Annotated in this window: 95 protein-coding genes, 1 other RNA gene and 1 pseudogene (1 of these 97 cut by a window edge); 42 read left to right on the forward strand and 55 right to left on the reverse strand. The window is 61.3% G+C overall.

Going from position 1 to position 102,368, the window contains the following annotated elements; translation table 11 throughout:
• From AC1RBR_RS25820 to AC1RBR_RS25835, 4 genes are all read right to left on the reverse strand, one after another.
• On the reverse strand, positions 1-472 hold the 5' portion of the coding sequence (locus AC1RBR_RS25820) for a sulfonate ABC transporter substrate-binding protein (RefSeq protein ID WP_115985894.1). 509 nt of this gene lie to the left of the window's left edge; only the first 472 of its 981 coding nucleotides appear in the window; its start codon is at positions 470-472; its stop codon lies off the left edge, out of view.
• An 89-nt stretch (positions 473-561) separates the two neighbouring features.
• A complete protein-coding gene (ssuE, locus tag AC1RBR_RS25825; protein WP_456018180.1) occupies positions 562-1,155 on the reverse strand; it encodes an NADPH-dependent FMN reductase in 594 nt (197 codons plus the stop codon).
• 331 nt (positions 1,156-1,486) lie between these two features.
• Positions 1,487-2,125, reverse strand: coding sequence for a peroxiredoxin (locus tag AC1RBR_RS25830; protein WP_166495273.1), 639 nt, complete (start codon positions 2,123-2,125; stop codon positions 1,487-1,489).
• A 296-nt stretch (positions 2,126-2,421) separates the two neighbouring features.
• Positions 2,422-3,777, reverse strand: a complete 1,356-nt coding sequence (locus tag AC1RBR_RS25835; RefSeq protein ID WP_492567143.1) for an OprD family porin — start codon at positions 3,775-3,777, stop codon at positions 2,422-2,424.
• A gap of 364 nt (positions 3,778-4,141) precedes the next feature.
• On the opposite strand from AC1RBR_RS25835, the gene tauA reads away from it, so the two are divergent.
• Complete coding sequence (tauA, locus tag AC1RBR_RS25840) at positions 4,142-5,131, forward strand: taurine ABC transporter substrate-binding protein (protein ID WP_492567144.1); 990 nt, start codon at positions 4,142-4,144, stop codon at positions 5,129-5,131.
• A 134-nt stretch (positions 5,132-5,265) separates the two neighbouring features.
• Here tauA and argA read toward each other — a convergent pair whose 3' ends face one another.
• A complete protein-coding gene (argA, locus tag AC1RBR_RS25845; RefSeq protein ID WP_095137611.1) occupies positions 5,266-6,564 on the reverse strand; it encodes an amino-acid N-acetyltransferase in 1,299 nt (432 codons plus the stop codon).
• Positions 6,565-6,832: 268 nt separating this feature from the next.
• Entirely contained in the window at positions 6,833-7,987 is a 1,155-nt protein-coding gene (gene argE / locus AC1RBR_RS25850) for an acetylornithine deacetylase (protein WP_492567146.1), read from the reverse strand.
• Positions 7,988-8,143: 156 nt separating this feature from the next.
• Between argE and AC1RBR_RS25855 the strand changes: the two genes are divergently transcribed.
• The gene (locus AC1RBR_RS25855) at positions 8,144-9,514 is read left to right on the forward strand and encodes a CYTH domain-containing protein (RefSeq protein WP_492567148.1); all 1,371 of its coding nucleotides are present in this window, start codon (positions 8,144-8,146) and stop codon (positions 9,512-9,514) included.
• Between the two features lie 135 nt (positions 9,515-9,649).
• On the opposite strand, the gene AC1RBR_RS25860 is transcribed toward AC1RBR_RS25855, so the two are convergent.
• Entirely contained in the window at positions 9,650-10,120 is a 471-nt protein-coding gene (locus AC1RBR_RS25860; protein WP_007951785.1) for an Lrp/AsnC family transcriptional regulator, read from the reverse strand.
• Positions 10,121-10,246: 126 nt separating this feature from the next.
• Between AC1RBR_RS25860 and AC1RBR_RS25865 the strand changes: the two genes are divergently transcribed.
• The 3 genes from AC1RBR_RS25865 to AC1RBR_RS25875 all read left to right on the forward strand — a co-directional run bounded on the left by AC1RBR_RS25865 (position 10,247) and on the right by AC1RBR_RS25875 (position 12,846).
• Positions 10,247-10,585 (forward strand): ACT-like domain-containing protein, encoded by a 339-nt coding sequence (locus tag AC1RBR_RS25865; protein WP_456018185.1) that lies wholly within the window; start codon positions 10,247-10,249, stop codon positions 10,583-10,585.
• Between the two features lie 90 nt (positions 10,586-10,675).
• Positions 10,676-12,460, forward strand: a complete 1,785-nt coding sequence (tfpB, locus tag AC1RBR_RS25870) for a type IV pilus assembly ATPase TfpB (RefSeq protein WP_115985887.1) — start codon at positions 10,676-10,678, stop codon at positions 12,458-12,460.
• Between the two features lie 65 nt (positions 12,461-12,525).
• On the forward strand, positions 12,526-12,846 hold the full coding sequence (locus tag AC1RBR_RS25875) for a DUF2388 domain-containing protein (protein ID WP_169843014.1): 321 nt from the start codon (positions 12,526-12,528) through the stop codon (positions 12,844-12,846).
• A gap of 186 nt (positions 12,847-13,032) precedes the next feature.
• Here the strand turns inward: AC1RBR_RS25875 and gcvP are convergent, their stop codons facing one another.
• The 9 genes from gcvP to AC1RBR_RS25920 form a co-directional block, all read right to left on the reverse strand.
• On the reverse strand, positions 13,033-15,906 hold the full coding sequence (gene gcvP, locus AC1RBR_RS25880) for an aminomethyl-transferring glycine dehydrogenase (RefSeq protein ID WP_492567151.1): 2,874 nt from the start codon (positions 15,904-15,906) through the stop codon (positions 13,033-13,035).
• A gap of 202 nt (positions 15,907-16,108) precedes the next feature.
• Positions 16,109-16,492 (reverse strand): glycine cleavage system protein GcvH, encoded by a 384-nt coding sequence (gcvH, locus tag AC1RBR_RS25885; RefSeq protein ID WP_095137617.1) that lies wholly within the window; start codon positions 16,490-16,492, stop codon positions 16,109-16,111.
• Between the two features lie 48 nt (positions 16,493-16,540).
• A complete protein-coding gene (gene gcvT / locus AC1RBR_RS25890; RefSeq protein WP_492567152.1) occupies positions 16,541-17,623 on the reverse strand; it encodes a glycine cleavage system aminomethyltransferase GcvT in 1,083 nt (360 codons plus the stop codon).
• A 156-nt stretch (positions 17,624-17,779) separates the two neighbouring features.
• Positions 17,780-19,396: an ABC transporter permease gene (locus tag AC1RBR_RS25895; RefSeq protein ID WP_492567154.1), complete on the reverse strand. Its 1,617-nt coding sequence runs from the start codon at positions 19,394-19,396 to the stop codon at positions 17,780-17,782.
• 201 nt (positions 19,397-19,597) lie between these two features.
• Positions 19,598-20,602 carry an extracellular solute-binding protein gene (locus tag AC1RBR_RS25900; protein WP_492567155.1) on the reverse strand — a complete coding sequence of 335 codons (1,005 nt, stop codon included), beginning with the start codon at positions 20,600-20,602 and terminating at the stop codon, positions 19,598-19,600.
• Between the two features lie 220 nt (positions 20,603-20,822).
• Positions 20,823-22,040 (reverse strand): 2-octaprenyl-3-methyl-6-methoxy-1,4-benzoquinol hydroxylase, encoded by a 1,218-nt coding sequence (locus tag AC1RBR_RS25905; protein WP_492567274.1) that lies wholly within the window; start codon positions 22,038-22,040, stop codon positions 20,823-20,825.
• 109 nt (positions 22,041-22,149) lie between these two features.
• Positions 22,150-23,337, reverse strand: a complete 1,188-nt coding sequence (gene ubiH / locus AC1RBR_RS25910) for a 2-octaprenyl-6-methoxyphenyl hydroxylase (protein ID WP_492567157.1) — start codon at positions 23,335-23,337, stop codon at positions 22,150-22,152.
• Positions 23,334-24,668: a Xaa-Pro aminopeptidase gene (gene pepP, locus AC1RBR_RS25915; protein ID WP_103368193.1), complete on the reverse strand. Its 1,335-nt coding sequence runs from the start codon at positions 24,666-24,668 to the stop codon at positions 23,334-23,336. The genes ubiH and pepP overlap by 4 nt, the downstream gene beginning before the upstream one ends.
• Positions 24,669-24,695: 27 nt before the next feature.
• Positions 24,696-25,256, reverse strand: a complete 561-nt coding sequence (locus AC1RBR_RS25920; protein WP_115985879.1) for a YecA/YgfB family protein — start codon at positions 25,254-25,256, stop codon at positions 24,696-24,698.
• 130 nt (positions 25,257-25,386) lie between these two features.
• On the opposite strand from AC1RBR_RS25920, the gene AC1RBR_RS25925 reads away from it, so the two are divergent.
• The 4 genes from AC1RBR_RS25925 (at position 25,387) to AC1RBR_RS25940 (ending at position 26,805) form a co-directional block, all read left to right on the forward strand.
• Complete coding sequence (locus AC1RBR_RS25925) at positions 25,387-25,596, forward strand: TIGR02449 family protein (protein ID WP_007940359.1); 210 nt, start codon at positions 25,387-25,389, stop codon at positions 25,594-25,596.
• Complete coding sequence (locus AC1RBR_RS25930) at positions 25,593-25,910, forward strand: cell division protein ZapA (protein WP_008055229.1); 318 nt, start codon at positions 25,593-25,595, stop codon at positions 25,908-25,910. The genes AC1RBR_RS25925 and AC1RBR_RS25930 overlap by 4 nt, the downstream gene beginning before the upstream one ends.
• Positions 25,911-25,940: 30 nt before the next feature.
• Positions 25,941-26,119: non-coding RNA, 6S RNA (gene ssrS, locus AC1RBR_RS25935), on the forward strand.
• 80 nt (positions 26,120-26,199) lie between these two features.
• Entirely contained in the window at positions 26,200-26,805 is a 606-nt protein-coding gene (locus tag AC1RBR_RS25940; protein WP_095137625.1) for a 5-formyltetrahydrofolate cyclo-ligase, read from the forward strand.
• Between the two features lie 35 nt (positions 26,806-26,840).
• Here the strand turns inward: AC1RBR_RS25940 and AC1RBR_RS25945 are convergent, their stop codons facing one another.
• A complete protein-coding gene (locus tag AC1RBR_RS25945) occupies positions 26,841-26,996 on the reverse strand; it encodes a hypothetical protein (RefSeq protein WP_003229308.1) in 156 nt (51 codons plus the stop codon).
• A gap of 197 nt (positions 26,997-27,193) precedes the next feature.
• On the opposite strand from AC1RBR_RS25945, the gene AC1RBR_RS25950 reads away from it, so the two are divergent.
• The 4 genes from AC1RBR_RS25950 (at position 27,194) to AC1RBR_RS25965 (ending at position 32,571) form a co-directional block, all read left to right on the forward strand.
• Complete coding sequence (locus tag AC1RBR_RS25950) at positions 27,194-27,643, forward strand: EVE domain-containing protein (protein WP_135296804.1); 450 nt, start codon at positions 27,194-27,196, stop codon at positions 27,641-27,643.
• 121 nt (positions 27,644-27,764) lie between these two features.
• Positions 27,765-28,730: an HlyD family secretion protein gene (locus AC1RBR_RS25955; protein WP_095137627.1), complete on the forward strand. Its 966-nt coding sequence runs from the start codon at positions 27,765-27,767 to the stop codon at positions 28,728-28,730.
• Positions 28,727-31,453, forward strand: coding sequence for a ribosome-associated ATPase/putative transporter RbbA (gene rbbA, locus AC1RBR_RS25960; protein WP_492567161.1), 2,727 nt, complete (start codon positions 28,727-28,729; stop codon positions 31,451-31,453). The genes AC1RBR_RS25955 and rbbA overlap by 4 nt, the downstream gene beginning before the upstream one ends.
• Entirely contained in the window at positions 31,453-32,571 is a 1,119-nt protein-coding gene (locus AC1RBR_RS25965) for an ABC transporter permease (RefSeq protein WP_253150398.1), read from the forward strand. Before rbbA ends, AC1RBR_RS25965 begins: the two co-directional genes overlap by 1 nt.
• Before the next feature lie 16 nt (positions 32,572-32,587).
• On the opposite strand, the gene AC1RBR_RS25970 is transcribed toward AC1RBR_RS25965, so the two are convergent.
• Positions 32,588-32,995, reverse strand: a complete 408-nt coding sequence (locus AC1RBR_RS25970) for a flagellar basal body-associated protein FliL (RefSeq protein WP_027610485.1) — start codon at positions 32,993-32,995, stop codon at positions 32,588-32,590.
• A 150-nt stretch (positions 32,996-33,145) separates the two neighbouring features.
• Between AC1RBR_RS25970 and AC1RBR_RS25975 the strand changes: the two genes are divergently transcribed.
• On the forward strand, positions 33,146-34,123 hold the full coding sequence (locus tag AC1RBR_RS25975) for an NADPH:quinone oxidoreductase family protein (protein WP_492567163.1): 978 nt from the start codon (positions 33,146-33,148) through the stop codon (positions 34,121-34,123).
• A gap of 13 nt (positions 34,124-34,136) precedes the next feature.
• Here the strand turns inward: AC1RBR_RS25975 and AC1RBR_RS25980 are convergent, their stop codons facing one another.
• The gene (locus tag AC1RBR_RS25980) at positions 34,137-34,766 is read right to left on the reverse strand and encodes a flagellar basal body-associated protein FliL (protein ID WP_492567165.1); all 630 of its coding nucleotides are present in this window, start codon (positions 34,764-34,766) and stop codon (positions 34,137-34,139) included.
• A gap of 226 nt (positions 34,767-34,992) precedes the next feature.
• Here AC1RBR_RS25980 and glpT point away from each other — a divergent pair, with 226 nt between their 5' ends.
• A complete protein-coding gene (gene glpT / locus AC1RBR_RS25985) occupies positions 34,993-36,342 on the forward strand; it encodes a glycerol-3-phosphate transporter (protein WP_007911178.1) in 1,350 nt (449 codons plus the stop codon).
• On the opposite strand, the gene AC1RBR_RS25990 is transcribed toward glpT, so the two are convergent.
• The 7 genes from AC1RBR_RS25990 to AC1RBR_RS26020 form a co-directional block, all read right to left on the reverse strand.
• Complete coding sequence (locus AC1RBR_RS25990; RefSeq protein WP_095137633.1) at positions 36,318-36,986, reverse strand: gamma-glutamylcyclotransferase; 669 nt, start codon at positions 36,984-36,986, stop codon at positions 36,318-36,320. The two genes, glpT and AC1RBR_RS25990, sit on opposite strands and share 25 nt — an antisense overlap.
• Before the next feature lie 196 nt (positions 36,987-37,182).
• Entirely contained in the window at positions 37,183-38,151 is a 969-nt protein-coding gene (locus AC1RBR_RS25995; protein ID WP_492567167.1) for a CDP-6-deoxy-delta-3,4-glucoseen reductase, read from the reverse strand.
• Positions 38,151-39,617, reverse strand: coding sequence for a 4-hydroxy-3-polyprenylbenzoate decarboxylase (ubiD, locus tag AC1RBR_RS26000; protein ID WP_166495257.1), 1,467 nt, complete (start codon positions 39,615-39,617; stop codon positions 38,151-38,153). The genes AC1RBR_RS25995 and ubiD overlap by 1 nt, the downstream gene beginning before the upstream one ends.
• A gap of 79 nt (positions 39,618-39,696) precedes the next feature.
• The gene (locus tag AC1RBR_RS26005) at positions 39,697-41,652 is read right to left on the reverse strand and encodes an acyltransferase family protein (RefSeq protein ID WP_492567169.1); all 1,956 of its coding nucleotides are present in this window, start codon (positions 41,650-41,652) and stop codon (positions 39,697-39,699) included.
• A 140-nt stretch (positions 41,653-41,792) separates the two neighbouring features.
• Positions 41,793-43,052 (reverse strand): transcription termination factor Rho, encoded by a 1,260-nt coding sequence (gene rho / locus AC1RBR_RS26010; protein WP_003229334.1) that lies wholly within the window; start codon positions 43,050-43,052, stop codon positions 41,793-41,795.
• A 247-nt stretch (positions 43,053-43,299) separates the two neighbouring features.
• Positions 43,300-43,629 carry a thioredoxin TrxA gene (trxA, locus tag AC1RBR_RS26015; RefSeq protein WP_003206727.1) on the reverse strand — a complete coding sequence of 110 codons (330 nt, stop codon included), beginning with the start codon at positions 43,627-43,629 and terminating at the stop codon, positions 43,300-43,302.
• A 120-nt stretch (positions 43,630-43,749) separates the two neighbouring features.
• Positions 43,750-44,457, reverse strand: a complete 708-nt coding sequence (locus AC1RBR_RS26020; RefSeq protein ID WP_047596696.1) for a FadR/GntR family transcriptional regulator — start codon at positions 44,455-44,457, stop codon at positions 43,750-43,752.
• 256 nt (positions 44,458-44,713) lie between these two features.
• Here AC1RBR_RS26020 and AC1RBR_RS26025 point away from each other — a divergent pair, with 256 nt between their 5' ends.
• The 5 genes from AC1RBR_RS26025 to ppx all read left to right on the forward strand — a co-directional run bounded on the left by AC1RBR_RS26025 (position 44,714) and on the right by ppx (position 49,298).
• Positions 44,714-45,499, forward strand: a complete 786-nt coding sequence (locus tag AC1RBR_RS26025; protein WP_456018197.1) for a transporter substrate-binding domain-containing protein — start codon at positions 44,714-44,716, stop codon at positions 45,497-45,499.
• A 21-nt stretch (positions 45,500-45,520) separates the two neighbouring features.
• Positions 45,521-46,189 (forward strand): amino acid ABC transporter permease, encoded by a 669-nt coding sequence (locus tag AC1RBR_RS26030; protein ID WP_443542878.1) that lies wholly within the window; start codon positions 45,521-45,523, stop codon positions 46,187-46,189.
• Positions 46,186-46,836 (forward strand): amino acid ABC transporter permease, encoded by a 651-nt coding sequence (locus tag AC1RBR_RS26035; protein WP_095137639.1) that lies wholly within the window; start codon positions 46,186-46,188, stop codon positions 46,834-46,836. The genes AC1RBR_RS26030 and AC1RBR_RS26035 overlap by 4 nt, the downstream gene beginning before the upstream one ends.
• A complete protein-coding gene (locus AC1RBR_RS26040) occupies positions 46,823-47,560 on the forward strand; it encodes an amino acid ABC transporter ATP-binding protein (protein WP_492567171.1) in 738 nt (245 codons plus the stop codon). The genes AC1RBR_RS26035 and AC1RBR_RS26040 overlap by 14 nt, the downstream gene beginning before the upstream one ends.
• 235 nt (positions 47,561-47,795) lie before the next feature.
• Positions 47,796-49,298 carry an exopolyphosphatase gene (ppx, locus tag AC1RBR_RS26045; RefSeq protein WP_027610472.1) on the forward strand — a complete coding sequence of 501 codons (1,503 nt, stop codon included), beginning with the start codon at positions 47,796-47,798 and terminating at the stop codon, positions 49,296-49,298.
• A 171-nt stretch (positions 49,299-49,469) separates the two neighbouring features.
• Here the strand turns inward: ppx and ppk1 are convergent, their stop codons facing one another.
• Both ppk1 and hemB read right to left on the reverse strand, forming a co-directional pair.
• The gene (ppk1, locus tag AC1RBR_RS26050) at positions 49,470-51,695 is read right to left on the reverse strand and encodes a polyphosphate kinase 1 (protein WP_204894057.1); all 2,226 of its coding nucleotides are present in this window, start codon (positions 51,693-51,695) and stop codon (positions 49,470-49,472) included.
• A gap of 18 nt (positions 51,696-51,713) precedes the next feature.
• Positions 51,714-52,727, reverse strand: a complete 1,014-nt coding sequence (gene hemB / locus AC1RBR_RS26055) for a porphobilinogen synthase (RefSeq protein ID WP_204894056.1) — start codon at positions 52,725-52,727, stop codon at positions 51,714-51,716.
• Positions 52,728-52,934: 207 nt separating this feature from the next.
• Between hemB and AC1RBR_RS26060 the strand changes: the two genes are divergently transcribed.
• Entirely contained in the window at positions 52,935-53,585 is a 651-nt protein-coding gene (locus AC1RBR_RS26060) for a DedA family protein (protein WP_027610469.1), read from the forward strand.
• 279 nt (positions 53,586-53,864) lie between these two features.
• On the forward strand, positions 53,865-54,533 hold the full coding sequence (gene elbB / locus AC1RBR_RS26065; RefSeq protein WP_095137642.1) for an isoprenoid biosynthesis glyoxalase ElbB: 669 nt from the start codon (positions 53,865-53,867) through the stop codon (positions 54,531-54,533).
• Between the two features lie 130 nt (positions 54,534-54,663).
• Here the strand turns inward: elbB and AC1RBR_RS26070 are convergent, their stop codons facing one another.
• The 3 genes from AC1RBR_RS26070 to AC1RBR_RS26080 form a co-directional block, all read right to left on the reverse strand.
• Positions 54,664-55,119: a YaiI/YqxD family protein gene (locus AC1RBR_RS26070; RefSeq protein WP_115985863.1), complete on the reverse strand. Its 456-nt coding sequence runs from the start codon at positions 55,117-55,119 to the stop codon at positions 54,664-54,666.
• 108 nt (positions 55,120-55,227) lie between these two features.
• Positions 55,228-57,123 (reverse strand): FTR1 family protein, encoded by a 1,896-nt coding sequence (locus tag AC1RBR_RS26075; protein WP_492567174.1) that lies wholly within the window; start codon positions 57,121-57,123, stop codon positions 55,228-55,230.
• 84 nt (positions 57,124-57,207) lie between these two features.
• Complete coding sequence (locus AC1RBR_RS26080) at positions 57,208-58,107, reverse strand: LysR family transcriptional regulator (protein ID WP_492567176.1); 900 nt, start codon at positions 58,105-58,107, stop codon at positions 57,208-57,210.
• Positions 58,108-58,235: 128 nt separating this feature from the next.
• Between AC1RBR_RS26080 and AC1RBR_RS26085 the strand changes: the two genes are divergently transcribed.
• From AC1RBR_RS26085 to AC1RBR_RS26105, 5 genes are all read left to right on the forward strand, one after another.
• The gene (locus tag AC1RBR_RS26085; RefSeq protein ID WP_492567178.1) at positions 58,236-59,615 is read left to right on the forward strand and encodes a COG3014 family protein; all 1,380 of its coding nucleotides are present in this window, start codon (positions 58,236-58,238) and stop codon (positions 59,613-59,615) included.
• A 239-nt stretch (positions 59,616-59,854) separates the two neighbouring features.
• A complete protein-coding gene (locus AC1RBR_RS26090; RefSeq protein ID WP_492567179.1) occupies positions 59,855-61,249 on the forward strand; it encodes a COG3014 family protein in 1,395 nt (464 codons plus the stop codon).
• A gap of 15 nt (positions 61,250-61,264) precedes the next feature.
• Positions 61,265-61,639 (forward strand): YcfL family putative periplasmic lipoprotein, encoded by a 375-nt coding sequence (locus tag AC1RBR_RS26095; protein WP_492567181.1) that lies wholly within the window; start codon positions 61,265-61,267, stop codon positions 61,637-61,639.
• Positions 61,640-61,675: 36 nt separating this feature from the next.
• A complete protein-coding gene (gene lpoB, locus AC1RBR_RS26100; RefSeq protein WP_003229365.1) occupies positions 61,676-62,263 on the forward strand; it encodes a penicillin-binding protein activator LpoB in 588 nt (195 codons plus the stop codon).
• A 3-nt stretch (positions 62,264-62,266) separates the two neighbouring features.
• Positions 62,267-63,010, forward strand: a complete 744-nt coding sequence (locus AC1RBR_RS26105) for a penicillin-binding protein activator LpoB (protein WP_166495247.1) — start codon at positions 62,267-62,269, stop codon at positions 63,008-63,010.
• A gap of 189 nt (positions 63,011-63,199) precedes the next feature.
• Here the strand turns inward: AC1RBR_RS26105 and AC1RBR_RS26110 are convergent, their stop codons facing one another.
• The 3 genes from AC1RBR_RS26110 to AC1RBR_RS26120 form a co-directional block, all read right to left on the reverse strand.
• Complete coding sequence (locus tag AC1RBR_RS26110) at positions 63,200-63,832, reverse strand: LysE family transporter (RefSeq protein WP_027610461.1); 633 nt, start codon at positions 63,830-63,832, stop codon at positions 63,200-63,202.
• Between the two features lie 203 nt (positions 63,833-64,035).
• Entirely contained in the window at positions 64,036-64,617 is a 582-nt protein-coding gene (locus tag AC1RBR_RS26115) for a mechanosensitive ion channel domain-containing protein (RefSeq protein ID WP_115985857.1), read from the reverse strand.
• The gene (locus AC1RBR_RS26120) at positions 64,617-66,527 is read right to left on the reverse strand and encodes an ATP-binding cassette domain-containing protein (protein ID WP_492567182.1); all 1,911 of its coding nucleotides are present in this window, start codon (positions 66,525-66,527) and stop codon (positions 64,617-64,619) included. Before AC1RBR_RS26120 ends, AC1RBR_RS26115 begins: the two co-directional genes overlap by 1 nt.
• A gap of 50 nt (positions 66,528-66,577) precedes the next feature.
• Here AC1RBR_RS26120 and AC1RBR_RS26125 point away from each other — a divergent pair, with 50 nt between their 5' ends.
• Positions 66,578-67,042, forward strand: a complete 465-nt coding sequence (locus AC1RBR_RS26125; RefSeq protein ID WP_492567184.1) for a TIGR02444 family protein — start codon at positions 66,578-66,580, stop codon at positions 67,040-67,042.
• On the opposite strand, the gene AC1RBR_RS26130 is transcribed toward AC1RBR_RS26125, so the two are convergent.
• The gene (locus AC1RBR_RS26130) at positions 67,039-68,196 is read right to left on the reverse strand and encodes an AlgP family protein (protein ID WP_492567186.1); all 1,158 of its coding nucleotides are present in this window, start codon (positions 68,194-68,196) and stop codon (positions 67,039-67,041) included. The genes AC1RBR_RS26125 and AC1RBR_RS26130 overlap by 4 nt on opposite strands.
• 192 nt (positions 68,197-68,388) lie before the next feature.
• On the opposite strand from AC1RBR_RS26130, the gene AC1RBR_RS26135 reads away from it, so the two are divergent.
• A complete protein-coding gene (locus tag AC1RBR_RS26135) occupies positions 68,389-69,054 on the forward strand; it encodes an FKBP-type peptidyl-prolyl cis-trans isomerase (protein ID WP_481396058.1) in 666 nt (221 codons plus the stop codon).
• A 77-nt stretch (positions 69,055-69,131) separates the two neighbouring features.
• On the opposite strand, the gene rsd is transcribed toward AC1RBR_RS26135, so the two are convergent.
• The 8 genes and pseudogenes from rsd to AC1RBR_RS26175 form a co-directional block, all read right to left on the reverse strand.
• On the reverse strand, positions 69,132-69,590 hold the full coding sequence (gene rsd, locus AC1RBR_RS26140; protein WP_095137654.1) for a sigma D regulator: 459 nt from the start codon (positions 69,588-69,590) through the stop codon (positions 69,132-69,134).
• Positions 69,591-69,776: 186 nt separating this feature from the next.
• Positions 69,777-70,328 (reverse strand): disulfide bond formation protein B, encoded by a 552-nt coding sequence (locus AC1RBR_RS26145; protein WP_492567188.1) that lies wholly within the window; start codon positions 70,326-70,328, stop codon positions 69,777-69,779.
• A gap of 218 nt (positions 70,329-70,546) precedes the next feature.
• On the reverse strand, positions 70,547-71,785 hold the full coding sequence (locus AC1RBR_RS26150; RefSeq protein WP_095137656.1) for a heme biosynthesis protein HemY: 1,239 nt from the start codon (positions 71,783-71,785) through the stop codon (positions 70,547-70,549).
• Positions 71,782-72,924 (reverse strand): uroporphyrinogen-III C-methyltransferase, encoded by a 1,143-nt coding sequence (locus AC1RBR_RS26155; protein WP_492567190.1) that lies wholly within the window; start codon positions 72,922-72,924, stop codon positions 71,782-71,784. The genes AC1RBR_RS26150 and AC1RBR_RS26155 overlap by 4 nt, the downstream gene beginning before the upstream one ends.
• Positions 72,925-72,940: 16 nt before the next feature.
• Positions 72,941-73,708 carry a uroporphyrinogen-III synthase gene (locus AC1RBR_RS26160; protein WP_492567192.1) on the reverse strand — a complete coding sequence of 256 codons (768 nt, stop codon included), beginning with the start codon at positions 73,706-73,708 and terminating at the stop codon, positions 72,941-72,943.
• The gene (hemC, locus tag AC1RBR_RS26165; RefSeq protein ID WP_492567194.1) at positions 73,705-74,646 is read right to left on the reverse strand and encodes a hydroxymethylbilane synthase; all 942 of its coding nucleotides are present in this window, start codon (positions 74,644-74,646) and stop codon (positions 73,705-73,707) included. The genes AC1RBR_RS26160 and hemC overlap by 4 nt, the downstream gene beginning before the upstream one ends.
• 137 nt (positions 74,647-74,783) lie before the next feature.
• Positions 74,784-75,530, reverse strand: coding sequence for a LytR/AlgR family response regulator transcription factor (locus AC1RBR_RS26170; protein ID WP_003229385.1), 747 nt, complete (start codon positions 75,528-75,530; stop codon positions 74,784-74,786).
• Positions 75,527-75,667, reverse strand: a pseudogene (locus AC1RBR_RS26175) (sensor histidine kinase); the annotation flags it as partial. The pseudogene AC1RBR_RS26175 and the gene AC1RBR_RS26170, both read right to left, overlap by 4 nt.
• A gap of 335 nt (positions 75,668-76,002) precedes the next feature.
• Here AC1RBR_RS26175 and argH point away from each other — a divergent pair.
• Positions 76,003-77,397: an argininosuccinate lyase gene (gene argH / locus AC1RBR_RS26180; protein ID WP_027610449.1), complete on the forward strand. Its 1,395-nt coding sequence runs from the start codon at positions 76,003-76,005 to the stop codon at positions 77,395-77,397.
• Positions 77,398-77,528: 131 nt separating this feature from the next.
• Here the strand turns inward: argH and AC1RBR_RS26185 are convergent, their stop codons facing one another.
• Entirely contained in the window at positions 77,529-78,188 is a 660-nt protein-coding gene (locus tag AC1RBR_RS26185) for a glutathione S-transferase family protein (RefSeq protein WP_492567197.1), read from the reverse strand.
• 123 nt (positions 78,189-78,311) lie between these two features.
• On the opposite strand from AC1RBR_RS26185, the gene AC1RBR_RS26190 reads away from it, so the two are divergent.
• The 3 genes from AC1RBR_RS26190 (at position 78,312) to AC1RBR_RS26200 (ending at position 82,129) form a co-directional block, all read left to right on the forward strand.
• Positions 78,312-78,596, forward strand: a complete 285-nt coding sequence (locus AC1RBR_RS26190) for a hypothetical protein (protein WP_492567199.1) — start codon at positions 78,312-78,314, stop codon at positions 78,594-78,596.
• A gap of 259 nt (positions 78,597-78,855) precedes the next feature.
• Entirely contained in the window at positions 78,856-79,101 is a 246-nt protein-coding gene (locus AC1RBR_RS26195) for a TIGR02647 family protein (protein WP_095137662.1), read from the forward strand.
• Positions 79,102-79,285: 184 nt separating this feature from the next.
• Positions 79,286-82,129 (forward strand): class I adenylate cyclase, encoded by a 2,844-nt coding sequence (locus AC1RBR_RS26200; protein WP_492567201.1) that lies wholly within the window; start codon positions 79,286-79,288, stop codon positions 82,127-82,129.
• Between the two features lie 7 nt (positions 82,130-82,136).
• Here AC1RBR_RS26200 and rnk read toward each other — a convergent pair whose 3' ends face one another.
• The 3 genes from rnk to cyaY form a co-directional block, all read right to left on the reverse strand.
• Positions 82,137-82,556: a nucleoside diphosphate kinase regulator gene (gene rnk, locus AC1RBR_RS26205; RefSeq protein ID WP_492567203.1), complete on the reverse strand. Its 420-nt coding sequence runs from the start codon at positions 82,554-82,556 to the stop codon at positions 82,137-82,139.
• Positions 82,557-82,812: 256 nt separating this feature from the next.
• Positions 82,813-83,031, reverse strand: coding sequence for a DUF1289 domain-containing protein (locus tag AC1RBR_RS26210; protein WP_166495235.1), 219 nt, complete (start codon positions 83,029-83,031; stop codon positions 82,813-82,815).
• 4 nt (positions 83,032-83,035) lie between these two features.
• A complete protein-coding gene (gene cyaY, locus AC1RBR_RS26215) occupies positions 83,036-83,368 on the reverse strand; it encodes an iron donor protein CyaY (protein WP_047596732.1) in 333 nt (110 codons plus the stop codon).
• 317 nt (positions 83,369-83,685) lie between these two features.
• Here cyaY and lptM point away from each other — a divergent pair, with 317 nt between their 5' ends.
• The 6 genes from lptM to AC1RBR_RS26245 are packed head-to-tail and all read left to right on the forward strand — an operon-like array spanning position 83,686 to position 88,295.
• On the forward strand, positions 83,686-83,859 hold the full coding sequence (gene lptM, locus AC1RBR_RS26220) for an LPS translocon maturation chaperone LptM (protein WP_007911098.1): 174 nt from the start codon (positions 83,686-83,688) through the stop codon (positions 83,857-83,859).
• A 9-nt stretch (positions 83,860-83,868) separates the two neighbouring features.
• Complete coding sequence (gene lysA, locus AC1RBR_RS26225) at positions 83,869-85,116, forward strand: diaminopimelate decarboxylase (protein WP_492567204.1); 1,248 nt, start codon at positions 83,869-83,871, stop codon at positions 85,114-85,116.
• 3 nt (positions 85,117-85,119) lie between these two features.
• On the forward strand, positions 85,120-85,950 hold the full coding sequence (dapF, locus tag AC1RBR_RS26230; protein WP_027610441.1) for a diaminopimelate epimerase: 831 nt from the start codon (positions 85,120-85,122) through the stop codon (positions 85,948-85,950).
• A gap of 13 nt (positions 85,951-85,963) precedes the next feature.
• Positions 85,964-86,689 (forward strand): DUF484 family protein, encoded by a 726-nt coding sequence (locus tag AC1RBR_RS26235; protein ID WP_097089519.1) that lies wholly within the window; start codon positions 85,964-85,966, stop codon positions 86,687-86,689.
• Between the two features lie 2 nt (positions 86,690-86,691).
• The gene (gene xerC / locus AC1RBR_RS26240; RefSeq protein ID WP_003229409.1) at positions 86,692-87,591 is read left to right on the forward strand and encodes a tyrosine recombinase XerC; all 900 of its coding nucleotides are present in this window, start codon (positions 86,692-86,694) and stop codon (positions 87,589-87,591) included.
• On the forward strand, positions 87,588-88,295 hold the full coding sequence (locus tag AC1RBR_RS26245) for an HAD family hydrolase (RefSeq protein ID WP_492567205.1): 708 nt from the start codon (positions 87,588-87,590) through the stop codon (positions 88,293-88,295). The genes xerC and AC1RBR_RS26245 overlap by 4 nt, the downstream gene beginning before the upstream one ends.
• A 232-nt stretch (positions 88,296-88,527) precedes the next feature.
• Here AC1RBR_RS26245 and sutA read toward each other — a convergent pair whose 3' ends face one another.
• The 4 genes from sutA to glnK form a co-directional block, all read right to left on the reverse strand.
• Positions 88,528-88,854, reverse strand: a complete 327-nt coding sequence (gene sutA / locus AC1RBR_RS26250) for a dormancy-specific transcriptional regulator SutA (RefSeq protein WP_456018213.1) — start codon at positions 88,852-88,854, stop codon at positions 88,528-88,530.
• Positions 88,855-88,956: 102 nt separating this feature from the next.
• Positions 88,957-89,382 carry a secondary thiamine-phosphate synthase enzyme YjbQ gene (locus AC1RBR_RS26255; protein WP_003229414.1) on the reverse strand — a complete coding sequence of 142 codons (426 nt, stop codon included), beginning with the start codon at positions 89,380-89,382 and terminating at the stop codon, positions 88,957-88,959.
• Between the two features lie 214 nt (positions 89,383-89,596).
• Positions 89,597-90,934, reverse strand: coding sequence for an ammonium transporter (locus AC1RBR_RS26260; RefSeq protein WP_027610437.1), 1,338 nt, complete (start codon positions 90,932-90,934; stop codon positions 89,597-89,599).
• 36 nt (positions 90,935-90,970) lie between these two features.
• On the reverse strand, positions 90,971-91,309 hold the full coding sequence (gene glnK, locus AC1RBR_RS26265; RefSeq protein WP_002555808.1) for a P-II family nitrogen regulator: 339 nt from the start codon (positions 91,307-91,309) through the stop codon (positions 90,971-90,973).
• Between the two features lie 413 nt (positions 91,310-91,722).
• Here glnK and AC1RBR_RS26270 point away from each other — a divergent pair, with 413 nt between their 5' ends.
• Positions 91,723-91,983, forward strand: a complete 261-nt coding sequence (locus tag AC1RBR_RS26270) for an accessory factor UbiK family protein (protein WP_011336527.1) — start codon at positions 91,723-91,725, stop codon at positions 91,981-91,983.
• 763 nt (positions 91,984-92,746) lie between these two features.
• Positions 92,747-94,240 (forward strand): YifB family Mg chelatase-like AAA ATPase, encoded by a 1,494-nt coding sequence (locus AC1RBR_RS26275; RefSeq protein WP_492567206.1) that lies wholly within the window; start codon positions 92,747-92,749, stop codon positions 94,238-94,240.
• Here the strand turns inward: AC1RBR_RS26275 and AC1RBR_RS26280 are convergent.
• From AC1RBR_RS26280 to AC1RBR_RS26290, 3 genes are all read right to left on the reverse strand, one after another.
• Positions 94,237-95,451, reverse strand: a complete 1,215-nt coding sequence (locus tag AC1RBR_RS26280) for an aldose 1-epimerase family protein (protein WP_492567207.1) — start codon at positions 95,449-95,451, stop codon at positions 94,237-94,239. The genes AC1RBR_RS26275 and AC1RBR_RS26280 overlap by 4 nt on opposite strands.
• Positions 95,452-95,670: 219 nt before the next feature.
• On the reverse strand, positions 95,671-97,647 hold the full coding sequence (locus tag AC1RBR_RS26285) for a methyl-accepting chemotaxis protein (protein WP_443531857.1): 1,977 nt from the start codon (positions 97,645-97,647) through the stop codon (positions 95,671-95,673).
• A gap of 181 nt (positions 97,648-97,828) precedes the next feature.
• Complete coding sequence (locus AC1RBR_RS26290; RefSeq protein ID WP_166495229.1) at positions 97,829-98,749, reverse strand: LysR substrate-binding domain-containing protein; 921 nt, start codon at positions 98,747-98,749, stop codon at positions 97,829-97,831.
• Between the two features lie 158 nt (positions 98,750-98,907).
• Here AC1RBR_RS26290 and AC1RBR_RS26295 point away from each other — a divergent pair, with 158 nt between their 5' ends.
• Positions 98,908-100,305 (forward strand): NorM family multidrug efflux MATE transporter, encoded by a 1,398-nt coding sequence (locus tag AC1RBR_RS26295; protein ID WP_027610432.1) that lies wholly within the window; start codon positions 98,908-98,910, stop codon positions 100,303-100,305.
• Between the two features lie 127 nt (positions 100,306-100,432).
• Here the strand turns inward: AC1RBR_RS26295 and AC1RBR_RS26300 are convergent, their stop codons facing one another.
• The gene (locus AC1RBR_RS26300) at positions 100,433-102,106 is read right to left on the reverse strand and encodes a putative bifunctional diguanylate cyclase/phosphodiesterase (RefSeq protein ID WP_492567208.1); all 1,674 of its coding nucleotides are present in this window, start codon (positions 102,104-102,106) and stop codon (positions 100,433-100,435) included.
• Positions 102,107-102,368: the final 262 nt, after the last annotated feature.

Here is a 102,368-nt window from a genome sequence, read left to right on the forward strand (position 1 = left end):
ATTTGAGACCGGCGTCTTCCAGTGCGCGCACCAGCAGGTAGTGCACGTTGGAGCCTTTGTTCAGGGCGACTTTCTTGCCCTTCAGATCCGCCACCGATTTGATCGGCGAGTCTTTCGGTACGAGGATCGCTTCGCTGTTCGGCGCTGGCGGTTCGTAGGCGACGTAGAGCAGATCAGCGCCGGCAGCCTGAGCGAATACCGGTGGGGTTTCGCCGGTCACGCCGAAATCGATCGAGCCGACGTTCAGGCCTTCGAGCAGCTGCGGGCCGCCGGGGAATTCAGTCCATTGCACGTCCACGCCTTGTGCGGCCAGACGCTTCTCCAGAGTGCCTTTGGCCTTGAGCAGCACCAGCGTGCCGTATTTTTGATAACCGATCCGTAGAGTCTCGGCCTGAGCTTGAGTAATGGCGCCGAAGGACACAGCCGCAGCAAACAGAGCGACCAGACCACGACGCAAAAATACAGTGCGCATAGCGCTCTCCTTTTTGCAGTTGGGTTTTGGCTGCACCTGCTTGGCCGTTAGCGGCTGAGTAAGGTGAGTGGAGCAAATTCGGGTGAAGCTCAAATGCTCCAGCGAGCACTCAATAAACGTTCATTCAACAGGCCCGGCTCCAGCGGTTTCGGCCGGCGGGCCATGGCACTGACAAACTGATCCAGCGCTTCGTACAGACGCTGTTCCAATGCCGGTGCCAGTTGCGCCTGGGCACTGCCTTCGCCGTAAGCGATCTGGCTGTCCTCGGCGAAAATGCCCTGAAGCATTTCCTGGGCCTTCAACGCCGATAGCACTGGCTTGAGCGCGTAATCGACCACCAGCATGTGGGCGATGCTGCCGCCCGTGGCCATCGGCAGAACAATCTTGTGGTTCAGGGCGCGTTCGGGCAGCAGATCCAGTACGGTCTTCAGTGCACCGGAAAACGAGGCCTTGTACACCGGCGTGGCGATCAGCAAGCCATCGGCGTTTTCAATCTGCGCCAGCAGGTCGAGCACCTTCGGGCTGTCGAAGCGGGCGTGGAGCAGGTCTTCGGCCGGGAAGTCCCGCACCTGATAACTCACCACTTCCACGCCTTGCTCCTGCAACCAGCGTTGCGAGCGCTCGAGCAACACTCCTGAGCGGGAGCGTTGGCTAGGACTGCCACCGAGTGAGACGACCAGCATTCAGACGATTCCTTGCGTGTTACAGGCGATTCGCGGGTTGCGATCTCGCTTCGATGGGAGTGACCTTACCAGCTGATTTATATATCCATAAATCATATTTATTCATTTGGTTATGCGTTTAAGAGATATGCGATTTGCTTTGTTGCGGGCAAAAAAACAGGCCGTGAAAACGGCCTGAAATCCCCTGCTTTGTGGTTCTGAATTCTCAATTCTGTGTTGCCTTTACTGACGCCTTCGCGAGCAAGCCCGCTCCCACAGGGGAACGCATTTCAAATGTAGGAGTGAGCCTGCTCGCGATGACGGTGGTGGCTACACCGCCAATCTCACTGATTCACTTGTTCGGTTGCGGCGTCAGGCGCAGGTACGGCTTCACCGCACGATAGCCTTTGGGGAAGCGCCGCTTGATCTCGTCTTCGTCTTTGAGCGACGGCACGATCACCACCTCTTCACCGTCCTGCCAGTTGGCCGGGGTGGCCACTTTGTAGTTGTCGGTGAGTTGCAGCGAATCGATCACCCGCAGGATCTCGTGGAAGTTACGCCCGGTGCTCGCCGGGTAAGTGATGGTCAGGCGGATCTTCTTGTTCGGATCGATCACGAACAGCGAGCGCACGGTCAGGGTGTCGTTGGCGTTCGGGTGGATCAGGTCGTAGAGGTCGGAAACCTTGCGATCGGCGTCGGCCAGGATCGGGAAGTTGACGATGGTGTTCTGGGTTTCGTTGATGTCTTCGATCCACTTGTGGTGCGAGTCCACCGGATCGACCGACAGCGCGATGGCTTTGACGCCACGCTTGCTGAACTCATCCTTGAGCTTGGCGGTGAAGCCCAGCTCGGTGGTGCACACCGGGGTGAAGTCGGCCGGGTGGGAGAACAGCACGCCCCAGCTATCGCCCAGCCATTCGTGGAAACGAATCTTGCCGGCGCTGGAATCCTGTTCGAAGTCGGGGGCGATGTCGCCGAGTCTGAGGCTCATGGTGCTGCTCCTGATGAGTTGTTGGAGAACTCAACTGTAGCTCGGGATTCAACATCATGAAAAAGAATAAATAAGTAGATATTTAGAATCTAATTGAATATTAAACATCGTTCACTGGACGCTCGCCGTCATCGCGACGAACATCGTCGTCAAGGTTCGAGAAGGCCTTGAGTAGCTGCAAAAGAGGGAAATCTCGGGAAGGGCTTACGGGGGTGAGCCTGACTCGAAAACGCAAAAGCCCCGTCCGGCGCGATGCCGGACGGGGCTTTTTTACATCAGCGAATCGAGGCGCGCTATTACAGCAGCGGGATCGAGTAGCTGAGGATCAGGCGGTTTTCGTCCTGGTCGCGAACACCGGCGATGTTGGTACGCCAGGTAGCGTTTTTCCACATGAAGCCAACGTTTTTCAACGGGCCTTCCGGCACGACGTAACCGATGGTCAGGTCGCGTTCCCACTCGGAGTCACCATTGCCGTTTTCACGACCAGCGGAGTTTACGGTGTCGATGTTGTCGCCACGCAGGTAAACCACACCGGCTGTCAGACCTGGTACGCCGACTTTGGCGAAGTCGTACGAGTAGCGAGCTTGCCAGGTACGTTCACCGGCACGACCGAACTTCTGGATCTGCATATCGGTGATGGTGTAGTTCGACGAACCGTCGCCCTGGTTCAGCCAAGGGAAGTCGCTGCTGCCGTTGGAAACTTGGTAGCCGCCACCGAAGGTGTGACCTTCAACGGTGTACAGGAACAGGCCGCTGTACAGATTGTTGTCGACTTTACCGCGACCGCTGGCAACACCGCTGTAGTTACCGCTGCTGTAGTAAGCAGGCGTGTTGCCGTTGGCGCCATCGTCGGAGCTGTTGAAGTAACGGAAATCGGACTTCAGCACGCCCGGGCCGATTGCCCAGTTGTGAACCAGACCCAGGAAGTGTTGCTTGTAGAAGTCTTCCAGGTTGCCGTAGTAGTACTGGGCAGTCAGGTCTTTGGTGATTTTGTAGTCACCACCGGCGTAGATGAACTTGTTGCTGTTAACGGTGCGCGGTGCCGCGCCATTGATGGACAGCGACTCCGTGTTGCTGGAGTTACGGCCTTTGGCGTGTTCGATCTGACCACCGACCAGGGTCAGGTCCTTGATGTCGCCGGATGTGATCTGGCCGCCCTGCCAGGTTTGTGGCAGCAGGCGACCGTCGTTAGTCACGATGACCGGGTTCTTCGGCTGCAGGGTACCCAGCTTCAGTTCAGTCTGGGAAATCTTGGCTTTGGCAGTCAGACCCAGGCTGGAGAAGTTATCAACCGCTTCACCATTGGATTCGCTTGGGAAAACAGTGCCACCGTAAGCGGTACCAGGTCGGCCATTAGAAGCAACGTTGCCGTTGGTGCCGCCGCCCGAATCCAGACGTACGCCCAGCAGGCCGATGGCGTCGATACCGAAACCGACGGTGCCTTGGGTATAGCCGGAAATGAATCGCAGATCGAAGCCTTGGCCCCATTCTTCGTTGCGACTTGGCTCGGCAGTACCGCTACGGTTATCAGTGTTGATGTAGAAGTTACGCAGGCCCAGAGTGGCTTTGCTGTCTTCGATGAAACCGGCGGCGCCTGCCTGCTGCGCCATAACCCCTACGGCCACAGCCAGGGCCAAGGTGGACTTGTTCATGTAAAGCTCCTCTCGTTTCTAATTCTTGTGTTCCTGGCCCGGGGTCTGATGCCCTGGATCCTAAGATGCGCGATTAGCGCCAGACCGTGACTGACAAGTCAATCGTAACCTTGTGTGTCTACGACCAAGGTCTAATCGCAGTGATTTGGTCCGTGCAGAGTAAAGATTTCCTGATAAACCCAAAAAGAATTTATTCATTCTTTTTCATATCATTCGGGAATATGGCCACTATCTCGCCATCTTCGCCCGGATACAACGTATCGGCGACTAAGCTCATTCCTAAATGGTATTTGTTAGCCTTTTTTTAGATCGATTAGCTTTGGCGCAACCCCAGTTCGTCAAACCCTATCGAAAAGGCGACGCCATGATGGCCAAACGCGCACTATCTAGTCAATTTGTTACAGTTTGTGTGTCAGCACTGATTTGTTTTTCCGCGCAGGCTGCCAACCTCACCATCGGTTATCAAACCGGGATCGACCCGAGCAAAGTGCCCCAGGCCGACGGCGTCTACGAGAAAACCCTCGGCGAGAAAATCGACTGGCGTCGCTTCAACAGTGGCCCGGAAGTTGTGACAGCCATTGCCTCCGGCGATGTGCAGATCGGCAACCTCGGTTCCAGCCCTTTGGCAGCGGCCGCTTCACGCAATTTGCCAATCGTCGCCTTCATTGTTTCAGCGCAGATTAATGCCGCCGAAGCCTTGGTGGTGCGCAATGGCAGCGGGATCAACACCCCGCAGGATCTGGTCGGCAAGACCATCGCCACGCCCTTCGTTTCCACCTCCCACTACAGCTTGCTCGGTGCACTCAAGCACTGGGGCCTGGACACCAGCAAAGTCAAAGTGGTGAACCTGCAACCAGCGGAAATCGCCGCAGCATGGAAGCGTGGCGATATCGATGGCGCGTTTGTCTGGTCGCCGGCACTGGGGGAAATCCGCAAGACCGGCAAGACCCTGACCGATGCCGCGCAGGTTGGTCAGTGGGGCGCACCGACCTTCGAAGTCTGGGTCGCGCGCAAGGACTACGCCGAGAAGCATCCTGACGTCGTCGCGAAGTTCGCCAAAGTCACGCTGGATTCATTTGCCGATTACGCGGCGCATAAAGACAGCTGGACGGCTGATTCGGTGCCGGTTCAGAAAATCGCCAAATTGACCGGTGCCAATGCTGCCGACGTCCCGGAACTGCTGGCCGGTTCAGCCTTCCCGGATGCCAAGGCACAGCAATCCACCGCACTGCTGGACGGCGGCACGGCGAAGGCGATTGGTGAGACGGCGAAGTTTTTGAAGGAACAAGGCAAGGTCGAGACGGTGCTGCCGGACTACTCGCCGTACGTCAGTGCGAAGTTTGTAACCGAATAAAGATACATAGGTGGCGAGGGAGCTTGCTCCCGCTGGAGGCCGAAGGACTCCCAATTCCGGCAAACACCGGTTTGGGGCCGCTTCGCAGCCCAGCGGGAGCAAGCTCCCTCGCCACAAAAGTCCCTCGCTAATCTTCAGAGGGTCTTTTCGAAGATCTTCGAGTTACGCTGATAGTTGTACAGCGACGCCCGCGCCGCCGGCAGACGCTCGACGCTGCTAGGCTCGAAGCCACGTTCGCGGAACCAGTGCGCGGTACGAGTGGTAAGAACGAACAGGGTTTTCAACCCTTGTGCCCGCGCGCGGGTCTCGATGCGCTCCAGCAGCTCATCGCCGCGACCACCGTGACGGTACTCCGGATTCACCGCCAGGCACGCCAGTTCACCAGCGTCCGAATCGGCAATCTGATACAGCGCCGCACAGGCGATGATCATCCCCTCGCGCTCGACCACGCTGAACTGCTCGATCTCGCGCTCCAGCACTTCGCGCGAGCGACGCACCAGAATCCCTTGCTCTTCCAGCGGACTGATCAGGTCGAGCAAACCGCCGACGTCTTCAATCGCCGCCTCGCGCACCAGTTCGAATTGCTCCTGAGCGACCAGCGTACCGCCACCGTCGCGGGTGAACAGTTCGGTCAGCAGCGCGCCATCTTCGGCATAGCTGACGATATGGCTGCGCGCCACGCCACCACGGCAGGCCTCGGCGGCGGCATCCAGCAGTTCCGCCTGATAGTTGCTGCCCAGACGCGCCAGATGCGCAGGCACCTGCTGTGGACGCAGTTCGCGCACCAGTTTGCCGTTCTCGTCGATCAGACCGAGGTCGGCGCCGAACAGCAGCAGCTTGTCGGCACCGAGGTCGATGGCGGCGCGGGTGGCGACGTCTTCGCAGGCGAGGTTGAAGATTTCCCCGGTCGGCGAGTAGCCCAGCGGCGACAGCAGCACGATCGAACGCTCGTCGAGCAGACGATTGATGCCTTTGCGATCGACCCGACGCACTTCGCCAGTGTGGTGATAGTCGACACCTTCGAGTACGCCGATCGGCCGCGCGGTCACGAGGTTGCCGCTGGCCACCCGCAGGCGCGAGCCCTGCATCGGCGACGAGGCCATGTCCATCGACAGCCGCGCTTCGATGGCGATACGCAGCTGACCGACCGCGTCGATCACGCACTCCAGGGTCGCCGCATCGGTGATGCGCATGCCGTGGTGGTAGTGCGGGGTCAGGCCGCGAGCGGCGAGGCGGGTTTCAATCTGCGGGCGCGAACCGTGGACCAGCACCAGACGCACGCCGAGGCTGTGCAACAGCACCAGGTCGTGGACGATGTTGCCGAAGTTCGGATGCTCCACGCCGTCGCCGGGCAGCATGACGACGAAGGTGCAGTCGCGGTGGGCATTGATGTAAGGGGACGCGTGACGAAGCCAATTGACGTATTCGGGCATGAACCTGGGCCTGTAATAAATAGCAGCCGGAAAAAAGGGCGAAACGGAAAACGCACAGCAGGCTGATGGTTATCGTCGGAACAGGCTTGGCGACACGCGCGCTCTCCTCATGAATACGGGTTGGGGTGCTGGCAATTTACAGCGTTTGGTCTGACAAAACACCGTCCCCCCTGTGGGAGCGGGCTTGCTCGCGAAAGCGGTGAGTCAGTCGACATCGATGTACCTGATACAGCGCTTTCGCGAGCAAGCCCGCTCCCACAGGTGGACATCATCGTTTGTCCGGGTTCAGGCAGTAATGTTCAATCAACTGCCGCAATAGATGCACGGTAGGCTGCAAACGTGACATTTCAAGGTATTCGCCGGGCTGGTGTGCACAGGCAATGTCGCCGGGACCGAGCACGATTGTTTCGCAACCAAGGCGCTGAAGATAAGGCGCTTCGGTGCCGAACGCTACTGCTTCGGCACTATGACCGGTGAGCTTTTCAGCGATGCGCACCAATTCAGCGCCTTCGGCCTGCTCAAACGACGGCACTTCCGGGAACAATGGCTGGTAGTCGATCTTCACCTGATGCCGCTCGGCCACCGGGTTGAGCTTGCGCAGAATCTCCGCACGCAGGACTTTCGGGTCCATGCCCGGCAACGGGCGCAGATCGAACTCCAGCGAACACTGGCCGCAGATACGATTCGGATTGTCGCCGCCATGGATGCAACCAAAGTTCATGGTCGGTTGCGGCACACTGAACTGCGGGTTGTTGAATTCACGCTGCCACAACAGGCGCAAACCGCGCAGTTCGCCAATGGCATCGTGCATCGCTTCGAGCGCGCTGTGGCCCAGGCGCGGATCCGACGAATGGCCGCTCTGCCCGAGGATATCGATGCGCTCCATCATGATGCCCTTGTGCATGCGGATCGGTTTGAGCCCGGTCGGCTCGCCGATCACCGCCGCACGGCCCAACGGCTTGCCGGCCTCGGCCAGCGCGCGGGCACCGGACATCGAGCTTTCTTCATCACAGGTGGCGAGGATCAGCAGCGGTTGCTTGAACGGCTGGTCGAGCAGCGGCTGCACGGCCTCGATGATCAGGGCGAAAAAACCCTTCATGTCGCAACTGCCCAGGCCGACCCAGCGGCCATCCACTTCGGTGAGTTTCAGCGGATCGGTCTGCCACAGCGCATCGTCATAAGGAACGGTATCGCTGTGCCCGGCCAGCACCAGACCGCCGGGCCCGCTGCCAAAACTGGCGAGCAGGTTGAATTTACCGGGGCTGACCTGCTGGATATCGCAGCTGAAGCCCAGATCACCCAGCCAACCGGCGAGCAAATCGATCACCGCCCGGTTGGACTGATCCAGGCTCGGTTGGGTGCAACTGACCGACGGTGCGGCGATCAGTGCCGCGAACTGGTCTTGCATGGATGGCAAAGGCATCGCTGACTCCAACTCCCGATTTGAAGTCCATCATAGAGCCATCCGGCGCTCGGAATAAACCGCCGCAGGGCGTAGGAAGTTTGAGTCCTGTACACTGCACGGCCTTGGCAGCCACACATTCCCCCGGCTGCGCTCCCGATCCTGGATTTTCCGGCCATGCAGAAAGAAACCGAAATCAAACTCCGCGTCAGCCGCGAAACCCTCGCTGCCCTGCGCGAGCACCCGCTACTGAAAAAACGCAACAAAAATGGCTGGGAACGCCGTGAGTTGATGAACCAGTACTTCGATACCCCCGAGCGCGATCTGGCCCAGGCCAAAGTCGCCCTGCGCCTGCGCAAGGACGGTGACGATGTGATTCAGACCCTCAAGACCCGCGGCCAGAGCGTTGCCGGTCTGTCCGAGCGTAACGAGTACGACTGGAAGTTGCCCAAAGCCAAGCTCGACGTGAAGAAACTCGACGGCGAATGCTGGCCCGAGTCGCTGGCCGAGCTGGACAAGAAAACCCTGAAGCCGATCTTCACCACCGATTTTGTCCGCGAACGCGCGGAAATTGCCTGGGGCCGTGGCAAGGCCAAAGTGGTCATCGAAGCCGCGCTGGACCTCGGTCAAGTGGTGGTCGGCAAGCAGAAAGAAGAAATCTGCGAGCTGGAGCTGGAACTGCGCGAAGGCGAGCCTGCCGCGTTGCTGGAACTGGCCGCCGAACTGGCCGAAACCCTGGCCCTGATGCCGTGCGACATCAGCAAGGCCGAGCGCGGCTACCGTCTGTACGACGCCAACAGCTACTCGCTGAGCCTGCCCGCGCCGCAACTGACCCCGGAAACCCAACTCGACGACGCCTTCGCCGCGCTGGCCTGGCACTTGCTCGGCAGCAGCCAGCGTCTGGCCGAACAATATCGCTTCAACGGCCACTGGCGCCTGCTGCAGGACTGGGTCGAGAACCTCGCGGAAATGCGCGCCCTGCTCAGCAGCCTCGGCCAGGCTGCACCGCGTCCAGCGACTCACGACTTGCGCGTGGCGCTGGATGCGCTGCTGGAAGACTGGCGCCCGCTGGTTCAGGTCGGCATCGAAGACGAAGACGTGCGCAAGGCAGCGCCGGAGCAATTCCTCGAAGAGCTGGAAGACCCGCGCTGGGGCCTGTTCTCGCTGACAGTTTCGCGCTGGCTGCTGGCCCGCACCTGGGCCGCCGAGCGCAACACCCGCGGCAACCGCCAGGGCGCCGCGCAACTGCACAGCTGGCTGCCGCGCATGCTGGGCGAAGAAGCCACGTCCCTGCAATTGCAGCGCTATCAGCAGCAGCCGGAAGATCTGGCCGAGCAACTGCCGCGCATCGAACGCATCCAGGTCTGGCTGCACCACGCGCGTAACGTGCTGGAGGTCGCGGAAATGGATCGCCTGTACGGTGAGCTGAACAAACTGGCGCAACTGGCCAACGAACCGACGATCACTGACGAACTGCTCGATGCGCGCAAGCAGCAGGCGATTGCGGTTTATCAGAATCGTGCGTGGAAAATGCTGCTGCGTATGTGATGCTCAGCAACACCTGAAAACTGTGGCGAGGGAGCTTGCTCCCGCTGGAGGCCGAAGGACTCCCAATTCCTGCAATTGCAGATTTTGGGGCCGCTTCGCAGCCCAGCGGGAGCAAGCTCCCTCGCCACAGAGGCATCAGCGCAAGACTGGCAGGCTGGTCGTGGATTTGATCTCCGATAGCGCCACAATCGAGTTCACTTCCTGAATGCCCGGCACCAGCGACAGCTTCTCGAAGAAGAACCGCTCATACGCCTCGATGTCCGCCGCGACAATCCGCAACAGAAAATCTACCGCGCCCATCAGCACATAACACTCCAGCACTTCCGGAAAACCGCGAATCGCCTCGGTGAATTCGGTGAAGTTCGAACGCCCGTGGGCGTTGAGTTTGATCTCGGCGAAGATCTGCGTGTTCAGGCCGATCTTCTTGCGATCAAGCAAGGTCACCTGCCCGCGAATGATGCCCTCCTCCTTCATCCGCTGAATCCGCCGCCAGCACGGCGACTGCGACAGTCCCACCTGCTCGGCGATCTGCGCGCTGGACAGCGAAGCGTCCTCTTGCAGCAAGGCGAGAATCCGCCGGTCGTAGCTGTCCAGCTCGCTATGCATAATCAATCCTCAAAGTGATCATTTTTCGAATCGTTCTAGTCGAGCAATCCGCGAATCCGCTCATCTTAGACAAGAAATGCACGGCATCGAATGTAAAAATTCCTCCACTGACTCTGGAGACCGGACATGCCTCACCTCGAAGCCGTGAATACCCCCGCGCCCCGCGCCGATGTGTGGAACGTCAACAATGCCCACTGCTGTGCGCGTTATCAGCTGCTCGCCGAAGCAGAGCCGGATCTGTTGGTGCGGGTGCTGAACCTGTTTGCGCTGCAATTTCTGACGCCAGTCCAGGTCAACGTCGAGCGTCTGGACGACCTGCTGTCGATCGATATCACCATTGACGGACTGAGCTGGCATCGCGCCCAGGTGATTGCGGAAAAACTTCGTAACCTGATCAGCGTCTGCTCGGTGAACCTGCAAGACGCCGACACGGCGTGGTCTGCTTCGGCCCAGGCGGTCGGCTGACAAATCCGGCAACGGCTTTGTCGGGTAGTGGCCCAACGGACTGCGGGGCCACGACTATCCTTTGCGCACAGTCGTTCAAAAGGAGCCCGCATGTCCGTTCAACTCGCCACTCAGGACCGCTGGCTGGATCTCAACGATGTGTTGCGTGAGCTGGTTGCCCAAGGCTTTATCAGCCAGGATTCGGCAGAGCTGGCGCTCAACGCCCGGCGCCGCCACGCGACCCACGGCCAGCAACATCCGCTGGAGTTCATCGCCAGCCAGCAACTGGATGACCTCAGCCGTCCGGGCAAACATCTGGACCTGGAAAGCCTGACCCTGTGGCTGGCGCAGCAGGCCGGTCAGCCGTACATGCGCATCGACCCGTTGAAGATCAACGTTGCGGCGATCACCCCGCTGATGTCCTACGCCTTTGCCCAGCGCCACAAGATTCTTGCGGTAGCGGTCGACCGCGACGCCGTGGTCGTCGCCAGCGCCCAGCCCTACGTCACTGGCTGGGAGGCTGACCTGACTCACGTGCTGAAGTTGCCGATCAAACGGGTGGTCGCCAACCCGGTGGACATCCAGCGTTTCAGCGTCGAGTTCTTCCGCCTCGCCAAATCGGTCAGCGGCGCCAGCAATGCCGACGCGCAGAGCGGCAACCTCGGCAACTTCGAACAACTGCTCAACCTCGGCGCCAGCGATCAGGAGCCGGACGCCAATGACGCGCACATCGTCAACATTGTCGACTGGCTGTTCCAGTACGCCTTCCAGCAGCGCGCCAGTGATATCCACATCGAACCGCGCCGCGAACAGGGCACCGTGCGTTTCCGCATTGATGGCGTGTTGCACAATGTCTATCAATTCCCGCCGCAGGTGACCATGGCAATCGTCAGCCGCCTGAAAAGCCTCGGGCGGATGAACGTCGCCGAGAAACGCAAACCCCAGGACGGCCGGGTCAAGACCAAGACCCCAGACGGCGGCGAGGTGGAACTGCGGCTCTCAACGCTGCCCACCGCGTTTGGCGAAAAAATGGTCATGCGGATTTTTGACCCGGAAGTGCTGCTCAAAGACTTCGATCAGTTGGGCTTTTCCGCCGACGACCTCCGCCGCTGGCAGGACATGACCCGCCAGCCCAACGGCATCATTCTGGTCACCGGGCCGACCGGTTCGGGCAAGACCACCACGCTCTACACCACGCTGAAGAAACTGGCGACGCCGGAGATCAACCTCTGCACCATCGAAGACCCGATCGAAATGGTCGAGCCGGCATTCAACCAGATGCAGGTGCAGCACAACATCGACCTGAGTTTCGCCGCCGGCGTGCGTGCGCTGATGCGGCAAGACCCGGACATCATCATGATCGGCGAGATCCGTGACCTGGAGACCGCGGAAATGGCGATTCAGGCCGCACTCACCGGCCATCTGGTGCTGTCGACCCTGCACACCAACGATGCCCCCAGCGCGATCAGCCGACTGCTGGAACTCGGCGTGCCGCACTATCTGATCAAAGCCACGGTGCTCGGGGTCATGGCCCAGCGTCTGGTGCGCACCCTGTGCCCGCACTGCAAGGCGCCGCTGACCCTGGAAGAGGAAGACTGGCAGACCCTGACCCGCCCGTGGCAAGCACCGCTGCCGGGCAATGCGCAACGGGCCATTGGTTGTCTGGAGTGTCGCGATACCGGTTATCGCGGGCGCGCCGGGGTCTACGAAATCATGCAGTTGAGCGATAGCCTCAAAGCGCTCATCACCCCGGACACCGACCTCACTGCCATCCGTCGCCAAGCCTTCAAGGAAGGCATGCGCAGCCTGCGCCTGTCGGGTGCGCAGAAGGTCGCGGCGGGGCTGACCACCCTTGAAGAAGTGCTGCGGGTGACCCCGCAGAGCGAGCAGAAATAGGCCACTACGGAACCGGATTGGCGAATCGTTATCCAACGCCGTAGTTAACCCCCAGGAGTCACTCAATCATGCGTCTCAAACTTGCTGTCGCCACCCTTGCCTTGCTGTCCCTTCCCGTTGGTTCAGCGATGGCTGACAGCTTTTGGCGTAACGTCATTTCGTCCGGCGCCACCACCGGTTCGACCTATCTGACCTTCAAGGATCACAAGCTGATCGTTGCCGCACAGGACGATGCCGGCAGCTTCGTTGCCAGCGATGGCGGCATCCGTGGGCCATACCTGGAAGCAGCCATGCAGAAAGTCCGCGCCGACAACCCGGGCCTGCAAGCCACGGACATGGAACTGGCGAATGCGATTCTGGCGAAGAACGCAGTGGCATCCGAGTAAGATTGCCGCCAACAAAAATGCCGCTCGATCGAGCGGCATTTTTTTGCCCGTCATTCTCTGTTCACTCCATAAACCTCTGTAGGAGTGAGCCTGCTCGCGATAGCTGCACTCCAGACAATGCATTCGGTGACTGATGCACCGCAATCGCGAGCAGGCTCACTCCTACAATGAATCGGGGTACAGGGATCAGCGGTACTCGTCCACCGGGACGCAGGCACAAAACAGATTGCGATCCCCGTAAACGTTATCCACCCGATTCACCGCCGGCCAATACTTGTGCGCCTTGGTGTGCGCATCCGGGGTGATGCCTTGTTCGATGCTGTAAGGCCGCTCCCAGACTCCGGTGACATCCGCCAGGGTATGCGGTGCGCGTTTGAGCGGATTGTCTTCCGCCGGCCAGTTGCCATTCTGCACTTCAGTGATTTCCGCACGGATGCTCAGCATGGCGCCGATAAACCGATCCAGCTCGGCCTTCGATTCGCTCTCGGTCGGCTCGACCATCAACGTGCCCGGCACCGGGAATGACATGGTCGGCGCGTGGAAGCCGTAGTCCATCAGACGCTTGGCGACATCCTCCTCGCTGATCCCGGTCTGCGCCTTCAACGGCCGCAAATCGAGAATGCATTCATGGGCCACCCGCCCGTTGCGCCCGGTGTACAGCACCGGGAATGCACCGGATAAATGCTGCGCCAGATAGTTCGCCGCGAGGATCGCCACTTCGCTGGCATCCGCCAGTTGCGGCCCCATCATCGCGATGTACATCCAGCTGATCGGCAAAATGCTCGCGCTGCCCCACGGCGCTGCGCTGACCGCGCCGTTCTGCGGCAGTGGGCCGTCAATCGGCACCACCGGATGATTGGCAACGAACGGCGCCAGATGCGCACGAATGCCGATCGGCCCCATGCCCGGCCCTCCACCGCCGTGGGGGATGCAGAAAGTCTTGTGCAGGTTCATGTGCGACACGTCGGCACCAATGTCCGCCGGCCGCGCCAGCCCGACCTGTGCATTGAGGTTGGCGCCATCCATGTACACCTGCCCGCCGTGTTTGTGGATAACTTCGCAGATTTCGCTGATGCCCTCCTCATACACGCCGTGAGTCGATGGATAGGTCGCCATCAGGCACGACAACTTGTCCCCCGCCTCGGCCGCCTTGGTCTTCAGGTCGTCCAGATCGACGTTGCCGGCTTCGTCGCACTCGACGATCACCACGCGCATCCCGGCCATCTGCGCCGAGGCCGGGTTGGTGCCGTGGGCCGAGGACGGGATCAGGCAGATATCCCGCGCGCCCTGCTGCCGGCTCTCATGGTATTTGCGAATCGCCAGCAGCCCGGCGTACTCGCCCTGAGCGCCGGAGTTGGGCTGCATGCAGATCGCATCGAACCCGGTGATCGCGCACAACCAGCGCTCCAGTTCTTCGATCATCAAGGTGTAACCGAGCGCCTGCTCCCGAGGCGCGAACGGGTGCAGATTGGCGAACTGCGGCCAGGTGATCGGGATCATCTCGCTGGTGGCGTTGAGTTTCATGGTGCAGGAGCCCAGCGGGATCATCGACTGGTTGAGCGCCAGATCCTTGTTCTCCAGTTGCTTGAGGTAGCGCAGCATTTCGGTTTCGCTGTGATGCGCGTTGAACACCGGGTGGCGCAGGTACGGCGTGTTGCGCTGCAGGTGGTCGGGAATGCCGGAAACCAGGACTTCTGCATCAATTTCGTCGACGTTAAACCCATGATCGGCACCCAGCAGCACATCGAACAGCTTCGCCACCGTGCTTTCATCGCACGTCTCGTCGAGGCTCAACCCCACTCGGCCACGGCCGAGAATTCGCAGGTTGATCTGCGCAGCCTTGGCGCTATCGATGATCGCGCTCTGCGCGCCGCCAACCTCCAGCGTGAGGGTGTCGAAAAACTGCCGGTTGACCCGCGCAATACCATGGCGCTCAAGGCCCGCCGCCAGAATGCAGGTCAAGCGGTGCACCCGCTGGGCGATCCGCTTCAAGCCTTGCGGCCCGTGGTACACCGCGTAGAAACTGGCGATGTTGGCCAACAGCACCTGCGCGGTGCAGATGTTCGAGTTGGCCTTCTCGCGGCGAATGTGTTGTTCGCGGGTTTGCAGGGCCATGCGCAATGCAACGTTGCCGCGGGCGTCTTTCGACACGCCGATGATCCGCCCCGGAATCGCCCGTTTGTACTCTTCACGGCTGGCAAAAAACGCTGCGTGCGGGCCACCGTATCCCATCGGCACGCCAAAGCGCTGGGACGAACCGAACACCACATCCGCGCCCAGTTCACCTGGCGGCGTCAGCAGCAACAGGCTCAACAAATCCGCAGCGACGCAGGCCAGCGCCTGCTGTGCGTGCAACTGATCGATGACCGGACGCAGGTCACGGATCTCGCCGTGGGTGTCGGGATACTGCAGCAGTGCGCCGAACACCTGATGCTGCTTCAAGTTATCCACCGCGTCGATGATCAGCTCGAAGCCGAAGCCTTCGGCACGGGTCTGCACCACGGAGATGGTTTGTGGATGACAGTTCTCGTCGACGAAAAACAGGTTGCTCCTGGATTTCGCCACGCGTTTGGCCAGCGCCATGGCCTCCGCAGCGGCGGTGGCTTCGTCGAGCAACGAGGCGTTGGCCAGTTCAAGTCCGGTGAGGTCGATGGTCAGTTGCTGGAAATTCAGCAGCGCTTCGAGACGGCCTTGGGCGATCTCCGGTTGATAAGGGGTGTAGGCGGTGTACCAGCCGGGATTTTCCAGCACGTTGCGCAGGATGACCGTCGGCGTCAACGTGCCGTGGTAACCCATGCCGATCAGGCTGGTCCACACCTGGTTCTGCTCGGTATAACCGCGCAGCTTGGCCAGCGCCGCCTGCTCATCAAGGGCCGGTGGCAAATCCAGCGCCCGGTTCAGACGAATGCCCGGCGGCACCGTCTGCTCGATCAGTTCGATCCGGCTACCGAGACCGAGGCTGTCGAGCATCGCCTGCTGTTCGGCGGCGTCGGGCCCCAAATGGCGGCGCAGGAAGGCTTCGGGGTCGCGTAACTGGCTCAAGGATGGCAACTGGGACATGACGGGCTCTCTCTTGGCTGGCGCTCGGCGTCAATGCAACACGGTCAAACCAGCATAGCAGTGCCCTTGAAGATCAAAAGATCGCAGCCTTCGGCAGCTCCTACAGAGCAATGGTGTGCATTCTGTAGGAGCTGCCGAAGGCTGCGATCTTTTGATTCAAAAAAGCCCCGACGAGTCGGGGCTTTGGGGTATTGATCAGAGCTTACTCGCCAATGACAGCCTTGTAGGCAGCGGCATCGAGCAGCTTGTCCAGCTCAGCCTTGTCGGTTGGCTTGAGCTTGAAGATCCACGCACCGTACGGGTCGGAGTTCAGCAGTTCAGGCGAACCACCCAGCTCGTCGTTGACGGCAATCACCTCACCGCCGATCGGGGCGTAGATGTCGGAAGCGGCTTTCACCGATTCAACGACGCCAGCCTGATCTTCAGCAGCAAACACCTTGCCCACTTCAGTCAGCTCGACGAACACCACATCGCCCAGCGCTTCCTGCGCGTGATCGCTGATGCCCACGGTAACGGTGCCGTCGGCTTCCAGACGCGCCCACTCATGACTTTCGGCAAAACGCAGTTCGGCGGGGATATTGCTCATGCTCGGTGTCCTCAAGAAAATTGTCAGCGGTCAGGCCCGCCGGAAAGGTTAGATCAAGGTTTTGCCATGGCGCACGAAGGTCGGTTTGACCACTCGTACCGGATACCACTTGCCACGGATTTCCACTTCGGCGCGGTCGGCGGTGGCCATCGGTACACGCGCCAGGGCAATCGATTTGCTTAGCGTAGGAGAGAAACTACCACTGGTGATCTCTCCTTCGCCAACATCGGCGATACGAACCACCTGATGAGCACGTAAAACACCCCGTTCCTCAAGCACCAGGCCCACCAGTTTGTGCGCAACGCCAGCGGCTTTTTCCGCTTCCAGCGCCGCCCGACCGATGAACTGGCGCGAGGCCGGTTCCCAGGCGATGCTCCAGGCCATATTGGACGCCAGCGGCGAGACATCCTGATGAATGTCTTGGCCATAGAGGTTCATCCCGGCCTCGACCCGCAGGGTGTCGCGGGCGCCGAGGCCGATCGGCGAAATGCCGGCACCGACCAGATCGTAGAAGAACCCCGGGGCCTGATCGGCCGGCATGGCGATTTCCAGGCCGTCCTCACCGGTGTAACCAGTACGCGCAATAAACCAGTCGCCATCGACTTCGGCTTCGAACGGCTTGAGGTGATGGATCAGTGCCGCGCGGGACTGGGTTACCAGTTCGGCAATCTTGTGCCGGGCCTGCGGGCCTTGAATGGCGAGCATTGCCAGATCCTGACGCTCGTGCAGCTGCACGTCGAACCCGGCCATTTGCGCCTGCATCCAGGCCAGATCCTGATCGCGGGTGGAGGCGTTGAACACCAGGCGATAACGGTCTTCGAGGCGATAGACGATCATGTCGTCGACGATGCCGCCACGCTCGTTGAGCATCGTGCTGTAGAGCGCGCGGCCGGGGCGGTGCAGGCGCTCGACGTCATTGGCCAGCAAATGCTGCAGCCAGGCCTTGGCCTGGGCACCGGTGACATCGATCACGGTCATGTGGGATACATCGAACACCCCGCAATCGCGGCGCACCTCGTGGTGTTCCTCGACCTGCGAGCCGTAATGCAGTGGCATGTCCCAACCGCCAAAATCGACCATCTTCGCGCCGAGGGCGAGATGCAGGTCATACAGAGGCGTACGCTGTCCCATGGGTTTCTCCTTCCGGGCGTGGCGAAGGTGCGGACAGCCGCTGTACAGGGTGAAAGCCGCGAAATAGAAGGCTTTCAGCCGATTTCAGCGAACGGGTCTGTCAGACGAACCGCACCGAATGCCGCGCATTGTAGCCGCATGATTCAGGACTCACTACTAAGTGTTTCGGTGCGCGGAGCGGCGGATCAGGCCAATGACGGGCAACAGACCGACCAATACCAGGGTCAGCGCCGGCAGCGACGCCCGCGCCCACTCGCCCTCGCTGGTCATTTCAAAGATCCGCACCGCCAGCGTGTCCCAGCCAAACGGGCGCATCAGCAGGGTCGCGGGCATTTCCTTGAGCACATCGACGAACACCAGCAACGCCGCGCTCAGCGTGCCGGGCAGCAACAGCGGCAGATACACTTTGAAAAACAGTCGCGGCCCACTGACACCGAGGCTACGTGCCGCTTCGGGCAAAGACGGCCGTATACGCGCCAGACTGTTTTCCAGCGGCCCATAGGCCACCGCGATAAAGCGCACCAGATAGGCCATCAGCAACGCCGCCAGACTGCCCAGCAGCAGCGGCTTGCCGGCGCCGCCGAGCCAGCCAGTCAGCGGAATCACCAGTTCGCGGTCGAGATAACTGAACGCCAGCATGATCGACACAGCCAAGACCGAACCCGGCAGTGCATAACCGAGATTGGCCAGGCTGACACCGGAACGGATCGCCCGGGTCGGCGCCAGACGTCGGGCGAAGGCCAACAGCAACGCGACGCTGACGGTGATCAGCGCCGCCATGCCGCCCAGATACAGGGTGTGCAGGATCAGCCCGGCATAACGCTCATCGAGATCGAAGCGCCCGCGCTGCCAGAACCAGACGATCAACTGCAGCAGCGGAATCACGAACGCGCAGGCGAACACCAACGAGCACCAGCCGGTCGCCGCGAACGCCTTGAACCCGCGTAGTTGATACAGCGCCTTGACCCGAGGGCGCTCGTTGCTCGCCCGGTTGGCGCCGCGCGCACGCCGCTCGCCATAGAGCACCAGCATCACCACCAGCAGCAACAGGCTCGCCAGTTGCGCCGCGCTCGGCAGGCTGAAGAAGCCGTACCAGGTCTTGTAGATGGCGGTGGTGAAGGTGTCGAAATTGAACACCGACACTGCGCCGAAATCTGCCAGCGTCTCCATCAGCGCCAGCGCCACACCGGCGCCAATCGCCGGCCGCGCCATCGGCAACGCCACCCGCCAGAACGCCTGCCATGGCGATTGCCCGAGTACCCGCGCCGCTTCCATCAGACCCTTGCCCTGCGCGAGAAACGCGGTGCGCGCCAACAGGTAGACGTAGGGATAGAACACCAGCACCAGCACCACAATCACCCCGCCGGTGGAGCGCACGCGCGGCAGGCGCAGGCCGCTGCCGAACCACTCACGCAACAGGCTTTGCACCGGGCCAGCGAAGTCCAGCAGGCCAACGAAGACGAACGCCAGCACGTAGGCCGGGATGGCGAACGGCAACATCAGCGCCCAGTCGAGCCAGCGCCGTCCGGGGAATTCGCAGAGGCTGGTGAGCCAGGCGAGGCTGACACCGAGCAGCGTCACACCGACGCCAACGCCAAGCACCAGCGTCAGGGTGTTGCCCAGCAGGCGCGGCATCTGGGTTTCCCACAGGTGCGACCAGATCTGCTGATCGATGGTCTGCCACGACAGCAGCAGAACACTCAGGGGCAACAGCACCAGCGCGGCAATGGCGAGGACGATGGGGTACCAGCGGCGTTGGGCGGGGTGGGCCAAGGGGGTTCTCTGCAAGAGGGCCAACGCCCATTCGACGTCGACCACATGTTGTGGCGAGGGAGCTTGCTCCCGCTCGGCTGCGAAGCAGCCGCAGGAGATTAACAGTTCAATTCACGCCCGACGCAAGGGCGCCATGGGGTCGCTTCGCGACCCAGCGGGAGCAAGCTCCCTCGCCACAGAGGGCTCGCCGTGATGGACGGCTCAGTTCCAGCCCGCCCGATCCATCATCCGGATCGCCTCGGCCTGACGCTTGCCCGCCACTTCCACCGGCAAGGTGTCAGCGACGAACTGGCCCCACGCCGCCACTTCTTCCGAAGGTGCCACCGCCGGGTTGGCCGGGAACTCCTGGTTGACGTCGGCGAAGATTTTCTGCGCCTCAGGCGTGGTCATCCACTCCACCAGCGCCTTGGCTGCTTCCGGGTGCGGCGCATGCTTGGTCAGGCCGATGCCCGAGAGGTTCACGTGTACGCCGCGATCGGCCTGATTCGGCCAGAACAGTTTCACCGGCAAATCCGGCTTCTGCTTGTGCAGGCGACCGTAGTAGTAGGTGTTGACGATGCCGACGTCGCACTGCCCGGCGTTGATCGCCTCCAGCACCGCTACGTCGTCGGAGAACACATCGGTGGACAGGTTGTTGACCCAGCCCTTGAGGATCTTTTCGGTCTTCTCGGCGCCGTGCACTTCGATCATGGTCGCGGTCAGCGACTGGTTATAGACCTTCTTCGCCGTGCGCAGGCACAGGCGTCCTTCCCAGTTCTTGTCGGCCAGCGCTTCGTAGGTGGTCAACTCGCCCGGCTTAACGCGCTCGGTGGAGTAAGCGATGGTCCGCGCGCGCAGGCTCAGGCCGGTCCAGGCATGGGTGGACGAACGGTATTGCGCGGGAATATTGGTATCGATGGTTTTCGAGGTGAATGGCTGCAGGATGCCCATCTGCTCGGCTTGCCAGAGGTTGCCGGCATCGACGGTGAGCAGCAGGTCGGCGGTGGCGTTTTCGCCTTCGGCCATGATCCGCTGCATCAGCGGCGCTTCCTTGTCGGTGATGAACTTGATCTTCACCCCGGTTTTCGCGGTGTAGGCGTCGAACACCGGTTTGATCAACTCATCGATACGTGAGGAGTAGACCACCACCTCGTCGGCGGCCTGGGCGGCGGTGCTGCCGATCAGGGTCAGGGCCATTGCGGTCAGGAGACGCTTGGGTGCCAACATGGGAGTGATCTCTCGGTCGGGAAATGTGGCCAAATGATAAGGACTCACATTTACCAGCTCAATCGATCACTTGGGCAAGGAGTTACCAGATGTTGCACAAGCTGAAATTCATGGCGTCGGTTCTGGCCCCTTCGCGAGCAAGCCCGCTCCCACCCTTGAAATGCATTCCAATGTGGGAGCAGGCTTGCTCGCGAAGAGGCCATCAGCCTCAATAAAGATCTCAGAGTTTGGCCAGCGCTGGTAGGTCGCCGGTCAACCCCAGCGCCTCACGCACAAACAACGCCTTGGCCTCCGGCATCTGCTCCACCAGTTTCAACCCGACGTTGCGCAACCAGCGCACCGGCAACGGGTCAGCCTGGAACAGACGCTCGAAGCCCTCCATCGCCGCCATCAATGCCAGGTTGTGCGGCATGCGCCGACGCTCGTAACGGCTCAGCACCTTCACGTCCGCCAGCCGTTCGCCGCGTTCCGCCGCCTGCAACAGCACTTCAGCCAGCACCGCCGCATCGAGGAAACCGAGGTTCACCCCCTGCCCGGCCAACGGGTGAATGGTGTGCGCGGCATCGCCGATCAATGCCAGGCCTTCGGCTACATAGCGTTTGGCGTGGCGTTGACGCAACGGCACACACAGCCTTGGATCAGCGCTGATCACCTCGCCCAGGCAACCTTCGAACGCCCGCTCCAGCTCACCGCAGAACGCCGCTTCATCCAGCGCCATCAGGCGTTCGGCTTCACTTGGCGTGGTCGACCAGACGATCGAGCACCAGTCGTGCTGCCCGTCACGCTCCAGCGGCAGAAACGCCAGCGGCCCGTGATCGGTGAAACGCTGCCACGCGGTCATCCGGTGCGGTTTGCTGCTGCGCACACTGGTAACGATGGCGTGGTGCAGGTAATCCCACTCGCGGGTGGCGACGCCGGTCAGGCGGCGCACCGCCGAGTTGGCGCCGTCCGCCGCAATCACCAGCGGCGCACGCAACTGCCGACCATCGGCCAGGGTCAGCAGCCAGTCGTCGCCGGAGCGACGCATCTGCTCCAGTCGTGCGTTGGCCAGCATGCCCAGATCGCAATCGTGCAAGCGATCGAGCAAGGCATCCTGCACCACGCGGTTTTCGACGATATGCCCGAGCACTTCGGCATGCACACTGCTCGCCGAGAAGTGAATCTGCCCGGTGCCGCTGCCGTCCCACACATGCATGTCGGTGTACAGGCTGCTGCGGCGTTTGGCGATACCGTCCCAGACGCCGAGGCGTTCAAGAATCCGCTGGCTGGCCGCCGACAAGGCGCTCACCCGCGGCTCGAACGGCGCGTCGGCGTCGAACGGTTTGACGCTCAGCGGGCTACCGTCGAGCAGCAACACTTCCAGGCCGCTGTCCTGCAACGCCAACGCAAGGGCGCTGCCGACCATTCCGGCTCCGACAATCAGCAGATCTGCGCGCATTTCCATGCTTTAAGCCTGTCTCGCTGGCGGCATGCGCCGCCCGTAAAGGGTTCTAGCGAGCACGCCAGTTAGCGGCGCGCTGCTGAAAGTGAAAGTGCCGACCCGCCGCTCAAGCATCCGGCCGCGTCCCCAGCCCCATGGCCTGACGGGCAAACCAGCGCTTGGCCGGTGGCAGCAGATCGAGGCCGAGCAGGCCGATGTTGCGTCCCAGCGAGACCAGCGGCTGGGTGCTACCGAACAATCGCGTGACCTGATCGGAGAAGCCCACCGTGAGCTCTTGATCCAGGCGTTGCCGCTCGCGATACGCCTGCAATGTAGCGATGTCGCCCAACGGTTTATCGCTCGCAAGCAGCGCCGCGGCCAATGCATCGGCATCACGCAGGGAGAGGTTGAAACCCTGCCCGGCAATCGGGTGCAGGCTGTGTGCGGCGTTACCGAGTACGGCCAGATGCGAGCGCACCTGCTCTTCGGCCTCGACCAGCGATAACGGATACAGATGCCGCGCACCGACCTGCTTCAATGTGCCGAGGCGGTAGCCGAACACACCTTGCAGTTCGCTGAGGAAATCGCGTTCGCTCAAGTCTGCCAGACGCTGCGCGTCCATGCCCAGGCGGGTCCAGACCAGTGCGCAACGGTTGTCCGGCAGTGGCAGCAGCGCCATCGGCCCTTCGTCGGTGAAACGCTCGAAGGCCATGCCGTTGTGCGCTTCACTCGGGGTGATGTTGGCGATCAGCGCGCTCTGGTTGTACGGACGCTTGCGCACGTTGATGCCCAGTTGCTCGCGCAAACCGGAACGGCCGCCATCGGCCAGCACCGCCAGATCGCACTCGACGGTGGTTTCATCGTTGAGGGTCAGGCGATAGCCGCCGGGCAGCGGCTCCATGCGCGTGACTTCCGCCGGGCAGCGCCAGCTGATCACGTCTTTATCCAGGTGCTGCCAAAGGCACTGGCCGAGCCAGGCGTTTTCCACCACATAACCGAGTGCCGGCACGCCCTCTTCCATCGCCGACAGACGGGCGGTGGAGAAGCGCCCACGGTCGGAGACGTGAATCTGTTTGATCGGCTCGGCACGGCGGGAAATCTCCTGCCACACACCCAGCCGTTGATAGATCTGCCGCGAACCGAAGGACAGCGCCGACGAACGCGCGTCGTAACTCGGCTGCCAGCTGTCGCCGGGGGCGAACGGTTCGATCAGGACAGTTTTCCAGCCACGCGCCTTGGCCCCGGCCTGCAAAGCCAACGCCAGACTGGCGCCGACCAGGCCGCCACCGATGATTGCCAGATTGACTCGACTCATGCCGCGTGTGTCCGTGCTTGCGCCATTAGCGCTTCGATCTCGGCGACGGTCTTCGGTACGCCGCTGGTCAATATTTCACAACCGGTCTTGGTCACTACCACGTCATCCTCGATGCGCACGCCAATGCCGCGCCATTTCTTCGCTACGTTCTGGTTGTCCGGGGCGATGTAGATGCCCGGCTCCACGGTCAGCGCCATGCCGACCTCCAGCACGCGCCATTCGCCGCCGACCTTGTACTCGCCGACGTCGTGTACATCCATGCCCAGCCAGTGGCCGGCACGGTGCATATAAAAAGCTTTATAGGCTTCGGTCGCGATCAACTCATCGACCTCGCCTTGCAGGATTCCGAGCTTGACCAAGCCTGCGGTAATCACCCGTACCGTCGCTTCGTGCGCCTGGTTCCAGTTTTTGTTCGGGGCAATTTCAGCGAACGCGGCTTCCTGCGAGGCCAGCACCAGCTCGTAGATCGCCTTCTGCTCGGCGGAAAACTTGCCGTTGACCGGCCAGGTGCGCGTGATGTCGCTGGCGTAGCAGTCGATTTCGCAACCGGCATCGATCAACACCAGATCGCCGTCCTTGAGCAGCGCGTCATTCTGCTGGTAATGCAGGATGCAGCTATTGCGCCCGGCGGCGACGATCGAACCGTAGGCCGGCATCTTCGCCCCGCCCTTGCGGAATTCGTAATCGAGCTCGGCTTCCAGGCTGTACTCGTACAGCCCCGGCCGGCTGGCCTGCATCGCGCGGATATGCGCCTGAGCGGAAATCCGTGCGGCTTCGCGCATCACCTTCACTTCTGCCGCCGATTTATACAGGCGCATGTCGTGCAGCAGGTGATCCAGGGCAACGAATTCGTTCGGCGGCTGGGCGCCCAGGTGCGCCTTGGAGCGGATCACGTTGATCCAGTCCATCAGGTGCCGATCGAATTCCGGGTTGCTGCCCATCGCCGAATACACCCGATCACGGCCTTCGATCAGGCCCGGGAGGATGTCGTCGATGTCGGTGATCGGGAACGCGTCGTCGGCGCCGTAATCACGGATCGCCCCTTCCTGCCCGGCGCGCAGGCCGTCCCACAACTCGCGTTCGGCATTGCGCTCCCGGCAGAACAGCACGTACTCGCCGTGCTCGCGACCGGGCATCAGGACGATGACCGCCTGTGGCTCGGGAAACCCGCTGAGGTACTGAAAGTCGCTGTCCTGGCGGTAGACGTGCTCGACGTCGCGGTTGCGAATGGCCACCGCGGCGGCGGGCAGAATCGCGATGCTGTTGGGTTCCATCTGCGCCATCAGGGCCTTGCGGCGACGGCTGTATTCCGCTTTGGGGATATGGGTCATGGGCAGATGGCTTTCCCTGGCACGCGATTAATGCAGCGACGGCTTGGCGGCTGGTGGCACGTCGGCTTTTTTGGTTTCCGAGAACAGCAACAGCGGCGCGACGCGCAGGTACTCCATGACTTCCATGTAGTCGGTCTCGCCGTCTTCGGATTCTTCCAGAGCGTCTTGCACCTGGGAAATCGCGGCCAGATCCTGCAGCACTTCGGTGGCTTCAGTGCTGAGCATGCTGCTGTCGCGGCAGTTCAGACCGAAACCGCTGAGGAAGCCCTGGCACCATTGGCCCAGTGCGGCGGCACGGTCGGCCAGCGGTGCATCATCGGTTGGCAGCAGCAGAACGACGGTGACGTCGCTGCCGGTCAGCTCGCCCTTGACCATCTCTTGCAGGCCGATCAGGGCGTTGCGGACGTTGTCCTGGATGTCGCCTTCGAGCAGTTCGGCGGCGTCGATCAACCAGCCTTCGTTATCGAAGCCGGCACCGGCGCAGCTGCGGCCGAGCAGCAGGCCATGCAGTTCGGCAGGCGAGACGTTGTGGCCGCTGGTGGTCAGCAGGGTGGCAAAGGCTTGGTACGGGGAATTCGCAATGGTCATGGGCAGCTAGGCGCCAGACGGCGCTATGTCTAGAATGAAGGCCTTGTATCCTACATCGACAGACTCGCCAAGACTATTAAAGGCTGTCCGCCAGCTATCCCATCAGACAGACTCCGACCCAGTGGACACAATGGAAGACACCGACCTGCAAGCGCTGATGGCCAGACTCGAACTGCTGATTACCCGAGTCGAGCAACTTAAGAGTCAAAACGCACTCTTACTAGCTCAGGAAAAGACCTGGCGCGAGGAACGCGCTCACCTCATTGAAAAAAACGAAATCGCCCGGCGTAAGGTCGAATCGATGATTTCGCGCCTCAAGGCCCTGGAGCAAGACTCATGAGTTCAAGCAATAGCGTTACCGTGCAGATCCTCGACAAAGAATATTCGATCATCTGCCCCCAGGAAGAACGCAGCAATCTGGTCAGCGCCGCCCGCTACCTGGACGGCAAGATGCGCGAGATCCGCAGCAGCGGCAAAGTCATCGGCGCCGACCGTATTGCAGTGATGGCCGCGCTGAACATCACCCACGACCTCTTGCACAAAGAAGAGCGCCCGGACATCCAGGCCAGCGGCTCGACCCGTGAACAGGTGCGCGACTTGCTCGATCGTGTCGATCTGGTGCTGGCGACCGATCCGGACGTCACCAAGGGCTGATTCGCCTGGCTGCTTGAGGTATACTCGCGGCACTCCCTGGGGTGCTTGCCAGTTGACGATGTCCCTGAGCCGATTTGCACTACCCTGGAGGTTGCACGTTGGGCTGGTGTGCATGTCCGCCAGACGGAAAGCCTTAAAGTCTACTGCATCCTCCACCTTGAACTTTCGGGTTCAAGGGCTAAGTTGACAGCGGTTCATCCGGGGAGCCTGATTCGAATCCGATGCCGGTTTTTGCCGGCATCGGATTTTTTATGCGTGCGTTTTCGCCCTCACCTGCCGAAGCCGAACCATGACCGAACCTGCGCTGCTGCCCCGCCCGCAACTCCGCCGCCTGCTGCGCAAGGCGCGCCGCTCACTGACTCCCGGTGAACAGCGCCAGGCCGCCAAAGGCCTGTTCCGCCAACTGGCGCAAGACCCGCACTTTCGCCGGGCCCGACATATCTCGCTGTATCTGCCCACCGACGGTGAAATCGACCCGCGCCTGCTGCTGCGCGAAGCTCAGCGCCGAGGCAAAGCCACGTATCTGCCGGTGCTCAGCGCCTGGCCACGAACCAAAATGGTGTTCCAGCGGATTCGCCCCGGCGACAAGCTCAAGCCCAATCGCTTTCGCATCCTCGAACCGCGGGCCAATCTGGCCCATCAGCGCAAGATCTGGACCCTGGATCTGGTGTTGTTGCCACTGGTGGGGTTTGACGACGTTGGCGGACGCCTGGGGATGGGCGGCGGTTTCTATGATCGCAGCCTGGCGTACCTGGCCCGGCGCAAGAACTGGCGCAAGCCGACGTTGCTGGGCCTGGCCCATGAATGTCAGAAGGTCGAACGCCTGGCGCAGGCCAGCTGGGATGTACCGTTGCAGGGCACGGTCACCGATAAGGCGTGGTATTTCGCAGGATAGACGCCGCGCAGATCAGCGGCGTCGGGAAGGCAGTTTCAGCGCTTGAAGGCGGTCGACTGTTGAACCTGTTGCGCGACTTCAACCGGAGCATCGGTCTTGCTCGTCCACAGACTTTGCGCGTAACCGGTGGTTACGACGCCAAGGCCGAACAAAATAACCAAAGTCCATAGCAAATCCGGTTTGCGTTTCATCGATTGCCCCCCTCAAGGCACATCATCACGATGACAGCAGCGGTTTCCGTTCGTAGGCCGTGCAGCAGCGTCAAGCTTTAAAGGCCGGCATTTTGCGACAACGTGAACCCGGGCGCAAATGCTGACGTCAACCGACCGTCGGTTTGTCATAAAATTGCCCGACAACCTGCCCAATCACCGCTTGAGGAGCAAAAGACATGGCCTATTGGCTGATGAAATCCGAGCCTGACGAACTCTCGATCAAAGATCTGGAGAAACTCGGCAAAGCGCGCTGGGACGGGGTTCGCAACTATCAGGCGCGCAATTTCCTGCGGGCGATGGCGGTGGGCGATGAGTTCTTTTTCTACCACTCCAGCTGCCCGGAGCCGGGGATTGCCGGAATCGGCAGGATTATTCAGGCGGCGTACCCGGATCCCACCGCACTGGAACCCGAAAGCCATTACTTCGACCCGAAAGCCACACCCGAGAAAAACGCCTGGAGTGCGATTGATGTTGCACACGTCGAGACGTTTGCCCGGGTGCTGAAGCTCGATTACCTGAAACAGCAGACCGCGCTGGCCGAAATGCCGCTGGTGCAAAAAGGCAGTCGCCTGTCGGTGATGCCGGTGACGGCCGAACAGTGGGCCGCGGTGCTTGGTTTGCGCTGAGAACTCGCCGGTCACGGTTTTTACCGGCAAAAGGGGCTAGGCTTGGCGCTCATTTGACTGACATCAAGCGAATGGAAAGCTTGAACAGTCAGACTGGAAGTCACAGCCGCAGGATGCCCCCATGTCGACGCACAGCCGTTCTTCACTTCTATACGCCGGTTCGCTCCTGGTATTACTCGCCGTCGCTGGCGGCCTCGGTTACTGGATCTCGATCAGCAGCCGGCTGGTCGAAGGACTGTCGATGGGCAACGGGCGGCTGGAAGCCACCGAAGTGCAGATCGCCAGCAAGACCCCCGGGCGCCTCGCCGAGGTGCTGGTCGATGAAGGCGACAAGGTCAGCAAAGGGCAACTGCTGGCACGCATGGACACCCGCACCCTCGAAGCCCAGCGCAATCAGGCCGAAGCCGAAGTGTTGCGCGCCCGGGAGAATCTCAACGCCGCTCAGGCCAACGTGCAATTGCGCCAGAGTGAACTGCTGCTGGCCCAGCAGGAGCTCGGCCGCTCGCAATCACTGTTCAAGCACGGTTACGTCAGCGCGCAGATCATCGATCAGCTGCAGTCACGCATCGGCACTGGCAACGCTGCCGTTGTCGCCGCCCGGGCCCAAGTGTCTGCTGTCAGTGCGGCGATTGGCGCGGCACAGGCTCAAGTCGCACAGTTGACCAGTGAAATTGACGACAGCAGTCTGCGCGCGCCAATTGATGGCGTGATTCAGCTGCGCATGGCCGAACCCGGCGAAGTGCTGGGGGCCGGTGGTCGCGTGCTGTTGCTGATCGATCCCAACGACCAATACATGAACCTCTATCTGTCAGCCGCAGTGGCCGGGCGCCTGGCGGTGGGCGATGACGCGCGAGTGTTGCTCGATGCCTTGCCCGATAAACCGCTGCCGGCAAAAATCAGCTTCGTCGCGGCCAAATCGCAGTTCACCCCCAAAGAGGTCGAGACCCGCGACGAGCGGCAAAAACTGGTGTTCCGCGTCAAGCTGCGCCTGCTCCAGCCCAGCGCAGTGCCGCAGGCCAAACCCGGCATGCCCGGGGCAGGTTACGTGCGGATCGCCCCCGTCGAATGGCCGGCCAATCTGCAATGAGCGGCCTTGCGGTTCAAGCGACCGGTATCGCCCACCGCTACGGCAAACAGCAAGCGCTGAGCGACATCGCCTTCAGCCTGCCCGCCGGTACCCGCTGCGGGCTGATCGGCCCTGATGGTGCGGGCAAGTCCAGCTTGCTGGGATTGATTGCCGGCGTTAAGACCTTGCAACAAGGGCAACTGGACGTACTCGGTGGTGCGATCGAGGATCGCCGGCATCGCGACACACTCTATGCGCGCATCGCCTTCATGCCGCAGGGGCTGGGCGGTAATCTGTACCCGGAGCTGTCGATCCGCGAGAACATCCAGTTCTTTTCGACGCTGTTCGGCCTGTCCAAGGCTGAAAGCGAGCAGCGCATGCACAGCCTGTTGCTCGCCACGGATCTGCTGAAATTCGCCGAGCGCCCCGCCGGTAAATTGTCCGGCGGCATGAAGCAGAAACTCGGGCTGTGCTGCGCGCTGATCCATGAACCGGATCTGCTGATCCTCGATGAGCCGACCACCGGCGTCGACCCGCTCTCGCGTCGGCGCTTTTGGGAATTGGTCGACGACGTGCGACGCCAGCGCCCGCAACTGACGCTGCTGGTCGCCACGGCGTATATGGAAGAAGCCGAGCAGTTCGAGCATTGTCTGATGCTCGACGCCGGCCAGTTGATCGCCACCGGCCTGAGCCGCGAACTGGCGACCGTCACCCCCAGCGGCAAACTCGATGACGCCTTCACCCATTTCCAGGGCGACAGCCAGCATGACGCTCAGCCGCTGGTGATTCCACCGCGCGCCGGCAACAGCGGTGACATCGCCATTGAAGCCCACGACCTGACGCTGCGCTTCGGCGATTTCACCGCCGTGGATCACGTCAGTTTTGCCATTGGCCGTGGCGAGATTTTCGGTTTTCTCGGCTCCAACGGCTGCGGCAAGACCACCACCATGAAAGTCCTGACCGGGCTGATGCCGGCCAGTGAAGGCAGCGCGACGCTGCTCGGCAACCCGGTGAACGCCAAGGATCTGGCCACGCGCAAGCGGGTCGGCTTCATGTCGCAGAGTTTTTCGCTGTATGGCGAACTCAGTGTGCGGCAGAACCTCGAGCTGCACGCGCGGCTGTTCGACCTGCCCAAAACCGAGAGCGCGCAACGCATCGAGGCATTGATTCAGCGCTTCAATCTGCTCGCGGTCGCCGACCAGCCGTCCGGGGCATTGCCATTGGGGCTGCGCCAGCGTCTGTCACTGGCGGTGGCGGTGCTGCACCGCCCGGAAGTGCTGATTCTCGACGAGCCGACTTCCGGCGTCGATCCGGCAGCCCGTGATGATTTCTGGCGACTGTTGATCGAGTTGTCCCGCGAACAAGGCGTGACGATCTTCCTCTCCACGCATTTCATGAACGAAGCGCAGCGCTGCGACCGCATCTCGCTGATGCACGCGGGCAAGGTCCTCGCCTGCGACACCCCGGCGGCGCTGCAACGCCAGTTTGCCGGCGAGACGCTGGAAGCGGCCTTCGTCACTTGCCTGGAACAGGCTCAGGGCGCTCAGCCATCAGCGCCTGTGGCCGAACCGCAAATGGCGCCGCCGAGCGCAGCGACAACACCGCTGCCCCGTCACGGTTTCAGCCTCGGTCGCCTGTTGGCCGTGGCCAGTCGCGAAGGCAAGGAGCTGTTGCGCGACAAAGTGCGCATGGCGTTCGCCTTGGCCGGGGCGATTTTCATGATGGTGATCTTCGGTTACGGCATCTCGCTGGACGTGGAAAACCTCGCGTTTGCCGTGTACGACCAGGATCAGACGCCGCAGAGCCGGGCTTATCTGGAGGCGTTTCGCGGCTCCCGGTACTTCGACGAACAGCCGGCCATTCACGACCCGCAGGAACTGCACCGGCGCCTGCAACGCTCGGAAATCAAACTGGCGCTGGAGATTCCCCCCGGATTCGGCCGCGATCTGTACGCCGGGCGCCAACCCGCTGTGGCGGCGTGGCTGGATGGCGGCATGCCGTTTCGCGCCGAAACCAGCCGCAATTATGTTGAAGCCGTACACCTGGGCAATCTGCAACAGTTGGCCGAACAAAGTAGCCCGGCGCTGGCCCACCCGGCGGCGGCCAGTCTGGAAACCCGCTTTCGCTACAACCAGGACGTGGTCAGCGTCAACGCCATCGGCCCCGGGGTCATGGCGCTGATTCTGGCGTTCATTCCGGCGATGCTCACGGCGCTCGGCATCGTCCGCGAAAAGGAGCTGGGCTCGATCACCAACTTCTACGCCACGCCCCTGACCCGCCTCGAGTTTCTGCTGGGCAAACAGGCGCCGTATCTGCTGATCAGCCTGGTCAATCTCGCGTTGCTGGTGGCGATGAATCGCTGGCTGTTCGGCGTGCCGTTCAAGGGCAGCCTGCTGACGCTGGCGTTCGGCGGCCTGCTGTACGTGTTGGCGACCACCAGCATGGGCCTGCTGATCTCGGCGTTCACCCGCACACAAATCGCCGCGATCCTCGGCACCATGATCATCACCAGCCTGCCGACCATCCAGTTCTCCGGGCTGATCGTGCCGCGCTCTTCGCTTGAAGGTGCGGCAGCAGTGATGGGCATGCTGTTTCCGGCGGGGCACTTCCTCGACATCGCGGTGGGCACGTTCACCAAAGCGCTGGACTTGCGTCAGCTGTGGCCGCAATGCCTGGCGCTGTTCGGGTTCTTTGTCGGGTTCACCGGGCTGAGCCTGATCATGCTGAAAAAGCAGGAGGCCTGATGCACAAGTTCGCGCACATCCTGCGCCTGGGACTCAAAGAGCTGACCAGCCTGCGCCATGACAGCGTGTTGCTGCTGTTCCTGTTCTACGCCTTCACTGTGGCCATTTACATGCCCGCCGCCGGTTCGGTGATCGGCGTGCACAACGCCAGCGTGGCCATCGTCGACGAAGATCACAGCGCCCTCTCCCGTCAGCTGGCCCAGGCCCTGCAGCCGCCGGAATTCCAGACGCCGGTGCTGCTGCCTTATGCGCAGCTGGATCAGGTGATGGACAGCGGTGAGTACACCTTCGTCATCAACATTCCGGCGGGCTTTCAAACCGACCTGCTGGCGGCACGGCAACCGGCAATTCAGGTCAACGTCGATGCCACCGCCATGAGCCAGGCGTTCATGGGCGCCGGCTACATCAGCCGGATCTTCCAGCGCGAACTGCTCGACTATGCCGGTCAGGGCAATGCAGCCGCCAAGGCGCCCGTGCTACTGACCACCCGGGCCCTGTTCAACACCAATCTGGAGGGAGGCTGGTTTCTGGCGGTGATTCAGATCGTCAACAACATCACCATTCTGGCGATCATCCTCACCGGCACGGCGCTGCTGCGCGAACGCGAACACGGCACACTCGACCACTTGCTGGTGCTGCCGCTGACGGCGCTGGAAATCATGCTGGCGAAAATCTGGAGCAACCTGCTGGTGGTGGTGCTGTGCACCTGGCTGTCGCTGGAGGTGGTGGTCAAAGGCCTGTTGGGTGTGCCGCTGGCCGGCTCGATGAGCCTGTTTTTGCTGGTGACTGCGGTTTATCTGTTTGCCAGTACCGCGCTGGGCATCTTTCTGGCGACGCTCGCGCGTTCGACCCCGCAGTTCGGCCTGCTGGCGATTCCGGTGATCATTCCGATGTTGCTGCTGTCGGGCGGCAGCACGCCACTGGACAGCATGCCGCAATGGCTGCAATGGGTCATGCAGGGCTCGCCGTCCACGCACTTTGTCAGCCTCAGCGCCGCGATTCTGTTTCGCGACGCCGGGCTGAGCGTGGTCTGGCCGGACTTGCTGGCGCTGACGGCTATCGGCCTGCTGTTCTTCGTTATCGCCCTGGCGCGCTTTCGCAAGAGCCTGGCGTCCTGAACAGCGGCCAGCGTGGTTACTGAATGATCAGGTTGTTGAACAACAGATCTTCAACCACCGGCTTGCCGGTCTCGTCATTCATCACTTGCTGGGTCTGCTTCAGGGCTTCCTGACGCAGCTTTTCCTTGCCTTCGATGCTGCCCATCGCCTCGGTCGTCTGCTGAGTGAACAGCGCCACCAGTTGATTGCGGATCAGCGGCTCGTTGGCCTTGACCAGTTTGGTCGCCTCTTCGCCCGTTACACGCAGCGCCACGTCGGCCTTGTAGACCTTCAGCTTGGGCGTGCCGTCCAGCCCGTAGTTACCCACGAACGGCGGGCTCAGGGTGATGTAGTTGACCTTCGGCGCCTCGCCTTCTTTGGCTTCTTCGGCCAGCGCTGCCACAGGCAGAGACAGGGCCAGCAACAACATGATCCACGCTTTCACAATTCGCTCCTTATCCGGTTTGCGGCCTAGCATAACGACCCGCCGCGCAAGCACAAGCTTATGGCTGACTATCAGGGCCGGGCATGCTCGTTGACCCGTTGACTGACACACCTACACTTATCGGCCATCACTCCCAAAGGAATAGCCCTGATGAAAGCCGTGCTGTGCAAAGCCTTCGGCCCTGCCGAATCGCTGGTGCTGGAAGACGTCGCCAGTCCTGTCGCGAAGAAGAACGAAATCCTGCTGGAGGTGCACGCCGCCGGGGTCAACTTCCCGGACACGTTGATCATCGAGGGCAAGTACCAGTTCAAGCCGCCCTTCCCGTTTTCGCCGGGGGGCGAAGCGGCCGGAGTGGTCAGCGCCGTCGGTGAAAAGGTCAGTCATCTGAAAGTCGGCGACCGGGTCATGGCCCTGACCGGCTGGGGCAGCTTCGCTGAACAGGTCGCGGTGCCGGGCTACAACGTGCTGCCGATCCCGCCTTCGATGGATTTCAACACCGCCTCCGCGTTCAGCATGACCTACGGCACCTCGATGCACGCTCTCAAGCAACGGGCCAACCTGCAACCGGGCGAAACCCTGTTGGTGCTCGGCGCTTCCGGTGGCGTCGGTCTGGCAGCGGTGGAAATCGGCAAAGCCATGGGTGCCCGGGTCATCGCCGCCGCCAGCAGCGCGGAGAAACTCGCGGTGGCCAAAGCAGCCGGCGCCGATGAGCTGATCAGCTACAGCGAAACCAGCCTCAAGGACGAAATCAAACGCCTCACCGACGGCCAGGGCGCCGACGTGATCTACGACCCGGTCGGTGGCGACCTGTTTGACCAGGCCATCCGCGCCATCGCCTGGAACGGTCGCCTGCTGGTGGTCGGCTTCGCCAGCGGACGCATCCCCGAGCTGCCGGTCAACCTCGCCCTGCTCAAGGGCGCAGCGGTACTCGGCGTGTTCTGGGGCTCCTTCGCCCAGCGCCAGCCGCAGGACAACGCGGCGAACTTCCAGCAACTGTTCGGCTGGTTCGCCGAGGGCAAGTTGAAACCGCTGGTGTCGCAGGTGTATCCGCTGAGCAATGCGGCGCAGGCGATCAATGATCTGGGGCAGCGCAAGGCGGTGGGCAAGGTGGTGGTGCAGGTGCGCTGACCCTTAGCGTGTGTCAGCCGCCGGGCGATGGTGCCGCGTCGCCCGGCAACAGATGCTCCTGCACCTTCAGACTGCGAGACGGAATCAGCCGGCCCTTGTCATCAAAGCGCAGGACGATCAGCCAGTCGAAGACATCGTCCGGCCATTTTTCCTGGCCCATCAGCGCTGTGGGATCGCTGCCAAAGGCTTTCAGCAGTTTATTGATGTGGCCGTGGTGCCAGGCGATCAGCAGCGTCTGCGCCTGATTGCTCTTGCGCAACAGTTTGACCAGTTGATGCAGGTCGCCATTGGCGTAGGGCTGCTCAATCGCAAGGTTCAGGCGCTGGGCCAGCGGGGTCAGGGTCAGGCGCGAGCGCGAGCTCTGCGGGGTGTCGCCGGCAGCGATCAAACGCTGGGGCGTGAGCGTCTGGCCGTCGAGTTTCAGCGGATTGAAGTAGTCGACGTAGGCGGCCGCTCGCTGTTCGCCTCGGGCATTAAGCGCCGATCCCGTATCCGGTTTTTCCGCATGCCGAATGATCAGCACCGTGGCGTTGCGCAAACCGGAATGGGCGGGATGATCGGTGACGATCAATGTCAGCAACACGACGGCAAGTCCCGCTGCCGCCAAAAATCTTGGCACCAACATGCGAACCTTCAGTGACATTTCTTATCTCGGCTGATCAATCAGCTGAACGGGCCGCGAGTTTAAGTCACCTCATGCTCATACGTAGTGAAAACGCCCTGTTCTTACAGCTGAGCGACAGGTTCGTAAAGGAACACGCGACTTCCAACATTTTCCGCTATTTGGTCGATGCGAAGCGGTGCTATTTTCGGTAACGAAACTGTAACATTCGCATCCGCAGTCAAAACAAGAAATCTGGAGCTCTTGAATGTTTGCTTTCTTTCGTCCTGCCGCACATCAGGCTCCATTGCCTGAAGAAAAAATAGACAGTACTTACCGACGCCTGCGCTGGCAGATCTTCGCCGGTATCTTCTTTGGCTACGCGGGTTACTACCTGCTGCGCAAAAACTTCTCGCTGGCCATGCCGTACCTGATTGACGAAGGCTACAGCCGTGGCGATCTGGGTCTGGCGATGTCGGCCATCGCCATTGCCTACGGTCTGTCGAAGTTCCTGATGGGCCTGGTGTCCGACCGTTCCAACCCGCGCTACTTCCTGCCATTCGGCCTGCTGGTGTCGGCCGGGGTGATGTTCATTTTCGGTTTTGCGCCGTGGGCGACGTCCAGCGTGACCATGATGTTCATCCTGCTGTTCATCAACGGCTGGGCTCAGGGCATGGGCTGGCCGCCGAGCGGACGCACCATGGTGCACTGGTGGTCGCAGAAGGAACGTGGCGGCGTGGTCTCGGTGTGGAACGTGGCGCATAACGTCGGCGGCGGCCTGATCGGCCCGCTGTTTCTGCTCGGCATGGGCCTGTTCAACGACTGGCACGCGGCGTTCTACGTACCGGCAGCGGTAGCGCTGGGCGTGGCGGTATTTGCCTTCATCACCATGCGCGACACCCCGCAATCGGTTGGCCTGCCGCCGATCGAGAAGTACAAGAACGATTACCCGGAAGGCTACGACGCCAGCCACGAAGACGAATTCAGCGCCAAGGAAATCTTCGTCAAATACGTGCTGCGCAACAAAATGCTCTGGTACATCGCTATGGCCAACGTGTTCGTTTACCTGCTGCGCTACGGCGTACTGGACTGGGCGCCGACCTACCTGAAAGAAGCCAAGGGTTTCACCGTGGATAAAACCTCGTGGGCCTATTTCTTCTACGAGTGGGCAGGTATTCCGGGCACGCTGCTGTGCGGCTGGATGTCGGACAAGATCTTCCGTGGCAACCGTGGCCTGACCGGCATGGTGTTCATGGCGCTGGTGACCGTGGCGACCCTGGTTTACTGGCTGAACCCGGCTGGCAACCCGACCGTGGACATGATCGCGCTGTTCTCGATCGGCTTCCTGATCTACGGCCCGGTGATGCTGATCGGCCTGCAGGCGCTGGAACTGGCACCGAAGAAAGCCGCCGGCACGGCTGCAGGCTTCACCGGTCTGTTCGGTTATCTGGGTGGTTCGGTCGCGGCGAGTGCAGCGATGGGCTACACCGTTGACCACTTCGGCTGGGACGGCGGTTTTGTCCTGCTGGTGGGCGCTTGCCTGCTGTCGATGGCCTTCCTGGCTCCGACGCTATGGCACAAGCAAGTCGCCAGTCAGAGCCGTGAAGCGGTCGCTTGATCGCTTTGTGATTTACAGCGCTTGAGCCGCGCCTCCAGATTGCGGTCTGGCATGGCGTGGCTGCGCAGGGCGTGGGCGGTCTGCTCGACATAATCGCGAGTGGTGCCGTAACGCCCGCAAGCGCTTTCGAACACCTGACTCAGCACGTGATCCGGCAAATTGCCGGCATAGCTGGGCAGGTGTCGCTCCAGAACAAATCCCAATGCCTGCACCTGACTGCCATCTTCGAGCCGGCAGTTGAGCCAGTGCGGGCGATAGGACGGGAACGGCATCTCGCGTTTCCACAGCGCATACAGCGCACTGTCGAGGTTGTCTTCCGGCAGCCGATAAGCGAAGCCGCTGCACGAACCGCCGCGATCCAGACCGAACACCAGCCCGGGCATTTCCGGCGTTCCGCGGTGTTCGTGCGACCACAGGTACAAGCCACGATGGTAGCCATGGACTCGCCCGCGCACCCGCTCCACAGCCGTACATTCCGGGCGCCAGATCAGCGAACCGTAGGCGAACAGCCACACCGGGCCGCCCTTGTGGCGCGCCATGGTCGATTGCATGGAAGCGAGAAGTTGTTCGTGAGTCAGCTGCGGCCCAAGATCGAGCCGCGGAGGGTAATTCAAATTCAGAAAAGCGTTTTCAATGGCGCTCATGGCGAATAGCGTTCAGCTCCCCGCGGGTAAAGAATTACTTAATAGAACGCACCGCTGTAACAATAAGGCACATAGGTTTTAAGGCAATTTGAGTGCCATGGCACAGTTCTTAATTGATTGCCTGTTGGATATATAACCTAGCGGTATTTATGCAATTACATAAATACCGATCGGCTATATGGCGAGTTATAAAGAATCAGGAACGGGGAGCGTAAGCGAATACGTCTGCGCGCATTTGATGGGCATCCATCCCCGCTTCAACCAGCGCATCCAGCGTGCCATAGACCATGGCCGGCGAACCGCTGGCGTAGACGTGCAGGGGCTTCAGATCGGCGAAGTCTTCGCACACGGCCTGGTGCAACATCCCGCAGCGGCCTTCCCAACCGCACTGATCGCTGACGACTTTGTGCAGGAACAGGTTGGGCAACTTCAACCATTCGTCCCAATGCTCGATGTCGTAGAAATCTTCCGGACGGCGTACGCCCCAGTACAGATGCACCGGGTGTTTGAAACCGTTGGCGCGGCAATGTTCGATCAGGCTGTGGATCTGGCCCATGCCGGTACCGGCGGCGATCAGTACCAGCGGCCCGTCAGGCAACTCGGCGAGGTGGGTGTCGCCGAATGGCAGCTCGACGCGCACCATCGCGTTGCGTTGCAACTGCTCGATCAGGCTCAGTGCACTGGCTTCGCGCGCCAGCACATGGATTTCCAGATCACGCCCGCCGTGCGGCGCCGAGGCCATGGAGAACGCCGACTTCTCGCCGTTCTCACGCTCGATCATCAGGTACTGCCCGGCGTGATAACGCGGCGGCTTGCCGGCCGGCGCACGCAGGCGTACGCGCCAGGTGTCGCCGCCGACATCCCGGCATTCGATGACCTGACACGACAGGCTGCGCACCGGCAGTTCTCCCAGCGCGAGCACGCCATCCCACAGCAGGACGCAGTCTTCCAGCGGCTCGGCTATGCAAGTGTAGAACTCGCCGTGGTCATGCACCTTGCCGGCCTGCTCGACCCGGCCTTCCACCAATAGCGCCGCACACACATGGCAATTGCCGTTGCGGCAGCTTTGCGGGCAGTCGTAGCCCAGGCGCCGCGCGCCATCGAGAATCCGCTCGCCGGGCCGTATCTCAAGCACTGCTCCGGAGGGCTGCAGGGTTACACGCATCAATCTATTCCTAACTGATTCCAGATGGCATCGATCCGCTGGGTGACGGCGTCGTCCTTGACGATTACGCGGCCCCACTCGCGAGTGGTTTCGCCCGGCCATTTGTGGGTGGCATCCAGGCCCATTTTCGAGCCCAGGCCGGAGACCGGCGAGGCGAAGTCGAGGTAGTCGATCGGCGTGTTGTCGATCATCACCGTGTCGCGCTTGGGATCCATGCGCGTGGTGATGGCCCAGATCACGTCGTTCCAGTCCCGGGCGTTGATATCGTCGTCAGTGACGATAACGAACTTGGTGTACATGAACTGTCGCAAAAACGACCAGACACCGAGCATCACGCGCTTGGCATGCCCCGGATACGACTTCTTCATCGTCACCACGGCCATGCGGTACGAGCAGCCTTCCGGCGGCAGGTAGAAGTCGGTGATTTCCGGGAACTGCTTCTGCAGGATCGGCACGAACACTTCGTTCAGCGCCACGCCGAGGATCGCGGGCTCATCCGGCGGTCGGCCGGTGTAGGTGCTGTGGTAGATCGGTTTGACCCGGTGGGTGATGCGCTCGACGGTGAACACCGGGAAGCTGTCGACTTCGTTGTAGTAACCGGTGTGGTCGCCGTACGGGCCTTCGTCGGCCATTTCGCCCGGATGGATCACGCCTTCGAGGATGATCTCGGCAGTGGCCGGCACTTGCAGGTCGTTGCCACGGCACTTGACCAGCTCGGTGCGGTTACCGCGCAACAGACCGGCGAAAGCGTATTCGGAGAGACTGTCCGGCACTGGCGTCACGGCGCCGAGGATGGTCGCAGGGTCGGCGCCCAGCGCCACGGAGACCGGGAACGGCTGGCCCGGATGCTTCTCGCACCACTCGCGGAAGTCCAGCGCACCGCCACGGTGGCTGAGCCAGCGCATGATCACCTTGTTGCGGCCGATCACTTGCTGACGGTAGATACCGAGGTTTTGACGGTCCTTGTTCGGGCCTTTGGTGACAGTCAGACCCCAGGTGATCAGCGGGCCGACGTCGCCAGGCCAGCAGGTCTGCACCGGCAGCATCGCCAGGTCGACGTCGTCGCCTTCGATGACCACTTCCTGGCACACCGCGTCTTTGACGACTTTCGGCGCCATCGAGATGATCTTGCGGAAGATCGGCAGTTTCGACCACGCGTCCTTCAAGCCCTTCGGCGGCTCCGGCTCCTTGAGGAAGGCCAGCAGCTTGCCGATCTCACGCAGTTCGCTGACCGACTCGGCGCCCATGCCCATCGCCACCCGCTCCGGGGTGCCAAACAGGTTGCCGAGCACCGGAATGTCGTAGCCGGTGGGTTTCTCGAACAGCAGCGCCGGGCCCTTGGCCCGCAGTGTGCGGTCGCACACCTCGGTCATCTCCAGCACCGGCGAGACGGGAATCTGGATGCGTTTCAACTCTCCGCGCTGCTCAAGCTGCTGCACGAAATCCCGAAGATCCTTGAATTTCATTGACGATGGCACCCTCAAAATAGGCGTACATCCTACCTGCTCTGACGGGCAAACAGCACCCGTCAGTGCCCGGCATTGCTCAATTTTGGCTCGTGCCCAGCAACACCGGAGCAAACAAAGGGCTCAAGCGCGCGCTGCCCACGTCCGACAAGTGATCTTCGTCCTTGTACTGCGAATGGCCGTTGACCTCGATGCTGCAAACGCCACCGCCACACATTAGTGGCGTCGGGTCGATGACGTGTACCCCCGGATCAGCCGCGCTCATGGACACAAACAGATCGCTGAGGAAATGCTGGCGAGCCAGATGTTCCTCGAGCGGACGCCCCAGGCCTTCTGCCGAGCGTCCGATCCGCGCGAGGCTGGTCAGGCGGCTGATGATGCCTTTGCGCTGCAGCGGCACCTCCTTGAACAGCCAGACTTGTACCCCCGCCTCGCGCAGCGCCGCAACCCGTGCCTTGATCGCCGCCGCCATGCGCTGTTCGGATTGAGCCGTGTCGTCATGGGCGTTGAGCAGCACCTTCCTGTCGCCATCTTCACGGCCATACACATACAGGCTCCAGTTGGATGCCAACACCACATCCTTGATTCCCAGACTGCGCACGCGCTCCATGGTTTGCTCATTGAAGTCGCGGCAGCGCTGACGCGGCTCATCGCTGAGAATCGGCGGGCAGGCACTCATGCTGTACAGCCAGGTCGGGCGCCCTTCGCGACGGGCGGTGTTTTCGATTGCCGGCAACAGGGCCGCGGCGTGGCTGTCGCCCCAGAACAAACGAGTGGCCGGGACACCTTCGCTGGCGCCGACCAGACACGCCTTGTCCAGGGTTTTGTCCTGCGTGACCAGCATGCATTTCATCTGCCCCGCTCGCCATTCGCGTGATTGCGCATATTCGAGGGCCTTGCCGGTCAGGCGCCCGGGGACACCTTCCGCGGAACGTATGGCTGAGCCCGTGACGGCCAGCACGACAATGGCGACCAAGCCGCCGGTCAACACCGCCCTGCGTCCGGCCAGCAGGTGTTTTTCGCGGAACGGCAATTCGACGTAACGCAGGCTCAACCACGCCAGCGCCAGCGCCAGGGCTATCCAGCCGACCGCCTCCAGCGGCTGAATGCCGTCGATGGAAATGGCATTGGCATAGACATACACGGGCCAGTGCCACAGATAGAGCGAGTACGAGAGCAAGCCGACCCACACCAGTGCGCGCAGGCTCAACAAGCGTGCGGTCAGGCTGGGGCCTTGTGCGCCCGACCAGATCAACGCGGTAGTCCCCAGCACCGGCAACAACGCGGCCCAGCCCGGAAATACGGTGCTCTTGTCAAAGCCGAACACCGCCACCAGCACCGCCGCCAGACCGGCCAGTCCGACCGCCTGATAAAGCCACGTCCGCACCGCCTGTTTCGGCGCCGGCAGCACGGCGAGCATGGCCCCGCACAGCAGTTCCCAGGCCCGGGTCGGTAGCGAAAAGAACGTGAAGTCCGGTTTACGTTCGATATAGCCGATGTTCAGGCCGAACGACACCAGCAGCAGGGCGAACAGCATCCACCGCCAATGCCGGATGTAGCGCATCAGCCCCACCATCAGCAGCGGGAAGAAGATGTAGTACTGCTCCTCCACCGCCAGCGACCAGGTGTGCAGCAGCGGTTTCAGGTCGGAGGCCGGCTGGAAATAGCCATCCTCGCGCATGAATAGAATGTTGGAGATGAACAGTGACTGATAGCGCACGGTGCGCCCCAGTTCGGAAAAGTCCTTGGCCGTCAGCAACAACCAACCCAGCAGTAATGTCGCGATCAAGACCACGGTCAGGGCAGGAATGATGCGGCGGGCACGGCGCGCCCAGAAATCAACAAAGCTGAAACGCTGTGCACTGATTTCACGGAACAGGATGGTGGTGATCAGGAAGCCGGAGATGACGAAGAACACATCAACGCCGACAAAGCCGCCACTGAATGTATTGAATCCGAAATGAAAAAGTACGACGGGAATAACCGCCAGTGCCCGTAATCCGTCGATATCACGGCGATTGCCAAACGTGTGCATGAAAGCCCTTTCTCGTTTTTCGGATACAAAGTCCAAGGAAGAGCGAAAGTTATCAGTCGTACAAATTTCAATCCAGATACAAATATACCGATGCAAAAAAAAGCGCCCTTGCGGGGCGCTCTTTTTAAACAGCTTTCGTCTTACTTGCGCTTCATCGACAGGAAGAACTCGTCGTTGGTCTTGGTCGTTTTCAACTTGTCGACCAGGAACTCGATGGCAGCCACTTCATCCATCGGGTGCAGCAGCTTGCGCAGGATCCACATGCGCTGCAGTTCGTCATCGGCGGTCAGCAACTCTTCGCGGCGGGTGCCGGAGCGGTTGATGTTGATGGCCGGGAACACACGCTTCTCAGCGATCTTGCGATCCAGAGGCAGTTCCATGTTGCCAGTACCCTTGAACTCTTCGTAGATCACTTCGTCCATCTTCGAGCCGGTTTCAACCAGCGCGGTGGCGATAATGGTCAGCGAGCCGCCTTCTTCGATGTTTCGTGCAGCACCGAAGAAACGCTTCGGTTTCTCCAGGGCGTGAGCATCGACACCACCGGTCAGCACCTTGCCGGAGCTCGGAATCACGGTGTTGTAGGCACGGGCCAGACGGGTGATGGAGTCGAGCAGGATCACCACGTCCTTCTTGTGTTCGACCAGGCGCTTGGCCTTCTCGATCACCATCTCGGCAACCTGCACGTGACGGGTCGGCGGCTCGTCGAAGGTCGAGGCAACCACTTCGCCGCGCACGGTACGCTGCATTTCGGTCACTTCTTCGGGACGTTCGTCGATCAACAGCACGATCAGGTGAACTTCAGGGTTGTTACGCGCGATGTTCGCCGCGATGTTCTGCAGCATGATCGTTTTACCGGCTTTCGGCGGTGCAACGATCAGACCGCGCTGGCCTTTGCCGATCGGGGCGCACAGGTCGATCACACGACCGGTCAAGTCTTCGGTGGAACCGTTACCGGCTTCCATCTTCATGCGCACGGTCGGGAACAGCGGGGTCAGGTTCTCGAAGAGAATCTTGTTCTTCGCGTTCTCCGGACGATCGAAGTTGATCGTGTCGACCTTGAGCAGAGCGAAGTAACGCTCGCCTTCCTTCGGAGGGCGGATCTTGCCAACGATGGTGTCACCGGTGCGCAAGTTGAAACGACGGATCTGGCTCGGCGAGACGTAGATATCGTCCGGGCCGGCGAGGTAGGAAGCGTCAGCGGAGCGCAGGAAGCCGAAGCCGTCCTGGAGAATCTCCAGCACGCCATCACCGGAGATTTCCTCGCCGCTTTTCGCGTGCTTTTTCAGCAGGGAGAAAATCACGTCCTGCTTGCGCGAACGGGCCATATTTTCTATGCCCATCTGTTCGGCCAATTCGAGCAGTTCGGTAATCGGCTTTTGCTTGAGTTCAGTCAGATTCATATAGGAATGACGTAATCATTTATGGAGGGGGGAAATTAAGCTTTTGGCTTAATGAGGCCGCGCCGCGGAGAAGGCGACAGGATCGCGAACTTGTTCGAAAAGGAGTGCGTCGGCGACGGCTAGCAGGGGGCAGTGGAGAAACAAGTGCGGGGCCGAATGTACCACCTGAGTTTCGGAGCGTCTAGCCCTGAATACGCAAAAAGCCCCGCAAATTGCGAGGCTTTTTTTCGGCGATTTACTGCGACGCTTAGATGTTGGCGTCGAGGAAAGCAGCCAGTTGCGACTTCGACAGGGCGCCGACCTTGGTCGCTTCAACGTTGCCGTTCTTGAACAGCATCAGGGTCGGGATACCACGCACGCCGTGCTTGGCCGGGGTTTCCTGGTTTTCGTCGATGTTCAGTTTGGCGACGGTCAGCTTGCCTTTGTAAGTCTCGGCAATCTCGTCCAGAACCGGAGCGATCATTTTGCAAGGGCCGCACCATTCAGCCCAGTAGTCGACCAGTACAGCGCCTTCGGCCTTGAGTACGTCGGCTTCGAAGCTGGCGTCGCTAACGTGTTTGATCAGATCGCTGCTCATGGAATTCTCCAGGTTGTAAGCAAAAAAACGTGGCCCATCATAGCCGCCCTTCCCCTGTTCAGGAAGCCGCAGTTGATTGAGTCTTGCTATGGCACTCGATGAGTCTGGGTATAGCCCAAGTCACGCCGTGGCGGGGGCAATGAAGGCAATTCCGGTGCGCAGGGCGGCGTTGCGCACATGTTCCTGCATGGCCTTCTGGGCCGCAGCGGATGCCCGGCGCGCGAGGGCACGAAGGATCTTGCGGTGTTCCTGCCAGGTTTCCATCGCCCGTTCGGCGCGGATGAACGGTAGCTTCTGGCTCTCCAGAAAGATCTCGGCGCTGGCGGTGAGGATGCTTAGCATCGCCTGATTGCCGCTGGCCAGCAGAATGCGCCGGTGGAATTCGAAGTCGAGTTTCGCCGCGGCCTCGAAGTCGCCGGCCTTCAATTGCTCACGCATCGCCGCGACGTTGTCCTCCAGCGCATCCAGATCGAACGTGCTCAAGGTCACCGCCGCCAGCCCGGCGGCAAAACCCTCCAGCGCATAGCGCAACTGAAAGATGTCCAGCGGCGAGGCCTGCGCTGCAAACGGCCAGCCCTGCGCATTGTCACCCTGCGCAATTTCCACCGGCGCCTGTACGAACACGCCTTTGCCTGGCTGGATGCTGACCACACCCAGCGCACTGAGCGACGACAACGCCTCACGCAATGACGCCCGACTGACCCCCAGTTGCACCGCCAGATCCCGTTGCGACGGCAACGCATCACCCGCACCAAAACCCTGTTCGGTGATCAGTTTGCGTATGGCTTGCAGCGCCACTTCGGGTACGGCGCGGGAGATCGAGTTCATGGTTTTTCAGACGAGCCAGGCCAAGGTGCGGCTAGTTGTAAAGCTATTCGCCGGTTCCGGCAAGTCGTGCCCCAGCAGGGTTCGGCGCCCGCTGCCGGTGCGCTATCGGGGTGCGAAATACAACCTGACTGTTCAGACCAGTAAGACCGAACAAACCCGGCAAACCCGTGGCCTGCCGGGGATAAAACCGGGTATTGGCACGGCGCATGCTCTGTCCGATCGCAGAAATCACTTCCCGTCGATCCGGAGATTTGCCATGACCCTGCGTTACCGAGCCCTCCTCGCCGCTCTGTTTTCCAGCTTGATGCTGAGCCAGATCCCCGCCCACGCCGATGGCCTGGAAGACGTGGTCAAACGCGGCACACTGAAAGTCGCCGTGCCTCAAGACTTCCCGCCGTTCGGCTCGGTCGGCCCGGACATGAAACCCCGTGGCCTGGACATCGACACGGCAAAACTGCTGGCTGACCAGCTCAAGGTCAAACTTGAGCTGACGCCGGTCAACAGCACCAACCGCATCCCGTTCCTCACCACCGGCAAGGTCGATCTGGTGATCTCCAGCCTCGGCAAAAACCCGGATCGCGAGAAAGTCATCGACTTCTCCCACGCCTACGCACCGTTTTATCTCGCGGTGTTCGGGCCGCCCGATGCCGCCATCACCACGCTCGACGACCTCAAGGGCAAAACCATCAGCGTCACCCGTGGCGCCATCGAAGACATCGAGCTGAGCAAAGTCGCCCCCGAAGGCGTGACCATCAAGCGCTTCGAGGACAACAACTCGACCATCGCCGCCTACCTCGCAGGCCAGGTCGATCTGATCGCCAGCGGCAACGTGGTGATGGTCGCGATCAGCGAGAAGAACCCGAAACGCGTGCCGGCGCTGAAAGTGAAGCTCAAGGATTCGCCGGTCTACGTCGGCGTGAACAAAAACGAGCCGGCGCTGCTGGGGAAGGTCAACGAGATCCTCGCCACCGCCAAGGCCGACGGCGCGCTGGAGAAAAACTCGCAGACCTGGCTCAAAGAGCCGCTGCCGGCCGATCTCTGATCGACTGCGCGGGAGACCTTCATGGCTTATCAATTCGATTTCATGCCGGTGGTGCAAAACACCGACCTGCTGCTGCGCGGCGCCCTGTTCACCCTGGAACTGACGGCCATTGGCGCAGTGCTCGGAGTCGGCGTGGGCATCGTCGGCGCGCTGGTACGAGCGTGGAACATCCGCCCGTTCTCGGCACTCTTCGGCGTCTACGTCGAGTTGATCCGCAACACGCCGTTCCTGGTGCAGTTGTTCTTCATCTTCTTCGGCCTGCCGTCGCTTGGGGTGCAGATATCCGAGTGGCAGGCAGCGGTGCTGGCGATGGTAATCAACCTCGGGGCCTATTCGACCGAGATCATCCGCGCCGGCATCCAGGCGATTCCGCGCGGGCAACTGGAGGCTGCTGCCGCACTGGCGATGAGCCGTTTCGAAGCGTTCCGCCACGTGATTCTGTTGCCGGCCTTGGGCAAGGTCTGGCCGGCCCTGAGCAGCCAGATCATCATCGTCATGCTCGGCTCGGCGGTGTGTTCGCAGATCGCCACCGAGGAGCTGAGCTTCGCTGCCAACTTCATTCAGTCGCGCAACTTCCGCGCCTTTGAAACCTATGCGCTGACCACGCTGATCTACCTGTGCATGGCGCTGCTGATCCGCCAATTGCTGAACTGGGTCGGCCGCCGCTATATCGCGAGGAGCAGCCGATGAGCGACTTCACCTTCTGGGACATCCTGCGCAACCTGCTCACCGGCCTGCAATGGACGCTGGCGTTGTCGCTGGTGGCGTTCATTGGCGGCGGGATCGTCGGGCTGCTGATTCTGATCATGCGCATCTCGAAAAACCCGTTGCCGAGCAATATCGCCCGCACCTGGATCGAGCTGTTCCAGGGCACACCGCTGCTGATGCAGCTGTTTCTGGTGTTCTTCGGCGTGGCGCTGGCCGGAATCGAGATCTCGCCGTGGATGGCGGCAGCCATTGCCCTGACATTGTTCACCAGCGCCTACCTGGCGGAGATCTGGCGCGGTTGCGTCGAAGCGATCCCCAATGGCCAATGGGAAGCCTCGTCGAGCCTGGCGCTGAATCCGCTGGAGCAGTTGCGCTACGTGATCCTGCCGCAGGCGCTGCGCATCGCCGTGGCGCCGACCGTGGGCTTCTCGGTGCAGGTGGTCAAGGGCACTGCGGTGACCTCGATCATCGGTTTCACCGAGCTGACCAAGACTGGCGGCATGCTCGCCAACGCCACTTTCGAACCGTTCATGGTCTACGGCCTCGTCGCCCTCGGCTATTTCCTGCTCTGCTATCCCCTGTCGCTCAGTGCGCGCTACCTGGAAAGGAGACTGCATGCCTCTGCTTAGAATTTCCGCCCTGCATAAATACTACGGCGATCACCACGTGCTCAAAGGCATCGACCTGAGCGTCGAGGAAGGCCAGGTAGTGGCGATCATTGGCCGCAGCGGCTCGGGAAAATCGACCCTGCTGCGCACGCTCAATGGCCTGGAGTCGATCAACGACGGGGTGATCGAAGTCGACGGCGAATACCTCGACGCCGCCCGCGCCGACCTGCGCAGTCTGCGGCAGAAAGTCGGCATGGTGTTCCAGCAGTTCAACCTGTTCCCGCACCTGACCGTCGGCGAGAACGTGATGCTCGCGCCGCAAGTGGTGCAGAAAGTACCGAAGGCCAAAGCGGCCGTACTGGCGCGCAAGATGTTGGAGCGCGTCGGGCTGGGGGAGAAGTTCGATGCCTTCCCGGATCGGTTGTCTGGCGGGCAGCAACAGCGGGTAGCGATTGCCCGCGCGCTGGCGATGTCGCCGAAAGTGTTGCTGTGCGATGAAATCACCTCGGCGCTGGATCCGGAACTGGTCAACGAAGTGCTCGCCGTGGTCAGGCAACTGGCCAAGGAGGGGATGACGCTGATCATGGTCACCCACGAAATGCGCTTTGCCCGGGAAGTCGGCGACAAACTGGTGTTCATGCACCATGGCAAGGTGCATGAGGTGGGGGATCCGAAGGTGTTGTTTGCCAATCCGCAGACGGCGGAGCTGGCGAACTTCATTGGCACGGTGGAAGCGACAGCCTGAAGGTTATTCAGGGACTTTAGCGGCCCCTTCGCGGGCAAGCCCGCTCCCACAGGGTTCTGCGGCGGAACATGATTGTGTGTTCGACACAAAACCCTGTGGGAGCGGGCTTGCTCGCGAATGGCCGCGCCACGGTCTCAAGCTTTTATGCGCAGGATCAACGGTTTGAACCATGCGCGTTGGCGTCAGCGTTTGATCGTGGCACGATGGCGGGGTTATCGACCGAGACCCCCTGACCATGCCGCAATCCAAAGCCAAGAATCTGTCCCTGATCGCCGCAATCGACCTGGGCTCCAACAGCTTCCACATGGTCGTGGCCAAGGCCCAGAACGGTGAGATCCGCATCCTGGAGCGCCTCGGAGAGAAAGTGCAGCTCGCCGCCGGTATCGACGATGAGCGCCATCTCAACGAAGAATCGATGCAGCGCGGCCTCGACTGCCTCAAGCGTTTTGCCCAACTGATCAACGGCATGCCACTGGGCGCCGTGCGGATCGTCGGCACCAACGCCCTGCGCGAAGCGCGCAACCGCCTGGAATTCATCCACCGCGCCGAAGAAATCCTCGGCCACCCGGTGGAAGTCATCTCCGGTCGTGAAGAAGCGCGGCTGATTTATCTGGGCGTTTCACACACCCTCGCCGACACCCCGGGCAAGCGTCTGGTGGCCGACATCGGCGGCGGCAGTACCGAATTCATCATCGGCCAGCGTTTTGAACCGCTGCTGCGCGAAAGCCTGCAAATGGGCTGCGTCAGCTTCACCCAGCGTTACTTCAAGGACGGCAAGATCACCCCGGCCCGTTACGCCCAGGCGTACACCGCGGCGCGGCTGGAGATCATGAGCATCGAGCACGCCCTGCACCGCCTGACCTGGGATGAAGCCATCGGCTCCTCGGGCACCATCCGCGCCATCGGTCTGGCGCTGAAGGCCGGCGGGCATGGCACCGGCGAAGTCAACGCCGAAGGTCTGGCCTGGCTCAAACGTCGCCTGTTCAAACTGGGTGACGTCGACAAGATCGACTTCGAAGGCATCAAGCCTGACCGTCGGGCGATTTTCCCGGCGGGCCTGGCGATTCTCGAAGCGATCTTCGACGCCCTCGAACTGCAACGCATGGATCACTGCGAAGGCGCGCTGCGTGAAGGCGTACTCTACGACCTGCTCGGCCGCCATCATCACGAAGACGTGCGTGAACGCACCCTGACTTCGCTGATGGAGCGCTATCACGTCGATCTGGAGCAAGCGGCGCGGGTAGAACGCAAAGCCCTGCACGCCTTCGATCAGGTCGCCGCAGACTGGGAGCTGGATGACGGCATCTGGCGCGAATTGCTCGGTTGGGCAGCGAAGGTCCACGAAGTCGGCCTCGACATCGCGCACTACCACTACCACAAGCACGGCGCCTACCTGATCGAGCACTCGGACCTCGCCGGGTTCTCCCGCGAGGACCAGCAAATGCTCGCCCTGCTGGTGCGCGGCCATCGCCGCAACATCCCCAAGGACAAGTTTGCCGAGTTCGGTGACGACGGCGACAAGCTGATCCGCCTGTGCGTGCTGCTGCGCTTCGCGATCCTGTTCCACCACATCCGTGGCACCCAGGCGATGCCGCAAGTGACGCTGCATGCCAAAGGCAACACCCTCGACGTGGAATTCCCGGAGAACTGGCTGGATGAGAATCAGCTGACTCAGGCCGACTTTGGCCTCGAAGCCGACTGGCTGACGCGGGTGGGCATCGTGCTAACAGTCCACTGATAACCTTGTGGCGAGGGAGCTTGCTCCCGCTGGGGCGCGAAACGGCCCTTCCTTTGAAAGCATAGGCCTGCTGCGCAGTCCAGCGGGAGCAAGCTCCCTCGCCACAGGTGGGTGAACGACAGGCACAAAAAAGGCGATCCCATGGGATCGCCTTTTTTATTGGGCTGAAGGTCAGCTGCTCACCGGCAGAATCGGGCTGCCCAGTCGCTCCAGCAACGTCGCCTGCGCACTGCGCGGGTTCTGGTTGCCGGTAGGCGTGTTGCGGATGTAACGGCCATCCGACTGCAGGCTCCAGCTGTGAGTGTTGTCGGTCAGATACAGCTCCAGCTCTTTCTTCACGCGGGTCAGCAGCTTCTTGCCTTCCACCGGGAAGCAAGTCTCGACGCGCTTGTCGAGGTTGCGTTCCATCCAGTCGGCGCTGGAGAGGAACATCTGCTCCTCGCCGCCGTTGAGGAAGTAGAACACTCGCGTGTGTTCAAGGAAGCGACCGATGATCGAGCGCACATGGATGTTGTGCGAAACCCCGGCGATGCCCGGACGCAGGCAGCACATGCCACGCACCACCAGATCGATACGCACGCCGGACTGGCTGGCCTTGTACAGCGCGCGAATGATCTTCGGATCGGTCAGCGAGTTGAACTTGGCGATGATGTGCGCCGGTTTGCCGTCGAGGGCGAACTGGGTTTCCCGGGCGATCATGTCGAGCATGCCCTTCTTCAGGGTGAACGGCGCATGCAACAGCTTCTTCATACGCAGGGTTTTACCCATGCCAATCAACTGACTGAACAGTTTGCCGACGTCTTCGCACAAGGCGTCGTCGGACGTCAGCAGGCTGTAGTCGGTGTACAGACGCGCATTGCCGGCGTGGTAGTTACCGGTGCCGAGGTGCGCGTAACGCACGATCTCGCCGGCCTCGCGACGCAGGATCAGCATCATCTTGGCGTGAGTCTTGAAACCGACCACGCCGTAAATCACCACCGCACCGGCCGCTTGCAGACGGCTGGCCAGTTGCAGGTTGGACTCTTCGTCGAAGCGGGCGCGCAGTTCGATGACCGCGGTCACTTCCTTGCCGTTACGCGCGGCGTCCACCAGCGCATCGACGATTTCCGAGTTGGCGCCGGAACGATACAGGGTCTGGCGCACGGCCAGAACATGCGGGTCTTTCGCCGCCTGACGCAGCAGGTCGACCACCGGGGTGAACGACTCGAACGGGTGCAGCAGCAGGATGTCCTGTTTGCTCACCACGCTGAAAATGTTCTCGCTGTTCTGCAGCAGTTTCGGGATCTGCGGGGTGAACGGCGTGTATTGCAGCTCCGGGTGGCTGTCCAGACCAGTGATGCTGAACAGACGGGTCAGGTTGACCGGGCCGTTGACCTGATACAGCTCGGTCTCGCTCAGGTTGAACTGCTTGAGCAGGTAGTCCGACAGGTGTTTCGGGCAAGTGTCGGCGACTTCCAGGCGCACTGCATCGCCGTAACGCCGCGAGAACAGCTCGCCACGCAGGGCACGCGCAAGGTCTTCGACATCTTCGGAGTCGAGCGCCAGGTCGGCGTTTCGGGTCAGGCGGAACTGGTAGCAGCCCTTGACCTTCATGCCCTGGAACAGGTCATCGGCGTGGGCGTGGATCATCGACGACAGGAACACATAGTTGTCGCCCGGGCCGCCGACTTCTTCCGGAACCTTGATGATCCGTGGCAGCAGGCGCGGTGCCGGGATGATCGCCAGACCGGAATCGCGACCGAAGGCGTCGATACCTTCCAGTTCGACGATGAAGTTCAGGCTCTTGTTCACCAGCAACGGGAACGGGTGCGTCGGGTCGAGGCCGATCGGGGTGATGATCGGCGCGATCTCGTCGCGGAAATAACGGCGCACCCAAGTCTTGATCTTGGTCGTCCAGTGACGGCGGCGGATGAAGCGCACCTGATGCTTTTCCAGCTCCGGCAGCAGGATGTCGTTGAGGATCGCGTACTGGCGGTCAACGTGACCGTGCACCAGCTCGCTGATCCGCGCCAGCGCCTGATGCGGTTGCAGACCGTCGGCACCGGCCTGTTCGCGGGCGAAGGTGATCTGCTTTTTCAGGCCGGCGACGCGGATTTCGAAGAATTCGTCGAGGTTGCTGGAGAAAATCAGCAGGAACTTCAACCGCTCCAGCAACGGATAGGACTCGTCCAGCGCCTGTTCCAGCACGCGGATATTGAACTGCAGTTGCGAGAGCTCGCGGTGGATGTACAGGCTGCTGTCATCCAGGCCCGGGATCGCAATCACTGGCGCCGCCGCAACGGCTTCGGTGACCGGCGCGGGTGGCGCAGGCTCGAGTTCCGGCGGGGTTTCGGTGATTTGCTCCACCACCGGTTGAGCTTCTTTTACTGCAACTTCAGTGAGTCCTTCGGTATTCATCGAATGTTCCTGGGAGGGCTATTTCTGCTCTCGTAACAATTGAGCGGCACGGACAGCAAAGTAAGTCAGGATGCCATCAGCGCCGGCACGTTTAAAGGCGGTCAGTGATTCAAGAATTACCGCCTCGCTCAACCAGCCATTCTGGATCGCCGCCATGTGCATGGCGTATTCGCCGCTAACCTGATAGACGAAGGTCGGCACTTTGAAGGCATCTTTTACCCGCAAAAGAATGTCCAGGTACGGCATGCCGGGTTTGACCATGACCATGTCCGCGCCTTCAGACAAGTCCGCGCCGACTTCGTGCAGCGCTTCGTCGCTGTTGGCCGGGTCCATCTGATACGAGGCCTTGTTGGCCTTGCCCAGATTCGCCGCCGAACCCACGGCATCGCGGAACGGCCCGTAATAGGCGCTGGCGTACTTGGCCGAGTAGGCCATGATCCGCACGTTGACGTGACCGGCAATCTCCAGTGCTTCGCGGATCGCCTGGATGCGGCCGTCCATCATGTCCGACGGCGCCACGACCTGAGCGCCGGCTTCGGCGTGGGACAAAGCCTGTTTGACCAGTGCGTCGACAGTGATGTCGTTCTGCACGTAGCCTTCTTCGTCGAGAATGCCGTCCTGACCGTGGGTGGTGAACGGATCGAGGGCGACGTCAGTGATCACACCCAGTTCCGGAAAACGCTCACGCAACGCGCGAGTGGCGCGCTGGGCAATGCCTTCAGGGTTCCAGGCTTCGGCAGCATCGAGGGATTTCAGTTCGACAGGCGTGACCGGGAACAGCGCCAGCGCCGGGATTCCCAGCTCGACCCATTTCGCCGCTTCTTCAAGCAGCAGGTCGATGGTCAGGCGCTCGACACCGGGCATCGAGGCCACGGCTTCGCGACGGTTTACACCATCGAGCACGAACACCGGCAAGATCAGATCATCGACCGTCAGCACGTTTTCCCGCACCAGCCGACGCGAAAAATCATCACGACGGTTGCGACGCAGGCGAGTGGCAGGGAACAGACGATTGGCAGGGGTAAAGCTCACGGCGGACTCCTGAGCCCGCGCAAACGGGCGAGCGTGACAGTTATAGACGGCCATTATGACCAACAGATTACAGTTGTGCGTACCCCGTGACATGTAGCCGCATTCCATTGTTAGCGTAGGAATTGTTCACGTCGAGACACATTTGGACACTTTCATGAATGTGTCCGAAGGGTTAGGCTGCGCGTTCATTTCGCCAGCACCCAGACAATGCTCCAACAATTTCTGCATGACTTTGGCTACTTTGCCTTGTTCCTCGGCACGTTCTTCGAAGGCGAAACCATCCTGGTGCTCGCAGGCTTCCTCGCGTTCCGTGGATACATGGACATCAACCTGGTGGTGGTCGTGGCTTTCTTCGGCAGCTATGCCGGCGATCAGCTGTGGTACTTCCTGGGGCGCAAGCACGGGCGCAAATTGCTCGCGCGCAAACCGCGCTGGCAGATGATGGGCGACCGCGCGCTGGAACATATCCGCAAACATCCGGACATCTGGGTCCTGAGTTTCCGCTTCGTTTATGGCCTGCGCACGGTGATGCCGGTGGCGATCGGCCTGTCGGGTTACCCGCCGGGACGTTACCTGCTGCTGAACGGCATCGGCGCGGCAATCTGGGCAACCGCGCTGGCGGCCGCCGCCTACCACTTCGGTGCGGTGCTCGAAGGCATGCTCGGCAGCATCAAGAAGTACGAGCTGTGGGTGCTCGGCGCGCTGCTGATTCTTGGCGTGGGTCTGTGGCTGCGCCGCCGCTTCAAGAATGCGCGGCTGGCCAAACAGGTTTACGCCGACGAGCAGGCAGCAAAAGCGGCACTGCTGAATCAAGCCGAAGTGGCCAAGCCTGCCGAACCGAAGACGCCAGCCGAATAACTCGCTGGCGCCTGGCGTACAGCCCTGCGCAAAGCCCGGGCTGGCCGGCTCTTTTAGTCATTTATCCCCTCTGCGCCAGCGGACTCCCGTTCGCCAGCGGCGTTCTCACGCGAAAAATCTCCTGTTCGTCACGAAGCAGGCAACCGCAAATAATGAACACCCCGCCGTTGTTGCGATCCATGTAGAAAGCGCTCCATGCAGGTGCAGCCACCACTTGGGCCTATGGCAACGCGCGATAAATTAGTGGACATTTAGCGCCATGAATCTGGAGAGAAACCCATGAGCAAAAAAGTTGCAGTGATCCTGTCCGGCAGTGGCGTGTACGACGGCGCCGAGATCCACGAGAGCGTCATCACCCTGCTGCGTCTGGATCAACGCGGCGCGCAAGTGCAGTGCTTCGCCCCGAACGTCGCGCAATTGCATGTGATCAATCACCTGACCGGTGAAGAAATGCCCGAGACGCGCAACGTGCTGGTGGAGTCGGCGCGCATTGCCCGCGGCAACATCAAGGACATCCGCGAGGCCGACGTCGAAGACTTCGACGCGCTGATCGTGCCCGGCGGTTTCGGTGCCGCGAAAAACCTCTCGAACTTCGCCGTTGAAGGCGCCGGCTGCACGGTGCAGCCTGAAGTGCTGGCCTTGGCGGAAGCGTTTGCCGAAGCGGGCAAACCGGTGGGCCTGATGTGCATCTCGCCGGCGCTGGCGGCGAAGATCTACGGCCCGGGCGTGACCTGCACCATTGGCAACGATGCCGACACCGCCACCGCGATGAACAAGATGGGCGCCACCCACGAAGACTGCGCGGTGACCGACATCATCGAAGACAAGGCACGCAAACTGGTAACGACTCCGGCTTACATGCTGGCGCAGAACATCAGTGAAGCGGCTTCGGGGATCAACAAACTGGTGGATCGCGTTCTCGAACTGACCCACGAAAACGATGTTTGATCTCTGACCGCCTGCGGAGCGAGATGTGGGAGCGGGCTTGCTCGCGAAAGCGGTGTGTCATTCAAATCAATGTTGTCTGATTCGACGCCTTCGCGAGCAAGCCCGCTCCCACAAGGGAATGGTGATTATTTCAGGGTTTGCGGGTCAGGCGCGTCAGGATCCGGTCCAGCGCATTGGCAAACGCCTGCTTCTCACGCTCGCCGAACGGCGCCGGGCCGCCGCTGATCTGGCCCTGTTCACGCAGGTCGGTGAACAGGTTGCGCACCGCCAGACGCTCGCCCATGTTTTGCGCATCGAACTCCTTGCCGCGCGGGTCCAGCGCTGCCACCCCCTTCTTCACCAGACGATCGGCCAGCGGAATATCGCTGCAGATCACCAGTTCACCGGGCACCGCGTGCTCGACCAGATAATCGTCCGCCGCATCCGGGCCGCTGGGCACCACAATCAGCTTGACGATGGCCAGCCCTGGCTTGGTCTGCGGCTGCCCGGCCACCAGCACCACTTCGAACCGGCGCTTGAGGGCAAACTTCACCACCAGTTCCTTGGCGGCCCGGGGGCAGGCGTCGGCATCGATCCATACACGCATCATTTTTTCCTCTTCTAAAAGCATCGCGGGCAAGCCACGCTCCCACAAGGTTAACGCTAAACCTGTGGGAGCGTGGCTTGCCCGCGAATGTGCGCGCAGCGAATGCAGTTAAGCAGTGACCCGCTTCTTCTCGGCCATCCGGCTACGCCCGTACAGCACAACAATCGCCAGAATCGCCACCGCCTGCGCCGTCAGCGAATAGGCATCGGCATGGATCCCCAGCCAGTCGAAGTCAAAGAACGCCACCGGCCGTGTGCCGAAGATCCCGGCTTCCTGCAACGCTTTCACGCCATGCCCGGCGAACACCACCGACAACGCACAGAGCAGACCGGCGTTGATGCTGAAGAACAGCGTCAGCGGCAGTTTCGCAGAGCCGCGCAGGATCACCCAGGCCAGACCGATCAGCAGCACCAGCGCCGTCGCTCCGCCGGCCAGCACTGCGTCATGCCCGGCGGGGCCAGCCTGCAGCCACAGGGTTTCATAGAACAGGATCACTTCGAACAGCTCGCGGTACACCGAGAAAAACGCAAGGATCGCGAAGCCGAAACGCCCGCCGCCGCCCACCAGACTCTGCTTGATGTAATCCTGCCAGGCCGCCGCGTGGCGCCGGTCGTGCATCCACACGCCGAGCCACAGCACCATGACGCTGGCGAACAGCGCCGTCGCGCCCTCAAGCAGTTCACGCTGCGAGCCGCTGACGTCGATCACATACGCCGCCAGCGCCCAGGTGCCGAGGCCAGCGAGCAACGCCAAGCCCCAACCGATGTTGACGCTGCGCACCGCCGACTGCTGGCCGGTGTTGCGCAGAAACGCGAGGATCGCCGCCAGCACCAGAATCGCTTCGAGGCCTTCGCGCAGCAGAATCAGCAGGCCGGAGATAAAGCTCAGCGACCAGCTCAGGCCATCGCTGCCGAGCAGTTCGGCAGACGCTTTCAACTTGCGCTTGGCCGCGTCCAGACGCTGTTCGGCTTGCGCTACCGGCAAGCCATCCTGCAACGACTGACGGTAGGCCATCAGCGATTTTTCGGTGTCCTTGCGCACGTTGGCGTCGACGTTATCCAGCGAGCTTTCGACCAGTTCGAAACCTTCCAGATACGCCGCCACCGACAGGTCGTAAGCCTGATCGTGATCACCGGCACGGTACGCGGCCAAGCTCTTGTCCAGCGTGGTGGCGGTGTAGTCGAGCAGCTGCGCCGGGCCACGCTTGACCTGCGGCGGCTGGGCGCGCTGGGCACGGAAGCTTGCGGCGACCTGCGGGCCTTCGGCGGCCTGCACTTCCGCCGGCGTCTGGCGCGCCAGATCAGCGATGTTGAAGGTCTTGTCGGCCTTGGCTGCGGCCGGGTCGGCACAGAAACCGGCGATGTAGGTCGCCAGATCCCAACGCTGACGGTCGTCCAGTTGATCGGCGAAGGCCGGCATGTCGGTGCCTTCAACGCCTTGGCCGAGGGTGCTGTAGATCGCGTACAGACTCAGATGGTCGATGCGTGCGGCATCGCGCAGGTTGGCCGGAGGCGGCGTCATGCCGAGGGCCGCCGGGCCGTCACCGGCGCCGGTTTCACCGTGGCATACCGAGCAGTTCTGCGCGTACAGCGGCGCGCCCCGGGTCGGATCGGGAGTGATGATCGGCGCCTGGCTGACTTCATACGCCACCGCCAGTTTCGCCCCCAGTTGCCGGGCCTGACGCGCGACTTCAGCGCCGTCCTGTTTCGCGGTGATGGCGGCGTGCAGCGCTGCGACGCCCTGCTCCAGCGCAGCCTTCTCCGGTTTGGCCGGCAGAGCTGCGATCAGCCCTTGCAGCACTTGGGTGAATTCCAGTTGCTCACGGTACTCGCCGTCATCGACGACCTTGCCCGCCGCGACCGTCGGTGGATAGTCGGCGCTGATGTAATCAAGCAGGTGCAGCGCCTGCGGCGCGCCTTCCACGGTGTCGGCCAGCAGGTTGAAACTGCTCAGGGCGAACAGAGGGAACACCAGCCAGGCCAGGAATCGGGACGCGGCAGTCATGAATGAGTCTCAAATGGAAATGCGAAGTTACACATTGTTCACTTCGAACGCCTTTCACTCAAGCTTTGTCGACGTAGAACCGGTTTAGCGCAGGGGCGCCAATGCCTGGCAGTAGTGTTCGAGCATGAATTCGACAAAGACCCGGACGTTGAGCGCCACATGCCGGGCATGCGGATACAACGCGTAATAGTGGCGCTGGCCGAGGCTGCAATTGGGCAAAATCTGTACCAGTCGGCCATTGAGCAGATCGTCCTGCACCGTGGCCCGAGTGAACGCGGCGATGCCGACTCCGGCCAGCGCGGCGGCGTGCAGCGAACTGATCGAATCGGCCTTGAACCGCCCTTGAGCCCGCACCGACGTAGTTGCCCCGCGTGCATCGGTCAGTGCCCAGTCGCTGCCACCGGCAAATGCCAGCAACTGATGCTCGGCGAGTTCACGCACCTGTCGCACCAGACCATTGCGCGCCACATACACAGGCGAAGCCACCAGCAACATATCCGAGACAGTCAGCAACCGCGCCACCATGGATGAATCGGCCAACGGCCCGCAGATGCGCAGGGCCACATCGAAACCCTCGGCGATCAGATCGACAAAACGGTCATCGCAGGACAGGTCCACCTCAATCTCGGGATAGCGCTGCTGAAACGCCGGCAGCCAGCTCCCCAGTTCCAGCGTACCAATCACCATTGGCGCGCTGATGCGCAGCACACCGCTGGGGCTTTCATGGGCCTGCCCCACCGCCAGTGCGGCTTGATCGAGGCGTTCGAGGATGTCCACGCACGCCGCGTAATACTGCTGCCCCGCCGTGGTCAGGTTGAAACCCCGGGTGTTGCGGTTGATCAGCCGCGTGCCCAGCTCGCTTTCCAGTTGCTGCAACTGGCGGGAGATCGTTGAGTGAGTGGTGTCGAGGCGCTCGGCGGCGGCGCTGAACCCGCGACACTCGACGATGCAGCGAAACGCGCGCATGGCTTGCAGTTGATTCATTAAAGCCCCGGATCTGTTGAGCGCTGAGCGCGCAAGCCTAGCGCAATCCTTGTCCACCCGGCAGCAGCAAAGCGCCCCTATAATGCGTCACCTCCGTGCTTTTGCCGTTCAAGGAAGAACCCGTTTCCATGCGCCATTGTCTGCCGTTCTGCCTGCTGCTTAGCCTCATCATGCAACTGAGCGGGTGCGCCGCTTACCGCAATTACGATCAGGAAATGCAGCAGACCATCGATCAGATGGCGCAAGGCAATCTCAACGAAGCGCTCTATCTGATGGAGCTGCACAATCCTTGGGAAAACAAGGATCTGCTGTATTTCATGGAACGCGGCGCGATCCTCAGCGCCGGCACCAACCTGCCAAAAAGCCAGGAAGCCTGGCGCAGTGCCGACCGGATGATTTTTCAGCGCGAAGAAGCCGTGCCCTCCGCGGGCATGAAGTTGCTGACCCGTTTCGGCAATGAAATGGGCACCATGCTGGTCAACGACAAGCTGCAGCGTTACGAGGGCTACGACTACGAAAAAGTCATGCTGACCACCGAAATGGCCCTCAACCAACTGGCGGAAAACGATTTCGACGGGGCCCGCGCCGACATCAAGAAAACCCACGAGCGCGAAACCCTGATCGCCCGCCAGCGGGAGCAGCAATACGAAGACGCGCAAGAACAGGCCAGGCATCAGGGCATCACCCTGCATTACAAGGATCTGGAAGGCTATCCGGTGGCCATCCTTGATGCCCCGCAAGTGCTTGAGCTGAAGAACGGCTATCAGAGTGCGTTCAGCCATTATCTGGCCGGCTTCACTTATGAAGCGTTGGGCGAACGCGCGCTCGCAGCGCCGGGGTATCGACAGGCGATCGAGTTGCGCCCGGGCTTGCCGCTGCTCGAAAACGCTTTGCGCAACCTGGACAAACCCGGCCCGGCAGCCGATGAAAGCGAGATCCTGATCGTGGTCCAGGCCGGTTTCGCCCCGGCACGCAGTTCGGTACAAGTACCAATCCCGGTGCGGCTGAACGAAAACCTGACGATTGTTGCCCCGATCTCGTTTCCGGTGATGGTGCCCGACACCCTCACCCCTGCCGTGACCCAGGTCGTCGTCGACGGTAAAAAGCACCCATTGACCATGATCAACAGCGTCTCTGACATGGCCATCCGCACCTTGCGCGATGACATGCCGGCGATCATCTCTCGCGCCATGTTCCGCGCCAACATGGCCGCCATCAGCCAGGCGCAAAAGAACGAGCGCGATCCGTCCAAGGCGTCGTTGGTGGTGACCGATCCTGATCCTTTTGAAGAGGCTGACACCCGAACCTGGCGCACGCTGCCGGACAAAACCCTGGTCGCCCGTCTGCGCCTGAAAAAAGGCCTGCACCGGGTGCGCTTTCCGTATTTTCGTGCAGAAGACGGGTTCACGGTACGCGTCGACCGCAGCCATCAAGTGTTCAACCTGAGAGTATTCATGGGCCAGAACTATTACGTGGGATCGGCATTGGTCCTGCCCGAAACGCCATGAACGAAGGCTGTCCGGTAAAGCAGAGAGTAATGGCACCAAACTAACAAGTGCGATTAAAAAGCTATTACATGGCCAGCATCGCCCGCTTATAATGCCGCGCCCGCGCTATCGCGATGCGGCATAAAAGCTCCTCTGGTTATGAGGAATTGGCAGGAGGCCAGCGCCACTGTCGATGGGTCACACCAGCCCGACCAGCATCGGCGGCTGATGCAGTTACTAGCTCAGGGAAGAAGTACCCCATGGCATTGCGCACTCCCACCTTGATCGCGCTCAGCGCAATCACTTTACTGTCCGGCTGTTCGGCGTTTCGCAACTACGACTCGGAACTGGCCCAGACCAACCAGCAACTGGCCACCGGCAACGTCGACGCCGCGCTGACCCTGCTGGAAAAGAACAACACCGGCCCCGACAAAGACCTGCTCTATTACTTCGAGAAAGGTGAGTTGCTGCGCGCCAAGGGCGACCTGTCCGGCAGCCAGAACGCCTGGACCAGCGCCGATCAGGTGGTTGGCCAGTGGGAAGATTCGGTCAAGCTCGACACCGGTAAATACCTGGCTCAGTTCGGCAGCTTCCTGGTCAACGACAAGGTGCGTCGCTACGAAGGCTACGACTACGAAAAAGTCATGCTGACCACGCAGATGGCCCTCAACCTGCTGGCGGTGAATGACTTCGACGGCGCCCGCACCGCGATCAAGAAAACTCACGAACGTGAAGCGGTGATCGCCGACCTGCGCGACAAGGAATACCTCAAGAGTGAGGAAGAGGCCGAGAAAGAAGGCATCAAGACTCAGTACAAGGATCTGCAAGGCTACCCGGTCGCCAGCCTCGACGCGCCGGAAGTGGTCGGCCTGAAAAACAGCTACCAGAGTGCGTTCAGCCATTACCTGGCCGGTTTCGTCTACGAAGCCCTGGGCGAAAAAGACCTGGCTGCACCGGGCTACCGCAAGGCGGCCGAACTGCGCCCGAATACCCCGCTGCTGGAACAGGCGCTGGTCAACCTCGACAAGCCGAGCAAGTCCGACGACAGCGATATTCTGATCGTGGTGCAAAGCGGTCTGGCACCCTCGCGTGACTCGATCCGCGTGCCGCTGCCATTGCCGATCTCCAACAACGTGGTGATCACTCCGCTGTCGTTCCCGATCATCAAGCCTGACACCTCCACCGCGCCGTTCGCGCAGATTGGCGTCGATGGCCAGCAAGTCAACCTGACCGCCCTCAACAGCACTACTGCCATGTCCCGCCGCGCTCTGCGCGATGACATGCCGGGGATCATCCTGCGCACCACCGTACGCGCGATCACCAAAGGCGTGGCGCAGAAGCAGATCAACGAAACCAATCCGCTGGCCGGTCTGGCCGTGGGTATTTCTTCAGCTGTGCTGGAAGGTGCCGATACCCGTACGTGGCGCACCCTGCCGGACAACACCCAAGTGGTGCGTCTGCGCTTGAAGAAAGGCGAGCACCAAGTCAGTCTGCCGAGCGCCGTCGGCGGTTCGCTGGTCAAGGTCACCGTCGATCAGCGTTATCAGGTGATCAGCCTGCGCGCCGTAGGCAATCAGGTGTTCGCTGGCGGTCTCGCCGCCCACGTGATCCCGAGCGCTGCTGCGACCAACGTCGCCAGCCTCAAACAACCTTAAGAACGGAGTCTTTGCATGCGCTTCAAACTCATCGCCATCGCCGCCCTCGCCGTGCTGGTCAGCGGCTGCGCCACCCCGCCACCTCCTGAGCCGGGCAGCGCCGCGAGCAAGGTCGTGGCCATGGGCCCGCAAAAGCACATCGTCGTCGGCGCCATGCGCGTCGCTCGCGAAAACGGCTTCATGACGGTCAACGTGCAGTTGAGCAACACCCTCAACAGCAACAAGATTTTCTACTACCGCTTCGCCTGGCTCGGCCCTGAAGGCTTCCCGGTCGCGGAAGAAGAAGTCTGGAAAAGCCAGATGATGTACGGCGCGCAGACCAGCTTCATCCAGGGCATCGCCCCGACCCCGAAAGCCGTGGATTTCCGTCTGGAAATCAAGACGCCTTAAGCCCGCCACCCTATTCCTGTTTTAGAGAGCAATCCCATGTTTGCACGCTTTTCCCTGATCGCTGTCCTCGCCCTGCTGGCCTCCGGTTGCGCCAACACCTCGCCGACCCTGGGCAGCAAGAACATCAGCTACGGCGACACCAAAGCGGTTGAAACCGTGACCAACGAATTCGGCTCGACCGACCTGCAAATGATCGCCGAATCGATGACCCGCTCGCTGGCCCAGTCCGGCATTCTGCAGGGCCGCCCGGTGGTGCAGGTCTACGACGTGAAGAACAAGACCAGCGAGTACATCGATACCCGCGAAATCACCACCAGCATCAAGACTCAGCTGATGAAGTCCGGCACCGCCCGCTTCGCCAGCGACAACACCGCGATGCAGAGCCAGGTCGACCAGCTCAAGCTGCAAAACCAGAGCGGCCTGTACAAGAAGAGCACCGTGGCCAAGACTGGCAACATGATCGCCGCCAAATACCGTCTGGAAGGCTCGATCAGCTCGATCGTCAAGCGCAGCAGCGACTACAAGGACGTCTTCTACAAATTCAGCCTGCAACTGATCGACGTCGAAAGCGGTCTGGCCGAGTGGATGGACGAAAAAGAGATCCGCAAAACCACGGAGCGTTAAGCAATGCGCGCATGGATTGGCATGATGGCCCTGGCTTGCGCGTTCAGCGTGCAAGCGGCCCCAAAAGTCGCGGTAACGGATCTGGCGTATCAGGAGCGTGTGGAGCAGTACATCCACATCGTTTCGGCGCAGAACAATTATCGCGAGGGTTACTACAGCTCCAGTGGTTCCTCGAGCTACAACGAGCTGGAAGCGACCACCAGCTACATCGAACAGGGTGAACTGCGTAAATTCACCGGCGACATCAAGGGCGAGATCCTGCGCACCGGGATGTTCCAGCTGGTGCAGGGCACGCCGTACACCGCGTCGTCCAAGGGTGACGTCTACGACGTGATCAAGCGCATCAAGGCCGGTAGCTTCAAGGGTGCCGACTACGTGCTGTTCGGCACCGTGTCGGACATCGACTTCACCCAGGACATGAACGAGCTGGCGCACACCGACAGCTATTCGGCGGTGCTGGGCCTGACGCTGGTGGCGGATTTCAGCCTGATCAACACCAAGACCTACGAGATCACCTCGGCCTTCACGGCGATGGGCGAAGCGCAGGACACCAAACTGGTGAATGGCCGCGACATCAAGATCTCGCTGAATCGCCCGCGGGTGGTGCGTGAAGTGTCCAAGGCTTTGGGTGAGGACGTTGCCGGGCAGCTGAGCCAGCAGCTCGGTGGCGGCGGGTACGAGCAGCCGCGCGAAGCGCCGCAGCGCAACAACTTGCCGCGTGATACCGCGCCGGTGATCTTGCGCTGACTCTTGGCTGAACGCGTTCTGTGGCGAGGGAGCTTGCTCCCGCTGGGCTGCGAAGCAGACCCAAAAGCTTGTGAGCGCTGCGCACTCAAGCGGGAGCAAGCTCCCTCGCCACAATTGAGCGTCACTCCAAAGTCTTGGTGGATAAAAAAAGGCGACCTCATCAGGTCGCCTTTTTTCTGCCGGCAGGTTTTACACCGCCGCTTTACGCAACGTCGCCATAAATGCCGCCGCACCGATGAACAGCCCGGCAAACGTGCGGTTCATGCGTTTCTGCTGCTGCGGTGTACGCAACAGGCGCAGCACCTTCGACGCCAGTCCGGTGTAACCGGCCATGACAATCAGATCCACGCAGATCATGGTCGCACCGATCACCACATACTGAATCAGCAACGGTGCGTGGGGATTGATGAACTGCGGCAGCACCGCCAGCATGAACACCAGTGCCTTGGGGTTGCTGATGTTGACCAGGAAGCCGCGAAACACCAGCGCCAGCGGCTTGCCGATCGGCCGTACCGCCGCGTCATCGCTCATGTCCATGGGCAGCGCGCGCCATTGCTTGATCGCCAGATAGACCAGATACGCCACACCGAACCATTTGATCGCATGGAACGCGGTGGCCGAGGCGGTCAGGATCGCGCCGACACCGGCGCCGACAATCGCGATCTGCACCGCCAGGCCGATCTGCAGGCCGAGGGCGTTCCAGTAACCGCGCCAGAAACCGTATTGCAGGCCGCTGGACATCGACGCAATGGCGCCAGCACCCGGGGACAGACTGATCACCCAGCAGGCGGCAAAGAATGCCAGCCATGTTTGAAGCTCCATCGCACACCTCGACTCATGCTCGTGACAAGACGTCAAAGCTAATGCTGTTTGGGGCGAATGACTACCGTTTTTTGCTGGATGGTTTGGGCGCGGCTGAGGGCCCCTTCGCGAGCAAGCCCGCTCCCACATTGGATCTGTGATCGACACAAATCCAATGTGGGAGCGGGCTTGCTCGCGAAGGCGTCAGATCAGACGCCCGCGGACTACTTTTCGAAACCGCTGGAAGGAAACACATCGCTGCCACGCCAGCGCCGCACCGAACGCTGGAAGAACAGGCTGTTCGGCACTTGCACCATGGCGCTGCCCGTCCCGAGTTCTTCAGCCTCGATCAACGTGGTGTAGAGCAGATTGATCGCCACCACCCGGCCTTTGACGCCGGGCTTGTCGGTGGTATCCACCAGCTCGACCACATCGCCCAGGCGGAACGGGCCGACGGTGAAGATCAGAATCGCGCAGAGCAGGTTCGACAGCACACTCCACATCGCGAAGAACGCCACCGCCGCCACCGCGACGAAACCCGACAGTGCCGTCCACAGCACCGTGGCCGATACGCCAAGGCGTTCCAGCACAAAAATCACCGCGCTACCCATGATCAGCCAGCGCAGGACACCTCGCAGCGGCATCAGCAACTGCGGCGGAAACGGATAACGCTCACCCAGACGCGTGAGGAATCGGGCGACGACGCGCTGGGCGAAGTAACCGGCCAACAGGATCAACAGAATCTGCGCACCGAGCCAGAGCGGCTCGACCCACACCGCCGGCAATGGCAGCTTGAAAGCCTCCATCAAGACAACGCCTCCAGCTCCACCTGCATGCTTTCCAGCGTCTCGAGCGCTTCCATCCAGGCCTCTTCCAGCTCGGCTTCGCGCACTTTCAATTTGGCCTGCTCGGCCAGCAGATCACGCAACTCGTTCTTGCGCGCCGGCTCGTAGATGTCGCTGTCACCGAGGCTGGCGTCGACCTTGGCGAGTTTTTCGTGGAGTTTGCCCAACTCGGCTTCGAGCTTGTCGGCTTCACGCTTGTGCGGCGCCAGCTGCTGACGCAACGCGGCGGCGGCCTGGCGCTGGGCCTTCTTGTCGGTCTTGTCCGGGTTGACCGGGGTGTTGCTGACCGGGGCGTTACGCTGACGGTATTCCACCAGCCAGCGCGCGTAGTCTTCGAGGTCGCCATCGAACTCTTCGACCTTGCCGTCAGCGACCAGGTAGAAGTTGTCGGTGGTGCTCTTGAGCAAGTGCCGATCGTGAGACACCACCAATACCGCGCCGCTGAATTCCTGCAGCGCCATGGTCAGCGCCAGGCGCATTTCCAGGTCGAGGTGGTTGGTCGGTTCGTCGAGCAGCAACAGGTTCGGCCGTTCCCAGGCGATCAATGCCAGCGCCAGACGCGCTTTCTCGCCACCGGAGAAATTCAGCACCGGCTCGTCGATGCGTGCACCACGGAAATCGAAACCACCGAGGAAGTCACGCAGGGTCTGCTCGCGTTCGGTCGGCGCCAGACGCTGCAAGTGCAGCAACGGGCTGGCCTTGGCATCCAGCGAATCGAGCTGATGCTGGGCAAAGTAGCCGACCACGGTGTTCTCGCCACGGGTCAGACGTCCGGCCAGCGGTTCAAGCTCGCCGGCGAGGTTCTTGATCAGGGTCGATTTACCGGCGCCGTTCGGCCCGAGCAGACCGATCCGCGCACCCGGGGTCAATTGCAGCTTGACCTTCTCCAGGATGGTTTTGTCGCCGTAACCCAGGCGCGCATCGGACAGGTCGATCAGTGGACTGGAGATCTTGGTCGATTCGCGGAACACGAAATCGAACGGCGAATCGACGTGGGCCGCCGACAGCTCTTCCATACGCTCCAGGGCCTTGATCCGGCTCTGCGCCTGACGGGCCTTGGTGGCCTGGGCCTTGAAGCGGGCGATGTAGCTTTCCATGTGCGCACGTTGCGCCTGCTGCTTCTCGTAGGCCTGCTGCTGCTGGGCCAGACGTTCGGCACGGGCCCGTTCGAACGCGGTATAGCCGCCCCGGTAGAGGGTCAGTTTGCGTTGATCGACGTGGGCCACGTGGTCAACCACTTCATCGAGGAAGTCGCGGTCGTGGGAAATCAGCAGCAAGGTGCCCGGGTAACTTTTCAGCCACTCTTCGAGCCAGATGATCGCGTCGAGATCCAGGTGGTTGGTCGGTTCGTCGAGCAACAACAGGTCCGACGGACACATCAAGGCCTGCGCCAGGTTCAGACGCATCCGCCAGCCACCGGAGAAATCTCCTACCTGACGATCCATCTGCTCGTTGGTGAACCCGAGGCCTGCCAACAGTTTGCGGGCGCGAGCGTCGGCGGTATAGCCGTCGGCGCTGTCGAGTTCCGCGTGCAGGCGGGCCAGAGCCGTGCCATCGTGGGCCGCTTCGGCCGCCGCGAGGTCACGTTGCACCTCGCGCAGACGCAGGTCGCCATCGAGCACATAGTCGACCGCCAGGCGCTCGAGGGTGTCGACCTCCTGGCGCATGTGCGCGATTCGCCAGTCGGCCGGCAGCAGGCAATCGCCCGAGTCCGGGTGCAACTCGCCGCGCAGCAAGGCGAACAGGCTGGATTTGCCGGCGCCGTTGGCACCGATGAGGCCGGCTTTGTGGCCGGCGTGCAGGGTCAGCTCGGCGTCTTCTAGCAGACGTTGCGGACCACGCTGTAAAGTCAGGTTCTGAAGTCGGATCATAATGGCGGCGGAGTCTACCAGCTTCGCTCACAACTGGCGCGAGTAGCACGATGTCCTCTGACCTGTGGAGCTTTTCCCTTGCCACCTACGCCCGACCGGGCGTGGAACCTGCCTGCCTGCAACTGCAAGCGGCGGGGGCCAATGTCTGCCTGCTGCTGTGCGGTCTGTGGTTGGAACAACGTGGGGTGGCCTGTAACGAACAGCGCGAAGAGCAACTGGAAGAGCTGGTGAGACCTTGGGATCGGGAGGTGGTGCAGCCACTGCGTGCGTTACGCACTCAATGGAAAACCCTGGCCGAAGACGATCCGGTACTCAAGGGTCTGCGAGAACAAATGAAAGCATTGGAGCTGGAAGCCGAACGGCACCTGCTGTGGCAACTGGAACAGGTTGCGCAGGACTGGCCACACAATGACGCCTCAGCGTCGGGGCAATGGCTGGAGAGTCTGGCGGGATCGACCGCCAGCCCGAACCGCGACGCGCTGCAAGTGCTGCGCGTCGCGGCAACCGGCGCTTAGGAAGCGCTGGTCGGGTTGCTGCTGACGCTCGACGCAGCGGCTGGCGTTGGCGCCGTCGTAGTGGTCGAGGTGGAAGCGGCTGGAGCAGGTGCGGCGGCCGGCGCTGGAGCGGCCGGCTTGGCAGCCGGTGCAGTCGCAGGTTTAGCGGCAGCGGGTTTGGCAGCGGCCGGTTTTTTCGCGGCAGGTTTGGCAGCCGGCTTGGCAGCCGGCTTGGCGGCTGGCTTGGCGGCTACGGGTTTGGCAGCAGGCTTGGCCGCAGCAGTTGCAGGTTTTGCTGCTGCAGGTTTGCTAGCTGGTTTGGCAGCGGTTTTAGCGGCAGGCTTGGCCGCTGGTTTGGCAGCAACCTTGGCAGCAACCTTGGCAGCAGGTTTTGCCGCGACCGGTTTGGCCGCAGTCTTGACTGCCGGTTTTGCAGCAGCGGTTTTCGCAGCAGGTTTTACCGCTACCTTGGCAGCAGGTTTTGCTGCGGCGGTTTTTGCCGGAGCGACTTTGCGCGCAGCAGGTTTGGCCGCTGGCTTGGCAGCCGGTTTTGTCGCTGCAGGTTTGGCAGCGGCAGTACGTGCGGCCGGTTTCGCAGCGCTCGCCGCAGCCGGTTTTTTCACTGCGGTTTTTGCAGCAGGTTTGGCGGCTGTTTTAGCCGGTGCCTTGGCTGCTGGTTTTGCCGCTGGTTTGGCTGCTGCGGTTTTCGCCGGAGCTTTTGCCGCAGCTGGTTTGGCTGGCGTTTTTTTCGCTGGAGCTGCAGCAGGTTTGGCAGCGCGGGAGGACAGCGCCTTGCCTGCAGCCTCTTGCACACGGCCAACACCCTGGGCCAGTTTCAGGCTTTCCTGGGCATCGCGCTTGAGTTGCAGAATGTAGCCGCGAGTGTCGGACTGACGATCCTTCAGCGCATCGAGCAGGTCTTCAAGTTCTTTGACGGCAGCCTTGGCCTTGTTCTGTGCCTTGGCTTTACCGGCAGCAGCGGCGTCCTGCAATTTGGTGCGGGACTTGTGCAGTTTTTCTTGCGCCTTGCCGCGTTGCTTTTCCAGTTTGGCGAGCAGTTTTTCAGCATCAGCCAAGGCTTGGGAGCAAGCGTTTTCCAAATGCTCGAGCAGGCTGCCCGAGAGTTGTTGGAGTAAGTGCAACGGAGTGTTTACAGGCTTCTTGGTGGCCGACATGGTTTACCTCCTGGCTGACGTGAGTGCGGCTCATACTAGACCTCTGCAGTTACCGCCGCTAGGTCATCTTGACAGTAACGAAACCGTTGCGTTGCAACGAAGCGAAAATGTTCTGCGCAAAGACAAAAGCAGTTCACCGTTGCAGACGTTCGCGCTGGCATAATCGCCCGCATCTCAGGACGGAGAGTGCCCATGTCGCGCTACCTTTTTTTATCCCTCTGGATGATTTTTTCCGCCGCTCACGCCGAGGAAAAAACCACCGCGAACGACGCTCACGATCTAGCCTACAGCCTCGGCGCCAGCCTCGGTGAGCGGCTGCGCCAAGAGGTGCCGCAATTGCAGATTCAGGCATTGGTCGACGGTTTGCAGCAGGCCTATCAAGGCAAGCCGCTGGCGCTGAGTGAAGCGCGGATCGAGCAGATCCTCGCCGATCATGAATCGCAGAACGCCGAACACGCTTCGCGGCCTTCGAGCGATGCCGCGATCGAAAACGAACAGCGTTTTCTCACCGCCGAAAAGGCCAAACCGGGCGTGAAGGAACTGGCCGACGGCATCCTGCTCACCGAGCTGACACCGGGCACCGGTGCCAAGGCCGGCCCGGATGGGAAAGTCCAGGTGTTGTATGTCGGTCGCCTACCGGACGGCACCGTGTTCGACCAAAACACTCAGCCGCAATGGTTCAGCCTCGACAGCGTGATTGCCGGCTGGCGTACCGCTCTGCAGAACATGCCGGTTGGCGCGAAGTGGCGACTGGTGATTCCATCGGATCAAGCCTATGGCGCCGACGGGGCTGGGGATCTGATCGCGCCGTTTACCCCGCTGGTGTTTGAGGTCGAGTTGCGCGGCGCAACAAGCTGATCGCAGCCGATTCGCAGGCACAAAAAAACGCGGAGCGCTTTCGGCGCACCGCGTTTTTTATACCTGCGAGAAACCTGTCAGGCCTGAACCGGATCTTCCTGCTTGTGTGCCGTGTGCAGCACTTCGATGAGGCAGTCTTCCAGTTCGAAGCGTTCGTGCAGCAGGCCACCGAGCTCCTTGAACTTCTCGGCGACGCATTTGCCTTCATCGCAAAGGTCGTTGAACGCGAGGAGTTTTTCGGTGATGACGTCGATGCGCGGGTAGAGCGTTTCGGCCAGTTCCAGACCGCGCGTGTCACCGAACGCCTTGGCTTCGCCGGTCAGCTGTTCATAGATTTCGAAGTGCCCGGCCGAAACGTAATCGACCAGCACGCCGCAGAATTCCAGCAAGGGTTTACGGTTCTCGGACAGAGCCTGTGGTTTGTCACCCAACTTGTCGTAGGCGCCGATCAGTTCTTCACGCTCTTGCAACCAGCGGTCGATCAGCAGATGAACTCCACCCCAGCGTTCCTGAGCATTCTGACAACTTTCGAGCATGGCGATCTCTCTTCCCTTGTGGGTCATGCTGCTCTACACCCGCGCCCCTCTTCTGGCTGTTATCGCTTGGAGGCCGACCGGGCAGAGCGTCATCGAGCAACATAAATCCAATGACACGTGCGGGCCAGATTATGCCCGCACGCCTATGGCTTCAAGGTACGCAGGAGATAAAGTTCATACAAGTGTTTAATCCCTGACCAGCGTGCGGTGCGACGCTTCGCCGCTGAGCGGTCGCTGCAGAGCGCTCCAGACCAGCCGCAGCAATTGATAGACCGCCAGGATCGACATCGCCACAAAGAACAGCAGGCTCCATTCCGGGATGCTCAAATCGAACAGCGTCCAGGAAATTTCTGCGCAATCTACACCGCCCCTAAGCATCCGCAACGTTGCACACAACCACGGCAGGTTGCTGAACAACGCTTCGGCATCAGGCGCGCAACGCGTCATCTGCATCAACGGGTCACTCTGCAACAACACCTGTCGCCAGGCCGCCGTAGTCCCGCCCAGGCTCAGGCCAAGCGCGGCGACCCAGTACAGCGACAGGCCGACACGCCGTGGGCCGTGGACCGCCGCCAACCCGCAACAGAACGCCAGCAACGCCATGAAAAACCTTTGCGCCAGGCACAGGCTGCAGGGCGTCAGCCCGACCGCATATTCGAGATAATAGGAAGCTCCCAGGGCCATGGCCCCTGCAGTGAAAGCCGTGAAAAACAAGGAGCGTGAACAGGCCAACGACATGGCTTTTCCGTAACAGTGGAGACAGGCAGTTACGGTAGAGGAAAGCTTGTCAGCCTTTCAAGGCGGGGCCTTGGCGACAGTTCACCAGAAGTGTAGGGAAAACCCGACAGGTGCGAGAGGAATAGGTGTAGTCCGTTGTAGGACTTTGCCCAAGACGCCCGCCACAGGTAATTTTTCGCTCACTGAACGTTAACGAGGGAGCATGCTCCCTCGCGTTATCAGGCGTGAACCGGCACCGGCAACGGCGCGGCAAGCAGACGCTCATCCAGCAATCCGAGACCCTCCTGGAACAGCTGGTTACTGCGCTCGGTGTCACCCAGTTGCGCGAGCAGACGCGCCAGCTCGGCGCAGGCTTCAGGGTTACGCTGCACTCGCAGACTGCTTTCCAGGTAATCCCGCGCCTTGCCCCACAAGCTGGCTTGCAGACAGAGACGACCGAGGGTCAGCAACAGGCTCGGGTCAGCAGGATGTTCCTTGAGCCAACCTTCGGCGGTCTGCAACTGGCGCGCCGGATCGCTGCCGCGCACCAGGCCATACAGACGTGCGAGATGGCTGTCGTACTTGCGCTTGAGGGCACTGCGCAGGATTTCTTCAGCTTCGACCTGAGCACCCAACTGACGCAGTTGCTCGGCGTATGCCAGCACCAGCGCCGGCTCCTGACGCTGCGCGGAAGTCAACTGCTCCCAGGCACGGGTGAGCGACTGCAGACCGACCTTGCCGTCCTCGTCACGGTGCGCTGCCAGAGACAGGTTGTTGCCCCAGGCACGCCGCTCCAGTTCAGCCAGTTCGGCCGCAGGCAAAGCTTTGTCCTTGCGTAGCTCCGGCAACAGGCGAATCACCGCCGACCAATCGCCGCGCTGCTGATGCAGACGCTGCAACTGACGCAGGGTCTGCACGTTATGCGGATGCCGTTCGTGCATCGCCTGCAGGGTCACCAGAGCGCCGTCGGTGTCACCACGATCGGTCTGCAACTGCGCATGACTCAAGGCAATCGCCAACTCGGCTTGCGGCTGGCGCTCCAGCGCACGCTCAAGCAGGTGATCACACTCTTCGTACTTGCCTTGTTCGTTGGCCGCGCGTGCCGCGCCGAGGTAATACAACAGCGGCTGGCGCTCGGCCTCAGCGGCGCGATACAGATGGCGTTGCGCGCTGGCCCAGCGACCTTCGGCCAGATCCAGCTGACCGTGTTCGATCGCCACTTGCACCCGACGGCTGCGGTTGCGCCGCGACCACGGGTTGACCACGCCACTAGAGGCCATGACCAGCTCGACCAAGGCCTTGATGCCCCAGATCAGCAGCCACAACACCGCAATTACCGCCAGTGTCGCCCACAGACTCGATTCATAGCGAAAGCTCTTGTAGGCAATCAGCACGTAACCCGAGTGCTGGGCAATTGCCAGGCCCAGCGCCGCCGTCGCCGCGATCACCAGAAACACGATCACATACAGGCGTTTCATGGCGTGGCCTCCTGCGCGGTGCTGGCGGCAGGTTTGGCGAACGGTTTGACCGACTCCTCAGCGTTGACGTTACGTCGCTCCAGATAAGCCTGCACCGCACTCAGCGTGCCGGTCAGGTCCGGCGTCTTGACCGTGACCGGTTGCTTGCTCAACTCGACAACCTGTTCGAGCATGATTTTGCTCTGCGGATTGTCCGGGTTGAAATTGCCCGTGAGCACATCCCGCGCTTCGGTCAGTGCCTGGGTGTAGACCGGTGCCTGGCCATTGAGCGCCGCCCATTGCGCTTGCTCCAGCGCGAGGCTCAGGGCCAGGCGCACCTGGCTCAGACTTTGCCCGGCCAGCAGCGGCTTCACGTTCTTGTCGGCATTGAAATCGATGCGGATATAACGCGACACCTGATCCCACCACTGCGCCCAGCGACTGGCACCATCGCCATCAGCGGTCAGGCCCAGCAGCGATTCGCCGCGATCCTTGTACTCCGGCGCCAGCTCGGTCAGCTCGATGACCTGATCACGCAAGGCACCAATGCGCAGGAACAAACCGGTGCGATCCGGCTGCTCGGTGCTGCGCAGGGCGACGAGGGTTTTCGCCACTTGCTCACGGGCGGCGAACGAGCCGGGATCGTTCTGCTCACGCAGAATTTCGTCGGCACCCTGCACCAGCGCCTGGGCGCTGCTGATGTCCTGCAAGGCCGACAGACGCAGGCTGGCCAGACGCAGCAGATGCTCGGCCTCGGCCAGACGCCAGTCCTTGCGGCTGGCGCCGAGAACGGTTTCCAGACGTTGATTGAGGCGCTGCTGATCACCCTGCAGTTGCGTCACCAGACGCTGGCGCTCGGCAAGTTCGTCGGCACCGGGCAATTGCGCGAGGCGCTCGGTCAGGCGCTGTTCGTTGAGCTTGAGGCTCTGCGCCTGATCGTTCAGTGCCTGCACTTGGCCTGACTGTTGTGCGGTGTTGGTCTGCAGGTGACGCACCTGCCAGACACCCCAGCCACCGATCGCCACGCCGGCAGCGCCGAGCAACAGGGCGACAATGGCCAGTCCGTTGCCCCGGCGCGGCTCTTTGGCCGGCGGTGGAGTTTCAACCTGGGCATCGATCACAGGCTGGACATCATCTTTAGGCAAGGCTGTTTCGCTCACGTATCCATCCTTTGCATTAGAGAACGGGCACGGGATGCTCCCGTAACGCCGTCAGCAAAGCCGCGGCACTCGCGCCGCGGCAATCCACAACTGTTCGGGCCCCGGCGGCACGTGCCAGCTCGGCGACCCTTGGGCTTGGCACAAACAACGGCAACTGCGCAATTGACGGCCAGGCATCGCCGGCCATCTGGCGCAAGTGCTCAAAACCCTGTCCACTGCTGACCACCAGCCCGTTCAAGCGTTCCGCTGCGATGCGCCGGGGCAGCTCTTGCGGCGGGTAGGCCGGCAGGTCACGCCGATACAACTCCAGATACTCGACACTAGCACCAAGCGCGCGCAGGCGCTCGGCGAGCAGCTCGCGACCACCCTCGCCACGCAGGATCAGCACCTGCGCGCCGGGCCCGGTGACCGCCTCGCGCAGACGCGGCAATTGCAGCAGGGCTTCACTGTCATCGCCGTCGGCGGGAAAGTGTACGTCGAGACCGTAATCGCGAAGAATCTGCGCGGTCGCCGCACCGACGCTGAACCACGGCATCGACAGCGACTGAAGCCCATGAGCGTCCAGCAGAACAAGCGCAATCCGCGCCGCCGGCTTGCTGACCACGATGACCGCGCTGCAACCCGAAAGCTGCGCCAGTGCCTGACGTATCTTGTCAGAGACCGGCAGCGGCACGATGTCCAGAAGCGGCAGGCAGCTGCTGGAAATCCCCTGCCCGGCCAACACCTCGGCCAGCGCCGCGCAGTCATCCGCAGGGCGCGTCAACAGCAGGCGCCAGCCAGTCACTCGTGACCTGCCTCGCCATACACCGCTTTGAGAATGTCGTCGGCACCCTGACCGAGCAAGGCTTCAGCGACCTGCACGCCCAACGCTTCGGCATTGGCACGCGGCGCACGCGCTTCGGCGCTGAGCAGCTTGCCACCGCTCGGCTCGCCCACCAGACCACGCAACCATAGCTGTTCACCTTCGAGCACGGCGTAGCAGGCGATCGGCACCTGGCAGCCGCCATTCAAGTGTTTGTTGAGGGCACGTTCAGCGATCACGCGCGAAGCGGTATCGGCGTGGTGCAACGGCGCGAGCAAGGCGTGGATTTGCGTGTCGGCACTGCGGCATTCGATGCCGACAGCGCCCTGGCCACCAGCCGGCAGACTGTCGTCGACACTGATGGCCGAGGTGATACGGTCTTCGAATCCGAGACGGATCAGGCCGGCCGCCGCGAGGATGATCGCGTCGTACTCACCGGCATCGAGCTTTGCCAGGCGAGTATTGACGTTGCCGCGCAGGAAGCGGATTTCCAGATCAGGACGACGGGTCAACAGTTGCGCCTGACGCCGCAGGCTGGAGGTGCCAACGATGGCGCCGGCAGGCAGCGCATCGAGGCTGGCATAAGTATTGGAAACGAAAGCATCGCGCGGGTCTTCGCGTTCGCAGATACAGAACAGGCCAAGGCCTTCGGGGAAGTCCATCGGCACGTCTTTCATCGAATGCACGGCAATGTCGGCTTCGTTTTCCAGCAGCGCGGTTTCCAGCTCCTTGACGAACAGACCCTTGCCGCCGATTTTCGACAGCGGCGAGTCGAGCAGCTTGTCGCCGCGACTGACCATGGGCACCAACGTCACCAGCAGACCCGGATGGGCCGCTTCCAGACGGGCTTTGACGTATTCGGCCTGCCAGAGGGCCAGCGCACTTTTACGGGTGGCGATGCGGATTTCGCGAGAGGACATGGATCAATCCGTACTGAATAGATACGGCGGATAATAACAGCTCAGCCAAATCCACTTTGACTTGAATCAGAAACGGCGCGGCCTCCCTGGCCTGCAATGCCCGGTAGAAGAAAGTGAAACTGTGCGCGAACGCCGATTCAGAGGCCCTGCATCATCTTGCGCACACCGGCCACATGCCGACGGCTGACGATCAGCGCATCACCATTGAGGCCTTTGAGGAACAGCTGAAAATGCCCCAACGGTGTGCGTTGCAGACGCTCGATGCGGTCGCGGGCGACCAGCGCGTTGCGGTGGATGCGCACAAAACGCTCGCCGAATTCGTCTTCGAGGGCTTTCAGCGGCTCGTCCAGCAGCACTTCACCGCTCTCATGGCGCAAGGTCACGTACTTGTGATCGGCAATGAAATAGACCACCTGATCCAGCGGGATCAGCTCGATGCCTTTGCGGGTGCGGGCGCTGATGTGACTGCGCGGGCCATTACCGCTTTCGGCGGCGGGACGGGTCAGGGCCGAGAGTTGGGCCCGGTTGGGACGTTCAGCCCGTTTCAGGGCGTCATGCAGATGTTCGGTTCGCACGGGTTTCACCACATAGCCCACGGCGCTGGCCTGCAGGGCTTCCACGGCAAATTCATCGGGGCCGGTGCAAAACACCACGGCCGGTGGCGTTTCGCGCTCGCACAGACGGGCAGCGACCTGCAGGCCATCGAGGCCTGGCATGCGGATATCGAGCAGCACGATATCCGGCTTGTGGCTGTCGATCAGCGCCAACGCCTCTTCGCCATTCGTGGCGCTGGGCTCCAGGACTGTATAACCCTCGAGCTCGCTTACCATTCGGCTTAGGCGCTCGCGAGCCAGTGGTTCGTCATCAACGATCAGGACATTCATATTGCGCTGGATTCCTGCGTGAGTCTCGCACAAGGATAGCGTAGACAGGTGAAGTGACGTCCGTCACCGCGATCCACGCTAAGACTAGCCCGAGCGCCAAAAAGTGCCGTACGTCGGCCAGCAATATTTGCCAGTGTCCGGGTCGTACTGCTCAAAGCCCGCTGTTTCCTGCGTTTTTCACGGGGTATGCCAAAGGACAAATCCACCCACCCCCTCTTCTTATAGTCGGCGTCCGGACCTTTGTGCGATCCGCAGTCGCGCCGACCCTTATGTCCAACTGTAGACGCTTGCCGGGCCGATATTGCTCAATCGAAAAATATCCTTGCGCAAATCCGCTGCAGACGGCGCCGACTATGAATGAGCACATGAGAAAAAAACGTATCGACCGGTGTCAGCGACAGGATTGGCAACCCTGTTATTATCCGCGCCAGCGTTTCACGCCTTCTTTCTTCAAGCCGATACGAGCGAATTCATGAGCACTGACAAGACCAATCAGTCCTGGGGCGGCCGCTTCAGTGAACCCGTCGACGCCTTCGTCGCCCGCTTCACCGCCTCCGTCACCTTCGACCAGCGCCTGTATCGCCACGACATCATGGGCTCGATCGCCCACGCCACCATGCTGGCCAAGGTCGGCGTGCTGACCGATGCCGAGCGCGACAGCATCATCGACGGCCTGAAGACCATTCAGGGCGAAATCGAAGCCGGCCAGTTCGACTGGCGCGTCGACCTCGAAGACGTGCACATGAACATCGAAGCACGCCTGACCGATCGCATCGGTATCACCGGCAAGAAACTGCACACCGGGCGCAGCCGCAACGACCAGGTCGCCACCGACATCCGTCTGTGGCTGCGTGACGAAATCGACCTGATCCTGGCCGAGATCACCCGCTTGCAAAAAGGCCTGCTGGAGCAAGCCGAGCGCGAAGCCGCGAGCATCATGCCCGGCTTCACTCACTTGCAAACTGCTCAGCCAGTGACCTTCGGGCATCACATGCTGGCCTGGTTCGAAATGCTCAGCCGCGACTACGAGCGTCTGGTCGACTGCCGCAAGCGCACCAACCGCATGCCGCTGGGCAGCGCCGCGCTGGCCGGCACCACCTACCCGATCGACCGCGAATACACCGCGCAACTGCTGGGTTTCGACGCCGTGGGCGGCAACTCGCTGGACAACGTTTCCGATCGCGATTTCGCCATCGAATTCTGCTCGGCCGCGAGCATCGCGATGATGCACCTGTCGCGCTTCTCCGAAGAGCTGGTGCTGTGGACCAGCGCGCAGTTCCAGTTCATCGATCTGCCGGATCGGTTCTGCACCGGCAGCTCGATCATGCCGCAAAAGAAAAACCCGGACGTGCCGGAACTGGTACGCGGCAAGACCGGCCGCGTGTTCGGCGCACTGATGGGCCTGCTGACCCTGATGAAAGGCCAGCCTCTGGCCTACAACAAGGACAACCAGGAAGACAAGGAACCGCTGTTCGACGCCGCCGACACCCTGCGCGATTCGCTGCGCGCGTTTGCCGACATGATCCCGGCGATCAAGCCGAAACACGCGATCATGCGTGAAGCGGCGCTGCGTGGTTTCTCCACCGCTACCGATCTGGCGGACTACTTGGTGCGCCGTGGCCTGCCGTTCCGTGACTGCCACGAAATCGTCGGTCACGCGGTGAAATATGGCGTAGACACTGGCAAGGATCTGGCCGAGATGAGCCTGGAGGAACTGCGTCAGTTCAGCGACCAGATCGAGCAGGACGTGTTCGCCGTGCTGACCCTGGAAGGCTCGGTGAATGCCCGTGACCATATCGGCGGGACTGCGCCGGCGCAGGTCAAGGCAGCGGTGGTTCGCGGTCAGGCCCTCATCGCCAGTCGCTAAAGGTCAAAAGCTTCGCGAGCAAGCCCGCTCCCACATTTGGATTGATGTTGAACACAACATTGTGTGACCAACAAAAATTTCCTGTGGGAGCGGGCTTGCTCGCGAATGCGGCCTTCAGAACGCCAAAAAACTCACTTCTTGGCAGCGATCATCGCCAAAAACGCCGGCATCGCTACTTCTTTGTCCGCCGCAATCTTCTGCACATGCGGATTCTGCTCAAGCCGCTCCAGCAGCGCTTTGGCTTTCGGCATCTCCGCCAGCAAGTCGATCCCGAACAGCTTTTGCCCGACCGCACAGGCCAGCGGCACGCTGTAGAGGAAGTACAGATCCGCGATGCTCAGGCTGTCGCCCCCCACATATGGGGCGAATTTGCCGTGGCGACCCAGTGCCGCGAACCCCAACACCAGCTCGGCTTTGGTTTTCTCCTTGATCGCCTCCGGCACCGGTGAGCCGAAGAACGCCTCGCCATAGCAGGCGCGGCCCGGCAGTTCGATGTACAGCTCGATTTCCTTGGCAATCGCCAACACCTGCGCGCGCTCGAACGGATCGCTCGGCAGCAGCGGCGTGCCCTTCTGGGTCTGTTCGAGGTATTCGAGGATGATCGCGGTTTCGTTGATGAAACCGGCGTCTACGCCGAGCACCGGGACCTTGCCGCGCGGGCTGATGGCCAGAGATTCCGGTGTCTGCGCCGGATAGAACGTGACCTCTTCGAACGGCAGGCCTTTTTCCAGCAGCGCCAGTTTGACCATGTTGTAGTAGTTGCTGACTGAGAATCCGTAGAGCTTGAACATCACATAGCCTCCAGGCCGTGCGGGGTGGGCAGTCACTGTTTATAGATCGCCCGCCACGATCCTGCCAGCAGCATCACGCCGCTGAATGCGGGTAAACTGGCGCCTTTCCATGAGGAGCCTGCCATGAGCGAGCCGACAGACATCGACAACGACGAAGAAGAGTTCACCGAGGCGACGTTGATCGAAGCCATCGAGAACCAGATCGAAAGCGACAACCCGCCAGCGGCCAAGGCGACGTTCAACAAGTTGACCCTGGTGGGCACTCCGCGCGAAGAGATCCTCAATCTGATGGCGCATGTGCTGGCTTACGAGATTGACGCGATGCTCGATGAAGACCGCGCGTTCGATACCGAGTGGTATGAAACCGCACTGCGTGCACTGCCCGAGTTACCACCGGAAAAGCAGTAACTGCACATTTCCCCTGTGGGAGCGGGCTTGCTCGCGAAGGCGGTGGATCAATCGACGAACAGGGCGACTGACCCAACGCCTTCGCGAGCAAGCCCGCTCCCACAAGGTTTGTAACGTATCCATCCAGCCTCCTCTTCCACCCGGGCTACACTGGAATTCGCCTCAAGACAAAATCCCTGATCTGAGCACTGGACATGCCGCAAAAGCGGGTTCACCTTAGGGACGCTGTCGTCCAATTCCTAGAAAGTCTGGAGTCCTTATGTCGCTTACCCCTGAGTTGGTTGCCGAACTGGAAGTCCTCGCACTCTTTCCCCTGGACAGTTCCCAGGAAGGTTTGAAAATTCATCAGACCGCTGCCCCAAAACACATTGCCGCTGCCAAACGCCTCTTTGAAAAAGAACTCACCGACCAGCCCGATGGCGGGTATCTGACCAGCCTCGGTCGCGATGCTGCACAAAATGTGCAGACCGTGCTGACCATTCTGAAAGAGCAGGAAACCGCCTGATTTTTCCCGTCCTTGCCCACGGGAACTCCTGCCACGGGATTTCCGCGGGCCCGCCTGATCGCCCCCCGCTAAAAATCTGACGTCAAAAAACAAATTCAGCTTAAAAGTCCCGCTGCGCAAAGGCTAAACTGCCTCCCATTCCGAGACCCTCTTCGTCCGAGCCTGCGAGCCGGTTTGAGCTGACATGACGCGCACCCATGAAATCCGCCCCGATCTGGACGAAGGCATCGACCGCAAGGTGCTCAGCCAGTTGCGCGCGCGCTTTCTCAAACTCAATGAAGGTCGCCTCGGGCGTGCCCTTGAAGGGTTGTCGACACGCCAGCAAAGCGTACTGACCCTGCTGCCGCTGTTCTTCCACGTCAATCACCCGCTGTTGCCGGGTTATGTTTCCGGCAGCACGCCAGCCGGGCTGTCCAACTATGAACCGGACGCCACCGCCCTCGCCGAAGCACAGCGCCTGACTCGCTCGTTTTCCTACAAGCCGCGCCACGGCAGCAACCCGCCACGACCGATTCACGGTTTGTTCCTGATGGGCAGCCTCGGCACCCTGGCCCAGGCCGATCAGAGCGACATGGATGTGTGGGTCTGCCATGCGCCGGACCTGAGCGACAACGAACTCGCCGAGCTGCACAAAAAATGCCAGCTCCTCGAAGCCTGGGCCGCGACCCAAGGCGCCGAGGCGCATTTCTTTCTGATCGACCCGGTGCGCTTCGTCAAAGGCGAACGCGACACCCAGCTCAGCTCCGAAAACTGCGGCAGCACGCAGCACTATCTGCTGCTGGACGAGTTTTATCGCACGGCAATCTGGCTGGCCGGGCGCACGCCGATCTGGTGGCTGGTGCCGGTCTACGAAGAAAACGCTTACGACCTGTATACCCACACTCTGCTGTCAAAGCGCTTCATTCGCGCCGACGAAACCCTCGACCTTGGCCACTTGGCAACGATTCCGCCGGGCGAGTTCATCGGCGCCGGCCTGTGGCAGTTGTTCAAGGGCATCGAGTCGCCCTACAAGTCGGTGCTCAAGCTGTTGCTGACCGAGGTTTACGCCAGCGAACACCCGAACGTGCAGTGTCTGAGCCTGCGCTACAAGCGGGCCGTGTTCGCCAATCAGCTGGATCTGGATGAGCTGGATCCGTACATGGTCGTGTACCGACGCATCGAGGAATACCTCAGCGCCCGCAACGAACCGGAACGGCTGGAGCTGGTGCGACGCGCACTGTACCTCAAGGTCAACCGCAAGCTCACCGGCAACAGCCGCACCCAGAGCTGGCAGCGCTCGCTGCTGGAACGCCTGGCGCACGAATGGCATTGGGATCAGCGGCAACTGGCCTTGCTCGACAGCCGCAGCCAGTGGAAAGTCCGCCAGGTCAGCGCCGAACGCCGCGCGCTGGTCAATGAGCTGAATTACAGCTACCGCTTCCTGACCCAGTTCGCCCGCACCGAACAGACCGTCAGCCTGATCAACAAGCGCGACCTGAACGTACTCGGTCGTCGCCTGTACGCCGCGTTCGAGCGCAAGGCCGACAAGGTCGAATTCATCAATCCCGGCATCGCCCCGGATCTGGCCGAAGACACCCTGACGCTGGTGCAATCGCCGAATAAAAAAGAGCCTGGGCAAACCCAGTGGGGCTTGTACAACGGCAGCCTGAACGCGCTGGAGTGGGAGCACTTCGCGCCGATCAAGCGCAGCCGCGAGTTGCTCGAACTGCTGACCTGGTGCCATCGCAACGGTGTGATCGACAGCAGCACGCGACTGGCGCTGCACCCCGGCACCAGCGACATGAGCGAGTTCGAGTTGTTCAACCTGCTCGGCAGCCTGCAGCAGTGCATCGCCCTGCCCTTGCCGACCGTTGCCGAAGAACCGTTGCTGCGTGCTGCGGTGCCGAGCGAAGTGCTGATGCTGGTCAACGTCGGTGTCGATCCGCTCAAGCACCACCGCGACCTGAACATCCTGATGACCACCGAGCGCACCGACTCGCTGAGTTACGCCGGGGTGCGCGAAAACCTCGTGCTGACCCTCGATCAGGTCACGCTCAACAGCTGGAACGAAGTGCTGGTCAACCGCTTCGATGGCCCCCACGCATTGCTCGATTGCCTGCGCGACTATCTCAACAATCTGCCGCGCGGCCCGCAGCAGCCGTCATTGAAGGTGCGCTGCTTCTGTCACAACCGCGCACAGTTCATTGCCCGCCGCGTCGAAGAAGTCATCGACACCGCGCAGACCCTGCTGCTCAGCGAGCTCAATCACCGCTACCTGATTCAGGTGCAACAGCACTATCACGTGCTGGAACTGGTGCCGGGCCAGGTCAACCATGTCGCTCTCGCCACCCTGCCGGCGCTGCTCGATTATCTGGGCGAAGAACAGCCGCGCTACAGCCCGCTGCACCTGGACCCGATGGCGCTGGAGGATCACGACCTCGCGCTGATCCTGCCGATGGGTCAGCCGGAATCGATTCAGGTGTTCTACCGGATCACCGAACAACAGGCCGAACTGTACGTGCTGGATGAGTTCAACGCGTTGTGGCAACAGCATTTGCCGTACCACGATGAACAGAGCCTGCTGGTGCCGCTGCAGCGTTTTCTGCAATCGATCCAGTATCGGCGTGATGCGCTGTTACCAATGGATGGCAGCCCGGCGGTCGGCCTCGAAACCCTGTATTACCAGTTATTGCCTTCTGGCCCCGGGCGCGCGCGCCGGGTCGAAGCACGACCGGCGCCGCAGACACCGGTCAACAAACCGTTCTACGACGTGCAGGCGATCGTCGGCAAAGCCGCACCGCGCGAGGTGCAAGTCACCTTGTATTGCAATCAACGGGAATTCAGCGAGCTGGAACATGGCGACCAACTGTTTCGCGTGGTCGCCCGGGAGATCGTCGAGCAGCGCCGCGAGACCGAGCGCTATCGTTGCTACATCACCGACCTGGACCTTTCGGGCCTGCTCGGTGATGGTCAGAGTTCAAGCAATCTGTATCTGCGCTACAAGGCCGACCTGGAGCGCGCCCTGAACGAGGCGCTCGAACAGGTCTGAGGCGGGGTCACTCGGGGAATTCACCGCCGTTGGCAGGCTGTGATTCGACTTCCAGCAAGGTCAGTTTCAGGGTCTTGCCACCCGGAGCCGGCCAATCGATGTGCTGACCGACTTTCAGGCCCAGCAACGCGCTGCCGACCGGCGCGAGGATTGAGATCTTGCCTTCGTCGGCATTGGCATCCTTGGGATAGACCAGCGTCAGGTGATAGTCCTTGCCGCTGCCTTCTTCGCGGCAGTGCACGCGGGAATTCATCGTCACGACATCAGCGGGCACTTCATCGTGGCCGACCACGGTGTCGGCGCGATCCAGTTCGGTTTGCAGCGCGATCACGCCCGGCGCAGCCTGGTCTTTCTCATTCAGGTTGTCGATCAGGCGCTCCAGACGTTGTACGTCCAGACGGGTAAGGGTGATGGAAGGTGCGGTCATGATCCGGGCAGACTCCTTTCTTCTGCACACAAAAAAAGCAAAACCCCGCCAAAAAAGACGGGGTTTTCACCAGGCCTCGATGGGTTGAGGCGTGTTCGGACACTATCACAGCTCAAAAAATATACAAGTCACCTTCCAGACCGGAGGAGACCCTTGTGGCGAGGGAGCTTGCTCCCGCCGGGGCACGTAGCGGCCCTGAAATTCCTACGACTGCTGCGCAGCCGAGCGGGAGCAAGCTCCCTCGCCACAGATCGGATCAGGCATGTGATTTTCGTGCGGCAGCCTGCTGGCAGATGATCCGGCGGCGTTGATCGTCCGCCGAGCGCCATTCGCGAATATCCTCGACATGGCGGAAGCAGCCGAGGCAAACCTTCTGTTCATCCAGCCGGCACACCCCGCTGCACGGCGACGGCACCGCCGGGCTGACGTTGCTGTAGAGCGGCTTCGGAGGCCGGACGGGAGCGGTATCAGTCACGAAATCACAGACCTTCGAAGTCGAATTCGACGCCGGCCTGCTGCTTGACGATGCGCTCGAGCATTTCGCCCAACTGCTCTTCGCTCTTGTCGCACATCCAGCGTTCGCTCTCTTCGTCGTAGTCGAAGTGGAAACCACCGGACACCGCCGCCAGCCACAGCTGACGCAGGGGTTCCTGACGACTGAAGATCAGTTGCGAGCCGTTTTCGAACTTGACGGTCAAGACACCTGCCGAGCTTTCCAGGTCGATATCCAGGTCACTTTCATCAAAGATGTCTTCCAGTTTTTCCTGGGTTTCATCGACCAGATCATGGAAACGCGCTTCGGACAAACTCATTGTGGCAACCTCAAAAAATGTCTGATCAGGCTCAAGCGCCGCAAGATACGGACGCTGCCGGCCGATTGCAAAGATTAACGACCAAGCACATCAATAGCACTGTAAACACTGTACCGGTGGGAGCGGGCTTGCTCGCGAAGAGGCCGGCACATCCAGCAATTCTGCCAGCAGAACCACCGCTTTCGCGAGCAAGCCCGCTCCCACAGGGCTTGGTGCGCCTATAACTAGCCCCGCCGGACGGGAGGGCCATCACATAGGCAAGCTGCCGGGTGGCCGGTATACTCCGGCGCAATTAACGCATTTTCAAGGATTTCGCCATGAAGCGCCTGATCTCTTCCCTTGCTGCGCTCGTCGCGGTTGCCTGCCTCGTTTCGGCCTGTGGTCAAAAAGGCCCGCTGTACCTGCCGGATGACGATCAGGACCCGGCCGAGCAAGCCCAGTCTTCGCAGAAGCAGCCGTCCAAAGCACACAAGCACGACGTTTACCAATAAGGGATCGCCATGGACGCTTTTAACTACCGTGGCGGGGAGCTGTTCGCGGAAGGTGTGGCGCTGTCCGCCATCGCCGACCGCTTCGGCACGCCCACCTATGTCTACTCGCGTGCGCACATCGAAGCTCAATATCTGGCCTACGCCGACGCGCTGGCCGGCATGCCGCACCTGGTCTGCTACGCAGTCAAGGCCAACTCCAACCTTGGCGTGCTGAATGTCCTGGCCCGTCTCGGCGCCGGTTTCGACATCGTTTCCCGTGGCGAGCTGGAGCGTGTGCTGGCCGCTGGCGGCAGCGCCGACAAGATCGTGTTCTCCGGCGTAGGCAAGACCCGTGACGACATGCGTCGCGCGCTGGAAGTCGGCGTGCACTGCTTCAACGTCGAGTCCACCGACGAGCTCGAGCGCTTGCAAGTGGTCGCCGCCGAGCTGGGTGTTCGCGCACCGGTCTCGCTGCGCGTGAACCCGGACGTCGACGCCGGCACCCATCCATACATTTCCACCGGTCTCAAAGAGAACAAGTTCGGCATCGCCATTGCCGACGCCGAAGACGTGTACGTGCGTGCCGCGCACCTGCCGAACCTGGAAGTGATCGGTGTCGATTGCCACATCGGCTCGCAACTGACCACCCTGCCGCCGTTCCTCGATGCCCTCGACCGCCTGCTGGATCTGGTCGACCGCCTCGGCGATTGCGGCATCCACCTGCGCCACATCGATCTCGGTGGTGGCCTGGGCGTGCGTTATCGCGATGAAGAGCCGCCACTGGCCGGCGACTACATCAAGGCCGTGCGCGAGCGTCTGGACGGCCGTGACTTGGCGCTGGTGTTCGAACCGGGCCGCTTCATCGTCGCCAACGCTGGCGTGCTGCTGACTCAGGTCGAGTACCTCAAGCACACCGAACACAAGGATTTCGCCATCGTCGACGCGGCGATGAACGACCTGATCCGCCCGGCGCTGTATCAGGCCTGGATGGACGTCACCGCGGTCAAACCGCGTGACTCCGCTGCGCGCAAATACGACATCGTCGGCCCAATCTGCGAAACCGGCGATTTCCTTGCCAAGGATCGTGAGCTGGCGCTGGAAGAAGGCGACCTGCTGGCCGTGCATTCGGCCGGTGCCTACGGCTTCGTGATGAGTTCCAACTACAACACCCGTGGCCGTGCCGCTGAAGTGTTGGTAGACGGTGATCAGGTTTTTGAAGTGCGCCGCCGCGAAACCGTGGCCGAGCTGTTTGCCGGCGAAAGCCTGCTGCCGGAGTAACCCATGCTGCTGCGTTTTACCAAAATGCACGGCCTGGGCAATGACTTCATGGTTCTCGACCTGGTCAGCCAGCACGCGCATATTCAGCCCAAGCACGCCAAGCAATGGGGCGACCGGCACACTGGTATCGGTTTCGACCAATTGCTGATCGTCGAAGCGCCGAGCAACCCGGACGTGGATTTCCGTTACCGGATCTTCAACTCCGATGGCTCGGAAGTGGAACAGTGCGGCAACGGTGCACGCTGCTTCGCGCGCTTCGTGCTCGACAAACGTCTGACGGCCAAGCGGCAGATTCGCGTCGAGACCAAGGGCGGCATCATCGAGCTGGACGTGCGTAACGACGGCCAGATCGGGGTGAACATGGGTGCGCCGCGTCTGGTGCCGGCGGATATTCCGTTCGACGCACCGGCGCAGGCCAGCAGCTATCAGCTGGAAGTCGACGGCACCACGGTCGAACTGGCCGCTGTGTCAATGGGCAACCCCCATGCGGTGCTGCGCGTACAGGACATCAACAATGCACCGGTGCATGAACTGGGGCCGAAAATCGAACACCATCCGCGCTTCCCGGCGCGGGTCAACGTCGGTTTCATCCAGGTCATCGACCGCAACCGCGCGCAATTGCGCGTCTGGGAACGCGGCGCCGGGGAAACCCAGGCCTGCGGCACCGGCGCTTGTGCCGCTGCAGTTGCGGCCATCAGCCAGGGGTGGATGGATTCGCCGCTGTTGATCGACCTGCCCGGCGGGCGTCTGTCCATTGAATGGGCAGGCCCTGGCCACCCAGTGCTGATGACCGGCCCGGCAGTGCGTGTATACGAAGGACAAGTGCGTCTTTGAGTGAGCAGAAGCCATGACCGATAAGCCTCAGGTACCCGCCCGACAGTCCGACGAATCAGCGTCCGAGAGCCTGGAGGCGGCAGCGGTTGCCGCATACCTGGAGGCTCATCCGGACTTCTTCGTCGAGCACGAAGAACTGCTGCCCGCCATGCGCATTCCCCACCAGCGCGGCGACACCGTATCGCTGGTCGAACGGCAGATGAGCATCCTGCGCGACCGCAACATCGAGATGCGCCATCGCCTCTCGCAGTTGATGGACGTCGCCCGCGACAACGATCGCCTTTTCGACAAGACCCGCCGCCTGATCCTGTCCCTGATGGACGCCGCCAGCCTGGAAGACGTGGTGATCAGCGTCGAAGACAGCCTGCGCCAGGATTTTCAGGTGCCTTTTGTCAGCCTGATCCTGCTCGGCGACAACCCGGCACCGGTTGGCCGTTGGGTCACTCATGCCGACGCGCAAACCGCGATCGGCGGTCTGCTCACCGAAGGCAAGAGCGTCAGCGGCACTCTGCGGGAACATGAGCTGGACTTCCTGTTCGGCGAAGAACAGCGCAAGCAGATCGGCTCGACGGCGGTGGTTGCGGTCAGTCATCAAGGCATCCACGGCATTCTGGCAATCGCCAGCCGTGATCCGCAGCACTACAAGAGTTCGGTCGGTACGCTGTTCCTCAGCTACATCGCCGAAGTCATGGGCCGCGTGCTGCCACGGGTCAACAGCTCCCTGCGCTCGGTACGCTGAGCATGGAACGACAACTGGACGCTTACTGCGAACACCTGCGCAGTGAGCGACAGGTGTCGCCGCACACCCTGTCGGCCTATCGCCGCGACCTCGATAAAGTCCTCGGCTGGTGCCTCAAGCAGAACATTGGCAGTTGGGCGGCGCTGGATATTCAGCGCCTGCGCAGCCTGATCGCCCGCCTGCATGCCCAGGGCCAGTCGTCACGCAGTCTCGCCCGGCTGCTTTCGGCGGTGCGCGGGCTCTATCACTATCTGAATCGCGAAGGCCTGTGCGACCACGACCCCGCGACCGGTCTGGCGCCACCGAAAGGCGAACGGCGCCTGCCGAAAACCCTCGACACCGACCGTGCGTTGCAACTGCTGGAAGGTGCGGTCGAGGACGATTTTCTCGCCCGCCGTGATCAGGCGATTCTCGAACTGTTCTACTCCTCGGGCCTGCGCTTGTCCGAGCTGACCGGGCTCAATCTCGATCAGCTGGATCTGGCGGACGGCATGGTTCAGGTGCTCGGCAAGGGCAGCAAGACCCGCCTGCTGCCGGTCGGCAAAAAGGCGCGCGAAGCACTGGAGCAATGGCTGCCGCTGCGAGCCATGACCAACCCGGCCGACGACGCCGTGTTCGTCAGCCAGCAAGGTCGGCGCCTCGGCCCACGGGCGATTCAGGTGCGAGTGAAACTGGCCGGCGAACGCGAACTGGGGCAGAACCTGCACCCGCACATGCTGCGGCACTCCTTCGCCAGCCACTTGCTGGAATCCTCGCAGGACCTGCGCGCGGTGCAGGAACTGCTCGGCCACTCGGACATCAAGACCACACAGATCTACACCCACCTGGACTTCCAACACCTGGCGGCGGTCTACGACAGCGCCCACCCACGGGCCAAACGCAGCAAAGGCGACGATTCATGAGCATCCAGTTGATCACCTTCGACCTTGACGACACCCTGTGGGACACCGCCCCGGTGATCGTCAGTGCCGAAGCGGTATTGCGCGAATGGCTGAGCGAACACGCACCGAACCTGGGCGCAGTGCCGGTGGAGCATTTGTGGGGGATTCGTGAGCGGGTACTGGCCAGCGAACCGGGCCTCAAGCACCGCATCAGTGCGTTGCGCAGGCGTGTGCTGTTCCACGCGCTGGAAGAAGCCGGGTACGCCCACGGCGAAGCTGCGGATCTGGCCGACAAAAGCTTTGAAGTATTCCTGCATGCGCGGCATCAGATCGAGGTGTTTCCGGAGGTCAAACCGACTTTGGAAATCCTTGCCAACCATTACGCCCTCGGCGTGGTCACCAACGGCAACGCCGACGTGCGTCGGCTGGGCCTGGCGGACTACTTCAAGTTTGCCTTGTGCGCCGAAGATATCGGTATCGCCAAGCCGGATGTGCGGCTGTTTCACGAGGCGTTGCAACGCGGTGGTGTGAGTGCGGAAGCGGCCGTGCACATTGGCGATCATCCGGGCGATGACATTACCGGGGCGCAGCAAGCGGGCATGCGCGCGGTCTGGTTCAACCCGGCGGGCAAGGTCTGGGAAGCGGAGCGACTGCCGGATGCTGAAATCCGTAGCCTGACCGACTTGCCAGCGGTGCTCGCACGCTGGAATGCCCTCTCCACCTGACACACAACCGCTTTTTGTGGCGAGGGAGCTTGCTCCCGCTCGGCTGCGCAGCAGTCGTAAAACCAGCCAACACAATATTCCTGAAAAGCTGCGCCTGCAGATTTGGGGTCGCTTCGCGACCCAGCGGGAGCAAGCTCCCTCGCCACAATGTCGCAGTGAACGAGCGCTTTTGTTTCAGGCATGAAAAAGCCCGCAGCGACGGCGGGCTTCTTCAGCAAGCAAGCGGCACGCCTCAGATAGGGCGGCTGCCGTACTTGTTGTCCGGCTTTTTGGGCGGATCGGCGACCACGTTGGCCTCCACTTCCTGCACCTTGCCGCCGCGCGCAAGGAATTCTTCCATGGCCTTGGCCAGGGCGTCGCGCTCCTTGTTCTTGGCTTCGATGCTCGGCAACTCGTCTACCGACACCGCAGCCTTGGCTTTGCCTTTGGCAGCCGGGGCCGGCGTATCGTCACCGCCATCGTCTTCAGCAACGTCTTCCGCTGCTGCTCCCAGTTCTTCCTCGGCCTCGTCTTCGTCGCCTACTTCGAGGTCGTCGTTTTCCAGATCATCGTCGCTCATGTTCTACCTCATGACTTGCGAAAAGCAGATTAGTTATAGACCAGCTTTGGCGACTGTCGAAAGCCGCCGGAAAAAAATCGGTAACCATTGGTGACCAACGGTTTACGCCCCTTCACCGTGCAAGGTGGCGAGGACTTTACGGGCACCGCCATGATCACGGTGCTCGCCCAGATAAACACCTTGCCAGGTGCCCAGTGCCAGTCGCCCTGCCGAAACCGGCAGACTGATCTGGCAGCCAAGTACGCTGGCCTTGAAGTGCGCCGGGAGGTCGTCCAGGCCTTCGTCGTTATGCTCATAGCCGTCTGTTCCTTGTGGGATCAGACGATTGAAAAATCGTTCGAAGTCGCGACGGACCGCCGGATCGGCGTTCTCGTTGATGGTCAACGACGCCGAGGTATGCTGCAGCCACAAATGCAACAGACCGACCCGGCACGCCTTGAGTTCAGGCAGGCCGGCGAGTAACTCGTCCGTTACCAGATGAAAGCCCCGGGGCCGTGCCCGCAGGGTTATCAGAGTCTGTTGCCACATACAGTTCTCCGCACGTTCGGGGCGCATTCTAGCGCGCTCTGGGAAAAAACAAAGGCCCTAATATTCCTGCAATGATGTAAGCGATTGGCCGCAGAAAAATGCCCGTCGTAAACACGACCAAAGCCGTACGAAAAATCCTTTCAGCCTTCCTTTCAATGACAAATTCCAGACAAAAAAATGCCCGGCGAACCGGGCAAGTTTTTAATGCGCGTACTTACAGGTTGTAGCCGCGTTCGTTGTGTTGTGCCAGATCCAGACCCACCGACTCTTCTTCCTCGGTCACGCGCAGACCCATCACGGCGTCCAGGACCTTGAGGATGATGAAGGTGACGATCGCGGTGTAGATCACCGTGAAGCCGACGCCTTTGCACTGAATCCATACTTGAGCGGCGATGTCGGTGACGGTGCCGAAGCCACCCAGCGAAGGTGCAGCGAACACACCGGTGAGGATCGCACCGAGGATACCGCCGATACCGTGTACGCCGAATGCGTCCAGAGAGTCGTCATAACCGAGTTTGCGTTTCAGGGTGGTGGCGCAGAAGAAGCACACCACGCCCGCTGCCAGACCGATCACCAGTGCGCCCATCGGGCCCACGGTGCCAGCAGCCGGGGTGATTGCCACCAGACCGGCTACCACACCCGAGGCGATGCCCAGTGCACTTGGCTTGCCGTGGGTGATCCACTCGGCAAACATCCAGCCCAGTGCAGCCGCAGCGGTAGCAATCTGAGTGACCAGCATCGCCATACCGGCGGTGCCATTGGCCGCAGCAGCGGAACCGGCGTTGAAGCCGAACCAGCCGACCCACAGCATCGCCGCGCCCATCAGGGTGTAACCAAGGTTGTGCGGAGCCATCGGGGTGGTCGGGAAGCCTTTGCGCTTGCCCAATACCAGGCAGGCAATCAGACCGGCCACACCGGCGTTGATGTGCACCACGGTGCCGCCCGCGAAGTCGAGTACGCCCCAGTCCCACATCAGGCCGCCGTTACCGGACCAGACCATGTGCGCGATCGGTGCATAGACGAGGGTGAACCAGATGCCCATGAAGATCAGCATCGCGGAGAACTTCATCCGCTCGGCGAATGCACCGACGATCAGCGCCGGGGTGATGATCGCGAAGGTCATCTGGAAGGTGATGAACACCGCCTCAGGGAACAGCGCCGCAGGGCCGGTCAGGCTCGAAGGCGTGACACCGGCGAGGAATGCCTTGCCCATGCCGCCGAAGAACGAGTTGAAGTTGACGACGCCCTGCTCCATGCCGGTGGTGTCGAACGCAATGCTGTAGCCATAAATGACCCACAGGATGCTGATCAGACCGGTAATGGCGAAGCACTGCATCATCACGGAAAGAATGTTTTTCGAGCGAACCATGCCGCCGTAAAACAGCGCCAGGCCCGGGATGGTCATGAACAGCACGAGGGCTGTCGAGGTGAGCATCCAGGCGGTGTCGCCGGAATTGAGGACCGGGGCCGCCACTTCGTCTGCCGCCATTGCAAGGCCGGGCATTACGATGGACAACAGGGCTCCTAGCCCTGCGAATTTACGCAGAGTCATATTGTTTTCTCCTGGGGCGTTGGGGTTTGTGGCGGCTTAAATCGCGTCGGTATCGGTTTCGCCGGTACGGATGCGGATCGCCTGTTCCAGATTGACCACGAAGATCTTGCCGTCACCGATCTTGCCGGTGTTGGCAGCCTTGGTTATCGCCTCGATAACCCGATCCAGATCCTTGTCGTCGATGGCCACGTCGATTTTCACCTTGGGCAGAAAATCGACCACATATTCCGCGCCGCGATACAGCTCGGTGTGACCCTTCTGCCGGCCGAAGCCTTTGACTTCAGTAACGGTAATGCCCTGCACGCCGATTTCGGACAGCGACTCGCGCACGTCGTCCAACTTGAACGGCTTGATGATGGCAGTGACTAGCTTCATGAAACTCTCTCCCGAATTGGTGGACTTGCCCCAGGAAAACAAACCCGACTCAAGTCTAAGCGCAGTGCCTGGCTTTGTAACGCATCGTCGGCCTTACCTGCCCGACTGACGCCAGCTAACCGCTGCCGACGAAACTCCCCGCTCCGCCTGCCGCACTGCATTCGTCACAGCGACTGCATCAGTGCATGGGTCACTATCGACTAAGCAGAAAGCTTGCCATCTCGCCAAATTCCACTGATTTCAATCCCTTGGCCGCTGCCACAGGCGTTTGCCCGAAAAACGCCGGACGGTTACGCACAACAACGGTGCGCTGCCGTCCGTCCGCCTGCGCGAAAAGCGTGCATCCCTGCCTGCGAGATTGACTATAGACACTGCGTGATACACTGCCGGCCATTGTTTACAGGACACTTCCCATGCTCGCGCCCAAAGACTTCCTCGACGCCCTGAGCGGCACCGCCTCCCGCCTGTTCAGCGGCGACACCCCGCTGCCGAAAGCCGAAATCGAAAGCCAGTTCAAGATGCTGCTGCAGAGTGCGTTCAGCAAACTCGACCTGGTCAGCCGTGAAGAGTTTGATAGCCAGATGGTTGTGTTGGCGCGTACCCGCGCCCGCCTCGAAAGCCTTGAGGCGAAAGTCGCAGAGCTGGAAGCGAAGCTGACACCGCCGGCCGAGTAAGACTGCAGACCCTGAGCCAAGATGCCTTGAAGTTTGCGAAAAGAAATTAAACCGCTCCTCCCGAGGCAGGAGCGGTTTCCGTCAGATCAATCCTCTACAACGAATTTTCCAACGGTCTCGCAGAAACTCGTACAGGCGAAAAGCCCATAACGCGATTCTGACGAGGCGCCACATATGTTTAAGAAACTTAGACATACTTTGGCCCTTCTTGCGTGGGGCCAAACCTCCGATGCACTTTCCGGCGTACGAACACCTTCGGGACTACACGTGAGTATGTCCGCTAAGGCGGCCGGGTGTGGGTTCCCCGAATACAGCACCGGCACGGGTCTCACACCGTGTCGAGGAACATGAAGTCTTTACGCTCCCGGCCACACTTCGCGAATACTTCATGAGTGGGCATCGTCATTGCGGATTTTATGACCGCCCTTAGAAAGCGATTTAAACAACTTGTATCAAGTCGTTAGGAGGCGCTAGCAACAGGACCGTTGCCCCCTTTCAAGCCCATCTGATACTTGCGCCAATGAGCAAACATGCATAATCTGACCGCACGTGAGTGTGTCCGCAAAGGATACGCAGGCCTAGGCCTCACCGAAGCCTGCAAAATGAAAACCGTCTCCTCAAGGCGGTTTTTTTTCGCCTCGAAATTTGTTGACCACTTTCCCGCAACATCCAGTGAAAGTTCGCCCCCGCCTGATCGCCCTTCCCCAACTAACCTTCAAAAACCCGCAGGAAGCGGCTCCCCGATTCAGCTCAAGGAACGACCATGTCCCTCTCCATCGTCCACAGTCGCGCCCAGATTGGCGTGGATGCTCCCGCCGTTACCGTCGAAGTCCATCTGGCCAACGGTCTGCCGTCGCTGACCATGGTTGGCCTGCCCGAAGCGGCGGTGAAGGAGAGCAAGGATCGGGTGCGCAGCGCGATCATCAATTCCGGGCTGCAGTTTCCGGCGCGGCGGATCACCTTGAATCTGGCGCCGGCGGATCTGCCCAAGGATGGCGGGCGCTTTGATCTGGCGATTGCCCTGGGGATTCTGTCGGCGAGTGTGCAGGTGCCGTGTCTGACGCTGGATGATGTGGAATGCCTTGGTGAATTGGCGTTGTCCGGCGCTGTGCGGCCGGTACGCGGGGTGTTGCCGGCGGCGCTCGCGGCGCGCAAGGCCGGGCGGGCACTGGTGGTGCCGCGGGCGAATGCCGAAGAAGCGTGCCTGGCCTCGGGTTTGAAGGTGTTTGCGGTGGATCATCTGCTGGAAGCGGTGGCGCATTTCAACGGGCATACGCCGGTCGAGCCTTATGTCTCGGACGGGCTGATCCATGCGGCGAAACCTTATCCCGACCTCAACGAAGTACAAGGGCAGATGTCCGCGAAACGGGCGCTGCTGATTGCGGCGGCAGGCGCGCACAACCTGTTGTTCAGTGGGCCACCGGGAACCGGCAAGACCTTGTTGGCAAGTCGCTTGCCCGGGCTGCTGCCGCCGCTGTCCGAATGCGAGGCGCTGGAAGTGGCGGCGATTCAATCGGTCGCCAGCGGCGTCCCACTGACCCATTGGCCACAACGGCCCTTTCGCCAGCCGCACCACTCGGCCTCCGGGCCGGCACTGGTCGGTGGCAGCTCGAAACCGCAACCCGGCGAGATCACCCTCGCCCACCACGGCGTACTGTTTCTCGATGAGCTGCCGGAGTTCGATCGCAAGGTACTGGAGGTGCTGCGCGAGCCGCTGGAATCCGGGCATATCGTGATTGCCCGAGCCAAGGATCGCGTACGCTTTCCCGCGCGTTTCCAGTTGGTGGCGGCAATGAATCCTTGTCCTTGTGGATATCTTGGCGAGCCGAGCGGCAAGTGCTCGTGTACACCGGACATGGTGCAGCGCTACCGCAACAAGCTATCGGGGCCGTTGCTGGATCGGATTGATCTGCACCTGACGGTGGCGCGGGAAGCGACGGCGTTGAATCCGGCAGTGAAGCCGGGCGAGGACAGCGCCAGTGCGGCAGCCGTGGTGGCCGAGGCACGCGAACGACAGCAAAAGCGTCAGCGTTGTGCCAATGCGTTTCTCGATCTGCCAGGCCTGAAGCGGCACTGCAAGTTATCCACAGCCGATGAGAAATGGCTGGAATCAGCCTGTGAGCGGCTGACCTTGTCGCTGCGCTCAGCCCATCGTTTGCTCAAAGTCGCCAGAACCTTGGCAGACCTTGAGCAAGTCGATGCAATCAAGCGCGAACATCTGGCCGAGGCGTTGCAATACCGGCCAGCGACGCCTTAATGCTCGGTCAGATCAACCAGCGGCGTCTGCCGCACTTCGGTTTCACGCCCGGCCTGAATCTCGGTCACGCGCTTCAAGGCGTTATCCACAGCGCCTTTGTTTGCGAGCAGGCTGTAGCTGATCTGAAACTGTTGGCTGGCCTTTGGCGCAATGGTCGGCACCAGATTCAGCGGACGCTGATAGCGGCGGTTGTAAGAAAAACTGGTGCCCGGCTCAAGCCCAGTGACATAGCCCTGCCCTTGGGTGTCAGTGTTTTTCCACAGGGAAAACACCGGCAACTGCTGAGTGTTGAAGCCAACGGAGACACCGAGGCTGCCGGCCTTGTTGTGCAAAACGGTCAGGGTTTCGCCTTTGGCGTCGGCATAGGGCACGACGTTGTAGACGGTTTCGTCGTAGTCCTTGGTCGGTGCGCGGTAGGTCTGCCAGTCGGGCAAGTCGCCCTTGGCCTTGTCGTTGAATGGCGAGACCTGTTTTACCGGCGCAGCAAAACGGGCGCCCTGCTCGAGGAACGGCGTACTGAAATTGCTGTGATACAGCGCCTGATATTCCTTCGGATAATCGCCGTTGTTGGTCAGCGTATCGTTGAGGGCAAAGCGCACGCTGCCCGGCTCGGTGACCAGCTCGGTGACGACCGAGAAGTGGACTTTCTTGAAGGCCTGCTCCTTCAGTTCGCCGCGCAGGCTGATGGCGTACGGCGGCTTCTCATCAATGTGCAGGGTAACGCTGCTGGCCGGAATGTTGGCGGCGCGCCCGTGCAGAGTCAGCAACTCACCATTGTCCATGCCGGGATGGCCGACCCATTCGTACCCGCAGCGGGTCACCAACTCGTTGAAGCCCTCCAGCCAACCCAGGCCACCGCGTCCATTGAGTTCGATGAAGGCCGGGTTGACCACTTCCTTGACCGGCGAATCCCAGCCCATGCGCACATTTCCTACAGTCGCCTGCAGGACATTCATGCCACGGGTCGGTACCACCGAGAGTTTCATCGTGCCGTTATCGATATCGACGATGCTGACACCTTCCTGTCGTCCGCCGTGCAAGGTTCGCAGACTCACGGAGAACGGCTTGTCGGTTTTCACCCCGAGCTGCTCACTGGTGATGCTCCAGTTTTGCGCGGGCTTGTTGTTATCGAGGAGTACGTAATCCCAGGCCATGGCGTGGGAAGCAGCAGAGAGTGCGCCGAGTGCAACGGCGAGTTTGAACGGGGTCATGGCAGCAGCCTTTATTGGAGTTGTGCCATTTTTATAGCGCTGCGGAAACGTTTCAGCAAGTCCAGAAGAGTATGAGATCGAGTGCTTTATCCAGGATTGGCAGTGATGCATTCGCGAGCAGGCTCACTCCTAGAGGGATCTTCAGTGATCACAAATATTGTGATCGACCAATACACCTGTAGGAGTGAGCCTGCTCGCGATAGCTATTTCAGCTGCGCATCAACGAAAACGATCAACCTCAGAACGCAAGTCCGCCGCCAATTTCTCAAGCTCCTTGGCGGTCACGGCCAAGTTAGAAACAACCTCACGCTGTTCGCTGTTGGCCAACGCAATGCTCTGCAGATTACTGCTGAGCAAAGTCGCCGTGCTGCTCTGCTCCTGGGTCGCGGTGGTAATCGCGGCAAACTGCTGCCCTGCCGAACGGCTCTGCTCATCGATCCGCGCCAGCGCCGAGGCGACATTGGCGTTACGCGACAGGCCTTCCTGCATCAGCACATTGCCCTGCTCCATGGTGCTGATCGCGTTGCCGGTTTCCTGCTGGATGCTGTGGATCATCCCGGAAATTTCATCGGTGGCCTGACGGGTGCGCGACGCCAGGTTGCGTACCTCATCGGCGACCACGGCAAAACCACGGCCCTGTTCACCGGCGCGGGCCGCTTCGATGGCCGCGTTGAGCGCCAGCAGGTTGGTCTGTTCGGCGATCGAGGTGATCACGCTGACGATCCCGCCGATTTCCTGGGATCGCTGACCGAGGGTGTTGATCACGGTCGCGGTGGTGTTCAGTGCACCTGCGATCTGCTCCAGCGAGGACGAAGCTTCTTCCATCGAGCTACGACCGATTTGCGTCTGCTGGGCATTTTCCTGCGCCAGACGCTGAGTCGCGCCCATGTTGTCGGCGATGTTCAGCGAAGTGGCGCTGAACTCTTCCACCGCGCCAGCCATGCTGGTGATTTCGCCAGACTGCTGCTCCATGCCTTCGTACGCACCGCCGGACAAACCAGACAGCGCCTGGGCACGGCTGTTGACCTCTTCCGAGGCGCGGCGGATGTGCTCGACCATGGTCGACAGGGCCTGGCTCATCTGGTTGAACGCGCGGGACAGCTGGCCGATCTCGTCATTGCTCGACACGTTCAGGCGCACGCTCAGATCACCCGCGCCCAGCGCTTCGGCCTGGCGCACCAGATCACTCAGCGGCGCCAGTTTGCTGCGCAGCAACCACACCACCGAACCCACCGCCAGCAGCATCGCCAGCAGACTGCCGATGGCCAGTTGCGTGCCGACGCTCCAGGTCACCGCGCGAATTTCGGCTTTAGGCATGCTCGCCACCACCGCCCACGGGCCACCGTCGAATGGCACGGAAACGCTGTAGAAATCTTCGTTCTTGTCGCTCCAGAACTGCCCCTTGCCCGGGGTTTTGGCCAGGCCGCCGATCACCGTGACCGCCTGATCCAGTGCCTGGACACCCGCCGGCGCCACCAGCCATTTGTTCTGCTCATCCAGCAGCGCCAGCGAACCGGTCTGGCCGATGCGGAAGCGCTTGAGGTTGTCGAATTGGGCGTTCTGCGCGTCGGTGTAGTCAAAACCAACGAACAACACCGCAATCACCTTGCCGCTGCTGTCGCGCACCGGGGTGTATTGGGTCATGTAGGAGCGATCAAACAGCAACGCGCGGCCGACGTAGCCTTGCCCGGCCATCAACTTCGCATAAGCCGGGTGCGCATGATCGAGCAAAGTGCCGATGGCGCGCGTGCCGTCCTGTTTGGTCAGCGAGGTGCTGACCCGCACGAAGTCTTCGCCACTGCGTACGAACAGCGTGGCAACCCCAGCGGTCATTTGCTTGAACTCGTCGACTTCCTTGAAGTTGTTGTTCAGCACTTCGCTGCCCAGGTGCAGGCCAGGAGTCTGGGTACCGGCCACCGCCACCGGTGCATCCGGGTGAATGCTCAGACCGGCGCTGAAGCGCTTCTCGAACAGCCCGCTCAGGCGCTGGGTGCTTTCACGCAGCGTGCCGTGGAAGGTGCTCAACTGGTCGGCCAGCAGCCGCGCTTCACTGGCGAGGTGTTCTTCACGGGTGGCGAGGTTGGCGGTATCCAGCGAACGCAGAGCAAAGACAGTACTGCCGCTGATGACAATCGCCAGTATCACGGCGAGCGCGAGGCCCAGCTGCGAGGCGATCCGAGCGCGAGGTTGAGACATGGACAGCTCCTGGCCGAACTTGCCGATCCTCCTTGATCGCAGCTCGGATAATTTTCTAATGGGGGTGAATCGTGGATACCTGCACGACGGTTCCACATGCACGTATTCGGCGGTAAAGCCGAATACTTGAGCGAACAGCAGGGTTATGGCATAAGGCCGGCATTGTGCGGGCTCGAACGTTTCAGCTCAAGCGCTTGACCACCGGCAACGCCATGGCCCGCACTTCGCCTTGCAGGAAGTCGCTGAGACGGCGCAAACGTTCACCTCCCGGACGGGTTTTCGGCCACACCAAGTAGTAATTCAGGCCGCTGGCGACGGCAGTCGGCCACGGTAGGCTCAGTCTTCCTTGCGCCACATCCTCGGCGACCATCAGCAAATCGCCCATCGATACCCCGTAACCACGCGCCGCGGCAATCATGCCCAGCTCCAGGGTATCGAACACCTGTCCGCCCTTGAGCGAAACCTGATCGGACAGCCCCATATGTTCCAGCCAACTGCGCCAGTCGCGCCGGTCCGGGGTCGGGTGCAGCAACTCGGTGGAGGCCAACCGCGTCACATCCCAAGGCTGATCGTTCAGCAGGTTCGGCGCGCCGACAGGAATCAATTCCTCGGGAAACAGCAGGCTGGCCTCCCAGTCCGGCGGGAAGTGCCCATCGCTCAGCAGCACCGCGCAGTCGAAGGGCTCGTTGTTGAAGTCCACCGAATCCACGTCCATCCAGGCACTGGTCAGTTGCACTTCGTTGCCGGGCTGTAGGTGACGAAAACGGCTGAGCCGGGCCAGCAGCCAGCGCATGGTCAGGGTCGACGGCGCTTTCATGCGCAGAATGTCGTCTTCGGCGCGCAAGGTGTTGCAGGCGCGCTCCAAGGCTGCGAAACCATCACGAATGCCGGGCAAGAGCAGCCGCGCCGACTCGGTGAGTTGCAGGTTGCGTCCGCTGCGGTGAAACAGCTTGCAGGCAAAGTGTTCCTCCAGCGTCTTGATGTGCCGGCTGACTGCACTCTGGGTAATCGACAATTCCTCGGCCGCCCGGGTGAACGAGCTGTGCCGCGCCGCCGCTTCGAATGCGCGCAGGGCATACAAGGGAGGAAGACGACGGGACATACACAAAGCTCCTTTGGCGGCATCCGGCCACCCCGGCGAGTTTTTCTCATATGAGTTTTAATCATGCTACCCATCCTTTTTATCCTTTTGTGCAAACCTTTCCAAGCGCCGAGAATCGACGGTCTCTTGTTCCCTCTGATTGATGGGTGGTGATGACCATGCAGCATCCTGTGCGTACCGAACTCTGGGCCATCCTGCGGCTGGCGGGGCCGTTGATCGCCTCACAGTTGGCGCACATGTTGATGGTGCTGACCGACACCCTGATGATGGCGCGCCTCAGTCCCGAAGCCCTGGCCGGCGGCGGACTGGGCGCGGCGAGTTATTCGTTCGTGTCGATTTTCTGCATCGGAGTGATCGCCGCGGTCGGCACGCTGGTGGCGATCCGTCAGGGCGCTGGCGACATCATCGGCGCGGCCCGCCTGACTCAGGCCGGGTTGTGGCTGGCGTGGCTGATGGCGCTGGGCGCCGGGTTGCTGCTGTGGAATCTGAAGCCGGTATTGCTGCTGTTCGGCCAGACCGAAACCAACGTCAACGCTGCTGGACAATTTTTGATCGCTCTGCCCTTCGCCCTGCCCGGCTACCTGAGCTTCATGGCCCTGCGCGGTTTCACCAGTGCGATCGGCCGGGCAACCCCGGTGATGGTCATCAGCCTCGGCGGCACCGTGGCCAATTTCCTGCTCAATTACGCGCTGATCACCGGCATGTTCGGCCTGCCGAAGCTGGGGTTGACTGGAATCGGTCTGGTCACCGCGATTGTCGCCAACTGCATGGCGCTGGCCCTCGCCTGGCACATTCGCCGGCACCCGGCCTATGACGCCTACCCATTGCGCGCCGGCCTGTCACGGCCAAATCGTCAGTATCTGAAAGAACTGTGGCGCCTCGGCCTGCCGATTGGGGGTACCTACGCGGTGGAAGTCGGCCTGTTTGCCTTCGCGGCGCTGTGCATGGGCACCATGGGCAGCACGCAATTGGGCGCACACCAGATCGCCCTGCAGATCGTTTCGGTGGCGTTCATGGTTCCGGCGGGGATGTCCTACGCGATCACCATGCGCGTCGGCCAGCACTACGGCGCCGGGCAACTAAGCGATGCGCGGATGTCCGGGCGAGTCGGCATCGTCTTTGGTGCGGTGGTGATGCTGGGTTTCGCCATGGTGTTCTGGCTGTTGCCGAACCAGTTGGTCGGGTTGTTCCTCGATCACAACGATCCGGCCTTTGCCGAAGTAATTCGTCTGGCCGTGAGTCTGTTGGCGGTGGCGGCGTGGTTCGAGCTGTTTGACGGCACGCAGACCATCGCCATGGGCTGCATCCGTGGACTCAAGGACGCAAAAACCACCTTTTTGGTCGGCCTCGCTTGTTATTGGCTGATTGGCGCCCCGGCGGCGTGGTGGATGGCGTTCCATTTGAACTGGGGACCGACTGGCGTCTGGTGGGGGCTGGCGCTGGGGCTGGCATGTGCGGCGGTGAGCCTGACGCTGGCGTTTGAATGGAAGATGAAGCGGATGATTCAGCGCGAACCTCTGTCATCAAACCAGTACACAGTCGCTCAGGCAGACTGAGATTCAGTTGTGGGAGCGGGCTTGCTCGCGAAAGCGGTGGGTCAGGCAGCCTATGCTTTGACTGACACGACACCTTCGCGAGCAAGCCCGCTCCCACAGAGATTCATGCCTAACCCGGAGATTGCGTTCAACTGACGATTTCGAGGGCTGGCTGCTGGCTAGAGCCAAAGGTCAGGTACTCCACCAGCTCGGCCAACGGCAACGGCCGGCTGATCAGATAACCCTGCACCTGATCACAGCCAAACCCGCGCAATAACTCCAGTTGTTCAGGCGTTTCCACCCCTTCCGCCACTACTTCCAGATGCAGGTTATGCGCGAGGTTGATCATCGCGTGCACCAGTTTGCGGTTCTCTTCGCGCTGCTCCATGCCGCCGACGAAGCTCTTGTCGATCTTCAGCAAGGTGATCGGCAGGCTGTTCAGATGCACGAACGAAGAGAACCCGGTGCCGAAGTCATCCAGCGAGAAACGCACACCGAGACGGCCAAGGGCGTCCATGGTCTGCTTGACCAGATCGCTGCGGCGCATGACGGCGGTTTCGGTCAGCTCGAATTCCAGCCATTGCGCCTCGACGCCACGTTCGGCAATCAGTCGGCTGAGCGTCGGCAGCAACTGGCTGTCCTGAAACTGGCGGAACGACAGGTTGATCGCCATGTGCAGCGCCGGCAGCCCGTATTCGCGCAGCGCCTGCATGTCGCGCAGGGCCCGGGAAATCACCCAGTAACCCAGCGGCACGATCAGACCGCTCTGCTCGGCCAATGGCACGAATTCGCTTGGCGGCAACAAACCGCGTTCGCCATGGCGCCAGCGCACCAGGGCTTCGAGGCCGACGATCTGCCCGTCTGCAAGATTCAGCCGTGGCTGGTAGTGCAGCTCCAGCTCATCGCGGCGCAAAGCCCGGCGCAGCTCACTTTCGAGGTCGGCCATGCTCCGGGCGTTGCGGTTGATGCGTTCATTGAAGATATGGAAGGTGCAGCCCTGAGTGCTCTTGGCCTGCTGCATGGCGATGTGCGCGTGCCACATCAGCGGGTCGGCGCCACCCTGCGCACGGGCATGGGCGATACCGAGGCTGGAGCCGATCAACAGGCTTTCGCCATCGACCCAATACGGTTCCGCCAGGGCCTCGGTAATGCGTTCGGCCATCCACTCGGCGCGTTGCGGCGCGCGGCGGGTGTCGATCAGCAAGGCAAATTCGTCGCTACCCAGCCGCGCCAGTTGATCCCCGGCCTCCAGCTGACTCTTCAGCCGCGCGACGACTTGCAGGATCAAGCGATCGCCGGCCTGATGACCGAGGGCGTCGTTGGCGTGACGGAAGTTGTCGAGATCGAGATGCCCTAGGGCCAGACCACGGCCGTCGTTTTCCGCCAGGCGCGCCGCGAGCAGAGTCTGGAAACCCTGGCGGTTGGCGATGCCGGTCAGCGGGTCCTGTTCGGCAAGGCGTTGCAGGGTGTTTTCGAGGACGCCGCGTTCACGCACATGGCGCAGACAACGGCGGAGCATGCCGGCGTCGAGGGCGTCGAACACCAGCCAGTCGCTGACGCCAACGGGGGCGGTGGCCGGCTCGTGATCCAGCAGCAACACCGTCGGCAGGCTGCAACGGCCGGGGGCTGGCTGCAATGCGGGAAGGGTCAACAGCACCGCGTGGCGATTGTCTTCGAACAAACTGCTGACCGAATCCCAGCTCGGCGCACTGATCAGCACCGCCGCGCTCCCCATCGGAGCCAGACACTCGCGCAATAACGCTGTCCACGCTGGCTCTTCGGCCAGTAGCAGCAAACGCAAGGGTTCGACAGGCGTAGACAAGCTAGCTCCCTAGACTCTGCAATGATGTGGGCGGGGCATTATGCCGTTGCGATGTTCAATGACCAAATGACAACGGTTATCAAAACGTTATTTTGTGTCACGAATGAGAACATTAGCCGCAAAATCACCGTGCATCCTCCGCGAAAGTAACAAAACCGGCAAATTTGAATCGCGTGGTGCGTCACAAGTCGGACAGAGCAGCACAAATCGCTGAGCCTGTTAAAATGCCGGCCCATTTCGTCAACGACTCCCGAATTTTCGT

It is taken from the genome of Pseudomonas sp. GW823-FHT01D03 (assembly GCF_058798255.1).

Excerpts from the sequence above, each read along its gene's own strand:
- ssuE (WP_456018180.1), bottom strand. The coding sequence starts at position 1,155 with ATGCTGGTCGTCTCACTCGGTGGCAGTCCTAGCCAACGCTCCCGCTCA.
- AC1RBR_RS25830 (WP_166495273.1), bottom strand. The coding sequence starts at position 2,125 with ATGAGCCTCAGACTCGGCGACATCGCCCCCGACTTCGAACAGGATTCC.
- AC1RBR_RS25835 (WP_492567143.1), bottom strand. The coding sequence starts at position 3,777 with ATGAACAAGTCCACCTTGGCCCTGGCTGTGGCCGTAGGGGTTATGGCG.
- tauA (WP_492567144.1), top strand. The coding sequence starts at position 4,142 with ATGATGGCCAAACGCGCACTATCTAGTCAATTTGTTACAGTTTGTGTG.
- argA (WP_095137611.1), bottom strand. The coding sequence starts at position 6,564 with ATGCCCGAATACGTCAATTGGCTTCGTCACGCGTCCCCTTACATCAAT.
- argE (WP_492567146.1), bottom strand. The coding sequence starts at position 7,987 with ATGCCTTTGCCATCCATGCAAGACCAGTTCGCGGCACTGATCGCCGCA.
- AC1RBR_RS25855 (WP_492567148.1), top strand. The coding sequence starts at position 8,144 with ATGCAGAAAGAAACCGAAATCAAACTCCGCGTCAGCCGCGAAACCCTC.
- AC1RBR_RS25860 (WP_007951785.1), bottom strand. The coding sequence starts at position 10,120 with ATGCATAGCGAGCTGGACAGCTACGACCGGCGGATTCTCGCCTTGCTG.
- AC1RBR_RS25865 (WP_456018185.1), top strand. The coding sequence starts at position 10,247 with ATGCCTCACCTCGAAGCCGTGAATACCCCCGCGCCCCGCGCCGATGTG.
- tfpB (WP_115985887.1), top strand. The coding sequence starts at position 10,676 with ATGTCCGTTCAACTCGCCACTCAGGACCGCTGGCTGGATCTCAACGAT.
- gcvP (WP_492567151.1), bottom strand. The coding sequence starts at position 15,906 with ATGTCCCAGTTGCCATCCTTGAGCCAGTTACGCGACCCCGAAGCCTTC.
- gcvH (WP_095137617.1), bottom strand. The coding sequence starts at position 16,492 with ATGAGCAATATCCCCGCCGAACTGCGTTTTGCCGAAAGTCATGAGTGG.
- gcvT (WP_492567152.1), bottom strand. The coding sequence starts at position 17,623 with ATGGGACAGCGTACGCCTCTGTATGACCTGCATCTCGCCCTCGGCGCG.
- AC1RBR_RS25900 (WP_492567155.1), bottom strand. The coding sequence starts at position 20,602 with ATGTTGGCACCCAAGCGTCTCCTGACCGCAATGGCCCTGACCCTGATC.
- AC1RBR_RS25905 (WP_492567274.1), bottom strand. The coding sequence starts at position 22,040 with ATGCGCGCAGATCTGCTGATTGTCGGAGCCGGAATGGTCGGCAGCGCC.
- ubiH (WP_492567157.1), bottom strand. The coding sequence starts at position 23,337 with ATGAGTCGAGTCAATCTGGCAATCATCGGTGGCGGCCTGGTCGGCGCC.
- pepP (WP_103368193.1), bottom strand. The coding sequence starts at position 24,668 with ATGACCCATATCCCCAAAGCGGAATACAGCCGTCGCCGCAAGGCCCTG.
- AC1RBR_RS25920 (WP_115985879.1), bottom strand. The coding sequence starts at position 25,256 with ATGACCATTGCGAATTCCCCGTACCAAGCCTTTGCCACCCTGCTGACC.
- AC1RBR_RS25925 (WP_007940359.1), top strand. The coding sequence starts at position 25,387 with ATGGAAGACACCGACCTGCAAGCGCTGATGGCCAGACTCGAACTGCTG.
- AC1RBR_RS25930 (WP_008055229.1), top strand. The coding sequence starts at position 25,593 with ATGAGTTCAAGCAATAGCGTTACCGTGCAGATCCTCGACAAAGAATAT.
- AC1RBR_RS25940 (WP_095137625.1), top strand. The coding sequence starts at position 26,200 with ATGACCGAACCTGCGCTGCTGCCCCGCCCGCAACTCCGCCGCCTGCTG.
- AC1RBR_RS25945 (WP_003229308.1), bottom strand. The coding sequence starts at position 26,996 with ATGAAACGCAAACCGGATTTGCTATGGACTTTGGTTATTTTGTTCGGC.
- AC1RBR_RS25950 (WP_135296804.1), top strand. The coding sequence starts at position 27,194 with ATGGCCTATTGGCTGATGAAATCCGAGCCTGACGAACTCTCGATCAAA.
- AC1RBR_RS25955 (WP_095137627.1), top strand. The coding sequence starts at position 27,765 with ATGTCGACGCACAGCCGTTCTTCACTTCTATACGCCGGTTCGCTCCTG.
- rbbA (WP_492567161.1), top strand. The coding sequence starts at position 28,727 with ATGAGCGGCCTTGCGGTTCAAGCGACCGGTATCGCCCACCGCTACGGC.
- AC1RBR_RS25965 (WP_253150398.1), top strand. The coding sequence starts at position 31,453 with ATGCACAAGTTCGCGCACATCCTGCGCCTGGGACTCAAAGAGCTGACC.
- AC1RBR_RS25975 (WP_492567163.1), top strand. The coding sequence starts at position 33,146 with ATGAAAGCCGTGCTGTGCAAAGCCTTCGGCCCTGCCGAATCGCTGGTG.
- AC1RBR_RS25980 (WP_492567165.1), bottom strand. The coding sequence starts at position 34,766 with ATGTCACTGAAGGTTCGCATGTTGGTGCCAAGATTTTTGGCGGCAGCG.
- glpT (WP_007911178.1), top strand. The coding sequence starts at position 34,993 with ATGTTTGCTTTCTTTCGTCCTGCCGCACATCAGGCTCCATTGCCTGAA.
- AC1RBR_RS25990 (WP_095137633.1), bottom strand. The coding sequence starts at position 36,986 with ATGAGCGCCATTGAAAACGCTTTTCTGAATTTGAATTACCCTCCGCGG.
- AC1RBR_RS25995 (WP_492567167.1), bottom strand. The coding sequence starts at position 38,151 with ATGCGTGTAACCCTGCAGCCCTCCGGAGCAGTGCTTGAGATACGGCCC.
- ubiD (WP_166495257.1), bottom strand. The coding sequence starts at position 39,617 with ATGAAATTCAAGGATCTTCGGGATTTCGTGCAGCAGCTTGAGCAGCGC.
- AC1RBR_RS26005 (WP_492567169.1), bottom strand. The coding sequence starts at position 41,652 with ATGCACACGTTTGGCAATCGCCGTGATATCGACGGATTACGGGCACTG.
- rho (WP_003229334.1), bottom strand. The coding sequence starts at position 43,052 with ATGAATCTGACTGAACTCAAGCAAAAGCCGATTACCGAACTGCTCGAA.
- trxA (WP_003206727.1), bottom strand. The coding sequence starts at position 43,629 with ATGAGCAGCGATCTGATCAAACACGTTAGCGACGCCAGCTTCGAAGCC.
- AC1RBR_RS26020 (WP_047596696.1), bottom strand. The coding sequence starts at position 44,457 with ATGAACTCGATCTCCCGCGCCGTACCCGAAGTGGCGCTGCAAGCCATA.
- AC1RBR_RS26025 (WP_456018197.1), top strand. The coding sequence starts at position 44,714 with ATGACCCTGCGTTACCGAGCCCTCCTCGCCGCTCTGTTTTCCAGCTTG.
- AC1RBR_RS26030 (WP_443542878.1), top strand. The coding sequence starts at position 45,521 with ATGGCTTATCAATTCGATTTCATGCCGGTGGTGCAAAACACCGACCTG.
- AC1RBR_RS26035 (WP_095137639.1), top strand. The coding sequence starts at position 46,186 with ATGAGCGACTTCACCTTCTGGGACATCCTGCGCAACCTGCTCACCGGC.
- AC1RBR_RS26040 (WP_492567171.1), top strand. The coding sequence starts at position 46,823 with ATGCCTCTGCTTAGAATTTCCGCCCTGCATAAATACTACGGCGATCAC.
- ppx (WP_027610472.1), top strand. The coding sequence starts at position 47,796 with ATGCCGCAATCCAAAGCCAAGAATCTGTCCCTGATCGCCGCAATCGAC.
- ppk1 (WP_204894057.1), bottom strand. The coding sequence starts at position 51,695 with ATGAATACCGAAGGACTCACTGAAGTTGCAGTAAAAGAAGCTCAACCG.
- AC1RBR_RS26060 (WP_027610469.1), top strand. The coding sequence starts at position 52,935 with ATGCTCCAACAATTTCTGCATGACTTTGGCTACTTTGCCTTGTTCCTC.
- elbB (WP_095137642.1), top strand. The coding sequence starts at position 53,865 with ATGAGCAAAAAAGTTGCAGTGATCCTGTCCGGCAGTGGCGTGTACGAC.
- AC1RBR_RS26070 (WP_115985863.1), bottom strand. The coding sequence starts at position 55,119 with ATGCGTGTATGGATCGATGCCGACGCCTGCCCCCGGGCCGCCAAGGAA.
- AC1RBR_RS26075 (WP_492567174.1), bottom strand. The coding sequence starts at position 57,123 with ATGACTGCCGCGTCCCGATTCCTGGCCTGGCTGGTGTTCCCTCTGTTC.
- AC1RBR_RS26080 (WP_492567176.1), bottom strand. The coding sequence starts at position 58,107 with ATGAATCAACTGCAAGCCATGCGCGCGTTTCGCTGCATCGTCGAGTGT.
- AC1RBR_RS26085 (WP_492567178.1), top strand. The coding sequence starts at position 58,236 with ATGCGCCATTGTCTGCCGTTCTGCCTGCTGCTTAGCCTCATCATGCAA.
- AC1RBR_RS26090 (WP_492567179.1), top strand. The coding sequence starts at position 59,855 with ATGGCATTGCGCACTCCCACCTTGATCGCGCTCAGCGCAATCACTTTA.
- AC1RBR_RS26095 (WP_492567181.1), top strand. The coding sequence starts at position 61,265 with ATGCGCTTCAAACTCATCGCCATCGCCGCCCTCGCCGTGCTGGTCAGC.
- lpoB (WP_003229365.1), top strand. The coding sequence starts at position 61,676 with ATGTTTGCACGCTTTTCCCTGATCGCTGTCCTCGCCCTGCTGGCCTCC.
- AC1RBR_RS26105 (WP_166495247.1), top strand. The coding sequence starts at position 62,267 with ATGCGCGCATGGATTGGCATGATGGCCCTGGCTTGCGCGTTCAGCGTG.
- AC1RBR_RS26110 (WP_027610461.1), bottom strand. The coding sequence starts at position 63,832 with ATGGAGCTTCAAACATGGCTGGCATTCTTTGCCGCCTGCTGGGTGATC.
- AC1RBR_RS26115 (WP_115985857.1), bottom strand. The coding sequence starts at position 64,617 with ATGGAGGCTTTCAAGCTGCCATTGCCGGCGGTGTGGGTCGAGCCGCTC.
- AC1RBR_RS26120 (WP_492567182.1), bottom strand. The coding sequence starts at position 66,527 with ATGATCCGACTTCAGAACCTGACTTTACAGCGTGGTCCGCAACGTCTG.
- AC1RBR_RS26125 (WP_492567184.1), top strand. The coding sequence starts at position 66,578 with ATGTCCTCTGACCTGTGGAGCTTTTCCCTTGCCACCTACGCCCGACCG.
- AC1RBR_RS26130 (WP_492567186.1), bottom strand. The coding sequence starts at position 68,196 with ATGTCGGCCACCAAGAAGCCTGTAAACACTCCGTTGCACTTACTCCAA.
- AC1RBR_RS26135 (WP_481396058.1), top strand. The coding sequence starts at position 68,389 with ATGTCGCGCTACCTTTTTTTATCCCTCTGGATGATTTTTTCCGCCGCT.
- rsd (WP_095137654.1), bottom strand. The coding sequence starts at position 69,590 with ATGCTCGAAAGTTGTCAGAATGCTCAGGAACGCTGGGGTGGAGTTCAT.
- AC1RBR_RS26145 (WP_492567188.1), bottom strand. The coding sequence starts at position 70,328 with ATGTCGTTGGCCTGTTCACGCTCCTTGTTTTTCACGGCTTTCACTGCA.
- AC1RBR_RS26150 (WP_095137656.1), bottom strand. The coding sequence starts at position 71,785 with ATGAAACGCCTGTATGTGATCGTGTTTCTGGTGATCGCGGCGACGGCG.
- hemC (WP_492567194.1), bottom strand. The coding sequence starts at position 74,646 with ATGTCCTCTCGCGAAATCCGCATCGCCACCCGTAAAAGTGCGCTGGCC.
- AC1RBR_RS26170 (WP_003229385.1), bottom strand. The coding sequence starts at position 75,530 with ATGAATGTCCTGATCGTTGATGACGAACCACTGGCTCGCGAGCGCCTA.
- argH (WP_027610449.1), top strand. The coding sequence starts at position 76,003 with ATGAGCACTGACAAGACCAATCAGTCCTGGGGCGGCCGCTTCAGTGAA.
- AC1RBR_RS26185 (WP_492567197.1), bottom strand. The coding sequence starts at position 78,188 with ATGTTCAAGCTCTACGGATTCTCAGTCAGCAACTACTACAACATGGTC.
- AC1RBR_RS26190 (WP_492567199.1), top strand. The coding sequence starts at position 78,312 with ATGAGCGAGCCGACAGACATCGACAACGACGAAGAAGAGTTCACCGAG.
- AC1RBR_RS26195 (WP_095137662.1), top strand. The coding sequence starts at position 78,856 with ATGTCGCTTACCCCTGAGTTGGTTGCCGAACTGGAAGTCCTCGCACTC.
- AC1RBR_RS26200 (WP_492567201.1), top strand. The coding sequence starts at position 79,286 with ATGACGCGCACCCATGAAATCCGCCCCGATCTGGACGAAGGCATCGAC.
- rnk (WP_492567203.1), bottom strand. The coding sequence starts at position 82,556 with ATGACCGCACCTTCCATCACCCTTACCCGTCTGGACGTACAACGTCTG.
- cyaY (WP_047596732.1), bottom strand. The coding sequence starts at position 83,368 with ATGAGTTTGTCCGAAGCGCGTTTCCATGATCTGGTCGATGAAACCCAG.
- lptM (WP_007911098.1), top strand. The coding sequence starts at position 83,686 with ATGAAGCGCCTGATCTCTTCCCTTGCTGCGCTCGTCGCGGTTGCCTGC.
- lysA (WP_492567204.1), top strand. The coding sequence starts at position 83,869 with ATGGACGCTTTTAACTACCGTGGCGGGGAGCTGTTCGCGGAAGGTGTG.
- dapF (WP_027610441.1), top strand. The coding sequence starts at position 85,120 with ATGCTGCTGCGTTTTACCAAAATGCACGGCCTGGGCAATGACTTCATG.
- AC1RBR_RS26235 (WP_097089519.1), top strand. The coding sequence starts at position 85,964 with ATGACCGATAAGCCTCAGGTACCCGCCCGACAGTCCGACGAATCAGCG.
- xerC (WP_003229409.1), top strand. The coding sequence starts at position 86,692 with ATGGAACGACAACTGGACGCTTACTGCGAACACCTGCGCAGTGAGCGA.
- AC1RBR_RS26245 (WP_492567205.1), top strand. The coding sequence starts at position 87,588 with ATGAGCATCCAGTTGATCACCTTCGACCTTGACGACACCCTGTGGGAC.
- sutA (WP_456018213.1), bottom strand. The coding sequence starts at position 88,854 with ATGAGCGACGATGATCTGGAAAACGACGACCTCGAAGTAGGCGACGAA.
- AC1RBR_RS26255 (WP_003229414.1), bottom strand. The coding sequence starts at position 89,382 with ATGTGGCAACAGACTCTGATAACCCTGCGGGCACGGCCCCGGGGCTTT.
- AC1RBR_RS26260 (WP_027610437.1), bottom strand. The coding sequence starts at position 90,934 with ATGACTCTGCGTAAATTCGCAGGGCTAGGAGCCCTGTTGTCCATCGTA.
- glnK (WP_002555808.1), bottom strand. The coding sequence starts at position 91,309 with ATGAAGCTAGTCACTGCCATCATCAAGCCGTTCAAGTTGGACGACGTG.
- AC1RBR_RS26270 (WP_011336527.1), top strand. The coding sequence starts at position 91,723 with ATGCTCGCGCCCAAAGACTTCCTCGACGCCCTGAGCGGCACCGCCTCC.
- AC1RBR_RS26275 (WP_492567206.1), top strand. The coding sequence starts at position 92,747 with ATGTCCCTCTCCATCGTCCACAGTCGCGCCCAGATTGGCGTGGATGCT.
- AC1RBR_RS26280 (WP_492567207.1), bottom strand. The coding sequence starts at position 95,451 with ATGACCCCGTTCAAACTCGCCGTTGCACTCGGCGCACTCTCTGCTGCT.
- AC1RBR_RS26285 (WP_443531857.1), bottom strand. The coding sequence starts at position 97,647 with ATGTCTCAACCTCGCGCTCGGATCGCCTCGCAGCTGGGCCTCGCGCTC.
- AC1RBR_RS26290 (WP_166495229.1), bottom strand. The coding sequence starts at position 98,749 with ATGTCCCGTCGTCTTCCTCCCTTGTATGCCCTGCGCGCATTCGAAGCG.
- AC1RBR_RS26295 (WP_027610432.1), top strand. The coding sequence starts at position 98,908 with ATGCAGCATCCTGTGCGTACCGAACTCTGGGCCATCCTGCGGCTGGCG.